General features: G+C 70.1%; 128 protein-coding genes, 1 tRNA gene and 1 riboswitch (1 of these 130 only partly in view). Of the genes, 84 read left to right on the top strand and 45 right to left on the bottom strand.

Features of this window, described 5'->3' with window-relative positions; genetic code table 11:
- Positions 1 to 226: the beginning of a MarR family winged helix-turn-helix transcriptional regulator gene (locus ACYVL2_RS06675; protein ID WP_460541489.1), read on the bottom strand. 233 nt of this gene lie to the left of the window's left edge; the window shows 226 of its 459 coding nt (coding positions 1-226); it begins with the start codon at positions 224 to 226; its stop codon lies off the left edge, out of view.
- Positions 227 to 306: 80 nt separating this feature from the next.
- On the opposite strand from ACYVL2_RS06675, the gene ACYVL2_RS06670 reads away from it, so the two are divergent.
- Positions 307 to 1,167 carry a dioxygenase family protein gene (locus tag ACYVL2_RS06670; protein ID WP_460541487.1) on the top strand — a complete coding sequence of 287 codons (861 nt, stop codon included), beginning with the start codon at positions 307 to 309 and terminating at the stop codon, positions 1,165 to 1,167.
- Positions 1,168 to 1,180: 13 nt separating this feature from the next.
- Here ACYVL2_RS06670 and ACYVL2_RS06665 read toward each other — a convergent pair whose 3' ends face one another.
- The 5 genes from ACYVL2_RS06665 to ACYVL2_RS06645 all read right to left on the bottom strand — a co-directional run bounded on the left by ACYVL2_RS06665 (position 1,181) and on the right by ACYVL2_RS06645 (position 7,098).
- The gene (locus tag ACYVL2_RS06665; RefSeq protein WP_460541485.1) at positions 1,181 to 2,581 is read right to left on the bottom strand and encodes an ATP-binding protein; all 1,401 of its coding nucleotides are present in this window, start codon (positions 2,579 to 2,581) and stop codon (positions 1,181 to 1,183) included.
- 80 nt (positions 2,582 to 2,661) lie between these two features.
- The gene (locus ACYVL2_RS06660) at positions 2,662 to 3,300 is read right to left on the bottom strand and encodes a class I SAM-dependent methyltransferase (RefSeq protein WP_460541652.1); all 639 of its coding nucleotides are present in this window, start codon (positions 3,298 to 3,300) and stop codon (positions 2,662 to 2,664) included.
- Between the two features lie 685 nt (positions 3,301 to 3,985).
- Positions 3,986 to 5,224 (bottom strand): amidohydrolase family protein, encoded by a 1,239-nt coding sequence (locus ACYVL2_RS06655; protein WP_460541483.1) that lies wholly within the window; start codon positions 5,222 to 5,224, stop codon positions 3,986 to 3,988.
- Between the two features lie 9 nt (positions 5,225 to 5,233).
- Positions 5,234 to 6,337, bottom strand: coding sequence for an adenosine deaminase family protein (locus ACYVL2_RS06650; RefSeq protein ID WP_460541481.1), 1,104 nt, complete (start codon positions 6,335 to 6,337; stop codon positions 5,234 to 5,236).
- A 140-nt stretch (positions 6,338 to 6,477) separates the two neighbouring features.
- Positions 6,478 to 7,098, bottom strand: coding sequence for a DUF4272 domain-containing protein (locus ACYVL2_RS06645; RefSeq protein WP_460541479.1), 621 nt, complete (start codon positions 7,096 to 7,098; stop codon positions 6,478 to 6,480).
- Positions 7,099 to 7,364: 266 nt separating this feature from the next.
- Between ACYVL2_RS06645 and ACYVL2_RS06640 the strand changes: the two genes are divergently transcribed.
- Both ACYVL2_RS06640 and ACYVL2_RS06635 read left to right on the top strand, forming a co-directional pair.
- A complete protein-coding gene (locus ACYVL2_RS06640) occupies positions 7,365 to 8,807 on the top strand; it encodes a serine/threonine-protein kinase (RefSeq protein ID WP_460541478.1) in 1,443 nt (480 codons plus the stop codon).
- Positions 8,808 to 9,497, top strand: a complete 690-nt coding sequence (locus tag ACYVL2_RS06635; RefSeq protein ID WP_460541476.1) for a ComEA family DNA-binding protein — start codon at positions 8,808 to 8,810, stop codon at positions 9,495 to 9,497. It abuts the gene before it with no gap.
- A gap of 88 nt (positions 9,498 to 9,585) precedes the next feature.
- On the opposite strand, the gene ACYVL2_RS06630 is transcribed toward ACYVL2_RS06635, so the two are convergent.
- Entirely contained in the window at positions 9,586 to 10,191 is a 606-nt protein-coding gene (locus tag ACYVL2_RS06630; protein WP_460541474.1) for a hypothetical protein, read from the bottom strand.
- A 131-nt stretch (positions 10,192 to 10,322) separates the two neighbouring features.
- Here ACYVL2_RS06630 and ACYVL2_RS06625 point away from each other — a divergent pair, with 131 nt between their 5' ends.
- Together ACYVL2_RS06625 and ACYVL2_RS06620 are read left to right on the top strand one after the other, a co-directional pair.
- Entirely contained in the window at positions 10,323 to 11,993 is a 1,671-nt protein-coding gene (locus ACYVL2_RS06625; RefSeq protein ID WP_460541472.1) for an N-6 DNA methylase, read from the top strand.
- Between the two features lie 127 nt (positions 11,994 to 12,120).
- A complete protein-coding gene (locus tag ACYVL2_RS06620) occupies positions 12,121 to 13,635 on the top strand; it encodes an alpha/beta hydrolase family protein (RefSeq protein ID WP_460541470.1) in 1,515 nt (504 codons plus the stop codon).
- A gap of 62 nt (positions 13,636 to 13,697) precedes the next feature.
- On the opposite strand, the gene ACYVL2_RS06615 is transcribed toward ACYVL2_RS06620, so the two are convergent.
- From ACYVL2_RS06615 to ACYVL2_RS06590, 6 genes are all read right to left on the bottom strand, one after another.
- Positions 13,698 to 13,771 (bottom strand) — tRNA-Thr (locus ACYVL2_RS06615).
- A gap of 115 nt (positions 13,772 to 13,886) precedes the next feature.
- A complete protein-coding gene (locus ACYVL2_RS06610) occupies positions 13,887 to 16,454 on the bottom strand; it encodes an Hsp70 family protein (protein WP_460541468.1) in 2,568 nt (855 codons plus the stop codon).
- A gap of 69 nt (positions 16,455 to 16,523) precedes the next feature.
- Positions 16,524 to 17,525, bottom strand: coding sequence for a TrmH family RNA methyltransferase (gene rlmB / locus ACYVL2_RS06605; RefSeq protein ID WP_460541466.1), 1,002 nt, complete (start codon positions 17,523 to 17,525; stop codon positions 16,524 to 16,526).
- 25 nt (positions 17,526 to 17,550) lie between these two features.
- The gene (gene cysS, locus ACYVL2_RS06600) at positions 17,551 to 18,948 is read right to left on the bottom strand and encodes a cysteine--tRNA ligase (RefSeq protein WP_460541464.1); all 1,398 of its coding nucleotides are present in this window, start codon (positions 18,946 to 18,948) and stop codon (positions 17,551 to 17,553) included.
- 145 nt (positions 18,949 to 19,093) lie between these two features.
- Complete coding sequence (locus ACYVL2_RS06595; protein WP_460541462.1) at positions 19,094 to 20,158, bottom strand: aspartate-semialdehyde dehydrogenase; 1,065 nt, start codon at positions 20,156 to 20,158, stop codon at positions 19,094 to 19,096.
- A 2-nt stretch (positions 20,159 to 20,160) separates the two neighbouring features.
- Positions 20,161 to 21,426: an aspartate kinase gene (locus ACYVL2_RS06590; protein WP_460541460.1), complete on the bottom strand. Its 1,266-nt coding sequence runs from the start codon at positions 21,424 to 21,426 to the stop codon at positions 20,161 to 20,163.
- A gap of 203 nt (positions 21,427 to 21,629) precedes the next feature.
- On the opposite strand from ACYVL2_RS06590, the gene ACYVL2_RS06585 reads away from it, so the two are divergent.
- The 3 genes from ACYVL2_RS06585 to leuA all read left to right on the top strand — a co-directional run bounded on the left by ACYVL2_RS06585 (position 21,630) and on the right by leuA (position 24,890).
- A complete protein-coding gene (locus tag ACYVL2_RS06585; protein WP_460541458.1) occupies positions 21,630 to 22,289 on the top strand; it encodes a hypothetical protein in 660 nt (219 codons plus the stop codon).
- Between the two features lie 123 nt (positions 22,290 to 22,412).
- On the top strand, positions 22,413 to 22,991 hold the full coding sequence (locus ACYVL2_RS06580; RefSeq protein WP_460541456.1) for a nitroreductase family protein: 579 nt from the start codon (positions 22,413 to 22,415) through the stop codon (positions 22,989 to 22,991).
- Positions 22,992 to 23,183: 192 nt separating this feature from the next.
- The gene (gene leuA / locus ACYVL2_RS06575) at positions 23,184 to 24,890 is read left to right on the top strand and encodes a 2-isopropylmalate synthase (protein WP_460541454.1); all 1,707 of its coding nucleotides are present in this window, start codon (positions 23,184 to 23,186) and stop codon (positions 24,888 to 24,890) included.
- 407 nt (positions 24,891 to 25,297) lie between these two features.
- Here the strand turns inward: leuA and ACYVL2_RS06570 are convergent, their stop codons facing one another.
- The gene (locus ACYVL2_RS06570) at positions 25,298 to 26,167 is read right to left on the bottom strand and encodes an alpha/beta fold hydrolase (protein WP_460541452.1); all 870 of its coding nucleotides are present in this window, start codon (positions 26,165 to 26,167) and stop codon (positions 25,298 to 25,300) included.
- Positions 26,168 to 26,276: 109 nt separating this feature from the next.
- Here ACYVL2_RS06570 and ACYVL2_RS06565 point away from each other — a divergent pair, with 109 nt between their 5' ends.
- The gene (locus ACYVL2_RS06565; RefSeq protein WP_460541450.1) at positions 26,277 to 28,061 is read left to right on the top strand and encodes an ABC-F family ATP-binding cassette domain-containing protein; all 1,785 of its coding nucleotides are present in this window, start codon (positions 26,277 to 26,279) and stop codon (positions 28,059 to 28,061) included.
- A 3-nt stretch (positions 28,062 to 28,064) separates the two neighbouring features.
- Here the strand turns inward: ACYVL2_RS06565 and ACYVL2_RS06560 are convergent, their stop codons facing one another.
- Positions 28,065 to 31,160, bottom strand: coding sequence for an NACHT domain-containing protein (locus ACYVL2_RS06560; protein WP_460541448.1), 3,096 nt, complete (start codon positions 31,158 to 31,160; stop codon positions 28,065 to 28,067).
- Positions 31,161 to 31,472: 312 nt separating this feature from the next.
- Between ACYVL2_RS06560 and ACYVL2_RS06555 the strand changes: the two genes are divergently transcribed.
- Both ACYVL2_RS06555 and ACYVL2_RS06550 read left to right on the top strand, forming a co-directional pair.
- Positions 31,473 to 33,011, top strand: coding sequence for a S8 family peptidase (locus ACYVL2_RS06555; protein ID WP_460541446.1), 1,539 nt, complete (start codon positions 31,473 to 31,475; stop codon positions 33,009 to 33,011).
- 366 nt (positions 33,012 to 33,377) lie between these two features.
- Positions 33,378 to 34,622, top strand: a complete 1,245-nt coding sequence (locus ACYVL2_RS06550; protein ID WP_460541444.1) for a S8 family peptidase — start codon at positions 33,378 to 33,380, stop codon at positions 34,620 to 34,622.
- 48 nt (positions 34,623 to 34,670) lie between these two features.
- Here the strand turns inward: ACYVL2_RS06550 and ACYVL2_RS06545 are convergent, their stop codons facing one another.
- The 11 genes from ACYVL2_RS06545 to ACYVL2_RS06495 form a co-directional block, all read right to left on the bottom strand.
- Positions 34,671 to 35,942 (bottom strand): thymidine phosphorylase, encoded by a 1,272-nt coding sequence (locus ACYVL2_RS06545; RefSeq protein WP_460541650.1) that lies wholly within the window; start codon positions 35,940 to 35,942, stop codon positions 34,671 to 34,673.
- Between the two features lie 28 nt (positions 35,943 to 35,970).
- On the bottom strand, positions 35,971 to 36,372 hold the full coding sequence (locus ACYVL2_RS06540; protein WP_460541442.1) for a cytidine deaminase: 402 nt from the start codon (positions 36,370 to 36,372) through the stop codon (positions 35,971 to 35,973).
- A complete protein-coding gene (locus tag ACYVL2_RS06535; protein ID WP_460541440.1) occupies positions 36,369 to 37,652 on the bottom strand; it encodes an ABC transporter permease in 1,284 nt (427 codons plus the stop codon). Before ACYVL2_RS06535 ends, ACYVL2_RS06540 begins: the two co-directional genes overlap by 4 nt.
- A gap of 5 nt (positions 37,653 to 37,657) precedes the next feature.
- Complete coding sequence (locus tag ACYVL2_RS06530; protein WP_460541438.1) at positions 37,658 to 38,938, bottom strand: ABC transporter permease; 1,281 nt, start codon at positions 38,936 to 38,938, stop codon at positions 37,658 to 37,660.
- Complete coding sequence (locus ACYVL2_RS06525; RefSeq protein WP_460541436.1) at positions 38,928 to 40,481, bottom strand: ABC transporter ATP-binding protein; 1,554 nt, start codon at positions 40,479 to 40,481, stop codon at positions 38,928 to 38,930. The genes ACYVL2_RS06530 and ACYVL2_RS06525 overlap by 11 nt, the downstream gene beginning before the upstream one ends.
- Positions 40,482 to 40,502: 21 nt before the next feature.
- On the bottom strand, positions 40,503 to 41,603 hold the full coding sequence (locus ACYVL2_RS06520) for a BMP family lipoprotein (RefSeq protein WP_460541434.1): 1,101 nt from the start codon (positions 41,601 to 41,603) through the stop codon (positions 40,503 to 40,505).
- Positions 41,604 to 41,778: 175 nt separating this feature from the next.
- Positions 41,779 to 42,117 carry a hypothetical protein gene (locus ACYVL2_RS06515; protein ID WP_460541432.1) on the bottom strand — a complete coding sequence of 113 codons (339 nt, stop codon included), beginning with the start codon at positions 42,115 to 42,117 and terminating at the stop codon, positions 41,779 to 41,781.
- Positions 42,118 to 42,226: 109 nt separating this feature from the next.
- On the bottom strand, positions 42,227 to 43,369 hold the full coding sequence (galK, locus tag ACYVL2_RS06510; RefSeq protein WP_460541430.1) for a galactokinase: 1,143 nt from the start codon (positions 43,367 to 43,369) through the stop codon (positions 42,227 to 42,229).
- Entirely contained in the window at positions 43,356 to 44,327 is a 972-nt protein-coding gene (gene galE, locus ACYVL2_RS06505; RefSeq protein ID WP_460541427.1) for an NAD-dependent epimerase/dehydratase family protein, read from the bottom strand. Before galE ends, galK begins: the two co-directional genes overlap by 14 nt.
- The gene (galT, locus tag ACYVL2_RS06500) at positions 44,324 to 45,454 is read right to left on the bottom strand and encodes a galactose-1-phosphate uridylyltransferase (RefSeq protein WP_460541426.1); all 1,131 of its coding nucleotides are present in this window, start codon (positions 45,452 to 45,454) and stop codon (positions 44,324 to 44,326) included. The genes galE and galT overlap by 4 nt, the downstream gene beginning before the upstream one ends.
- The gene (locus tag ACYVL2_RS06495; protein WP_460541424.1) at positions 45,451 to 46,248 is read right to left on the bottom strand and encodes a DeoR/GlpR family DNA-binding transcription regulator; all 798 of its coding nucleotides are present in this window, start codon (positions 46,246 to 46,248) and stop codon (positions 45,451 to 45,453) included. Before ACYVL2_RS06495 ends, galT begins: the two co-directional genes overlap by 4 nt.
- A gap of 123 nt (positions 46,249 to 46,371) precedes the next feature.
- On the opposite strand from ACYVL2_RS06495, the gene trpS reads away from it, so the two are divergent.
- Together trpS and ACYVL2_RS06485 are read left to right on the top strand one after the other, a co-directional pair.
- Positions 46,372 to 47,388, top strand: a complete 1,017-nt coding sequence (trpS, locus tag ACYVL2_RS06490) for a tryptophan--tRNA ligase (RefSeq protein ID WP_460541422.1) — start codon at positions 46,372 to 46,374, stop codon at positions 47,386 to 47,388.
- On the top strand, positions 47,388 to 47,987 hold the full coding sequence (locus ACYVL2_RS06485) for a 2'-5' RNA ligase family protein (protein ID WP_460541420.1): 600 nt from the start codon (positions 47,388 to 47,390) through the stop codon (positions 47,985 to 47,987). The genes trpS and ACYVL2_RS06485 overlap by 1 nt, the downstream gene beginning before the upstream one ends.
- Here the strand turns inward: ACYVL2_RS06485 and ACYVL2_RS06480 are convergent.
- Complete coding sequence (locus ACYVL2_RS06480; RefSeq protein WP_460541418.1) at positions 47,984 to 48,271, bottom strand: TFIIB-type zinc ribbon-containing protein; 288 nt, start codon at positions 48,269 to 48,271, stop codon at positions 47,984 to 47,986. The two genes, ACYVL2_RS06485 and ACYVL2_RS06480, sit on opposite strands and share 4 nt — an antisense overlap.
- A gap of 200 nt (positions 48,272 to 48,471) precedes the next feature.
- Between ACYVL2_RS06480 and ACYVL2_RS06475 the strand changes: the two genes are divergently transcribed.
- On the top strand, positions 48,472 to 48,819 hold the full coding sequence (locus ACYVL2_RS06475) for a hypothetical protein (protein WP_460541415.1): 348 nt from the start codon (positions 48,472 to 48,474) through the stop codon (positions 48,817 to 48,819).
- 136 nt (positions 48,820 to 48,955) lie between these two features.
- On the opposite strand, the gene purH is transcribed toward ACYVL2_RS06475, so the two are convergent.
- The 3 genes from purH to ACYVL2_RS06460 all read right to left on the bottom strand — a co-directional run bounded on the left by purH (position 48,956) and on the right by ACYVL2_RS06460 (position 52,763).
- Entirely contained in the window at positions 48,956 to 50,506 is a 1,551-nt protein-coding gene (gene purH, locus ACYVL2_RS06470) for a bifunctional phosphoribosylaminoimidazolecarboxamide formyltransferase/inosine monophosphate cyclohydrolase (protein WP_460541412.1), read from the bottom strand.
- A gap of 29 nt (positions 50,507 to 50,535) precedes the next feature.
- Positions 50,536 to 50,699, bottom strand: a riboswitch (ZMP/ZTP riboswitch).
- 125 nt (positions 50,700 to 50,824) lie between these two features.
- Entirely contained in the window at positions 50,825 to 51,466 is a 642-nt protein-coding gene (gene purN / locus ACYVL2_RS06465) for a phosphoribosylglycinamide formyltransferase (RefSeq protein WP_460541409.1), read from the bottom strand.
- Positions 51,453 to 52,763 (bottom strand): cell division protein PerM, encoded by a 1,311-nt coding sequence (locus ACYVL2_RS06460; protein WP_460541407.1) that lies wholly within the window; start codon positions 52,761 to 52,763, stop codon positions 51,453 to 51,455. Before ACYVL2_RS06460 ends, purN begins: the two co-directional genes overlap by 14 nt.
- Positions 52,764 to 52,874: 111 nt before the next feature.
- On the opposite strand from ACYVL2_RS06460, the gene ACYVL2_RS06455 reads away from it, so the two are divergent.
- Positions 52,875 to 53,195, top strand: a complete 321-nt coding sequence (locus tag ACYVL2_RS06455) for a thermonuclease family protein (RefSeq protein WP_460541404.1) — start codon at positions 52,875 to 52,877, stop codon at positions 53,193 to 53,195.
- A 125-nt stretch (positions 53,196 to 53,320) separates the two neighbouring features.
- On the opposite strand, the gene ACYVL2_RS06450 is transcribed toward ACYVL2_RS06455, so the two are convergent.
- Complete coding sequence (locus tag ACYVL2_RS06450) at positions 53,321 to 53,716, bottom strand: hypothetical protein (protein ID WP_460541402.1); 396 nt, start codon at positions 53,714 to 53,716, stop codon at positions 53,321 to 53,323.
- Between the two features lie 144 nt (positions 53,717 to 53,860).
- Positions 53,861 to 54,364, bottom strand: a complete 504-nt coding sequence (locus ACYVL2_RS06445; RefSeq protein ID WP_460541400.1) for a hypothetical protein — start codon at positions 54,362 to 54,364, stop codon at positions 53,861 to 53,863.
- 210 nt (positions 54,365 to 54,574) lie between these two features.
- Here ACYVL2_RS06445 and ACYVL2_RS06440 point away from each other — a divergent pair, with 210 nt between their 5' ends.
- From ACYVL2_RS06440 to ACYVL2_RS06365, 16 genes are all read left to right on the top strand, one after another.
- Entirely contained in the window at positions 54,575 to 54,829 is a 255-nt protein-coding gene (locus tag ACYVL2_RS06440; RefSeq protein WP_460541398.1) for a hypothetical protein, read from the top strand.
- Positions 54,816 to 54,977, top strand: a complete 162-nt coding sequence (locus tag ACYVL2_RS06435; RefSeq protein WP_460541396.1) for a hypothetical protein — start codon at positions 54,816 to 54,818, stop codon at positions 54,975 to 54,977. The genes ACYVL2_RS06440 and ACYVL2_RS06435 overlap by 14 nt, the downstream gene beginning before the upstream one ends.
- 106 nt (positions 54,978 to 55,083) lie before the next feature.
- A complete protein-coding gene (locus ACYVL2_RS06430; protein WP_460541393.1) occupies positions 55,084 to 55,869 on the top strand; it encodes a hypothetical protein in 786 nt (261 codons plus the stop codon).
- A complete protein-coding gene (locus ACYVL2_RS06425; RefSeq protein WP_460541390.1) occupies positions 55,866 to 56,120 on the top strand; it encodes a hypothetical protein in 255 nt (84 codons plus the stop codon). The genes ACYVL2_RS06430 and ACYVL2_RS06425 overlap by 4 nt, the downstream gene beginning before the upstream one ends.
- A gap of 111 nt (positions 56,121 to 56,231) precedes the next feature.
- Positions 56,232 to 56,555 (top strand): hypothetical protein, encoded by a 324-nt coding sequence (locus ACYVL2_RS06420; protein ID WP_460541388.1) that lies wholly within the window; start codon positions 56,232 to 56,234, stop codon positions 56,553 to 56,555.
- Complete coding sequence (locus tag ACYVL2_RS06415; RefSeq protein ID WP_460541386.1) at positions 56,552 to 56,845, top strand: hypothetical protein; 294 nt, start codon at positions 56,552 to 56,554, stop codon at positions 56,843 to 56,845. The genes ACYVL2_RS06420 and ACYVL2_RS06415 overlap by 4 nt, the downstream gene beginning before the upstream one ends.
- A complete protein-coding gene (locus ACYVL2_RS06410) occupies positions 56,842 to 57,216 on the top strand; it encodes a hypothetical protein (protein WP_460541384.1) in 375 nt (124 codons plus the stop codon). Before ACYVL2_RS06415 ends, ACYVL2_RS06410 begins: the two co-directional genes overlap by 4 nt.
- Complete coding sequence (locus ACYVL2_RS06405; RefSeq protein WP_460541382.1) at positions 57,213 to 57,467, top strand: hypothetical protein; 255 nt, start codon at positions 57,213 to 57,215, stop codon at positions 57,465 to 57,467. Before ACYVL2_RS06410 ends, ACYVL2_RS06405 begins: the two co-directional genes overlap by 4 nt.
- A complete protein-coding gene (locus ACYVL2_RS06400) occupies positions 57,464 to 57,664 on the top strand; it encodes a hypothetical protein (RefSeq protein WP_460541380.1) in 201 nt (66 codons plus the stop codon). The genes ACYVL2_RS06405 and ACYVL2_RS06400 overlap by 4 nt, the downstream gene beginning before the upstream one ends.
- Positions 57,661 to 57,954 carry a hypothetical protein gene (locus tag ACYVL2_RS06395; protein ID WP_460541378.1) on the top strand — a complete coding sequence of 98 codons (294 nt, stop codon included), beginning with the start codon at positions 57,661 to 57,663 and terminating at the stop codon, positions 57,952 to 57,954. Before ACYVL2_RS06400 ends, ACYVL2_RS06395 begins: the two co-directional genes overlap by 4 nt.
- Positions 57,951 to 58,289: a hypothetical protein gene (locus tag ACYVL2_RS06390; RefSeq protein WP_460541376.1), complete on the top strand. Its 339-nt coding sequence runs from the start codon at positions 57,951 to 57,953 to the stop codon at positions 58,287 to 58,289. Before ACYVL2_RS06395 ends, ACYVL2_RS06390 begins: the two co-directional genes overlap by 4 nt.
- Positions 58,290 to 58,291: 2 nt before the next feature.
- On the top strand, positions 58,292 to 58,678 hold the full coding sequence (locus ACYVL2_RS06385; protein WP_460541373.1) for a hypothetical protein: 387 nt from the start codon (positions 58,292 to 58,294) through the stop codon (positions 58,676 to 58,678).
- A complete protein-coding gene (locus tag ACYVL2_RS06380; protein WP_460541371.1) occupies positions 58,678 to 59,679 on the top strand; it encodes a YqaJ viral recombinase family nuclease in 1,002 nt (333 codons plus the stop codon). Before ACYVL2_RS06385 ends, ACYVL2_RS06380 begins: the two co-directional genes overlap by 1 nt.
- Entirely contained in the window at positions 59,676 to 60,521 is an 846-nt protein-coding gene (locus tag ACYVL2_RS06375) for a recombinase family protein (RefSeq protein WP_460541369.1), read from the top strand. The genes ACYVL2_RS06380 and ACYVL2_RS06375 overlap by 4 nt, the downstream gene beginning before the upstream one ends.
- The gene (locus ACYVL2_RS06370) at positions 60,518 to 60,982 is read left to right on the top strand and encodes an HNH endonuclease (RefSeq protein ID WP_460541367.1); all 465 of its coding nucleotides are present in this window, start codon (positions 60,518 to 60,520) and stop codon (positions 60,980 to 60,982) included. The genes ACYVL2_RS06375 and ACYVL2_RS06370 overlap by 4 nt, the downstream gene beginning before the upstream one ends.
- Positions 60,979 to 61,377, top strand: coding sequence for a hypothetical protein (locus ACYVL2_RS06365; protein WP_460541365.1), 399 nt, complete (start codon positions 60,979 to 60,981; stop codon positions 61,375 to 61,377). The genes ACYVL2_RS06370 and ACYVL2_RS06365 overlap by 4 nt, the downstream gene beginning before the upstream one ends.
- Before the next feature lie 127 nt (positions 61,378 to 61,504).
- Here the strand turns inward: ACYVL2_RS06365 and ACYVL2_RS06360 are convergent, their stop codons facing one another.
- The gene (locus ACYVL2_RS06360; protein WP_460541363.1) at positions 61,505 to 61,822 is read right to left on the bottom strand and encodes a hypothetical protein; all 318 of its coding nucleotides are present in this window, start codon (positions 61,820 to 61,822) and stop codon (positions 61,505 to 61,507) included.
- Positions 61,823 to 61,922: 100 nt separating this feature from the next.
- Between ACYVL2_RS06360 and ACYVL2_RS06355 the strand changes: the two genes are divergently transcribed.
- The 40 genes from ACYVL2_RS06355 (at position 61,923) to ACYVL2_RS06160 (ending at position 89,582) form a co-directional block, all read left to right on the top strand.
- Entirely contained in the window at positions 61,923 to 62,465 is a 543-nt protein-coding gene (locus ACYVL2_RS06355) for a RusA family crossover junction endodeoxyribonuclease (RefSeq protein WP_460541361.1), read from the top strand.
- The gene (locus ACYVL2_RS06350; RefSeq protein ID WP_460541359.1) at positions 62,443 to 63,237 is read left to right on the top strand and encodes a hypothetical protein; all 795 of its coding nucleotides are present in this window, start codon (positions 62,443 to 62,445) and stop codon (positions 63,235 to 63,237) included. The genes ACYVL2_RS06355 and ACYVL2_RS06350 overlap by 23 nt, the downstream gene beginning before the upstream one ends.
- The gene (locus ACYVL2_RS06345; protein WP_460541357.1) at positions 63,234 to 63,764 is read left to right on the top strand and encodes a hypothetical protein; all 531 of its coding nucleotides are present in this window, start codon (positions 63,234 to 63,236) and stop codon (positions 63,762 to 63,764) included. Before ACYVL2_RS06350 ends, ACYVL2_RS06345 begins: the two co-directional genes overlap by 4 nt.
- On the top strand, positions 63,761 to 64,060 hold the full coding sequence (locus ACYVL2_RS06340) for a hypothetical protein (protein WP_460541355.1): 300 nt from the start codon (positions 63,761 to 63,763) through the stop codon (positions 64,058 to 64,060). The genes ACYVL2_RS06345 and ACYVL2_RS06340 overlap by 4 nt, the downstream gene beginning before the upstream one ends.
- Before the next feature lie 2 nt (positions 64,061 to 64,062).
- Positions 64,063 to 64,425 (top strand): hypothetical protein, encoded by a 363-nt coding sequence (locus ACYVL2_RS06335; RefSeq protein ID WP_460541353.1) that lies wholly within the window; start codon positions 64,063 to 64,065, stop codon positions 64,423 to 64,425.
- Entirely contained in the window at positions 64,418 to 64,759 is a 342-nt protein-coding gene (locus ACYVL2_RS06330) for a hypothetical protein (RefSeq protein WP_460541351.1), read from the top strand. Before ACYVL2_RS06335 ends, ACYVL2_RS06330 begins: the two co-directional genes overlap by 8 nt.
- Positions 64,752 to 66,074 carry a hypothetical protein gene (locus ACYVL2_RS06325; RefSeq protein ID WP_460541349.1) on the top strand — a complete coding sequence of 441 codons (1,323 nt, stop codon included), beginning with the start codon at positions 64,752 to 64,754 and terminating at the stop codon, positions 66,072 to 66,074. The genes ACYVL2_RS06330 and ACYVL2_RS06325 overlap by 8 nt, the downstream gene beginning before the upstream one ends.
- Positions 66,067 to 66,249, top strand: a complete 183-nt coding sequence (locus tag ACYVL2_RS06320; protein ID WP_460541347.1) for a hypothetical protein — start codon at positions 66,067 to 66,069, stop codon at positions 66,247 to 66,249. The genes ACYVL2_RS06325 and ACYVL2_RS06320 overlap by 8 nt, the downstream gene beginning before the upstream one ends.
- Positions 66,246 to 66,614: a hypothetical protein gene (locus ACYVL2_RS06315; RefSeq protein ID WP_460541345.1), complete on the top strand. Its 369-nt coding sequence runs from the start codon at positions 66,246 to 66,248 to the stop codon at positions 66,612 to 66,614. Before ACYVL2_RS06320 ends, ACYVL2_RS06315 begins: the two co-directional genes overlap by 4 nt.
- The gene (locus ACYVL2_RS06310) at positions 66,611 to 67,198 is read left to right on the top strand and encodes an HIT family protein (protein WP_460541344.1); all 588 of its coding nucleotides are present in this window, start codon (positions 66,611 to 66,613) and stop codon (positions 67,196 to 67,198) included. The genes ACYVL2_RS06315 and ACYVL2_RS06310 overlap by 4 nt, the downstream gene beginning before the upstream one ends.
- Entirely contained in the window at positions 67,195 to 67,734 is a 540-nt protein-coding gene (locus ACYVL2_RS06305) for a hypothetical protein (RefSeq protein WP_460541342.1), read from the top strand. The genes ACYVL2_RS06310 and ACYVL2_RS06305 overlap by 4 nt, the downstream gene beginning before the upstream one ends.
- Entirely contained in the window at positions 67,731 to 68,174 is a 444-nt protein-coding gene (locus ACYVL2_RS06300; RefSeq protein ID WP_460541340.1) for a hypothetical protein, read from the top strand. The genes ACYVL2_RS06305 and ACYVL2_RS06300 overlap by 4 nt, the downstream gene beginning before the upstream one ends.
- A gap of 179 nt (positions 68,175 to 68,353) precedes the next feature.
- Positions 68,354 to 68,755 (top strand): hypothetical protein, encoded by a 402-nt coding sequence (locus ACYVL2_RS06295; protein ID WP_460541338.1) that lies wholly within the window; start codon positions 68,354 to 68,356, stop codon positions 68,753 to 68,755.
- Positions 68,752 to 68,958 carry a hypothetical protein gene (locus tag ACYVL2_RS06290; protein ID WP_460541336.1) on the top strand — a complete coding sequence of 69 codons (207 nt, stop codon included), beginning with the start codon at positions 68,752 to 68,754 and terminating at the stop codon, positions 68,956 to 68,958. Before ACYVL2_RS06295 ends, ACYVL2_RS06290 begins: the two co-directional genes overlap by 4 nt.
- A 54-nt stretch (positions 68,959 to 69,012) precedes the next feature.
- Positions 69,013 to 69,942, top strand: a complete 930-nt coding sequence (locus tag ACYVL2_RS06285) for a hypothetical protein (RefSeq protein WP_460541334.1) — start codon at positions 69,013 to 69,015, stop codon at positions 69,940 to 69,942.
- Positions 69,939 to 70,238: a hypothetical protein gene (locus ACYVL2_RS06280; protein WP_460541332.1), complete on the top strand. Its 300-nt coding sequence runs from the start codon at positions 69,939 to 69,941 to the stop codon at positions 70,236 to 70,238. The genes ACYVL2_RS06285 and ACYVL2_RS06280 overlap by 4 nt, the downstream gene beginning before the upstream one ends.
- Before the next feature lie 161 nt (positions 70,239 to 70,399).
- Entirely contained in the window at positions 70,400 to 70,885 is a 486-nt protein-coding gene (locus ACYVL2_RS06275; protein ID WP_460541330.1) for a PH domain-containing protein, read from the top strand.
- Positions 70,886 to 70,903: 18 nt separating this feature from the next.
- Positions 70,904 to 71,413, top strand: coding sequence for a hypothetical protein (locus ACYVL2_RS06270; RefSeq protein ID WP_460541328.1), 510 nt, complete (start codon positions 70,904 to 70,906; stop codon positions 71,411 to 71,413).
- Positions 71,388 to 72,632, top strand: coding sequence for a PBSX family phage terminase large subunit (locus ACYVL2_RS06265; protein WP_460541326.1), 1,245 nt, complete (start codon positions 71,388 to 71,390; stop codon positions 72,630 to 72,632). The genes ACYVL2_RS06270 and ACYVL2_RS06265 overlap by 26 nt, the downstream gene beginning before the upstream one ends.
- Positions 72,616 to 74,166, top strand: coding sequence for a phage portal protein (locus tag ACYVL2_RS06260; RefSeq protein ID WP_460541324.1), 1,551 nt, complete (start codon positions 72,616 to 72,618; stop codon positions 74,164 to 74,166). The genes ACYVL2_RS06265 and ACYVL2_RS06260 overlap by 17 nt, the downstream gene beginning before the upstream one ends.
- 3 nt (positions 74,167 to 74,169) lie before the next feature.
- Positions 74,170 to 75,366: a structural protein gene (locus ACYVL2_RS06255; RefSeq protein ID WP_460541322.1), complete on the top strand. Its 1,197-nt coding sequence runs from the start codon at positions 74,170 to 74,172 to the stop codon at positions 75,364 to 75,366.
- A 57-nt stretch (positions 75,367 to 75,423) separates the two neighbouring features.
- The gene (locus tag ACYVL2_RS06250) at positions 75,424 to 76,137 is read left to right on the top strand and encodes a hypothetical protein (RefSeq protein WP_460541320.1); all 714 of its coding nucleotides are present in this window, start codon (positions 75,424 to 75,426) and stop codon (positions 76,135 to 76,137) included.
- Between the two features lie 27 nt (positions 76,138 to 76,164).
- Positions 76,165 to 77,169, top strand: a complete 1,005-nt coding sequence (locus tag ACYVL2_RS06245; protein WP_460541317.1) for a major capsid protein — start codon at positions 76,165 to 76,167, stop codon at positions 77,167 to 77,169.
- 12 nt (positions 77,170 to 77,181) lie between these two features.
- Positions 77,182 to 77,400 carry a hypothetical protein gene (locus ACYVL2_RS06240; RefSeq protein ID WP_460541315.1) on the top strand — a complete coding sequence of 73 codons (219 nt, stop codon included), beginning with the start codon at positions 77,182 to 77,184 and terminating at the stop codon, positions 77,398 to 77,400.
- Between the two features lie 10 nt (positions 77,401 to 77,410).
- The gene (locus ACYVL2_RS06235; RefSeq protein WP_460541313.1) at positions 77,411 to 77,824 is read left to right on the top strand and encodes a hypothetical protein; all 414 of its coding nucleotides are present in this window, start codon (positions 77,411 to 77,413) and stop codon (positions 77,822 to 77,824) included.
- A 2-nt stretch (positions 77,825 to 77,826) separates the two neighbouring features.
- Complete coding sequence (locus ACYVL2_RS06230) at positions 77,827 to 78,252, top strand: head-tail connector protein (RefSeq protein WP_460541309.1); 426 nt, start codon at positions 77,827 to 77,829, stop codon at positions 78,250 to 78,252.
- Positions 78,252 to 78,569, top strand: a complete 318-nt coding sequence (locus tag ACYVL2_RS06225; RefSeq protein WP_460541307.1) for a hypothetical protein — start codon at positions 78,252 to 78,254, stop codon at positions 78,567 to 78,569. Before ACYVL2_RS06230 ends, ACYVL2_RS06225 begins: the two co-directional genes overlap by 1 nt.
- 10 nt (positions 78,570 to 78,579) lie before the next feature.
- Complete coding sequence (locus ACYVL2_RS06220; RefSeq protein WP_460541305.1) at positions 78,580 to 78,924, top strand: minor capsid protein; 345 nt, start codon at positions 78,580 to 78,582, stop codon at positions 78,922 to 78,924.
- On the top strand, positions 78,921 to 79,361 hold the full coding sequence (locus ACYVL2_RS06215; protein ID WP_460541303.1) for a minor capsid protein: 441 nt from the start codon (positions 78,921 to 78,923) through the stop codon (positions 79,359 to 79,361). The genes ACYVL2_RS06220 and ACYVL2_RS06215 overlap by 4 nt, the downstream gene beginning before the upstream one ends.
- 12 nt (positions 79,362 to 79,373) lie before the next feature.
- Positions 79,374 to 80,111: an IPT/TIG domain-containing protein gene (locus ACYVL2_RS06210; protein WP_460541301.1), complete on the top strand. Its 738-nt coding sequence runs from the start codon at positions 79,374 to 79,376 to the stop codon at positions 80,109 to 80,111.
- 8 nt (positions 80,112 to 80,119) lie between these two features.
- Positions 80,120 to 80,644, top strand: coding sequence for a DUF7426 family protein (locus ACYVL2_RS06205; protein WP_460541299.1), 525 nt, complete (start codon positions 80,120 to 80,122; stop codon positions 80,642 to 80,644).
- Between the two features lie 209 nt (positions 80,645 to 80,853).
- Positions 80,854 to 83,049, top strand: a complete 2,196-nt coding sequence (locus tag ACYVL2_RS06200; protein ID WP_460541297.1) for a phage tail protein — start codon at positions 80,854 to 80,856, stop codon at positions 83,047 to 83,049.
- Positions 83,046 to 83,819 carry a hypothetical protein gene (locus tag ACYVL2_RS06195; protein ID WP_460541295.1) on the top strand — a complete coding sequence of 258 codons (774 nt, stop codon included), beginning with the start codon at positions 83,046 to 83,048 and terminating at the stop codon, positions 83,817 to 83,819. The genes ACYVL2_RS06200 and ACYVL2_RS06195 overlap by 4 nt, the downstream gene beginning before the upstream one ends.
- Positions 83,820 to 84,527: a hypothetical protein gene (locus ACYVL2_RS06190; protein WP_460541293.1), complete on the top strand. Its 708-nt coding sequence runs from the start codon at positions 83,820 to 83,822 to the stop codon at positions 84,525 to 84,527.
- The gene (locus tag ACYVL2_RS06185) at positions 84,524 to 86,956 is read left to right on the top strand and encodes a DUF5047 domain-containing protein (RefSeq protein ID WP_460541291.1); all 2,433 of its coding nucleotides are present in this window, start codon (positions 84,524 to 84,526) and stop codon (positions 86,954 to 86,956) included. The genes ACYVL2_RS06190 and ACYVL2_RS06185 overlap by 4 nt, the downstream gene beginning before the upstream one ends.
- 2 nt (positions 86,957 to 86,958) lie before the next feature.
- Positions 86,959 to 87,735 (top strand): hypothetical protein, encoded by a 777-nt coding sequence (locus ACYVL2_RS06180; RefSeq protein WP_460541289.1) that lies wholly within the window; start codon positions 86,959 to 86,961, stop codon positions 87,733 to 87,735.
- 49 nt (positions 87,736 to 87,784) lie between these two features.
- A complete protein-coding gene (locus ACYVL2_RS06175; RefSeq protein WP_460541287.1) occupies positions 87,785 to 88,627 on the top strand; it encodes a peptidoglycan recognition protein family protein in 843 nt (280 codons plus the stop codon).
- Between the two features lie 11 nt (positions 88,628 to 88,638).
- Positions 88,639 to 88,935 (top strand): hypothetical protein, encoded by a 297-nt coding sequence (locus ACYVL2_RS06170; protein WP_460541285.1) that lies wholly within the window; start codon positions 88,639 to 88,641, stop codon positions 88,933 to 88,935.
- Positions 88,936 to 89,088: 153 nt separating this feature from the next.
- Positions 89,089 to 89,361, top strand: coding sequence for a hypothetical protein (locus tag ACYVL2_RS06165; RefSeq protein WP_460541283.1), 273 nt, complete (start codon positions 89,089 to 89,091; stop codon positions 89,359 to 89,361).
- A gap of 2 nt (positions 89,362 to 89,363) precedes the next feature.
- Positions 89,364 to 89,582, top strand: coding sequence for a hypothetical protein (locus ACYVL2_RS06160; protein WP_460541281.1), 219 nt, complete (start codon positions 89,364 to 89,366; stop codon positions 89,580 to 89,582).
- A gap of 170 nt (positions 89,583 to 89,752) precedes the next feature.
- On the opposite strand, the gene ACYVL2_RS06155 is transcribed toward ACYVL2_RS06160, so the two are convergent.
- The 8 genes from ACYVL2_RS06155 to ACYVL2_RS06120 all read right to left on the bottom strand — a co-directional run bounded on the left by ACYVL2_RS06155 (position 89,753) and on the right by ACYVL2_RS06120 (position 93,345).
- Entirely contained in the window at positions 89,753 to 89,941 is a 189-nt protein-coding gene (locus ACYVL2_RS06155; RefSeq protein ID WP_460541279.1) for a hypothetical protein, read from the bottom strand.
- A 39-nt stretch (positions 89,942 to 89,980) separates the two neighbouring features.
- Positions 89,981 to 90,385 (bottom strand): hypothetical protein, encoded by a 405-nt coding sequence (locus tag ACYVL2_RS06150; protein ID WP_460541277.1) that lies wholly within the window; start codon positions 90,383 to 90,385, stop codon positions 89,981 to 89,983.
- A 53-nt stretch (positions 90,386 to 90,438) separates the two neighbouring features.
- Positions 90,439 to 90,732 (bottom strand): hypothetical protein, encoded by a 294-nt coding sequence (locus tag ACYVL2_RS06145; RefSeq protein WP_460541275.1) that lies wholly within the window; start codon positions 90,730 to 90,732, stop codon positions 90,439 to 90,441.
- A gap of 67 nt (positions 90,733 to 90,799) precedes the next feature.
- Entirely contained in the window at positions 90,800 to 91,342 is a 543-nt protein-coding gene (locus tag ACYVL2_RS06140; protein ID WP_460541273.1) for a hypothetical protein, read from the bottom strand.
- Between the two features lie 45 nt (positions 91,343 to 91,387).
- Positions 91,388 to 91,597, bottom strand: coding sequence for a hypothetical protein (locus ACYVL2_RS06135; protein ID WP_460541271.1), 210 nt, complete (start codon positions 91,595 to 91,597; stop codon positions 91,388 to 91,390).
- A 26-nt stretch (positions 91,598 to 91,623) separates the two neighbouring features.
- Positions 91,624 to 92,034: a hypothetical protein gene (locus ACYVL2_RS06130; protein ID WP_460541269.1), complete on the bottom strand. Its 411-nt coding sequence runs from the start codon at positions 92,032 to 92,034 to the stop codon at positions 91,624 to 91,626.
- A gap of 325 nt (positions 92,035 to 92,359) precedes the next feature.
- Entirely contained in the window at positions 92,360 to 92,536 is a 177-nt protein-coding gene (locus tag ACYVL2_RS06125) for a DUF397 domain-containing protein (RefSeq protein ID WP_460541267.1), read from the bottom strand.
- On the bottom strand, positions 92,533 to 93,345 hold the full coding sequence (locus ACYVL2_RS06120) for a helix-turn-helix domain-containing protein (RefSeq protein ID WP_460541265.1): 813 nt from the start codon (positions 93,343 to 93,345) through the stop codon (positions 92,533 to 92,535). Before ACYVL2_RS06120 ends, ACYVL2_RS06125 begins: the two co-directional genes overlap by 4 nt.
- 214 nt (positions 93,346 to 93,559) lie before the next feature.
- Here ACYVL2_RS06120 and ACYVL2_RS06115 point away from each other — a divergent pair, with 214 nt between their 5' ends.
- Both ACYVL2_RS06115 and ACYVL2_RS06110 read left to right on the top strand, forming a co-directional pair.
- Entirely contained in the window at positions 93,560 to 93,859 is a 300-nt protein-coding gene (locus ACYVL2_RS06115) for a hypothetical protein (RefSeq protein ID WP_460541264.1), read from the top strand.
- Between the two features lie 316 nt (positions 93,860 to 94,175).
- Complete coding sequence (locus tag ACYVL2_RS06110; RefSeq protein ID WP_460541262.1) at positions 94,176 to 94,322, top strand: hypothetical protein; 147 nt, start codon at positions 94,176 to 94,178, stop codon at positions 94,320 to 94,322.
- Positions 94,323 to 94,473: 151 nt separating this feature from the next.
- Here the strand turns inward: ACYVL2_RS06110 and ACYVL2_RS06105 are convergent, their stop codons facing one another.
- From ACYVL2_RS06105 to ACYVL2_RS06095, 3 genes are all read right to left on the bottom strand, one after another.
- On the bottom strand, positions 94,474 to 96,015 hold the full coding sequence (locus tag ACYVL2_RS06105) for a recombinase family protein (RefSeq protein ID WP_460541259.1): 1,542 nt from the start codon (positions 96,013 to 96,015) through the stop codon (positions 94,474 to 94,476).
- A gap of 163 nt (positions 96,016 to 96,178) precedes the next feature.
- Positions 96,179 to 96,829 (bottom strand): response regulator transcription factor, encoded by a 651-nt coding sequence (locus ACYVL2_RS06100; protein WP_460541257.1) that lies wholly within the window; start codon positions 96,827 to 96,829, stop codon positions 96,179 to 96,181.
- On the bottom strand, positions 96,817 to 98,073 hold the full coding sequence (locus ACYVL2_RS06095) for a sensor histidine kinase (protein WP_460541255.1): 1,257 nt from the start codon (positions 98,071 to 98,073) through the stop codon (positions 96,817 to 96,819). The genes ACYVL2_RS06100 and ACYVL2_RS06095 overlap by 13 nt, the downstream gene beginning before the upstream one ends.
- A gap of 201 nt (positions 98,074 to 98,274) precedes the next feature.
- Between ACYVL2_RS06095 and ACYVL2_RS06090 the strand changes: the two genes are divergently transcribed.
- Together ACYVL2_RS06090 and ACYVL2_RS06085 are read left to right on the top strand one after the other, a co-directional pair.
- On the top strand, positions 98,275 to 98,487 hold the full coding sequence (locus tag ACYVL2_RS06090; RefSeq protein ID WP_460541253.1) for a hypothetical protein: 213 nt from the start codon (positions 98,275 to 98,277) through the stop codon (positions 98,485 to 98,487).
- A gap of 2 nt (positions 98,488 to 98,489) precedes the next feature.
- Positions 98,490 to 99,248, top strand: coding sequence for an ABC transporter ATP-binding protein (locus ACYVL2_RS06085; protein WP_460541252.1), 759 nt, complete (start codon positions 98,490 to 98,492; stop codon positions 99,246 to 99,248).
- 48 nt (positions 99,249 to 99,296) lie between these two features.
- On the opposite strand, the gene ACYVL2_RS06080 is transcribed toward ACYVL2_RS06085, so the two are convergent.
- A complete protein-coding gene (locus ACYVL2_RS06080) occupies positions 99,297 to 100,736 on the bottom strand; it encodes an MFS transporter (RefSeq protein ID WP_460541250.1) in 1,440 nt (479 codons plus the stop codon).
- A gap of 86 nt (positions 100,737 to 100,822) precedes the next feature.
- On the opposite strand from ACYVL2_RS06080, the gene ACYVL2_RS06075 reads away from it, so the two are divergent.
- The 9 genes from ACYVL2_RS06075 to ACYVL2_RS06035 form a co-directional block, all read left to right on the top strand.
- Complete coding sequence (locus ACYVL2_RS06075; RefSeq protein ID WP_460541248.1) at positions 100,823 to 101,209, top strand: MarR family winged helix-turn-helix transcriptional regulator; 387 nt, start codon at positions 100,823 to 100,825, stop codon at positions 101,207 to 101,209.
- 83 nt (positions 101,210 to 101,292) lie between these two features.
- Positions 101,293 to 102,315: a hypothetical protein gene (locus tag ACYVL2_RS06070; RefSeq protein WP_460541246.1), complete on the top strand. Its 1,023-nt coding sequence runs from the start codon at positions 101,293 to 101,295 to the stop codon at positions 102,313 to 102,315.
- Between the two features lie 123 nt (positions 102,316 to 102,438).
- A complete protein-coding gene (locus tag ACYVL2_RS06065) occupies positions 102,439 to 102,861 on the top strand; it encodes a cobalamin B12-binding domain-containing protein (protein WP_460541244.1) in 423 nt (140 codons plus the stop codon).
- Between the two features lie 531 nt (positions 102,862 to 103,392).
- On the top strand, positions 103,393 to 104,571 hold the full coding sequence (gene sucC, locus ACYVL2_RS06060; protein WP_460541242.1) for a succinate--CoA ligase subunit beta: 1,179 nt from the start codon (positions 103,393 to 103,395) through the stop codon (positions 104,569 to 104,571).
- A 4-nt stretch (positions 104,572 to 104,575) separates the two neighbouring features.
- Positions 104,576 to 105,463 (top strand): succinate--CoA ligase subunit alpha, encoded by an 888-nt coding sequence (sucD, locus tag ACYVL2_RS06055; protein ID WP_460541240.1) that lies wholly within the window; start codon positions 104,576 to 104,578, stop codon positions 105,461 to 105,463.
- A 175-nt stretch (positions 105,464 to 105,638) separates the two neighbouring features.
- Positions 105,639 to 106,100 carry a VOC family protein gene (locus ACYVL2_RS06050; protein WP_460541238.1) on the top strand — a complete coding sequence of 154 codons (462 nt, stop codon included), beginning with the start codon at positions 105,639 to 105,641 and terminating at the stop codon, positions 106,098 to 106,100.
- A 153-nt stretch (positions 106,101 to 106,253) separates the two neighbouring features.
- The gene (locus ACYVL2_RS06045) at positions 106,254 to 107,018 is read left to right on the top strand and encodes a helix-turn-helix domain-containing protein (RefSeq protein WP_460541236.1); all 765 of its coding nucleotides are present in this window, start codon (positions 106,254 to 106,256) and stop codon (positions 107,016 to 107,018) included.
- Between the two features lie 47 nt (positions 107,019 to 107,065).
- Positions 107,066 to 107,476, top strand: coding sequence for a VOC family protein (locus ACYVL2_RS06040; protein ID WP_460541234.1), 411 nt, complete (start codon positions 107,066 to 107,068; stop codon positions 107,474 to 107,476).
- 484 nt (positions 107,477 to 107,960) lie between these two features.
- The coding region (locus ACYVL2_RS06035) for a 13E12 repeat family protein (RefSeq protein WP_460541232.1) at positions 107,961 to 109,050 on the top strand (1,090 nt) is incomplete at its 3' end.

Here is a 109,050-nt window from a genome sequence, read left to right as displayed (position 1 = left end):
AGAGCCGCGAGAGCGAGCCGTTGCACAGGTAGGCCAGGTCGCTCATCCGCATGGTGTGATCTTCGGCTCGCTCCAGGGCGGCCAGGACGCCGTACTCGAAGTGGCTGAGCCCCGAGTCCCGTCGCAGCTGGTCGTCGAGCGCAGCCGGCAACCGCATGACCAGGCCGATGAGCGCCAGCCAGGTCGCCATCTCGCCCTCGTCCAGCCAGGGTGCCTCATCACTCATTGCACCAGCTTAACTTCGCTGGTTGCGGCCGTGGCGATTCCGAGCCAGAATAATTGAACCTTCAACTAACGGGAGTGGCCATGTCCACAGTGCCGGGAGGGGCGTTCGACGCCTTCCTCGAGACCACCGCGCCGCGCACCGCCGAGCGGTCCGACTGGACTCCCGGCGACGACCCGCTGCCGGCGCTCTACCTCAGCCACGGCGCTCCGCCGCTGTTCGACGAGCCGGAGTGGATCGACCGGCTCTTCGCCTGGGCCCAGCGCCTGCCGAGGCCGCGCGGAATCCTCATCGTCTCGGCCCACTGGGAGTCGGCGCCGCTCATGCTGTCGGCTAGCGCGCCGGCCACGCCGCTGGTGTACGACTTCGGCGGCTTCGCGGCCCGCTACTACTCGATGCGCTACGAGACCCCGGACGCGACCGCGATGGCCGATCGGGTGGCCTCGGCCATGCCCGACGACGAGCCGATCCACCGGCACGCCTCGCGCGGGCTCGACCACGGCGCGTGGGTGCCGCTCAAGGTGATGTACCCCGACGCCGACGTCCCGGTGCTGCAGTTGTCGATCCCGACGCACGACCCCGACCGCTTGATGGCGATCGGCGCGCGGTTGCGGCCGCTGCGGGAGGAGGGGTACCTGGTGATCGGCTCGGGCTTCATGACGCACGGGCTGCCGTTCGTGGACTTCACCCGTCCCGAGCACGTGCCTGCCTGGTCGTCGGACTTCGACCTGTGGGCGGCCGAGGCGCTCGAGCGGGGCGATGTGGAGACCCTCGCCCGCTACCGCTCGCAGGCCCCGGGGATGCCGTACGCGCATCCGACGGTGGACCACTACATCCCGCTGTTCGTGACCTACGGGGCGGCCTCGGCGGCCGAGCAGCCGGCCGAGACGGTCATCGACGGCTACTGGTTCGGTATGGCCCGGCGGTCGTTCCAGCTCGCCTGACGGCGCGGACGACTCAAGCGTAGATGTCGGCCGGTTCGAGCAGGACCAGCCGCTCGTCGTCATTCGCGTGCCTGCGCAGGCGGTCGGTGAACCCGGCTAGGGAGCACAGGTAGCGCAGGGGCCGGTCGGCCACCCGATCAATGTGCGGGGTCAGCCGGTCCATGAGATTGAGCTCGTCGAAGTCGACTCGCCTTGATGTCCACTTGCACATGCCGACGACGACAGCTCGCTGATCATGGTCGACGCCCACGATGTCGATCTCGCGCACTTCGGTGCGACGTCCCTCGCCGGTCGGCACGTTGCCCCACCATCTGCCGACCCTCGATATGCCGTGGGCATTGAACTGCACGTGCTCCCGGCAGACTTCCTCCCAAGCCTCGGAGACGAAATGGTCCAACTGCGGCAGCACCCTCTCGTTCACATGGGTTCTCGCCAGGGATGCGGTTCGGGTCTGTGACCGGTCGCCCTCGATGAACCTGAAGTGGAATCGGAGGAACGGGTCGGCGATGCGGTAGGCGGTCTTCTTGCTCCTCACGGGCGCGGTGACCGGCCGCAGCTGCTCCACCAGGCCGAGTCGCTCGAGCACTTGCAGGGTCTTGAGCACCTGCGGCGGTTCGAGACCGGTCCGGTCTGCGATGGTGGTGTTGCGGTGGTGCCCGGAGGCGATCGCCGTGAGCACGGCCATGTGGTTGCCCGGGTTCGCGATCGACTGCCGCAGCATCAACTCGGCCTCGTCATGGAGGAGACCGGTGGGGCTGACGACCTCGTGCAGGAGGTGCTCGGCGATCGGTGCGGTGTCGTCGAACCGCTCCAGGTAGTAGGGAATGCCGCCGCAGACGGAGAATGCTCGGACCCGGTCGTCGGGCGAATACCCCGGATGGAAGACCGCGGCATCTCTGGCCAGGAAGGGCAGGACCTTCAGCTGCCCTGTCCGCCGGCCGTACATGGTCCCCGCCAGGACCTCTTCCTCGAAGAACGAGACTTCGCTTCCGGCGACGACGAAGGTGATGGGCAGGTGCCTGGCGGTTTCACGCCACCAGACGTTGATCCGCCCCTCCAGGCCCCGGTGTTGTCGGGCGAGGAACTGGAATTCGTCGAATACCACGAGCGAGGGTTGGGAGCGGGCGAAGTCCCCGATCGCCCGGAGGACCTGGTCCCAGTCGGTGAAAGGGCGGTCGGCGAAGCCTTCGTCGCCGGTGGCGACGGCCATCTGCCTGCTCAGTGCCCGCAGCTGATCCATCGGCGCGGTCGGCGATGCCTCGTAGTAGAGCGCCCGGCGCCCCTTGGCGAGACGCGTGAGGAGCTCGGTCTTGCCGACCCGGCGACGACCGTAGACCACGAGCAGGTCGGCGTTGTCGCTGTTCAAACGCGATCGCAGCAGTTCCAGCTCGGAGGCGCGGTTCAGGAATGCCATCACCGGATCATACCCCAATCATTGTCCGGACACGGATAATCCTGCGCAGGATTATCCGTGTCCGGACAATATTCGGTTCGCTATTTGAAGCCGCGGTGCAGGGCGACGGCACCGCCGGCGAGGTTGCGCCAGGCGACTTTGCGGAAGCCGGCGGCGACGATCCGGTCGGCGAAGCCGGCCTGGTCGGGCCAGTCCATGACCGATTCGGACAGGTAGCGGTAGGCCTCGGGGTCGGAGCCGACGCGGGCGGCCACGCGGGGCAGCACGTGTTTGACGAAGGCGCCGTGGGCGGCTCGGTAGGGCCGCCAGGTGGGGTGGGAGACCTCGCAGATGACGAGCCGGCCGCCGGGTTGGAGGACGCGGAGGATCTCGGCCAGGCAGGCGTCGAGGTCGGCGACGTTGCGGATGAAGAACGAGCCGGTGACGGCGTTGAAGGAGCCGTCGTCGAACGGCAGGTGGAGCGCGTCGGCGGCCACGAGCGGGACTTGGCGGTCGGCGTGTTCGCGCAGCATCCCCAGCGACAGGTCGGCGCCGATGACGTCGGCGCCGGATTTGGCCAGCTCGACGGTGGACACGCCGGTGCCGGCGCCGAGGTCGAGGCAGCGCTCGCCGGGTTGGAGGCTGAGGGCCTCGCGGGTCGCGCGGCGCCAGCGCCTGTCCTGACCGGCGACCATGACGGTGTTGGTGCGGTCGTAGCGCGGGGCGACGCGGTCGAACATCGCGGCGATGCGACCGGGTTCCTTACGCGGGGTGTTCGGCTGGTTCGGCTGGCTCACCCGCTCAGCCTCGCACACCGGGATAGGGAAATCCGCCGGAGCCCTGGGGGGAGTGGGCCCCGGCGGATCAAGGGGTTAGCGGGCGCGCGAGCTGGACCCGCGTCACATGCGGGCCTGAGGGTGCGGGTAGGTAAGGAAGGCCGCGTGTTCGCCCGGCAATGAAGCTTCTCGCGACGGGCGGGCTTGGGAGGCAAAGCGAGGCGCCGGTGTTCGGATGGTCGTCATGGTCGCCTCTCCTCCCGTGCGCCGTCTGCCGGACCGGACGCCCGCCTCGTTCGGCGGGCCGTGGGGGCCCCGCGAATGCGGCGTGCGCTACATCGACCACCCTGACGCATGACAGGTTGTGATGTCGATCTATGAAACCGAACCGTTATCGCACGTAACCCAAGCGATAACTAGCGCGTGTGCGCTGTCACATTACGTTGTTCGGAAGGCCGGTTCCGCCGTTCCGTCCGGCGGTGTCCGATTCGGACCCTGATGGCGGGGCGCGCGTGCACACACCGACGCGCGCCCCGCCTTCTCCAGGGGATAAGGGGGATCGCTCGCGGTCCCCCGACCGAGTCAAGCTCTGGGGCGTTCACAGCTTCCCGGACGCGTCGCCCGGGGCGCAAGCACCGTGACCGAACCGTTATGGAGTGATCAGTCGGCCTTTCACGACGGTGGCCTTGCAGTGGCCGGCGGCTTCGGAGACGAGCGCGGCGTACGGATTGGCGTCGGTGTCGACGTCGAACACGGCCAGGTCGGCGCGGGCGCCGACGGTGATGGCGCCGATATCGCTGCGGCCGAGGGCTTTGGCGCCGCCTTCGGTGGCGGCGCGGACGAGCCATTCGTTGAGGCCGTCGCCGTCGTCGCCTTGGGCGAGCGCCATTTTGCGCAGCAGCGGCCATTCGGCGGCGACGTCGAGGTCGGGGGCGGAGGCGCGCGAGTCGGTGCCGATGGCGACGGGGTTGCCTTCGCGCCGGTGGGCGGCGACGGGCGCTTCGCCGGTGTCGAGCCGGGCATTGGAGCGGGCACAGAGGGCCACGGCGGTGCCTTGTTCGCGCAGGAGCGCGCGGTCGGCTTCGTCGAGGTGGACGCCGTGGGCGACGTGGGAGTTCGGTCCGAGCCAGTTCACTTTGGCCATCTGCTGGGCCGGGGAGCGGCCGCAGCCGCCTTGGGCGAGTTCGAGGTCGAGTCCGATGCGGCGGTTCATGAACGCGAACGGCCCGGCGCCGCGGCGGACGAACATGTCCTCGTGGGTGGTCTCGGCCAGGTGCGGGTGGAGGCGGAGGTCGAGGGTGCGGGCGAGTTCGGCGAGGCTCTTGGCGACGCCGGTGCCGAGGGAGTAGAGGGTGTGGGGGCTGATGCCGATGGCGAGGTCGGAGTTGTTGATCGCGCGGGAGTCGGTGACGACTTCGCGCCAGGCGTTGCGGCGTTCCTCCCAGGAGGCGTCGTCGATGAAGCAGGCCTCCCAGTAGGCGACGCCGGCGAGGTCTGAGGCGAGGAGCGGCTCGAAGGCGGCTGAGGGGGTGACGACGTCGGCGACGGCGGTGACGCCGTGGGCGAGGGACTGCTCGATGCCGGCTCGGGTGTGGGCCTTCCACTCCTGGTCAGTGGTGTCGGGGTTGCGGCGTGGGAATTCCTGGATCCATTCGAAGAATTCCTTCTCGTTGTCGTGCATGTCGGCGAAGCCGGTGTAGCACAGGTGGGTGTGGGCGTTGACCAGGCCGGGGGTCATGACGCCGCTGAAGGCGGTGGTCTCGGCCGCGTCGGGGGCGTCGGCGGCGGGGCCGACGTAGGCGATGCGCCCGTCCTCGACCCCGACCGCGCCGTCGCGTACCGGTTCTCCCGCTATGGTGACCACTACGGGGGCGGTGTAGATGTGCATGGCCCGAGCTTACTCAGCGTCGGCGTCAGCGGCCTGCAGCGCCTGGTAGGCGGGCAGGATGACGTCCTGGATGTACTTGTTGCGTTCGGGGAAGGGCAGGAACGCGGCTTTCATGGCGTTGAGGGTGCACCGCCGGATCTCGTTCCAGCCCCAGCCGAAGGTCTCGGACAGCAGCTGGAATTCGCGGGAGGTGCTGGTGCGGCTCATGAGCCGGTTGTCGTTGTTGACCGTGACGCGGAAGCCGAGGTCGTAGAGCGGCCCGATGGGGTGGGTCTCTATGGATTCGGCGCCTTCGGTCTGCAGGTTCGAGGACGGGCAGATCTCCAGGGCGATGCGCCTGTCGCGGATGTAGGCGGCGAGGGGCCCGAGTTTCGGTTCGGCTCCGGTGAGGTCGATGTCCTCGGTGAGGCGGATGCCGTGGCCCAGGCGCTGGGCGCCGCACCATTGGACGGCCTGCCAGATGGAGGGCAGTCCGTAGGACTCTCCGGCGTGGATGGTGAAGGGCATCGATTCGCGCCGGAGGTGTTCGAAGGCGTCGAGGTGGCGGGCGGGCGGGTTGCCGATCTCGCCGCCGGCGATGTCGAAGCCGACCACGCCGCGGTCGCGGTAGCGGACGGCGAGTTCGGCGATCTCGCGGACGCGGTCGCCGTGGCGCATGCCGCACAGGATGAGTCCGACCTTGATGGGGTGTCCGGCCGCTTCGGCGGCGCGGGATCCGGCTTCGAAGCCCGCGAGGCTGGCTTCGACGACCGCTTCGAGGCTGAGTCCGGCGCGCTGCTGCTGTTCGGGGGCGTAGCGGACTTCGGCGTAGACGACGCCGTCGGCGGCGAGGTCTTCGGCGGACTCGGCGGCGATGCGGTGCATGGCCTCGGCGGTCTGGGTGACGGCGATGGTGTGCTCGAAGGTCTCGAGGTAGCGCTCGAGGGTGCCGGAGTCGGCCGCGGCGAAGAACCAGTCGGCCAGGGCCTCGGGGGTGTCGGCGGGGAGCGCGTGTCCGGCCTGGTCGGCGAGTTCGATGATCGTCTCGGGGCGCAGGCCGCCGTCGAGGTGCTCGTGGAGCACGACCTTGGGGGCCGAGCGGATCTGGTCGCGGGTCAGCGGCGTCGGATTCATCCCACGAATGTTAGTGGCATTCGTTCGCGTGGCCGCCTCAGAGGCGGTCGCCGGATCGCGGAGGCCACTCGGTTCAGAAACGGCGCGTCGACACCCGGAGTCTTTCGAGTTGCAGACCCGGGCCGCTTACGGTCATGGCGTCAGAGACGGACCTGGTCCCACTCCACGGGCCGCTCGTCGGCGAAGACCACGGCCCATTCGAGGGCCCAGCGCCGGTGCCACACGAGATTGTCGTCGATGCCGCGCGGCAGCGGCCGGCCGGCGCGGCGGGCCTGGTCGCAGACCCAGTCGAGGCAGTAGTAGAGGTCGAGCATCTCGGCGACGACGCCGGCGTCGCGGCTGGGTGTGAGCTGGCGGTCCCGCCAGTCGGCGAAGGTCTCGGGGCGGCGCAGGTCGGGCAGCAGCTCGGGCAGTTCCTCGGAGCAGGCGGTGCCCGGGTCGAGGTGGTCGACCAGCCCCAGCAGCCAGGAGACGGTGTAGAGGCTCTCGAGCTGGTCGGCGTAGCGGGCGCGTTCGCCTCTGCCGCAGGCGATGAAGCCCCACTCGTCGGGGGTGAGCTGGTCGAGGACGTGGGCGTCGAGCAGCCAGCGCATGGCGAGCTCTTCGGGCATGTCGAACACGCGGGCCTGGACGATGTTGAGGATCGCGGCGCGGGCCTCGATCTGGATTCGGGGCCGCAGCCGGGGCAGTTGGCCACCGGGGAAGGGGAGCGGGAACTGCTCGGGCGGCGCCGGTATGCCCAAGGCACCGAGACCGTCCACTGTACGCACTCTTACGCTGCGCGGGTCCGAGATCAGGGACGGCATATGGGCTCCCTACCACTGGGGGTTCACCTGACGGGGCGGTCACATAACGCGAAGGGTAGTTGCGAATGACTGTAGCGTCCGACACACACCCGAGTCAATCGACCCCTGCCCGAAATCCACTCCTCACAAAAGGGGCGATGCAACGGTTACGCAGGAATTTCACCCGCGAGTCGGCACGAGTCCCCTGTGGTCGCACCACGACCGTCGGGTACAAATGTCCGGTGAACACCTCCCGCCTCATCGCCGACAGATACGAACTCGACCGGCCCGTCGGGGCCGGCGGCATGGGGCGCGTGTGGCAGGGCACCGACCGGCGGCTCGACCGCGAAGTCGCCGTGAAAGTCGTCAAACCCGACCTCCTCGACGGCCCCGAACGGGAAGATGCCATAGCGCGGTTCCGCCGCGAAGCGAAAGTCACCGCCCGGATCTCCCACCCCGGAGTGCCCGCCATCTTCGACGCCGGACTCGAACCCGGCACCGACGAACTCTACCTGGTCATGGAGTACCTGCCCGGACTCAGCCTGCGAGACCTGCTCGACGAGACCGGGGCGCTGCCGACCGACTGGGCCACCGCCATCGGCGCCCAACTCGCCTCCATCCTCGCCGCCGCCCACACGCGCCAAGTGATCCACCGCGACCTCAAGCCCGCCAACATCATCATCGGTCTCGAAGGGCTGGTCAAAGTCGTCGACTTCGGCATCGCGGCGGTCCTGGAGACCGACGCCTCCCGCCTGACCGCCACCGGCGACAAACCCGGCACCCTCAACTACATGGCGCCCGAACAGATCCGGGCCCAGCCCCCCGGACCGGCCACCGACCTGTACGCGCTCGGCGCCCTGCTGTTCGAGACGACCACCGGCGAGCGGCTGTTCGCCCGCCGCGGCAGCGCCTACGAGGTGCAGACCGCGCACTTGAGCGAGCGCCCCGACCCGGTGCGGCGGCTCCGCCCCGACGTGCCGGCCCGACTCGACTCACTGGTCGAACGACTGCTGCGCAAGGACCCCGACGAACGCCCCGCCGACGCCGCCGAGGTCTACCTCGAACTGACCGCGATCCTCACCGCCCTCCCCCCGTCCGGGACGCCGGCACGCGACTGCGGCGACCCCACCTGGGTGTTCCGCGCGACCCTCGCGCCGCCGTCGGTCGCGGGCGAAGCCGCCGCCCGCGCCCACTCGGTCCCCGCATCGCCGCCGCGGACCGCCGAGCGCCTCGACGAAGCCGAGCGGACCTTCCGGCACGGCGACGCGGCCGGGGCGCTGCGGGCCTTCCGCGCGCTGGCGGCCGACTTCGAGTCCGCCGACCCGGCCCGCGCCCTGCACTGCCAGGTCCGCTCCGCGCAGTGCCTGGCGGCGCTGGGGAACACCGCATCGGCCCTGGCCGGTCTCGGCAGCGTGATCGAGCGGCAGCGGCACCTGCTCGGCGAGGGCGACCGGTGCACACTGCGCAGCCGCCGCATCGCGGTCGACATGCTGGCCTCACTCGGCCAAGGAGCCGAGGCGTACCGGTCGCTGGCCTCGCTGGTCGCGGACATGGCGGACGCGCTGGGCCCGGGCGATCCCGATACGGTCGAGGCCGAACGGCTGCTGCGGGCCTGGTCCGTTCCGCCCCAGGCGGGCCCGAGCCGGCCGGTGAACCCCCTACCCAGCGCTGGGAGTCCCCTTTAGATGACCGTCCCAGGTTCCCCGGTCCCCGGGACCGACCGGATGCGGCCCGCGGCTACCGTCGGCACCGTGCTGTGGGCGCTGCTGCCGCTGCTCACCTGCGGTCTCGGCGCTCCGATCGCGTTCGGCGTGGCCCTCGCCAAGCACCGCGCGACCTCGACGCTGCTCGGCCTGATCGGCTACAGCGCCGCGTTCCTGGTCTCGTTCGCTCTCATGGGGACCTACGGGGAGCAGGCGCCGCTGTGGGCCGACGCGGTCGCACTGCCGTGCCTGCTGGTCGCCTCGGTCGCGGCCACGGGGCACCTGTTCCTCATCCGGACGGCCGTGTGGGCGCCGACGGCTGCGCGCTCGCCGGGGCCGCCGAGCGGAGCCGAGGAGGTCAACCGGGCGCGGCAGCTGCGCTACCAGGCGCGTCAGATGGCCGCGGCCGATCCCATGCTGGCCAAGCGGCTCGGCATCGGGCGGCCGGACGTGCCGCGCCGGTTCGACGACGGCGGCCTGGTCGACGTCAACCACGCCCCGACCGGGGTGCTGCGGACCCTGCCGGGGGTGACCGAGGCGAGCGCGCGCCAGATCCGCGAGCGCGTGGAGCGGACGGGTCCGTTCACGAGCCTGGGCGAGGTGATGCTGGTGGTCGACATCAGTCCGAGCTTCGAGTACCACCTGCGGGAGTACGTGGTGTTCATACCGTGACGGGCCGGCGCGGTCGGGCCCTGTCATGCGGCGGCGGGGGTGGGGGCGCGGGTTCCGCCCGGACCGCGCCCCCACGTCGGCGTGCCGGTCAGGCGATCTGAACGTAGTACTTGTCGCCGTCGAGGGAGAAGAGGTCCTCGATGTAGACGAGGGCGCCGTCGGCGGCGTCGGAGGGGATCTCGGCGCAGGAGGCGCCGGAGGCGCTGCCGCCGCCCGAGACGTCGGGGGCGTCGATGAGGTCGCCGGGGACGACGTTGAGGCACTCGGAGTAGAAGGTGTTGTCGGCGTAGACGCCGACGGTGACGTCGAGCCAGAGGGTGCCGGTCTCGTCGCCGTTGTAGGTGCCTTCGATGGTGTACATCGCCTGCTGGAAGCCGTCGGCCGGGGGTTCGTTGAACTCGTTCTCGGCGAGGATCGTCTCCGTGGCGTCGAGTTCGACGTCGGTGACGGTGATGGTCCAGTCGCCGACCTCGACGGCGCTGCCGGCGGGGAGGGGCGCGTCGGGGCTGGTGCCGTCGCCGGCGGCCTCGCTCGCCTCGGTCTCTTCGGCGCCTTCGTCTTCGGCGACCGCCGCGGCGTCGGTGTCCTCGCCCGAGGAGTCGCTGTCGGCCTCGCCGCCGCAGGCGGCCAGGCCGGTGAGGCCGAACAGGCCGATCGCGCCGACGGCGAGGACCTTCTTGAGTTCCACGTTCATGGCAGAACCTTTCGTGTTGACACTTTCACTTCATCATTGCTGTGAACTTACTTCACGAGCATAGTAGGCTGTGTCAAACCTCAGCAACGCGAGGTGGGTTACGATTCGATAAAAGCCGACCGGGGAGCCGCATGACCGCCGACGAGACCATCACCCTCACCGACCTCGCCCGCCTCGCCGGCGTCGGCCGCAACGCCGTCAGCAACTGGCGCAGAAGAGAACCCGACTTCCCCCGACCCGTCGACGACCGCGCCCGCCGTCCCCGCTTCCGACTCTCCGACATCGAGCGATGGGCCGCCCAGCACGGCCGCGAACTCCACCTCACCCCCGCCGACCGCATCTGGTTCACCCTCCACAACGACCACACCACCCCCGACCGCGCCCTCGCCGCCATCGCCGCCGCCCTCGCCGGCGACGACACCGACCTCCAGGCCCGACTCGACGAACTCCACCACCACCGCGCCGACCTGTTCGAGTTCTTCATCGAACGCGCCCGCGAAGCCGCCGGCACCGGCCCCGCACCAGGACTGGCCGCCCTCACCGACACCGCCGCCGCCTGCGCGCCCACCGACCGGCCCCTCACCGTCCACGACCCCGCCTGCGACGACGGCGACCTCCTCGCCGGCCTCGCCCGCACCCTCCCCCACCTCGCCGCGCTCACCGGCCGCGACCTCGCCACCACCCGAACCGACATCTGCCGCCAACGCCTCCGCCTCCTCCGCCCCGACGCCCGCGTCCACATCGAACCCGGCGACTCGCTCCTCACCCCGCTCCCGCCCGACCGCTACGACCTCGTCGTCTGCGACCCGCCGTTCAACGTCAAAGACTGGGGCCACGAACACCTCCCCGCCGGCGACGACCCCCGCCTCGCCTACGGCACACCCCCGCGCACCGAACCCGAACTCGCCTGGGCCCTCCACTGCCTCGCCCTACTCGCCCCCGGCGGCGTCGCCGTCGTCCGCATGCCCGCCATGGTCGCCCACCGCCGATCCGGCCGACGCATCCGCTCCGAACTCCTCCGCTGGGGCGCCCTGCGCGCCGTCGTCGACCACCCCGACACCAAAGCCCACATCTGGGTCCTCACCCCCCGCAGCGACAGCAGCCGCCTCCTGGTCTCCACCGGACACGACTTCGCGGACGCCTGGCACGAACTCGACACCGACCCCGAGACCGACCTGACCGGCCCCCACTCGGCCGCCGTCCCCCTCATGCGCCTGTGGGACGAAGACGTCGACATCTCCCCCGCCGTCTACCTCGCCACCCCCGACACCAGCGCCGACGAACTCGCCCGCGCCACCGACCGACTCAGCCGCCTCATCGACACCACCCGCACCCCGCTGCCCCGCTTCAGCCCCGGCCCCACCGGCGCCGCACCCGAAACCAGCCTCGCCGACCTCGAACGCGACGGCCACATCGACCTCAACCCCGGCCCCGCCAGCGGCGAAGGCGTCACCATCGACCCCGTCGGCGCCCCCGCCGTCCGACTCGGACCCCTCCACACCGCCACCGATACACAATGGACCATCGCCTGCGACGACACCCTCGACCCCGCCTGGCTCGCCGCCGCCCTCGCCGCCCGCCTCCCGGCCACCCCCAAACGCACCGCCACCGGCGCCAAACGCCGCATCCTCGCCGTCAAAGTCCCCCGCCTGAGCCTCGACGAACAACGCCGACGCGGCCGCGCCTACGCGGCACTGCTGCAACTGCGCGACCGCCTCGAAGACGCCCGCGACCAGGCCGCGGCACTCGCCGACGAAGCCGCGGGCGGCCTCGTCACCGGCACCATCACAGTGGACGAATGAGCCCGCGCACCGAACCGACGCAGCACGACCCAAAGTAAACGGATCTTCCGTACACTGGCCGGCAGAAACACTACATCGGACCAATGCCCACGCATGACCCGATATCCGGCTACTGTAAGGAAATCCTGTGAAACCACCCTCGCTACGCCTCGCCGCGGCCGCATCGGCGGCGGCGCTGGTGGCCACATTGGTCGCCGCCGCCCCGGCCGCGGCCCACCGCGAACACCACCGCGGCATCGACTGGGAGCCCTGTCCCGAGCTCGAGGCCGGGCAGGAGGTCGACTGCGCGACCATCGAAGTGCCCCTGGACTACCGCCGGCCATGGGGCGAGAAGATCGAGATCGGACTGGCGCGGCGCCAGGCCGGCGACACCGACCGGCGGATCGGCACGATCCTGATGGACCCCGGCGGGCCCGGCGGCTCCGGCGTGGCGACCGTCAGGCAGGGCAACCCCCTCTCGCCCGAAGCGGCCGAGCGGTTCGACATCGTCGGCTTCGACCCGCGCGGCATCAACACCAGCACCCACGTCGAATGCGGCGAGGACGCGCTCACAGCGGTGTTCTCGATCGGCGTCCCGACCGACCACCGGTCGTTCGAGGCGCTCGAGGAGGCCAACGCGGACCTGACCGCCGACTGCCGCGAGAGGACCGGCCGCCTGTTCGACCACGTCGACAACCGCCACACCGTCCTCGACATGGAGCGGATCCGCCGCGCGCTGGGCGAGGGCCGGCTCAACTACCTCGGCTACTCCTACGGCACCCTCATGGGCCAGCAGTACGCCGAGGTCTACCCCTGGCACATCCGGACCATGGTCCTGGACGGCAACATGGACCACAGCATCGGCTCGACATGGGAGTTCATGAGCGCCGAGACCGCCGCGTTCGAGCGGAACTTCCTCGACTTCGCCGCCTGGTGCGACGGCGAGCCCGACTGCGCCCTCCACGACGACGGCGTCCAGGCCGTCTACGGCGAGTTGAAGGCCGCCGCGCGCGCCGGCGAACTGGACTTCCCCGGCACCGACGAGGCGATGGGCTTCTACGACCTGTCGGTGATGGCCTTCGACGCGAACTTCCCGCAGTACTGGCCGGACCTGGCCGAGTTCCTCGTGGCGCTGCGCGACGGCGAGCCGTACCCCGGGCCGCTGCGGTTCGCCGAATCGGGCGTCGAGTACCCGGCCTATCCGATGTGGTGCCAGGACTGGGGCTTCGACATCGCCGACTTCGGCGAGTTCGAGCAGCTCACCGGCAGGCTCAGCCAGACGTACCCGAACGTGGAGTGGACGCCGTACAACGAGTACGCGCTCCAGTGCGTCGGCTCAGGGATCGAGCACACCAACCCCCGCGACGAGCTCGACGTCGACTGGGCGCCGCCGCTGGTGTTCATCGGCAACGAGCACGACTACGCCACCGTCTACGACTGGACGCTGACGGCGGCCCGGCAGGCCGACGGTCACCTGATCACCTACGAGGGCTACTGGCACACCGCCTACAGCGGCGTCTCCGACTGCGTGGACGAGGCCGTCGACGCCTACTTCATCGACCGCCGGATCCCCAAGGAGGGCCTGAGCTGCCCGAACCAGGACTTCCCCGGCCCGTCGCCGCTCTCCGAGCGACGCGGACCGGCCCTGCCGGGGCCGTTCTAGACCCGAAAGAGCGGTGCGGCGGCCGGACTCGGCCCGCCGCACCGCGATAGGTCCGCTGACGGAGCCGCCGACAGGATTCGAACCCGCAACCTGCCGCTTACAAGGCGGCTGCTCTGCCAGTTAAAGCTACGGCGGCCGGTCGGCGCCGCCCCTGGCGCCGAGCCTCCACGATTGTACTCGACCGGGCGCTCATCGCCGTCGCCCCCGGATCGGCGTCGCAGGCGCGCGGTCGGGGTCGGGCTCGCCCGGCCTCACCGCTCGCGAAAGGTGAAGATCTGCATGCCGTCCTCCATGTGGCAGGCCAGGAAGTCGGCCGAGGCGCTGCAGCCGTAGGTCTCGAGGGTGTCGCGCACCAAGGTGCGCTTGCCGTCCTCGGCGCCGAGGCCGACGACCGAACCGGAGACCAGCCCGTATTCGTTGCCGGTCGGGTAGTCGAGGGCGCTGCCGCCGTCGACGGCGACGAACGACTCCGGGTGCACCGGTCCGACCGTCTCGAAGTCGCGGTCGTACAGCTGGCTCTTGACGACGGTGTCGCCTTCGTAGAAGCTCACCATGAGCCGCTCCCCCAGCGGATGCACCGAGCCGTAGCCGGAGCTGTACTCGTCGAAGGTGTGCACGATCGCGCCCTCGTCGATGTCGAAGACCTGGAAGGTCGCGTAATCGTCGGCGTCGACCTGCTTGACGCACACCCGCCCCGCGCCGCAGTCCCACAGGCCCTCGGGCTGCACCTCCTCGCGCACCAGGTCCTCGGCGGTCAGGCGGAGGCCCTGGTCGATGTCGAAGGCGCGGATCTTGTAGCCGGTGCTGTCGGCGATGGTGACGTACACGATGCCGTCGTAGGCGAAGTAGGTGTCGTCGACCGACTCGACCGCGTTCGCGGCCACTTCCTCGCCCGACTCGATGTCGAAGACGTGGACCACCGCGTCGTCGGTGAGCGCCCAGATCCGGCCGTCGCCGACCTGGCCGGCCCGCGGCCGCTTCAGGTCCTCGCTGGTCATGACCGAGCCCCAGTCGTCGATGTCGACGCCCTCCTCGGCATCGCCGACCTCGAAGTCCTGGACGACCTCGCCGGCGCCGTCGTAGACGGTGATGTCATTGCCGCCGATGGCGACCAGGTGGCTGCCGTAGCGGGTCGCCGCGTTCGAGGAGCGGGTCACCGTCCGGCGCAGGTCGCCGTCGTCCCAGTCGAGGAAGTACCAGGCGTACTCGCCGGAGTCGACCGCCTGCGGGACGGCCAGGAGCTCCTCGCCGACCAGGATGTTCGCCAGCCAGCCGTTGCCGTCGAGGACCCGCTTCTCGTCCCACAGCGACTCGCCGGTGGTGTTGTCGACCGCGAGCAGATGCAGCTCCTCGTCGCCGGTCTCGTCGCCGTCGGTGTCGATCGAGTAGGCGAACAGGGTCCGCTCCTCCCACACCCGGATCGCCATCAGATCGCCGGGCAGGTCGTCGGTGCCGTAGCCGATCGGCTCGCCGACGGCGGTCAGGTTCGTGAAGGGCCGCTGCCGGAACGGGTCGGTGAAGTGGTTCCACGCCAGCGGCGCCGCCACGGCGAGGGCCGCTACGGCGGCGATGACCGCGATGACCGTGTTGCGTCTGCGCCGCTTCGCCCGGTCGCGCCCGGGCATGTGCAGCGGCACGGTGCCGTCGGACGCGGGCGCCCGCGGCGGCAGGCTCGCCTGAGTGACCGGCGCGCCGGGCGAGGGGCTCGGCGGCGGCGAGGCCATGGCCGGCGGGGTGACCGGGGCCGGGCCGGCGGTCGCGAGGGCGGCGCCTTCGCTGACGGGCAGTTCGGGCTGCTCGAGCACGGTCGGCGCGATGCCGAGCTGCTCGTGGAGGACCTTGGCGACCAGCGGCATCCGGCTCGAGCCGCCGACGAGGAACAGGCCGGCGAGCTGGGCGGGGCTGCGGCCGGTGAGTCCCACCACGCGAGTGGTCTCGCCGACGGCGCGGGAGAGCAGCGGCCGGGCGAGCTGGTCGAGTTCGCCTCGGGTGAGGTGGAGGGCCTGCTCCATGCCCGGGACGGCCACGGGCGCGACCGAGGAGCGCGAGAGCATCTCCTTCGCACCGCGCACGTCGTTCCACAGTGTCCTGCGGTCGCGCAGTTCGGTGGCGGTGCCGGGCCGCTCGAGCCGTTTCCACAGGTCCGGGTCGCGCTGCCGGACCGTCTCGCCGATGTGGGCGACCAGGGCCGCGTCGAAGTCGAGGCCGCCGAGGTCGGGCAGCCCGCCGTCGGCGAGGACGCCGAAGGAGCCGTCGCCGCGGCGTTCGACGACGGCGATGTCGAGGGTGCCGCCGCCGAAGTCGAACACGGCCAGGGCCTGCCCGGAGTCGATGGGGTGGGCGAGCCGGCTGGTGTAGTAGTGGGCGGCGGCGACCGGTTCGGTGACGATCTGGACCGGTGCGTACCCGGCCTTGGCGGCGGCGTCGTGGAGGGCGGCGCGGCGCTGCTCGCCCCAGGCGGCCGGGCACGTCAGGACCGTCCGGGGCAGGCCGCCGATCGCTTCGACGCACGCGCGGGCGACGGTGGTGAGGATCGCGGCGAACGCGGCGGTCACCTGGATCTCGCGGTCGCCGAGCAGGATCGTGCCGTCGCCGATGCGCTGCTTGGGGTTGGGTTCGAACCGTTCGGGGGCGGTCGGGCCGAGCCGCTCGGCGTCGCGGCCGGTGTGGATGGTCCCGGCCTCGTCGAGGAACACCGCCGAGGGCATGACCGGGGACCCGTCGAACAGGAGCGGGCGGGTCCGGCCGTCGGGCCAGACCACGACCGCGACCGTGTGGGAGGTGCCGAGGTCGACGCTGAGCAGGTATTCGGCGGACATGTGGGTGCGGCTCCGGGGGAACGTGGTCGGTCGGGCGGGTTCGGGTGCCCTCACATTATTGGGTGCGGTCTAACGGCGCTGCCGCTGGACCTCCGCGAGCGCGATCGAGGCGGCGACCGAGGCGTTGAGGGACTCCACCTCGGAGGCGATGGGGATGCCGACGCGCAGGTCGCAGGTTTCGGCGACCAGTCGAGAGACGCCCTTGCCTTCGTCGCCGACGACGATGAGCAGCGGGTCGGTCGCCACCGGGAGGTCGAAGACGTCGGCGTCGCCGGCGGCGTCGAGGGCGACGGCCATGTAGCCGGCCTGCTGGCAGGCCTGGACGGTCTTGGAGAGGTTGACGACCTTGGCGACCGGCAATCGCGCGGCGGCGCCGGCGGAGGTGCGCCAGGCGACGGCGGTGACGCTGGCGGCGCGTCGGGAGGGGATGAGCAGGCCGTGGCCGCCGAAGGCGGCGGTGGAGCGGATGATGGCGCCGAGGTTGCGCGGGTCGGTGACGCCGTCGAGGGCGACCAGCAGCGGCGCGGTGCCGGCGGTGCGGGCCTGTTCGAGGAGTCGGCCGAAGTCGGCGTACTCGTAGGGTTCGACTTCGAGGCCGATGCCTTGGTGGAGGGCGCCGGAGGTGCGGCGGTCGAGGTCGCGGCGGGCCAGTTCCTTGACCGGGAGGTCGCGGCCTGTGGCCAGTCGCACCGATTCGGCGACGCGGTCGTCGAGGTCGGTGCCGAAGGCGACGTAGAGCGCTTTGGCGGGGACGTGGGCTCGCAGGGCCTCGAGGACGGGGTTGCGGCCGAGGATGAGTTCGGGTTCGTCGCGCTTGTCGTGGGCGGGCTTGGGTTTGCCGATGCGGGTGGTGCGGCCCTCGGCGGCGGCCTTGGCGCGTTCCTTGGCCTGCTTCCACTGGGTTTTGCGTGGTTTGTCCTCGCCGGTGTAGGACTTGTGCCAGGGGCGTTCCTCGGCTTTGAGGGTCCGGCCGCGGCCGGACAGGCTCTTCTTCTGGCCGCCGGAGCCCTTCTTCGGGCCGGCCTTGGAGGTCTTGCGGCGGTTCGGGTGGCCGCCTTTGCTGCTGCTCACGTGTGCGTTCCCCCATGCGGTGGGTCTAGTTGACGGTCCAGACGGGACCGCGAGGGGTGTCTTTGACAGTCACGCCGGCGCGGGCCAGTTCGTCGCGGATGCGGTCCGCGGCGGCGTAGTCCTTGCGTTCGCGCGCCTCGGCCCGCTGCTGGAGGGCGATGGCGACCAGTGAGTCGACCACGCCGGTCAGTCGTGCGTCGGCCGGCTCGTCCCAGTGCGGGTCGAGCGGGTCGAGGCCGAGCTGGTCGAGCATAGCTCGGACGCCGCCGGCGATGTCGGCCGCGGCGGTGTCGTCGCCGGCGTCGAGGGCGGTGTTGCCGTCGCGTGCCGCCTCGTGGATCGCGGCGACGGCGGCGGGCGTGTTGAGGTCGTCGTCCATCGCGTCGGTGAATTCGGAGCGGGCCGTGCCGCCGATGGTGGCTTCGAGGCCGAGCTGCTCGGCGGCGCGGTGGACGAAGTTCGACAGGCGGTCCCATGCGGCCTGGGCTTCGCCGAGGGCGGTCTCGGAGAAGTCGACGGCGCTGCGGTAGTGGGTGGCGGTCAGGTAGTAGCGGATGTCGACGGGGCGGAAGCCCTTCTCGGCGAGGGCGTCGACGCCGAGGGTGTTGCCGAGGGACTTGCTCATCTTGGTGCCCGAGAGGTTGAGCATGCCGTTGTGGACCCAGAAGTTCGTGAAGTCGAGTCCGGCGCCGCGGGACTGGGCGAGTTCGTTCTCGTGGTGGGGGAACATGATGTCGGTGCCGCCGCCGTGGATGTCGAAGGCGTCGCCGAGGTAGTGGCGGGCCATCGCGGAGCATTCGATGTGCCAGCCGGGGCGTCCGGGGCCCCACGGGGACGACCAGGCGGCGTCGGCGGGCTCGCCGCTCTTGTGGGCTTTCCAGAGGCCGAAGTCGCGGGGGTCGCGCTTGTCGCCGCTGTCGGGGCTGGAGCGCATGTCCTCGGGGCGGCGGTGGGACAGTTCGCCGTAGTCGGGCCAGGAGGTCACGGAGAACCAGACGTCGCCGGCTTCGGTGGCGTAGGCGTGGCCGCGTTCGATGAGCGTCTCGATGAGGTCGATCATCTGGGTGATGTGGCCAGTGGCGCGTGGCTCGTAGGTGGGGGCCTGGACGCCGAGGGCGGCGTAGCCGTCGGCGAGTCTGCGCTCGTTCTCGTAGGCGATGGCCCACCAGGGGCGGTGCTGCTCGGCGCCGCGGACGAGGATCTTGTCGTCGATGTCGGTGATGTTGCGGACGTAGGTGACGTCGTAGCCGCTGCGGCGCAGCCAGCGGATGAGCACGTCGTAGGACACCCCGGAGCGCAGGTGGCCGATGTGGGGCGGGCCTTGGACGGTGAGGCCGCACAGGTACACGCCGACGTGCCCGCCGGTGCGGGGCCGGAAGTCGCGGACGGTTCGGGTGCCGGTGTCGTACAGTCGCAGGCTCACCCGTCAAGTCTAACGGCCGGGCTCCGGCCGCTCAGGGGCCGTGCGGCCGTGTCGCGCGGCAGGTCGGGGCGGTGCGTCGGGGCGGGTGGGGAAGCGGAACGGCCCGGAGCGCGAGCCCCGGGCCGTGAATCCTATAGGATATATCCTATTTGGTTTCGAGTTCGCGGCGGACGACGTCGGCGACCTGCATCGAGTTGAGGGCCGCGCCCTTCATGAGGTTGTCGCCGACGACGAAGAACTCCAGGGAGTTCGGGAAGTCCAGCGACTGGCGGACGCGCCCGACCTGCGTGCCGGGCTTGCCGACGCCGTCGATCGGCATGGGGTAGACCGAGTTCTCGGGGTCGTCGACCAGGTCGACGCCCGGTGCGGCCTCGAGCACGCGGTGCGCCTCGGCGACCGACACGTCCCGGGAGAAGGTCGCGTGGACGGCCTGGGAGTGGCCGACGGCCACGGGCACGCGCACGCACGTGGAGGCGACCTTCAGCTCCGGCAGGCCCAGGATCTTGCGGGACTCGTTGCGGACCTTGAGCTCCTCGGAGGTCCAGCCGCCGTCCCTCCAGCCGCCGACCTTGGGGACGACGTTGAGCGCCAGCGGCGCGCCGAACGGCGCGTCGTACTCCTCGCCGAGGACGGCGCGGACGTCGCCGGGTTCGGTGCCGATCCGCTCGATCCCGGCGGTCTTGTCGGCCTGCGCGTAGAGCGCCTCCAGGCCCTCCTTGCCGGAGCCGGAGGCGGCCTGGTAGGAGGCCACGGACATCGACTCGAGGCCGAAGGCCTCGTTGAGCGCGGCGAGGGTCGGGATGAGCGCCAGCGTGGTGCAGTTGGCGTTGGCGATCACGCCCTTGGGGCGGCGGTGCGCCTCCTCGGGGTTGGCCTCGGGGCACACCAGCGGCACCTCGGGGTCCATTCGGAAGGTCGCGGACTTGTCGATGACGACCACGCCCTTGCCGGTCGCCACGGGCACCCATTCGGCGCTGACCTCGTCGGGCAGGTCGAAGTGGGCGATGTCGACCCCTTCGAAGGCCTCGGGGCTGATCGCCTGCACCTCGATGGCCTCGTCGCCGACGTGGAGGGTCTTGCCGGCCGACCTCGGCGAGGCCAGCAGCCGGATCTCGCCCCACTGGTCGCGTTCGGCCGCCAGCAGCCGGCGCATGATCGAGCCGACCACGCCGGTGGCGCCGACGATCGCTACGGTGAGTTTGCGGCTCATGCCTATCGCCCCGTTCCCGCGTAGACGACGGCCTCTTCGTCGCCGCCGAGTTCGAACTTGTCGTGGACGGCCCGCACCGCGTCGTCCAGGTCGGTGTCGCGGCAGACCACCGAGATGCGGATCTCGGAGGTGGAGATGATCTCGATGTTGACTCCGGCGTCGGCCAGGGCCTGGCAGAAGTTCGCCGTCACCCCCGGGTGCGAGCGCATCCCGGCGCCGACCAGGGAGATCTTGCCGATGTTCTCGTCGTAGATGAGCTTGTCGAACCCGACCCGGCCCTGGTGCTTCTTGAGCGCCTCGGTGGCCTTGGGACCGGATTCCTTCGGGAGCGTGAAGGACACGTCGGTGTGGCCGTTGCCGGCGGTCGACACGTTCTGGACGATCATGTCGATGTCGATCTCGGCGTCGGCGAGGATCTGGAAGATCGTGGCGGCCGCGCCCGGCTTGTCGGGCACGTGCGTGACGGTGATCTTCGCTTCGGAGCGGTCGTGCGCGACGCCGCTGATGAGTGCTTGCTCCACGGGCAGCTCCTCCATGTAACCCGACACGATCGTGCCGGTCTTGGTCGAGTACGACGAGCGGACATGCAGCGGGATGCCGTAGCGGCGGGCGTATTCCACGCTGCGCAGGTGCAGGATCTTGGCGCCGGAGGCGGCCATCTCCAGCATCTCCTCGAAGGTGATCTTGTCCAAGCGCTTCGCGTTGGGGACGATCCGCGGGTCGGCCGAGTAGACGCCGTCGACGTCGGAGTAGATCTCGCAGACGTCGGCCTGCAGGGCGGCGGCCAGCGCGACGGCGGTGGTGTCGGAGCCGCCGCGCCCGAGCGTGGTGATGTCCTTGGTGTCCTGGCTGACGCCCTGGAATCCGGCGACGATCGTGATGTAGCCCTCGTCGAGGGAGGATCGGATGCGGCCGGGCGTGACGTCGATGATGCGGGCCTCGCCGTGGGCGGCGGTGGTGATCATGCCGGCCTGGGAGCCGGTGAAGGACCGGGCCTGGAATCCGAGGTTGTTGATGGCCATCGCCAGCAGCGCCATCGAGATGCGTTCGCCGGAGGTGACGAGCATGTCCAGCTCCCGCGGTTCGGGGACCGGGGACACCTGCGCGGCCAGGTCGAGCAGGTCATCGGTGGTGTCGCCCATCGCGGAGACGACGACGCAGACGTCGTCGCCGCGCTTTCGGGTGGCGACGATGCGCTCGGCGACGCGCTTGACGCGTTCGGCGTTCTCGACCGATGATCCTCCGTACTTCTGCACGACCAGCGCCACGGGATTTCACCTCATGTTTCTTCGTCTCGGGTGCCGTCGGGCCGCCGATGTCGCAGGCGGCCAACTCACCTTAGCCGCGTGTTGCGGCGTGGCGCCAGGTCGTACTGCTCGATGAGACGCAGAATCGCGCTGTGGCATGGAAGATTACGAGTATCACAGTGGCGGCGGTCACGGCTTTGACGGGCTGCGGGACGGCGACGGCGGTGAACGAGCCGGTGCCCGGTCCCGAGCGCGAGAGCGCCCAGAGCACGATGATCGCTCGGGTCTCGAAGGCGCTCGATGCGACCTTCACCGCCGAGTACGCCTGGAGCGAGGGCGGGACGGTGACGGTGTGGGCCGCCGAGGACGGGACCTGGCGTGTCGACGTGCCCGCGTGGGCGCACGGCGGCGAGATCGACGTGACCGTGGCGTGGACGACCGGCGGGTTCTTCCAGTGCGCCGAGGACGAGTGCGTGAAGCTCGCCGGGATCGCCGGCCGGATCCCCGAGCGGTTCGACCCGCGGGTGCAGCGTCCGTTCGTGGAGTGGCTGCCGCGGCTTTTGGACCGGCATCTGCCGTTCGCGGTGGCCCGGGACGGGGACTGCTTCACGTTGACGCCGAACACAGTGGTGGTCGACACACCGTTCCCTCCGGGGGAGTGGTGCCTGGACCAGGAGGGGACGATCCGGTCGGTTTCGGGCCCGGGCATCGGCGAGTTGACGTTGACCGGCGAGATGGGGCCGGCGGTGGCGACCGTGGAGCTGCCCGGTGAGGTCGTCGAAGGTGAACCGTTGGGACGCAAGGCCCCGAAACCCCCAGATCCGGAGACTCCCACTCAGGCCCCGAGCGCCACGGCGACACCAGATTCGGGTGACGGAGAGTAAGGAAAGCGACAGGAGGGCCCGGATCCGGGCCCGGTCGTGGCACCATGAAGTTTGGCACCCCGCCGCCCCGCTTCGCGGGACGCTGACCTAGCCGACGGGTGCCGAGCTGATGAGGGATAGCGCATGAACGGAACTATCGACCGGCACGCCCAGACCTCCGTGCCGATCCACCCGCTGCTGGCGAGCCGTCACTCGACCCGGGCCTTCGAGCCGGGCGTCGATCTGGCCGACGAGCAGCTCACGGCCCTGCTCGAGGCGGCACGCTGGTCGCCGAGCGCGGGCAACACGCAACCGTGGCGGTTCATTCTCGCCCGGCGGGACTCCCCCGAGTTCAAGCGGGTGCTCGACTGCCTCGACGCGGGCAACGCACTGTGGGCCCAGCACGCCTCGGCGCTGCTGGTGGCGGTGCGCACCGAGTCGAACGCCAAGGGGCCGCTCTCGCACGCGGCCTACGACCTGGGCCAGGCGATGGCGCACCTGACGTTCCAGGCCGCTGCCGAGGGGCTGACGGTGCGGCAGATGGCCGGCTTCGACGCATCGGCCGTGGCCGAGGAGTTCGCTCTGGCGCCGGAGCTGAAGCCCACTTCGGTGGCGGCTATCGGCGTGCCGGGCGATCCGGCGCGGCTCGACGAGGCCGTGGCCGGACCGGATTCGCGTCCCCGGCGCCGGCTGACGATCGAGGAGCTCCTGATCGGGCAGTGACCGCCGCGCCCCGGCGTCCCAGTCTCCGGACGTCGCGTCGACCGGTGTCGCCGCCGGGTGTAAGCTCGGCGGCAATCATGCGGTATTCGATGCTCCTTAGCTGCCGCGGCGGGGCCCACTAGTCGGCTCCCTCGCCGCGGGTTCTCGCATGCCGGCTGGCAATGACCACCGCGACTTCCCAGGAGCAACCGTATGACTTCCTCCGCTTTCAGCGACCGCGTCGGCCGCTACCGGCCCTACCGTTCGCAGTTCTCCGTCGACCTGGACGGCCGCACCTGGCCCGACCGGGTCGTCGAGCGATCGCCGATCTGGTGCGCGGTCGACCTGCGCGACGGCAACCAGGCGCTCATCGACCCGATGACCCCCGACCGCAAGAAGAAGATGTTCCAGCTGCTGGTCGACATGGGTTACAAGGAGATCGAGGTCGGCTTCCCGTCGGCCTCGCAGACCGACTTCGACTTCGTCAGGCTCCTGATCGAGCAGGAGCTCATCCCCGACGACGTGACCATCCAGGTCCTGACGCAGTGCCGCGAGCACCTGATCGAGCGGACCTTCGAGAGCCTGCGCGGCGCCAAGCAGGCGATCGTCCACTTCTACAACTCGACGTCGGTGCTGCAGCGCCGCGTGGTCTTCGGCCTGGACAAGGACGGGATCACCGACATCGCCACGCAGGGCGCGCGGCTGTGCATGAAGTACGCCGAGACCATCACCCCGGACACGGCGATCCGCTACGAGTACTCCCCGGAGTCCTACACCGGCACCGAACTCGAGTACGCCCTGGAGGTGTGCGCGAAGGTCGCCGAGGTGATCGGGCCGCGCCCCGACTGGCCGCTGATCGTGAACCTGCCGGCGACGGTGGAGATGGCGACCCCGAACGTGTACGCCGATTCGATCGAGTGGATGAGCCGGAACCTGCCGAACCGCGAGTCGATCGTCCTGTCGGTCCACCCGCACAACGACCGCGGCACGGCCGTGGCGGCCGCGGAGCTGGCGGTGCAGGCCGGCGCGGACCGCATCGAGGGCTGCCTGTTCGGCAACGGCGAGCGCACCGGCAACGTCTGCCTGGTGACCCTGGGCATGAACCTGTTCAGCCAGGGCGTCGACCCGGGCATCGACTTCTCGAACATCGACGAGATCAAACGCGCGGTCGAGTACTGCAACCAGCTGCCGGTCCACGAACGCCACCCCTACGCCGGCGACCTGGTGTACACGGCGTTCTCCGGCTCGCACCAGGACGCGATCAAGAAGGGCTTCGCGTTCCTGGAGAAGGACGCCGAGGCCGCCGGAGTCCCGGTCGACCAGTACCAGTGGGGCGTCCCGTACCTGCCGATCGATCCCAAGGACGTCGGGCGCACCTACGAGGCGGTCATCCGCGTCAACTCCCAGTCCGGCAAGGGCGGGGTCGCCTACGTCATGCAGAGCGAGTACGGCTTCGACCTGCCGCGGCGCATGCAGATCGAGTTCAGCCAGGCGATCCAGCGGCACACCGAAGCCTCGGGCAGGGAAGTGTCCTCCAAGGAGATCCACGAGGTCTTCCGCACCGAGTACCACCCGGACTACCAGCCGCGGCCCAGGCTCGTCGTCGACGACCACACCACGACCCACAGCGGGGAGACGCTGACGCTGGACGCGCAGATCACCCTCGACGGGGTCGAGCAGAAGGTCACCGGCGCCGGCAACGGCCCGCTGTCGGCGTTCACCGACGCACTGTCGTCGGTGGGCATCGACGTGGAGGTCCTCGACTACCACGAGCACGCCCTGTCGTCGGGGCAGAACGCCCAAGCGGCCTCCTATGTCGAGTGCGTCATCGGCGGCAAGACCGTCTGGGGCGCCGGGGTCCACCCCAACATCGTCCTGGCGACGATGCGTGCGGTGGCCAGCGCCTGCAACCGCGCCTAGCGAAACGAACGCAGGGGCCGGCGGCCGCAGCCGCCGGCCCCTGCGCCGTGTTCGGACTCGAGGCCGGTCCACGATGGCGCCCTCGTGCCATATCGCCCCCGAACAGGCAATGTAATCCCAGCTCACGAAGTTATCCACAGGCTCGAAACTTCTCCTTGCACGAGCCTTGACACGGATGCATGATCTTGTCTAAAAGTCCATATTCACTGCAGCTCCTGCGGGATGGCGGAGAGTGGGTTCCGGAAGCCGCCATACCGAAACCGCGCGCGGGACCCACCCGCGCGCGGCACCCGCAGGGGCACGCTTCGCGAAGCAGACGGGCGGTCGGCCCGGCCGGCCGGGCCGGCCGCCCAATGCCATCGCCCTCCGAAGATTCACATACGAACATCCGACTCGCCGAAGTGCCGTCATTCGGCGGCGAGGACCTCGCGCAAAGTGGCGGCGAAGGCGTCGGGTTCGCCGGTCTGACCGTATTCGCCACCGAGGAATCCGCCGTGGCCGCCGGGGAACTCGACCGGCTCGGTGCCGATCCGTTCGGCCGCCGCACGCGCCGCGCGTGCGGCGAGTTCGCCTCCCGATTCGGCTCCGACGCCGATGACGATGCGGGTCGAAGCCGCCCTGAGGGCGTCGAAATCGTGTTCGTAGGCGTTGCATGTCACCAGGTTCTGGCCGAGCAGCGGGTCGTCGCGCGAGCCGTCGTCATCGACGGGCAGGCCGAATTCGGCCGGGTCCGGCGCGGGCATGCTCGCGAAGTCGGCCGGGACCGGGCCTTGGTGGGAGATGAGCGCGATGAACTTCGCCATCCCCACTCCGAAGCCGGATCGCTGGTACGTCCGGCGGATGTCCTGGACGGCCGCGAGTGCCTCCTCATGGTCCGGCAGCTCCCGAACGGCGGGAGGCTCGTGCGCGACCAGGACGCGGACCTGTTCGGGGTGGCGGGCGACCAGGGCGAGGGCGTTGACCGCTCCGCCGCTGCTGGCGAAGAGGTATACCGGGCCGGTGCCGAGCGCGTCGATGAGTCGGTGCAGGTCGTCGGCGTGATCGTCCGGGGTGGCCTCGGTTTCGCGGTCGGTGCGCTCGCTTCGCTCGCAGCCGCGCGGGTCGTAGGTCACGACCGTGCGGTCGGTGAAGTGGCCGGCGAGTGTGCCGAAGCCGGCGGCGGCCATCGGCGAGCCGATCAGCAGCAGGGTCGGCTCGGTGTCGGCGGTGCCGGCGCGGACGTCGTAGCGCAGTACGGCGCCGGGCGCTTCCAGGGTTCGGGTCCGTTGCTCGGTCATGGTCGCTCCTTGGAGGTGTCGTTCGGGTTCCTTGTCGATGTAGACGAGCCGGAGTACCCCGATTCATCGCCGCGTCGCCTCTGGCCGCAGGCCGGTAGTGTTGATCCACGTGTCAGCTGCGCCGAACCTCGTGAACCTCGAAACCGTCTCCAAGGCCTACCCCGACCAGGTCGTCCTCGACGCGGTCTCCCTCGGCGTCGCCGCCGGTCAGCGCATCGGCGTCGTCGGGCGCAACGGCGACGGCAAATCCACGCTGCTGCGCCTCATCGGCCGGATCGACGAACCCGACTCCGGGCGCGTGGTCCACACCGGCGGCACCACCGTCGCCTCCCTCCGCCAGACCGACGGGCTCGACGACGCCGCGACCGTCCGGACGGCCCTGTTCGGTGACGCCGACGCCCACCAGTGGGCGTCCTCGGCGCGCGTCCGCGAAGTCCTCGGCGGCCTGTTCGGCGGCCTGGAGGCCCCGACGCTGCCCGACGGGCTGGAGTCGGCCATCGGCAAGCTCTCCGGCGGCGAGCGGCGCCGCGTCGACCTCGCCCGGGTCCTGGTCGACCCCGCGGACCTCATCCTGCTCGACGAGCCGACCAACCACCTCGACATCGAGGGCATCGCCTGGCTGGCGGCCTACTTGAACGCCATCAAGTCCGCGGTGATCGTCGTCACCCACGACCGGTGGTTCCTCGACGAGATCTGCGACCACATCTGGGACGTCCAGCGCGGCCAGGTGTTCGAATACGACGGCGGCTACACCGCCTACGTCCTGGCCCGCGCCGAACGCGAACGCCAGGCCCAGCTCGCCGAGGAGAAACGCCAGAACCTCATGCGCAAGGAGCTGGCGTGGCTGCGCCGCGGACCGAAGGCCCGCACCTCGAAGGCGAAGTACCGGGTCGACGCCGCCAATGAGCTGATCGCGAACGAGCCGCCGCCGCGCGACACCGCCGAACTGGTGTCCTTCGCGACCGCCAGGCTCGGCAAGACCGTCTTCGAAGCCCACGACGTGACCGTCGCCGCCGGCGACCAGGTCCTGCTCGAGCACCTCGACTGGATCCTGGGCCCCGGCAAGCGGGTCGGCCTGGTCGGGGTCAACGGCGCCGGGAAGACTTCGCTGCTGCGGGCGCTGGCCGACGCCGCGGCCGACCGACAGCCGCCGGCCGGGCGCATCAAGGTCGGTCGGACGGTGAAGCTGGCGTGGTTGAGCCAGCACATGGAGGAGCTCGACGGGTCCTGGCGGGTCCTGGAGGCGATCGAGCGGGTCGCCAAGCGCGTCCAGTTGGGCAAGAAGGAGATGTCGGCCTCGCAGCTGGCCGAGCGGCTCGGCTTCGCGGGGGGCCGGCAGTGGACGCACGTGCGCGACCTCTCCGGTGGGCAGCGCCGCCGGCTCCAGCTGGCGCGCCTGCTCATGGCCGAGCCGAACGTGCTGTTCCTCGACGAACCGACCAACGACCTCGACATCGAGACGCTGACGCAGCTCGAGGACCTGCTCGACGACTGGGCCGGTTCGATGATCGTGGTCAGCCACGACCGGTACTTCACCGAGCGGGTCGCCGACGAGACGTGGGCGCTGCTGGGGGACCGTCGGCTGCGGATGCTTCCGCGCGGCATCGACGAGTATCTCGAGCGGCGGGCCGAGGCGAAGACCGCTCCGGCCGAGGCGCCGGCGGCGAAGACGAAGGCGCCTTCGCAGGCGACGGTCGACCGGGCCGCGCAGAAGGAGATGTCGAAGCTCGAGCGGCGGCTGGAGAAGGTCGAGGACAAGATCGCGGCCGTCCACGCCGACATGGCCGAGGCCGCCACCGATCCCGACCGGCTCACCGAGCTGACCGGGCGGCTCGGCGAGCTCGAGGACGAGCGCGACCGGATCGAGACGCGTTGGATGGAGCTGGCCGAATAGGGCTCAGCCGACGCGGTCGCGGGCGCGGGTGCGCCGCCGCCACCAGGCGCCGACCTTCGCGAGCGCGGCGTTGAGGCGGCCGCGTTTGCGGACGACGAACTCCACTCGCGCCGGCCGGTGGTCCTCGACGGTCGGGCTGAGGCGTTCGCGCACCAGCATCAGCAGCTCTCCTGCCTGTTCGGCGGCGTCGTCGGACTCGGCTCGGTCGGCGACGATGGTGAGCCCGGCGATGGCGCTGCGCAGGGCGTCGACCGCGGCGGGTTCGCTGGAGAGCCGGTGGGCGACGGCCGCTGCGGCGTTGAGCGCGAGCCGCGCGGCGGCGACGTGGTCGGGTTCGAATCGGGCCTGGCGTTCGAGCATCGGCGCCAGCAGGTCGGCGCAGTCGTCGAGCAGTTCGGCGGTCTTGCCGGCCAGGGGCGTGAACGCGCCGGCGCCGGCGGTCTCGGCGACGGCCGCGGCGGCGGCGCGGACGGCCGGGACGATCTGGTCGGGGTAGACCGGTGCATGCGCGTCGGCGGCGCCGACCGAGTCGAGGTAGTGCTCCTCGGCGTCGAGGTGCGGCTGCGACTCGGGCCGGTCCAGCGCCTCGCGGGTCCACAGTGACACGAGGATGAGGTGGGAGCGGACCGAGATCAGGTCGTGGGCGGTGGGACGGCGCGGGAACAGGCCGCGGTCGGTCAGCGACTGGGCGAACGCGTTGCCGTCGAGGGCGTCGAGGTAGTCCTCCCAGCCGAACGCCGGCCGCCAGCCGCGGAAGCCCGAGACGGTGCGGACGCGGGTGAACAGCTGGTGGAACGACTCGTCGAGCACTACGTCGGAGGACTGCCCGGTGTCGGCGGCGCGCGCGACGCGGAAGGAGTGGTCGAACAGCATCGGGTTGCGCACCTCCGCGTCGCGCCGGTGCATGGCGATGTGGATGGCCAGGGCGAGCATCCGGTGGCCTTGGGTGCGTTCGCGGTCGCCGCGGAGGGCCCGGGCCGTGCGGGCCCGGTCGACGGTGAAGGTGTTGTCGACTCCGGCCGGGCAGTACAGCCGCGGGTGCGGCTCGGCCTCGGCCCACACGGGCCGGGCGACCGCGCCGGCGGGCACGGCCGCGAAGTATTCGCCGAGTTCGGCGGCCGTCGGCAGCCGGTACCGGTGGCCGGCCTCGGCGTAGTGGTTCGCCCAGTTCAGGAATTTGCGGACGTAGATCGGCCACATGCCGACCGCCGATTCGCCGTCGCGCAGCCGGCCCGGCGGCTCCAGGCAGTCGTTGAACCGCAGGTCGGTGAGGAACCGGGCCCAGACCGCGTACCGCAGCGGGACTACGCACAGGTCCGCTTCGGGCCCGACCGGGACGCTTTCGGCGACGTTGCGGCGCAGCAGCCATTCGTCGACCAGGGCGCGGTCGCCCGAGTCGAGGCCCGACCGGTCCTCCAGGAGCGATCGCAGTTCGTACTGCAGGTCGGGTTGGAGTTCGGCGGTGACGTCCATGCACTCCTCGGCCAGCAGGAGCGATTCGACGTCGCCGGCCTGCAGGCAGGCGCGCACGACTGCGTCGGCTTCGCCTTCGGCGGCCCACAGCAGGATCGTCTCGCGCCACCACACCTGGTCGATGCGATCGGCCAGGAACGCCTCGTCGCCGCTCTCGCGCAGCGCGGCGGCGGCCAGGTATTCCTGCAGGGTCACGTGCGCGAACGCGAACCGGTCGTGGCCGTCCTCGACGAGGATGCCGTTCTCGACCGCTTGGCGCAGATAGTCTTCGGGGTCGACTTTGCGCGGGGCGGCGCGCAGCCGTTCGGCGAAGACGGCGACCGCGTCGGCGGCGGTGACGCGGCGGGTGCGGTCGCGCATCATCCGCAGCGCCAGCTCCCGCAGCGGGGCGACCTTCTGGCGGCCGGTCAGCGGGTCGAAGTGGCTGCGCACGCCGCTCTGCTGGCGCCGCCGGTGGATGAGCATCTCGCACATCTCCCGGTAGAGGTCGGCGCGGCTGTCGGGCAGTTGGCCGCGGTACCGGTCGACGTTGCAGACCATGATCAGCAGCAGCGGGTTCGACACCAGCGCCCGCAGCTGCCGGCTGTCGCCCATGAGTTTGAGCAGCCGGTCGGCGTCCTTGTCGGCCGCGGCCCGGACGGTGCGTCCGGCCGTCCCGGTCTCCTGGCAGCGCACCGAATAGCACCAGCGGCGCACGAAGCGCTCGATCTGCGGCCACTCGAACCGCTTGACCCGCAACGTGTCGAGGTCGGCCAGGACGGTGTTGTCGTAGCCCTGGCGGCGCGCGGTGACCACGAAGTCGCATTTGGGGTAGCACTGCATCTGCGCCTTGATCCAGCGGGCGACTTCTTGTCGGGCCTCCACGCCGGCCATCTCGTCGAGGCCGTCGAGCATGACCAGGCAGCGGCCGGCCTCCAGCCGCTGGCGCACGCCCGAGGCGATCGAGCGGTGCCTGAGCGAGGGGGTCTCCTCCAGCAGGGAGGCGATGGTGACCCCGGCGGGGTCGTCGAGGACGGCGTCGACGTGGTCGCGCAGGTAGATCAGGACCGGGAGGTGTCGCCGCAGCAGGCGCCGGGAGGCGCAGACCTGCAGCGTGGTGTGGCGCAGCAGTGTCGTCTTGCCCGAGCCGGGCTCGCCGACGACGATGAACGCGCGCCGTTCGGAGCCCGAGAGCAGGTCCATCAGCGACTGTCCACCTCGGCCCGCTTCGGGCAGGCCGGCGGCGCGGGGCCGGACCAGGCCGGCGGCGACGTGGACTTCCGGCAGCCGCATCGCGTAGGGGCCGTGCGTGGAGACGCCGTACAGCTGGATCTCCGAGGCGTGCTCGACGAGGGCGGCGATGTAGGCGCGGCGCTGGCGGGCCAGCCACCACCACCGGTAGGGGTCGAGCTGGCCGGCGGCGAGGCGGGCCCAGCGGCGGCCGATCTCCTCGCCGAGCAGGGCGAGGAAGCCGACGGCGACCAGGACGAGGGCCGAGCCGCTGAGGGCGGGGACGCTCATGGGGATGCGGTCGCGCAGGTGCTCCCAGAAGATGGTGACCAGCAGGACCGACGGCCCGAGCGTCAGCAGGCCCCCTGAGACGAGCTTGCGGAGCCGGTTGCGTCGTCGGGGGGCTTCGGAGGTCATGGGCGTCCCATCGCTTGGCCTGTAACACCGATGGTATTGGATCGATGCCCGGAACGTGGGATTCCATAGTGGATTGCCCTGGGGCGCATTATACCGCTTTGCAACCCGGATTTACTGCCGAGTAACCACTTCTTCATTCACTGATTTATACCTATCATCCAGGCCCTTCACTTTTTACTGTGATTTCCCTAACCTCAGGTTGAAAGCCCGAAAGGGCCCGGTTCCACCGAACCGTGCCCCCGGAGCCGGTTTGCGCCCCGACGTTCCCCCGCCACCGGCCCCGGATCGACCGAAAGGGAGTACCCCCCCCCTATGCCAGCCGCAACTACCCCGATGCGCCGCATGTCGATCGCGGCACTGGCCGGCGCCACCGCGCTCGGCTCGGTCGCGCTCGGCGCCGCCGGCGCCCAAGCCGACCCGGTCGCCGAAGTGCTCGGCGCCGACGCCCCCGACGCCGTCCCCGGCGAGTACATCGTCGTGATGGCCAGCGAATACTCCACCATGTCCGCCGAATACGACGCCGACATCGTCGACCGATACGACTTCATGAACGGCTACCTCGCCGAGATGAGCGCCGAGGAGGCCGCGAAGATCGCCGCCGACGACGCGGTCGCCTTCGTCGAGCAGAACCAGACCGTCTCCATCGCCGACACCCAGACCAATCCGACCTGGGGCCTGGACCGCATCGACCAGCGTGACCTCCCGCTCGACAACGCCTACACCTACGTCGGCGACGGCTCCGGCGTCACCGCCTACATCGTCGACACCGGCATCCGCGCCTCCCACAACGAGTTCAGCGGCCGCGTCGGCGCCGGCTACGACTTCGTCGACGGCGACTCCAACCCGAACGACTGCAACGGACACGGCACCCACGTCGCCGGCACCGTCGCCGGCAGCACCTACGGGGTCGCCAAAGCCGCCACCGTCGTCGGCGTCCGCGTCCTCGACTGCGCCGGCTCGGGCACCTTCGCCGGCGTCATCGACGGCATCGAATGGGTGGCCGACAACGCCTCCGGACCGTCCACGGCCAACATGAGCCTCGGCGGCGGATACAGCTCGGCGATCAACTCCGCGGTCGCCGCCGCCGTCGACGCCGGCGTGTCCTTCGTGGTCGCCGCCGGCAACGAGGGCCAGAACGCCTGCAACACCTCCCCCGCCTCCGAACCGAAGGCGATCACCGTCGGCGCCACCGACTCCGGCGACCGCAAGGCCAGCTGGTCGAACTACGGCGGCTGCCTCGACGTGTTCGCCCCCGGCGTGAGCATCACCTCGGCCTGGTACACCTCCAACGGCGCCACCAACACCATCTCGGGCACCTCGATGGCCAGCCCGCACGTGGCCGGCGCCGCCACCGCCTACCTCTCGGACCACCCGAGCGCCTCACCGGCGCAGGTGGCCTCCTGGGTCGGCGACAACGCGACGCCGAACAAGGTCTCGGGCGCCGGCAGCGGCAGCCCGAACCTGCTGCTGTACACCGGCGAGGGCGGCGGCACCGACCCCGACCCGGTCGACCCCGGCTGCTCGGGGACCTACGACGGCCCCCGGTCGCTGCCGGACCGCTCCGACACGACCAGTTACATCACCATCGACTGCGACGGCAGCGCCTCGAGCGCCGTGGTGGACGTCGACATCTCCCACACCTGGAGAGGCGACCTCCGCATCTACCTCGTCGCCCCCGACGGGAGCAGCTACCAGCTCAAGGACAGCGGCTGGGACTCCGGGAACGACGTCGTGGCGACCTACAACGTCAGCCTCGGCAACGAGACCGCCTCAGGCGACTGGGGTCTGCGCGTGGTCGACGTCTACAGCGGCGACTCCGGCACCCTGAACAGCTGGTCGATCGAACTCTGATCCCTCCACAGGACAACTGAATAGCGACCGGCGGGGGCCGATGCCGCAACTCGGGCCCCCGCCGCCACCCGCCTTCGGCGAACCGGCCTTCACCGCGGCCGCCGGCCTCCGCGGCGGCCGTGCCCGGGGAATCGGGCTGGAGCGTAGCGCTCGGTGAGCGCGCCGCTTCAGCCCGATTGTCGTATTTGGACAAAATCTTCCAGATATTGATAAAAGAGGGATTTTTCGCTTTCGACACCTTTACGAGCCGACCACCCTGCCTTAACCTGAACTCCCGAGGCCCGCGCGAACCGGGCCGACTCGACCCACCCCAGGCGACCCGGCGCGGCCGTCCCCAGGGGCCGAAACCAAAGGAGTTCCCCCGCAATGTCCAGGGCAGGAAGCAAACGGAGACTCAAGCGAACAGCCGCCGGCACGGCCGCCGCCGCCGCCGCGGCCGCATCGCTCATCGCGGCAGGCTCGATCGCCGGCGCGGGCCAGCACCCCGGCACCGACCCCGCCGACGTCATCCTCGGCGCCGCATCGGCCGACGCCATCCCCGGCGAATACCTCGTCGTCATGGAACAGCAGGCGCCCCAAGGACTCGGCATCGCCGCTCTGGCCGACGACCTCCTCGAAACCACGGCCGCCGAGGTCGACCTCGTCGACGAACTCGGCGTCCTCAACGGATTCGTCGCCCACATGAGCCCCGAAGCGGCCGTCGAACTCGCCGCCGACGACGCGGTCGCCTACATCGAGCAGAACCGCACCGTCACCATCGCCGACGTCCAGACCGACCCGCCCTCATGGGGACTCGACCGACTCGACCAACCCGCCCTGCCCCTCGACGACGCCTACGGCTACGACCACACCGGCGAGGGAACCACCTCCTACATCCTCGACACCGGCATCAACCTCGCCCACGACGAATTCGAAGGCCGCCTCGCACCCGGATACGACGCCATCGACTTCAGCGGCGACGGCAGCGACTGCAACGGACACGGCACCCACGTCGCCGGCACCGTCGGCGGCACCACCTACGGCGTCGCCAAAGCCACCACCCTCGTCCCCGTCCGCGTCCTCGACTGCAACGGCACCGGCAGCTACGCCGGCATCATCGCCGGCATCGACTGGGTCGCCGACAACGCCACCGGACCGTCGGTCGCCAACATGAGCCTCGGCGGCACCTTCAGCCAGGCGGTCAACGACGCCATCGCCGAAGCGATCGCCTCGGGCGTGACGTTCGCGCTGGCCTCGGGCAACGAGGGCGAGGACGCGTGCGGCACCTCGCCGGCCTCGGAGCCGACGGCGATCACCGTGGGCGCCACGCAGTCGGACGACGCGGCCGCGGCGTGGTCGAACTGGGGCGAGTGCGTCGACCTCTTCGCGCCGGGCCACCAGATCACCTCGGCGTGGATCGACGCCGACGACGCCGAGCGCTCGGTCTCGGGCACTTCGATGGCCGCACCGCACGTAGCGGGCGCGGCCGCGCTGTACCTGGAGGCCAACCCGGAGGCGAGCCCGGCCGAGGTCGCCGAAGCGCTGACCGCCGGAGCGGTCCCCGATGTCGTCGCAGAGCCGAACGGCAGCCCGAACCTGCTGCTGAACACCGAGTTCCTCGCCGCGGCCTGAGCTTCGAGGGGCCGGTCCCGCCGCGGCGGGACCGGCCCCTCGCTCGTCTCATGCCAGCCGGTCGAGGACGATGGGGCCGCGCTCGACCGGCTCGTCGCCGATCGACCAGCCGCCGTCGAGGCTCTCCTTTGCCGCCTCGAACCGCTCGGGGGTGTCGGTGTGGAGGCGGAAGACCGGCTCGCCGGCCTCCACGCGCTCGCCGACGGTCTTGAGGATCTCGACGCCGGCTCCGGCCTGCACCGGCTGCCCCTGCCTGGCGCGGCCGGCGCCCAGCCGCCAGGCGGCGACGCCGACGGCGTAGGCGTCCATGGCGGTCACGACGCCGTCGGATCCGGCACGCACCTCCTCGGTCTCGCGCGCGACCGGCAGCGGCGCGTCCGGGTCGCCGCCCTGGGCGGCCACGAGCGCGCGCCACCGGTCCATCGCGCGACCGTCGCGCAGCGCCTCGGCCGGGTCGGTGCCGGGCTTGCCCGCGGCGGCGAGCATCTCGCGCGCCAGCGCCACGGTCAACTCGACGACGTCGGCGGGGCCGCCGCCGGCGAGGACCTCGACCGATTCGCGGACTTCGAGGGCGTTGCCGGCGGTGCGGCCGAGCGGGACGCTCATGTCGGTCAGCAGCGCCCGCGTGTCGACGCCGTGGTCGCGGCCGAGACGCACCATCGTCTCGGCCAGTTCCCCGGCCGCGGCCAGGTCCTTCATGAACGCCCCGGAGCCGACTTTGACGTCGAGGACGATCGCGTCGGCGCCTTCGGCGATCTTCTTGCTCATGATCGAGGAGGCGATGAGCGGGATCGACTCCACGGTGGCGGTGGTGTCGCGGAGGGCGTAGAGCTTCTTGTCGGCCGGCGCCAGGTCGCCGGTCGCGGCGCACACCACCGCGCCGACCTCGCGCAGCTGTGCGAGGACCGCGTCTTCGGAGCGGTGCACGTCGAAGCCGGGGATCGACTCGAGTTTGTCGAGCGTGCCGCCGGTGTGTCCCAGGCCCCTGCCGGAGAGTTGGGGGACGGCCACGTCGAAGGCGGCGACCAGGGGCGCCAGGGGCAGGGTGATCTTGTCGCCGACGCCGCCGGTGGAGTGCTTGTCGACGCACGGCCTGCCGACCGAGGTCAGGTCGAGGGTGATGCCCGAGCGGATCATCGCGGCGGTCCAGTCGGCGATCTCCCCGGCTCCGGCGCCGTTGAGGAAGATCGCCATGGCCAGGGCCGACATCTGCTCGTCGGCGACTTCGCCGCGGGTGTAGGCGTCGATGACCCAGTCGATCTGGTCGGTCGACAGCGCGAGGCCGTCTCTCTTGGCGCGGATGACGTCGACTGCGGTGATCAATGGGCGTCCTTCATCTGGTGGGCTCTCACTGGTCGAGGTGGTCGGGCCCGAACGCGCCGGGCAGCAGCGCGCCGACGGTGGTCGGGCCTCCTTCGGCGTCGACGAGGCATTCGGGGCCGCCGTGCTCGTAGAGCAGCTGGCGGCACCGGCCGCACGGGGTCAGCGGCCGGCCCCGGCGGTCGACGCAGGCGACGGCGACCAGGCGGCCGCCGCCGGTGGCGGCCAGCTCGGAGACCATGCCGCATTCGGCGCACAGCGTCAGCCCGTAGGAGGCGTTCTCGACGTTGCAGCCGGCGACGGTCCGGCCGTCGTCGACGAGCGCGGCGACGCCGACCGGGTAGCCCGAGTACGGGACGTAGGCGCGTCGCATCATGTCGACGGCTTTGGCGCGCAGCGCTTCCCAGTCGTGCTCGGTCACGGTCGTCACTTGTCCCCCGGGTTGTAGGGCACGCCGTCGGCCGCGGGGGCCTTGGCGCGGCCGATGAGACCGGCCACCACGACGATCGTGGTCGCGTAGGGCAGCATCTGGAGGAACTCGCCGGGGATCGCCGAACCGGCCGCTTCGAGGTACTCGGCGATCTGGCTGGCGAAACCGAAGATGAGCGCCCCGACGAGCGCGCCGAGCGGGTTCCAGCGTCCGACGATCATGACCGCGAGCGCGACGAAGCCGAGCCCGGCGGTCATGTTCTTGTTGAACGCCAGGGAGTTGGCGATGGTGAAGAACGCGCCGCCGAATCCGGAGATGAGTCCGGCGGCGGTGACGTTCCAGAACCGGAGCCGGTTGACGGCCACGCCCATCGAGTCGGCGGCGGCGGGGTGTTCGCCGACCGAGCGGGTGCGCAGGCCCCAGCGGGTGCGGAACAGCAGGAACCAGACCGCGAAGACGGTCGCCAGTCCGACGTAGACGAAGATGTTCTGGCTGAACAGGACCGGTCCGAGGACGGGGATGTCGGTGAGGAAGCCCAGGCCGATGCCTTCGAGGGCGTTGCCGGGCACCGAGTAGGCGGAGTTGTAGCCTCCGGCTTTCTTGAGCTGGTCGTACATGAAGCTGGTGAAGCCGAGCGCGAGCAGGTTGAGGATGACGCCGACGACGACTTGGTTGACCTGGTAGCGGGTGGCCAGGAGTGCCAGCAGCATCGTTGAGAGGGAGCCGGCGATCATCGCGCCCAGGAGCCCGGCGTAGACGTTGTCGGCGATGTTGGCGACGAGCACGCCGGTGAAGGCGCCCATGAGGAACTGGCCTTCGATGCCGATGTTGATGACGCCGGAGCGTTCGCAGACGACGCCGGCGAGGGACCCGAAGATGAACGGCAGGGACAGGAACAGTGATCCGGCGAGGATGGATTCGACGCGGAACACGGAGCCGGACTGCGACATCGCCCAGGTGAGCATGGCGATCACCAGTGCGGTGAGGGCGAGGGCGGTGACGGCCCGGTAGGGGCGGCGGCGCAGGCCCGCGACGATCCAGATGCCGGCGCCGAGGGTGAGCAGGGAGAGTGTGACGACGGTGGCGCGGGTCGGGAGCGTCCAGTCGACGCCGATGGTGCGGTCGAGGGAGAAGGTGGTCTGGGCGTCGGGGCCGGCCCACAGGAGCGCGGCGGCGGCCAGGGCCGCGCCGAGGACGGTGTAGGCGAGTCCGGCGCGGGGGTGGCCGACGCGGGTGCGTTCGTCTCGCTCGGGTGCGGCGGTCGCGGTTTCGGCTGCCATGTCGTTCACCAGCCTTTCGCTTCGAGGGTGACCAGGCCGCCGCGCGGGGTGCGCAGGTGCAGGATGGCTCTGACCAGGGCGGGGGCGGCGATGAACAGGACGATGATCGCCTGCAGCAGCGTCGAGATGTCGACCGGGACGTCGGGTTGGGCGGAGAGGGCGCCGGCTTTGAGGGCGCCGAACAGGAGTGCGGCGCCGACGATGCCGCCGGGGTGGGCTCGGCCCAGGAGGGCGACGGTGATGCCGTCGAAGCCGTATTCGAGCGCGGTGTTGGGGGTGATGCCGCTGGAGCCGACGCCGAGGGTCAGGGCGGCTCCGGCGAGGCCGGCGAAGGCGCCGGCGGCGCCCATGGCGCTGGTGTAGGTGCGGCCGATGTTCATGCCGGCGGTGGCCGAGGCGTGCTGGTTGAAGCCGACGGCGCGGATGCGGTAGCCGAAGGTGGACTTCGACAGCAGCCACCATACGAGGACGGCGGCCGCGATGCCGATGAGGAGGGCGAGGTTGACGCGCAGGCTGGAGCCGAGGAAGCCGAGCAGGCGCGGCAGGACCGCCGTGTCGTCGACCGGTTTGGTCACCAGTTGGGAGCGGGTGGTCGAGTGCAGGAACTCGGTGCCGATCGCCCAGACCAGGAAGAGTGCGGCGATGTTGTTGAGCATGATCGAGGAGATGACCTCGTGGGCGCCGGTCTGGGCTTTGAGGACGCCGGGGACGGCGCCGAAGGCGGCGCCGGCGATGCCGCCGGCGATGACCGCGAGGGGGATGTGGACGATCGCGGGGGCGTCGATGGCGAAGCCGACGACGAGCGCGCCGAGCATGCCCATGATGAGCTGGCCTTGGGCGCCGATGTTGAACAGTCCGGCGCGGAAGGCGAGGCCGACGGCGAGGCCGGTGAAGATCAGCGGTGTCGCGTAGGTGAGGGTCTCCGAGATGGGGCGGAGGACGTCGCCGAAGTCGGCGTCGCCGGCGACCCACCGGTCGAGGGTGTTGAAGTTGAGGACGGCGCCTTCGAACAGGGAGACGTAGGCGCCCGAGACGACGCGCCAGGACGCTTCGAGGGCGTCGGTGGGCCGGGAGAAGAAGTACGACCAGGTGCCGCGGACGCCTTCGTCGGAGACGATGAGGAGTATCGCGCCGATGGCGAACGCCATGACCAGGGAGTAGATGGTGACCATGACCGAGTTGGCTTCGATCAGGTAGCGGCCGAACAGGGTCATGAACGGCGGGCGGGGCTCCTGGTCGCCGTTCTCGGGCGGTTCGGCGGTCCGGGCCTGGGTGTCAGTGCTCACGGTCGCCGCCGCCTTCCTGGTCGTGGTCGTCTGATGGGGCGTCGCCGACGGCGCCGACCATGAGGCGGCCGATGACCTCGCGGGGCGTGTCGGGGGCGACTTCGCCGACGATGCGGCCGTTGTAGATGACGGCGATGCGGTCGGCCAGGGCGTAGATCTCGTCGAGTTCGGAGGAGATCAGCAGGACGCCGGTGCCGGTGTCGCGTTCGACGATGAGCCGGGTGTGGATGAATTCGGTGGCGCCGACGTCGATGCCGCGGGTGGGCTGCGCGGCGACCAGGAGTCGCCTCGGCCGGGAGAACTCGCGGGCGACGATGACTTTCTGCTGGTTGCCGCCGGACAGGGACGCGACCGCTTCGTTCGGCGACTGGGTGCGGATGTCGAATTCGGCGATGGAGTCGACGGCGCGGGTGCGGATCGCGGCGGCGTCGACGACGCCGTGTTTGGAGTAGGGCTCGTCGCGGTACTGGTTGAGGACGATGTTCTCGGCGACGGTGAACTCGGTGATGACTCCGTCGCGGGCGCGGTCTTCGGGGATGTAGCCGAGCCCGGCTTCGATGCGGTCGGCCGGTGAGGCGCCGGTGGCGTCGCGGCCGTCGATGACGATGGTCCCGGACTCGGGTTTGACCAGGCCGAGGACGGCGCGTGCCAGTTCGGTCTGGCCGTTGCCCTCGACGCCGGCGAGGCCGACTATCTCGCCGGCGCGGACGGTGAGGTCGAGTCCGTCGACGGCTCTGCCGCCGTGGCCGCCGGCGACGGTGAGGCCGTGGATCTCCAGTCGCGGCTCGCCCGGTTCGGCGGGGGCCTTGTCGACGGTCAGGGAGATTTCGCGGCCGACCATCGCCGAGGCCATCTCGGTCTCCGAGGCGGTCGGTTCGAGTTCGGCGACGACCTTGCCGCGCCGGATCACCGTGACGGTGTCGGCGACGGCCTGGACCTCTTTGAGCTTGTGGCTGATGAACAGGATCGAGGTGCCCGATTCGGCCAGTGAGCGCATGATGCCGAGCAGCTCGCGGATCTCGGCGGGGGTGAGGACCGCGGTCGGCTCGTCGAGGATGAGCAGTTCGGTCTTCGGCCCGGAGAGGGCTTTGACGATCTCGACGCGCTGCTGGACGCCGACGGGCAGGTCCTCGACGATCGCGTCCGGGTCGAGCGCGAGCCCGTACCGTTCGGAGACGTCGCGGACGGCCGCCCTGGCGGCCTTCGCCGAGAGCACGCCCGCGGCGCGGGCGTGCTCTCGGCCCAGCTGGACGTTGTCGGCGACGCTGAAGGGCCCGACGAGTTTGAAGTGCTGGTGGACCATGCCGATCCCGGCCTCGATCGCGTCGCCGGGACCGGAGAAGTCCGCCTTCTCGCCGTTGATGAGGATGTCACCGCTGGTCGGCTTGAGGATCCCGTAGAGCATGTTCATCAAGGTGGACTTTCCGGCGCCGTTCTCTCCGAGTACGGCGTGGATCTGTCCGGGCTCCACGGTCAAGTCGATGTCGTCGTCGGCGGTGAACGAGCCGAACTTCTTCGTCAGGCCCCGCAGTTCGAGTCGCAATTGGCGTCCTTCGGGTCCCGGCTAACCGGCGGTCGGCGAGGACGGCGACTCGACGGTGATCGAGCCGTCGATGATGCCGGCCTTGATCTCCTCGAGCTCGGTCTTGGTCTCGTCGGAGACCTCGTCCTCGAACTCGTGGAACGGGGCCAGGGAGACGCCTTCGTTCTCGAGGGTGCCCACGTAGGAGGTGCCTTGGGCGTCGTTGGCCTCGTCGTCGTCGGTGGCGTTGGCGTAGGCGGTGTTGATCGCGTCCTCGACGGCCACGGCCAGGCCCTTCTCGGCGCTGGTGAGGATGGTGTCGCAGTATTCGGCGAGGGACTCGCAGCCGTCGACGTCGACCCAGATGGCCAGGACGTCGTCGTTCTCGTCGGCGGCGGTGACCGCGCCGGTGCCGGCCGGGCCGGCGACCGGGAAGAGGATGTCGGCGTTCTGCGAGATGAACGTCTCGGACAGGCTCTTGCCGCCCGAGGCGTCCTCGAAGCTGTTGAGGAAGGAGCCCTCTTGGGCGTCGGCGTCCCAGCCGACGAGCTCGACGTCGGTGCCCTTGTTCTCGTTGTGGTAGGCGATGCCCTCGGCGAAGCCGTCCATGAAGATCGTCACCGGCGGGATCTGCATGCCGCCCCAGGTGGCGACGGTGCCGGTCTCGGTCTGCGCGGCGGCGACGTATCCGGCCAGGAACGCCGACTGGGCGGTGTCGAACTGGATCGAGGAGACGTTCTCGACCTCGGAGAAGCCGTCGACGGTCGCGAACGGGATGTCGGGGTTCTCGGTGGCGACCGCGTTGACGCTCTCGGTCATGAGGCCGCCGACGCCGACGATGAAGTCGCAGCCGTCGGCGACCGAGTCGAGCAGGTTCGGCTCGTAGTCGGCCTCGTTCGACGACTCCTTGAAGCTGACCGCGATGTCGTCGTTGGCCTCCTCGGCGGCCTGCATGCCGGCCCAGGAGGACTCGTTGAACGACTTGTCGTCGACGCCGCCGGAGTCGGTGACCATGCAGGCCTGGAACGAGGCCTCGGCGTTGTCGCCGGAGTCCTCTTCGGGGGCTTCGCCGCAAGCGGTGAGTGCGAATACGCCCGTGGCGGCGACGCCGGCCACGGCGAGCTTGTACGGCTTCACAGCCATCTTGGTCTCCTTCGACATTTGAGGTACTCCCATAGCGCCTAATCATGGCCGCCGAAGGCGCGGATTGACAGTCACCTTGACGGATTCGTTACCGAAACATCCTATGACTGAGACCAGCTGCGAACAGGTGTTTCGGGCCCACTGCGGCCGCGTTGCGTCCGCGGGGCCCGATCGGCTACCAGAACACGGCCACGCCGACGGTCACCAGGGTCATGAGGCCGATGGCCATGAAGTGCCCGGCCGCGACGGTCTTGCGCTTCTTCCACCACGGGACGACGATCATGACCGCCAGCAGCAGCGCCAGCAGGAACTTGACGCCGAGCTTGGCGTGGTTCGCGTCGGCGCCGGCCAGACCGTAGAGCACCACGCCGGTCGCCAGCTGCGTCGCGATGCCGTAGAGCATCGCGGCGTTGATGCGGTATCGCCTGCCGAGCCAGGCGGCCAGCCAACCGCCGAACACGGCGGCGAATCCCAGCAGGTGCACGTAGCGCAGCAGCAGTTCCACGAATTCCATGACCGGAGTATCGCAGAGCCCGTCCACCGGCCCGTACCCGTTCGCGCTCGCCGTGACCGACTACGGTCGTCCTCGCGTCCAGAGCGGACGCGAGGGCGGCCGCCGGACGTCACAGCACCCGGTGCGCGCCCCTGGAGGCGCGGGCGACGAACACGCGCGGCACCGGCAGACCGGCCGACGCCGCGGCCTCCAGCACCGCCGCCTCGGTCTTCGCGACCGCGTCCGAGGCGACCAGCGCGATCGCGCTGCCGCCGAAACCGCCGCCGGTCATGCGCGCGCCCAACGCCCCCGCGCCGAGCGCGGCGTCGACCGCGCAGTCCAACTCCACCGAGGAGATCTCGTAGTCGTCGCGCATCGACACGTGTGAGGAGGTCAGCAGGTCGCCGATCCCGGCCACCGATCCTCCCTCGAGGACCTTCGCGGTCTCCAGCACCCGCCGGTTCTCGCTCAGCACGTGCCGCAGCCGCCGGTCCAGCCGCTCATCGCCGACTCGGGCGTCCTCCGGGGCGTCGCGGAGCTTCGCGACGCCGAGCAGGCGCGCGGCCTCCTCGCAGTCCGCGCGGCGGGCGGCGTATTCGGAATCGACCAGGCGGTGCGGCGCGTTCGTGTCGACCACGAGCATCGTCAGACCTTCGTCCTCGGGCCGGAACGGCACCTGCGTGCGCGTCAGGTCACGGCAGTCCATCATCATCACCGCGCCCTCCTCGCACATCAACGACGCCGACTGGTCGAGGATCCCGGTCGGCACCCCGACGTACTCGTTCTCGGCGCGCCGGCAGATCACCGCCGCCTCCTCGCGGGAGATCTCGTGCCCGTACAAGCCGGCCAGCGCCGGCAGCACCGAGCATTCCAGGGCGGCCGACGACGACAGGCTCGCGCCGGTCGGCACGTCCGAGTGCACGGCGATCCGCGTCGGCCGCACCGGATAGCCAGCCTCGGTCATCGACCAGGCCACCCCGGCGACGTACGCGCCCCAGCCCTCGACGGCGTCGAGGTCGTCGAAGCGGACGGTCGCCCCGTCCCCGGAGGTCGAGTACAGCTCCCACGACTCGGCTTCGGCCGCCGCCGCGACGGTGTAGTACGGCAGCGCGAACGGCATCACGAAGCCGTCGTTGTAGTCGGTGTGCTCACCGATGAGGTTGACCCGGCCCGGCGCGGCCCACGCTCCCGCGGGCGCGGAGCCGTACTGGGTGCGGAAGACCTCTCCGGCCGTGGCGGCCAGTTGGGCCGCGTGCGCGTCAGGCGTGGACATGCCGGTAGTACTCCCAAGCGTCGGCGACCATGCGGTCGAGGCTGTCGCGGGCGGGTTTCCAGCCCAGTTCGGTCCGGGCCTTCTCGGAGGAGGCCACGAGTTCGGCGGGGTCGCCGGGGCGTCGGCCTTCGACGACGACGGGGAAGTCGGCGCCGGTGACGCGCTTGACGGTCTCGACGACTTCGAGGTTGGAGAAGCCGTTGCCGTTGCCGAGGTTGTAGATCTTGTGCTCGCCGGCTTCGGCGGCCCGCAGCGCCAGCAGGTGGGCGTCGGCGAGGTCGGCGACGTGGATGTAGTCGCGCACGCAGGTGCCGTCCGGGGTCGGGTAGTCGTCGCCGAACAGGACCATCCGGTCGCGCTTTCCGGCGGCGGCCTCGAGTGCGATCGGGATGAGGTGCGTCTCGGGTTCGTGGTTCTCGCCGTGCCAGATGTCGGAGGCGTCCTTGTAGGCGCCGACGACGTTGAAGTAGCGCAGGCTCACCGCGGCGAGACCGTAGGCGGTGACCGCGGATTGGATCGCCATGTCGGCCGAGAGTTTGGTGGCGCCGTAGGTGGAGGTGGGGGCCTTGACGGCGTCTTCGCGGATCGGGATCTCGACCGGGTCGCCGTAGACGGCCGCGGTGGAGGAGAAGACGAGGGTCTTGACGCCTGCGGCGCGCATGGCGCCGAGGAGCCAGAACGTGCCGGTCGTGTTCGCCTCCCAGTAGATGCCGGGCTTCTGCATGGATTCGCCGGCGGCGATGAGGCCCGCGAAGTGGAGTACGGCGTCGAAGGTCTCGTCGAGGACCTCACCGGCGTCGTGGACGGGCCGCCGGACGAGGGTGGCGCCGGCGGGGACGCGCTCGGCGGCGCCGGTGGAGCAGTCGTCGAGGACGACCACGTCGTGGCCTTCCTCCAGGAGCATGGTGGCGACGATGGAGCCGATGTAGCCGGCGCCGCCGGTGACGAGGTATTTCACAGCGCTTCCTTCAATATGTGTGCGGCCTTCTCGGGGCCGAGGTCGTTGACGAACCCGCCCATGACCGACTCCGAGGAGGCCAGGTACTTGACCTTGCCGGCCGCGCGGCGGGTCGAGACGAGTTCGAGGCGCAGCCAGGCGAGGTCGCGGCCTTCGGCGACCGGGGCCTGGTGCCAGCCGGACATGTAGGGCATGGGCCCGTCGTCGAACGCGGCGTCGAAGCGGCCGAGCACCTCGAGGTACAGGGGGGCGAACGCGGACACGTACGCGTCGGGGAGCTCTGCGAGGTCGGCGAAGCGCTCGTTGGGGTAGAGGTGGACTTCGAAGGGCCAGCGCGCGGCGTAGGGCACGAACGCGGTCCAGTGGTCGTTGGCGGCGACGACGCGCGGGCCGCCTCGTTCGGTCTCGAGGATGTCGCCGAAGAGGTTGCGGCCGGTGGCTTCGCGGTGGCGGGCGGCGGCGTCGAGGTGGCGCCGGGTGTGGGGGGTGATGTACGGGTAGCCGTAGATCTGGCCGTGCGGGTGGTGGAGGGTCACGCCGATCTCGACGCCGCGGTTCTCGAAGCAGAACACCTGGGCGACGTCGCCGCGGGCCGACAGGTCGGCGGTGCGTTGGGCGAGGGCGGCCATGACCAGTTCGACGCGTTCGGGTCCGAGGTCGGTCAGGGAGGCGTCGTGGCGGGAGGAGAAGCAGACCACTTCGCAGCGTCCGGTGGAGGGGACGGTGATCTCCAGGCCGGGTTCGGCGTCGCCGCCCGGCTCGGTTCCGTCGGCTTCGCCGCCGCTGTACTTCTGGGTTTCGTCGGCTTCGCCGCCGAAACTGGGGAACCGGTTCTCGAAGACGGCGACGTCGTAGTCGGGGGCGGGGATCTCGGTCAGTTCGTCGCCGTCGCTGGGGCACAGGGGGCAGGCGACCGGCAGTTGGGGGCGGGCGTTGCGGCCGGCGGAGACGGCGATCCACTCTTCGCGCAGCGGGTCGTATCGCAGCTGCCCGGCGCGGGAGCGTTCGCCGAGGTCGCGCTTGTCGGTGAAGGAGCCGCGTCCGGCGCCGGGTTCGGTGTTGAAGTAGAGGATCTGGCGGCCGTCGGCCAGGGTGCCGGTCTCCAGGTGGGTTCGCGATTCGGTCACTCGGTGCTCTTCTCGGTTTCGGGTACGGGGGCGAGGATCAGCTGGTCGACGTGCTCGGTGAGGACCGCGCGCGCCGTTTCGTCGAGTGCGTCGTCGGTGACGACGACGTCGGCGTCGTCGAGGGAGGCGATCGTGGCGATGCCGACGACGTCGAATTTGGTGTGGTCGGCGGCGACGACGAGGCGGCGTCCCTTGCCGGCGAGGGTGGCGACCGTTTCGGCTTCGAGGAGGTTGGGGGTGGTGAATCCGGCCCGCTCGGACATGCCGTGGACGCCGAGGAAGACGGTGTCGACGTTGACTCGTTCGAGGGAGGCGACGGCGAAGGGGCCGACGAGGGCGTCGGAGGGGGTGCGGACGCCGCCGGTGAGGATGACGGTCTGGTCGGGGCGGCCGGAGCGGTAGAACACGTCGGCGACCGGGACGGAGTTGGTGACGACGGTCAGTTCGGCGACGTCGGTGAGGCGGTGGGCGAGGGTCCAGGTGGTGGTCCCGGCTGACAGGGCGATGGCCTGTCCGGGGCCGACGAGGCCGGCGGCGGCTTCGGCGATGGCCTCCTTCTCGGCTTCCTGCCGCACCTGTTTGACGGCGAAGCCGGGCTCGGTGGTCGAGCCGAAGTCGACGGCGGTGGCGCCGCCGTGGACTTTGGCGACCAGGCCCCGGTCGGCGAGGGTCTCCAGGTCGCGGCGGATGGTCATGTCGGAGACGCCGAACTCCTCCACCAGCTCGGACACCCTCACGGCGCCGGTGCGGTGGACGCGTTCGGCGATCCGGCTCTGTCGCTGTTGCGCCAGCATCTTCGATGGCCCCCTTGCGTTTCACAAGCACAGTGCTCAAGATCAAACACAATTAAACATGACTTTGGGCTCCGACGCAATACCGGGTGGCCGCGGTCTCGGCCCGGATGTCAGAATCGACCCATGACCACTGCGGACCGCAAACCCCGGGTGCTCTCGGGGATCCAGCCGACCTCGGACTCGTTCCACCTCGGGAATTACCTGGGCGCGCTGCGGCAGTGGGTGGCGATGCAGGACACCGCCGACGCCTTCTACTGCGTCGTCGACCTCCACGCGATCACCGTGGAGCACGAGCCGAAGGTGCTGCGCGAACGCTCCCGCGTCTCGGCCGCGCAGCTGCTGGCCCTCGGCCTCGACCCGGACCGGTGCACCCTGTTCGTCCAGTCGCAGGTGCCCGAGCACCCGATGCTCGAATGGGTGCTCGGCTGCGAGACCGGCTTCGGCGAGGCATCGCGGATGACGCAGTTCAAGGACAAGTCGGCCAAACAAGAACGCACAACGGTGGGCCTGTTCACCTACCCGGTGCTGCAGGCGGCCGACATCCTGCTCTACCAGACCGACCAGGTGCCGGTCGGCGAGGACCAGCGCCAGCACCTGGAACTGACCCGGGACCTGGCGATCCGGTTCAACGGGACCTACGGGGACACCTTCACCGTCCCCGAGGCCTTCATCGTCAAGGAGACCGCGACGATCAAGGACCTGTCCGAGCCCGAGCGGAAGATGTCGAAGTCCTCTTCGGGGCCGCGCGGCTGCCTCAACCTGCTCGACGCGCCGAACCAGATGCGCAAGAAGATCAAGAGCGCGGTGACCGACTCCGAGGCCGAGGTGCGCTACGACCCCGAGCGCAAGGCAGGGGTGTCGAACCTGCTGAACATCTACTCGGCGCTGACCGGGACGAGCGTCGAGAAGCTCGAGTCGGAGTACCAGGGCAAAGGCTACGGCGACTTCAAGAGCGACCTGGCCGACGTCGTCGCCGAGGCGCTCGAGCCGATCGCGACGGCCACGAACGAGTACCTGTCCGACAAGGCCGAGCTGGACCGGATCCTGACCCGCGGCGCCGAGAAGGCCCGCACGGTCGCCTCGCGCACGCTGGCCAAGACCTACAAGAAGGTCGGATTCTTCCCCCCGGCGGCACATTAGTGGAGGAGCGCCAGTCCCGCGGTGGGGCGGGAGCGGACGACCCCGACATAGCCGGCGCCCACGGCGTCACGGTCGGCGTGGCGATACCCGTGCCGCAGCCGTGGCGGGACCGGCTCGACCGGGCCCGGATCGCCTCGGGCGATCCGCTCGGCGGGGCGATCCCGGCGCACTTGACGCTCCTGGGGCCGACTGAGATCGGCGCCGACGCGCTCGGGCCGCTGGAGGCGCACCTGGCGGAGGTCGCCGACCGGACCGCCCCGTTCGAGCTGCATCTGCGCGGGACGGGTTCGTTCCGGCCGGTCACCGAGGTGGTGTTCGTGGCCGTGGTCGACGGCATCGCGATCTGCGAGCAGCTCGAGGCCGCGATCAGGAGCGGCCCGGTCGACCGCGAGCAGCGGTTCCCGTACCACCCGCACGTGACCGTCGCCCAGGACGTCGGCGAGGCGGCCTTGGACCGGACCTTCGCGGAGCTGTCCGGTTTCGAGGCGAAGTTCACCGTCGAGGCGTTCACGCTCTACACCCACGGCACCGCCGGCGACCCGATCGGGACGGCCACGCCGTGGACGCCGCGCCACGAGTTCCGATTCGGACGCCGCTAGAAGTCGAAGAGCTCCTCGAAGACGCTCTTGCGTTTGCGCTTCTTGTAGGAGCGGTCGTCATAGTAGCGGTCGCGGTCGTCGTAGCGGCGGTCGTACGAAGGCGGCGGTGGGGGCGGCGGAGCGGCCGGGACGCCGGAGTTGAACGCCGCCTCGGCGTCGAGCAGGTGGTCGAGCTCGCCGCGATCGAGGAAGATGCCCTTGCATTCGGTGCACTGGTCGACGACGACGCCGTTGCGCTCGTACTGCCGCATCAAACTATGACATTTAGGACAGAGCATTTCCATGCAGCCAAGATACCGTGCCCCGGCCCCGATCCGCCAACGCGCGGGCCGGAACGCGCTGCGCCGGGCGGCAATCCGGCCACGACCGACATCGGTAAGAAATCCGACTAAAGCCGTTCCAGGGTCGACATCAGGTCACGGTTCGTGACAACGTCTCGGTGTTGTGGGCCACCCCCACATCTGATGCCGAAAGGAAGAGCACAGTGAAACGCATTCTGATGGCGCTCATGGCACTCGCAGCGGCCGCGGCGTTCTCCACCACGTTCGCCGCCTCCGCGGGCGCCGCCCCCGCGACCGGCGGGACGGCCGAAGCCGCCGCGACCTGCACCGCGGTCGCCGAAGAGAACCGCGCGGTCTGGGCCGAACCGGGCCTGTCCGGCGGGACCGTCGGATCGGTCGTGGCCGGGCGCGCCTACACCGCCGCGTGCGGGCTGGTCGAAGGCGAGTCCTACTACGCCTGCGGGTCCGCCACCAGCCTGTGGGCCTACGTCAACTACTCCGGCGACCGCTGGGGCTACCTGCCGAGCACCTGCCTGTCCTGGGCCTCGTAGTCGGGGCGCAGCCGTGAAGCGGGCGGTCCCGGAGCCGGGCTCCTGGACCGCCCGCTTCAGTGCGTACCGGACCGCCCGCTTCACGCACTTCCTCCGTCAGTGCGTGCTGGACCGCCCGCTTCACGCACTTCCTTCGTCAGTGCGTGAAGTGCCTGGTCCCGGTCAGGTACATGGTCACGCCGGCCTGTTCGGCGGCGGCGATGACCGCTTCGTCGCGGACCGAGCCGCCGGGCTGGACGACGGCGGTGACGCCGGCGGCGGTGAGGATCTCCAGACCGTCGGGGAAGGGGAAGAAGGCGTCGGAGGCGGCCACGGCGCCCTTGACGCGGTCGCCGGCGCGTTCGACCGCGAGCCTGGCCGCGTCGACGCGATTGACCTGGCCCATGCCGACGCCCACCGAAGCGCCGCCGGCGGCCAGCAGGATCGCGTTCGACTTGACCGACCTGACCGCGCGCCACGCGAAGACCAGATCGGCGAGCGTCCGCTCGTCGGCCGCCTCACCGGTGACCAGCCGCCACTGCGAGGCGTCGTCGCCCTCGGCGTCGATGCGGTCGGGCCGCTGCACGAGCACCCCGCCGGAGACGGGCTTGAGCTCGAGCGCCGACGGCCGCCACTGCGGGGCGCGCAGCAGGCGGACGTTCTTCTTCTTCGACAGGATCGCCACGGCCTCATCGGAGAACGCGGGCGCGACGACCACTTCAGTGAAGATCTCGGCGATCTGGTCGGCGGCGGCCGCGTCGACCTCCCCGTTGGCGGCGATGACGCCGCCGAAGGCGCTCACCGGGTCGCATTCGTGGGCCTTCTTGTGGGCCTCGGCGATCGATCCGGCCACGGCGATCCCGCACGGATTGGCGTGCTTGATGATCGCCACGCACGGTTCGGCGAAGTCGTGCGCGGCGCGCCAGGCGGCGTCGGCGTCGGTGTAGTTGTTGAACGACATCGCCTTGCCGTGCAGCTGCTCGGCCTGGGCGAGCCCGGCCGGGGCGAGCGGATCGGTGTACAGCGCCGCGCTCTGGTGCGGGTTCTCCCCGTACCGCAGGTCGGCGGCCTTGGCCAAGGGCGTGGCGATGAACTCGGGCAGCGCTTCGTCCTCGGCCTGGTCGGCGAGCCAGGTCGCCACCGTCGAATCGTAGGTGGCCAGGTGCGCGAAGGCCTTGGCGGCCAAGCGGAGCCGCTGCGAAGCGGTGGTGCCGCCGGCCGCGGTCGCGGCGCGGACCAGGTCGTAGTCGGCCGGGTCGACCACGACCGCGACGTTGGCGTGGTTCTTGGCGGCGCCGCGCACCATCGAAGGGCCGCCGACGTCGATCTTCTCGACGACGTCGTCGAAACCGGCGCCGGAGGCGACCGTCTCGGCGAACGGGTACAGGTTGCCGACCAGCAGGTCGAACGGTTCGATGCCGAGCTCGGCGAGCTGATCGCGGTGGGAGTCCTTGCGCACGTCGGCGAGCATGCCCGCGTGCACCTTCGGGTGGAGGGTCTTGACGCGGTCGTCGAGGATCTCGGGAAAGCCGGTGAGCTCCTCGACCTTCGTCACCGGGACGCCGGCCTCGGCGATGCGGGCCGCCGTCGAGCCGGTGGAGACGATCGCGACTCCGGCGTGGGAGAGGTCGCGGGCCAGGTCCACGACGCCGGTCTTGTCGAAGACCGAGATGAGGGCCCGTTTGACGGGCTTGCGCTGTTCAGACACGGATGCACTGCTCCTGCTTCGATGAAGATGACTGCGGCCCAGGCGTTCGACCGCAGTTACAGGTTCAGCAGTGCCGCTCCCCGGTGGTGCTCCACCTGCGAACGTCCCCCAGGTTCCCCCTCAACAACGAGCTGCCCGGTCCGTGCCACGGGAAACCTCGGTGTCGACGTCCTCGCCAGTTGCGACAGGCCGAGACTAACACGCCGGTCCCCGCAGTCCGTGCACCTCCGGAAGCGGCCGGTGAGACCCGCCACCGGCGGCCGGCGCCGACAGCGGCGGCAGGCAGGCGAAGGCCACGACGAGGGGCACTGGAGGTCGTCATCCGAGACTGACGCGGCGCCCCTCGACGGTCCAGCCGTCGCGGACCATGCGGCCGACCGCTTCGACCAGTTGGGCGCGTTCGGCTTCCTTGATGCGTTCGGTCAGGGTCTCGACGGTGTCGTCATCGCGGACCTCGACGGCGGTCTGGGCGATGATCGGGCCGGTGTCGACGCCGTGGTCGCAGATGAACAGGGTCGCGCCCGCGAGTTTGACGCCGGCCTTCAGCGCCTCGGCGGGCCCGTTCATGCCGGGGAAGGCCGGCAGGAGCGAGTTGTGGGTGTTGATGTACCGGCCGGGGAAGGCATTGAGGAAGCGCGGGCCGCACAGTTTCAGGAATCCGGCCGAGACGACCAGGTCCGGTTCGAAGGAAGCGACGGTCTCGGTCAGCGCCGCGTCCCAGGCGTCGCGGTCGGGGTGGTCGCGGACGCGTTGCACGAACGTGGGGATGCCGGCCGCTTCGGCGCGTTCGAGGCCGCGAATGCCGTCGCGGTCGGCGCCGACGGCCACGACCGTCGCGCCGTAGGCGGGGTCGCGGGAGGCGTCGATCAGGGCTTGCAGGTTGGATCCGGAGCCGGAGACGAGCACGACGATGCGGCTGGTCGCGGCGGTGTCCGCCGAGCCGGAGTCAGGTGTGGCCACGCGTGCACACTAACGCGTCGTCGCGGGCGGGCAAGGGTTCGGGGATGACGACCGTGTCTCGCCGCACCAGCTCGGCTTCGGCGGCGCGGCGGTGGACGGCGAACAGGCGCGCGATCAGGGCGGCGCCGACCAGGCCGAGGAGGATCTGGAGGCCGCCGAGGGCGGCGACCGGCAGCGGGTCGGGGCCGATCTCGGCGAGCCGGCCGCGGCCGGCGGCGCCGCCGGAGAGCCACGAGAGGCCGCCGAGGAGGACCGCGGCGGTGGCCGAGGCGAGGATCGCGGCGGTGGTGACCCGCGGCAGTCGCAGGTCGGGGGAACGGTAGGTCAGCAGGACGCCGAAGACGGCGGCGAGCATGAGCGGCAGGCCGATGAGGACGGTCGCGGCGGCCGGGAGGGGGCCGGCGGGCACGGCGGCGAACACCGGGAACGCCGGCAGGGGTCCGAGTTCGACCAGTTCGGCCTGGACGGCGGTGCCGGCGCCGACGGCGAAGCCGGGCCCGGACATGTAGGCCACGGCCCATACCGCGAGGTTCGGGAGGTAGATGACGGTCAGCAGCGCCACGGCCCAGGCGCCGCCGCCGTAGAGGCCGAGCGTGTCGGCGACGGCCGGGCCGCGGACGGCGAAGGCGACGCCGACGGCGGCCGAGCCGAACGCCAGGAGCGCGGCCACGACGAGGGTGCCGGTACGGAGGGCGCGCCGCAGCCACACCGACTGGCGTTCCCAGGGCAGGAGTCCGGCTTCGCGTGCCGAACCGTAGGCGGTGGCGGCTGCCGCGGACGGCGCGGTGTAGGCGAGCGTTTCGAGGACCGAGACCGAGAACGGGCCGGTGGAGGCGAGCGCGGCCACTCCGGTAGCCAATCCGATGTAGAGGATGGAGACGGATCCGGCGGCGGCCCGGACGGCGGCGGCGTCGCGGCCGCCGATCGCGCGGGTGGTGCCGGCGGCGGCTTTGGCCAGGCGCCACAGGAGCACGGCGGTCAGCAGCAGCGGCGTGACCGTCAGGTGCAGCGTTCCGATGTCGACGGCGACGCCGTGCCCGGCGAGCCAGGCGACGCCGGCTGCGGCCACGACGCTCGAGACGGCGCCCTCCCGGCCGGCCGGCCACCACGCCAGGATCGTGGCCACCAGGATCGGGGTGTACACGACCGTGAAGCACCACAGCACCGTCGCCACGGCCGAGGCGATGAGCGTGCGCGGCCGACGCGAGGACGTCGGGCGCGAGGCGGGGTCGACGACCACCGTGTCCCGTTGCCCCGACTGGACGGAAACCGACGGCCGATCAGGTCGTTTCTCCACGTCGACCAGTGTGGCACAGGACGGGCGCGCTGGAGGGCGAGGGAAATGCGAGGATGAGTCGGCACGTCCGGTCGCGCGAGGCGGCCGGCTTCAGAGCGACTGGAGGCGACCATGCAGGGTCCCGGTGACTTCTTCGCGACGACCGAGGCGTACGAAGTGGTGGACGGCGACACGTTCCGAGCCGTCCTCGGCGGCGAGAAGACCCGCGTGAGGATCATGGGCATCAACGCCCCCGAGTCCGGGGGCTTTCGCGAGGCCGAGGACTGGGGCTCCGAGGCGAAGGCCTACGCCAAGCGGAAACTCGAGGGCCGCACCGTCCACTTGTTCACCGACCCCGGCGACCCGATCTACGACCAGTACGACCGGCTGCTGGCGCACGTGGTCATGGAGAACGGCATCAACTACGCCGTGCAGGCCGTGGCCGAAGCGTAGGCACGTTGAGGACGTATAAGCCTGCATGGGTGTCGGTCTGTGCGGTGTCGCCTCCTCCGCACAGTCCTATGCGTACAGCAGCCCCGGGCCTGGTCCCCACGACCGCCCGGGGCTGCTCGCTTGGGTTACGACAGGGACCGGGGCCCTTTGTGGCCGTTCAGGCTGGGCGTGCCTTCGTCGATGAACGCCTTGCCGAGGGCCATGCTCTGGCGCTCGATCGTTTGGGCGCGCCGGTGAACACCCTCGACGGCGCGGTTGATTTTGTTGACGGTGGCCCGCTCCTGGCGGATGAGCTGCTCGATCCGGTTGGCGCGCCGTTCGATCGTGCAGTGCAGCCATGCGGCGAGCGAGCAGCAGATGAGGCCGATCCACAGGCCCACGAGGACGAGCTCATGCTCGAGGGGGACGACGGGTTCCCGGAGGTGGATGAGGACGGTCATGGTGCCGACGAGTGCCGGCGTGGCACCGATGAGGAGGTGACGGACGATTTCGGGGCTTTTCTGGTCTGGTGATTCATCCATGAGGCGCTCCGTTGCGCGTAGGGAATCGGATTGTCACGGTACCGTCACATAACTCTATGACACCGGGTGTTTACCCGCCAGTCATCCGAACGTCCGGTGAATCATGGCCGTTTTCTGTGCAACCTTTTGTCGGGTGGCCGACAGTTACGCCCGTCGCCGCTGTTCGTAGCGCTTCATGAGGTCGTCCAGGTCGTCTTTCATCCTCTGCAGGTCCCTCTCGTACATCTCGACCATCGCGACGTACGGTGCGCGTTCCTCGTCGGTGAGGTGCGGGCTCGTCGCCAGCGCGCGAGCGCGCCTGATTATCGCCTCCACACTCTCGACGGCCTCCGGCGTCGGCTCTCCCGTGGCTGCTCTCGCTTCCGCCTCGCTGCGGCGGCCGGCCTTCACCTCCAGGGTGACGAGAACCTGCGCGGGGTCCCGTCCGGCGCGGGGGGCGAGGCCGTTGGCGATCATGCGGAGGCTGTCGGTGGTCGGCTGGTGGCTGCCTGCCCGCCATCGCCCGATCTGGGTCGGCCTGACGCCGGTGAGGTCCTCCAGGATCGTCGTGTTCGGCGTGCCCCGGCGAGAGTCCGGGACGCCCGCCGCCCTCGACAGCTCGTCGAGGTACTTCATGAACTCCCCGTGTGCCCACCCGCGCTTGCTCATAGGCAAGAGATTAGGGCTCTTGGTATGTCGGCGCAATCGCTTGCTAGAGAGCGACTTACGGCGGCCTAGCTGCGCCTTTTCTGCCGTAGCTGTCATGCATATCTTCCCTTCGTGGCTTGCCTACAGGCAAGTCTGATTTGTCCATGCTACCTGAGTCAACCCCCCCTGGGGAACTTGCCTGCGAGCAAGTAGGGTGCTATGGTCGCTTACATGCAAGCGAGTGAGCAAGAAATCTTCGACTGGGACGTCTTCGACGAGCTCTGTCGGGAACGCGGCTGGGACCGCCCAAGCGAGCGCGCCAACGCGCTCGGCGTTCACATCGGGACGGTCATGCGCCTCGAGGCCGGCGAGCGCCGCCCCGGCCTCACCTTCGCCAATCGCTGCCGCCGGGTCTTTGGCCTGGAGAACTTCGTCCGACTCTTCCCTCTGCCGAACCCCGAGGAGGCCAGCGATGTCGACGCCTGAACCCGCGAACGCCGAGGCCAACCAGCAGCAGCGCACCCCCGAGTACCCGCCGCTCGCCCCGCGCGTGGGCGACCGCATCGCCGAGATCTTCGGCCCCGGAATCCGGCGCGAACTCGCGGCCCTCCAGCGCGAGCCCGCCTCCGCTTAGACCTCCCTCCGCCGGCCTCCCCAGGAGCCGGCACGGGGCCGCCACCGATGTGGGGCAACGGGGCGGCGGCCCCGCTTCAACGCCGAAACGAGAGGAACACGAACACATGAGCGACCTGGAACGGTTCGACTTCGAAGGACTCGACGAGTCCGCCTTCGGCCTCCACCCTGAGCACGGACCGCTGGTCCACAAGGCGAAGTTCATGAAGTGGATCGGCTACGACACCGCCAACGCCTCCAGGACCGCTGACCGCCATCTCCAACCAGGAGACCTGGTCAAGGGGGTTTTCAGTCCGATCGGACTGAAAAATCAGCGGGGCCGGAAGGCCGACGCCCTCACCAAGCGAGGTGTTCAGCGCCTCCTGTTCCGCTCCGATCACCCCAAGGCCATCCAGTACACCGACCGCGTCCTGGACATGCTCGACCAGCTCGACCGCACCGGCATGGTCGTCGACGAGCAGCGGATCACCGACGACCAGATCGAGGCCGGCAAGGAGCGCCTGGACGCCCTGCAGCGTCAGCGGCTCGCCGAGCGCATGGACTACGGGCACGTCAAGCACGCTCTCGCGCAGGGCGGGGCGATCTCCGAGGACTACCGGGTCGTGCAGAACACCCTCTACATCGAGTTGTTCGGCATGACCGCCGCCGCGATCCGCGCGGTACAGCCGCAGCTGACCGGCGAGCGGCGCAAGGACGGCGAGTTCACGGCCGCGTCGAAGACGGTCGCCAAGAACTACCTCACCGAAGCGCAGCTGTCGCTGCTGAACAACACGGTGCTCGCGATGTTCGTCCAGATCAGCCAGCACTACCCGAACGGCGCGAGTGTCCGGCAGATGCTCGACGCGGTCCACCGCGCCGTCGCCCTCACCAAGCCTCGGGCGGTGGCGGCATGAAGCGCCCGATCCGGCCGGCCTACACGCGCAAGATGCGCGAGCTCGACGAGATGACCGGTGGCCGCCTCCCGCGCCCCGAGCTCCGGCGGGCCGCCGAGAACAGCCGATACGTCGAAGGCGAGCTGGTCCTCAACGCCGATGGCGTCCGCATCCTCATCGAGTACTCGCCGCTGGACCCGGTGACCAAGGAGCTGAGGCGGGAGCAGTTCGAGGCGTCCGTCGCGAACGTCCAGCGCAACCGCGACCAGTAGCCGTCCCCTTGGGGGCTCGCCGGGTTCGACACCCGGGACGGCACGCAAGAAGGCCCCGACCGGTGACGCGGTCGAGGCCAAGGCCACGGAGAAAGAAAGGAAGTCCACTCCGTGAACACGAACCCTACCCAGACGACCGAGGCGCGGCAACTCGCCGACGAGGTTGACGACCTCCGCACCGAGCGCGACGCCATCCGCGCCGAACTCCAAGGCGCCCGTAAGGGCCTCGCCGACACCCGCGACCTGATGCGCGCGGTCCTGGACGCGGTCGACGTGCCGCTCCCAGCGACCGGCGGCGACGAAACCGCCTACTACTGCCTGATGGCGTCCCGGGCGGGCGTCGTCCGGGCCGCGCTCCAGACCGCCCTGGAGGACGCCTACAACGTCCCGGTCATGACCCGGCACCTCCGCGACACCGCCGGAGGTGCCCAGTGACCCCGAACGTCCTGGACCTGGCCGACTGGACCGCCCGCGACGACTCGATGCCGCGCCCGGCCCCGAAACCGGAACCCTTCAGCCCCGCGCGGCCGATCCCGCCGTACCCGCCGGAACCGAAGTGCGGCTCCCACGCCTACTACTGGGTCGTCTCCGACGCCTCCCAGCGGCTCGTGTGCGGCCCGCACCTGCACCTGATGCTCGCCCTGCTCTACACCGAGCACCCGGTGATCGCCGCCGAGGAGCCCGAGCCCGGTCAGCTCTGCGAGTACCCGGGGGTGGCCCGATGAACGACAACACCACCGAACTGCCGACGTACACGCGCCCGGTCGGCGGCACCGACCCGCACCCGGCCAAACCCGAGAAACTCCTCGAGGCCCTCGACGCGCAGCTCGACACCGTGTGGGCCGCGATGGAGCGCCGCGGCACCCTCGCGGGCGCCGAGGCGCTGCAGAAGGCCACCAGCGAGCTCGTGGCGCTGTCGCAGTCCCTCGACGGCTACGCGGCCACCCGCGCCGAGATGCTCACCGGCACCGCCGAGGTGGCGCTCTCCCACGAGGCCGACCCGGACCCGTACGACACCGCGATGTCCGGCCTCGACGAGGCACCCAAGCGCCGCGTCCGGTCGCTGGTCGCGCGCCTGTTCGGGGGTGGCCGATGAACCGCCGCCGCGCTGCCCTCGCCTGCGCTGGCGCCATCGCCGCCGGCCTGGTCCTCATCGCCGCCGGTGTCGCCGTCGGTGAGGCCACCGACCCGTGCCTGAGGGCACAGGCCCCCGTCCACGCCGCCGCGGCGTACGCGCTGGCCGGCTACTGGGCCGAGACCCGGGGCGTGGTCGACGCCCGCACCTGGCTCGCCCACCCGATCCGCACCGTCCACGCCCTCGTGGCCCGTATTGGAGGCTCCCGATGACCGTCGAATACGCCGTCGCGCTCGCCGCCTCGGCGACCGCGTTCGGGCCGCTGATGCTCATGTGCGCGGTCCTGTGGTGGCCGCTGCACACCGACAGGCGCCCGGTGCGCCGCGCCGTGGCCGCCGTCGGCCGCCTCCTCGCCCGCGCCGACGCCCCCGACACCGACTGGCCCCGCCAGGACTGGAGGAGCCAGTGACCGCCGCGCAGATCCTCATGGCCGCCGGGGGCTCCGCCATCGTCGCCGGCGTGATCGCCGCCGTCGCGTTCTTCTCCTCGGCCGCCGCCGACCGGCGGGCCGTGCAGGAGCCGACCGGCGAGCTCGACTCCGTCGACGACGCCGACACGCTCGCCAACCTCTACCCGGTCACCCAGGCCCCAGCGCTGACCCGGATCGAGGAAACCCGCATCCGCGCCATTGAGCGCGGCCTCATGACCGACCCCGAGCTCTCCCGACTCGCCCGCCGCCACGTGAAAGGCACCTCATGAAAACCGCAATCGGCATCGCCGCCGCCATCGTCCTCTTCCTCTGCTGCGGCGCCTACTACTGGGGGTCCGAGGACACCATCACCTGCACCGTGAGCGAAAAGGACCGCACCACCGCCAGCAGCGGCGACGGCGGCTCCAGAAGCGTCCACCGGGTCTACACCGAGGACTGCGGCGTCCTCGAAGTTGGCGACGCGCTCCCGCGCGGTCAGTTCGACTCGGCCGACGTATACGCCTCGCTCGAGCCCGGCGCCACCTACGAGTTCACGACGATCGGCTGGCGCATCCCGCTCCTGTCGATGTTCCCGACCGTCATCGACGCCACGGAGGTCCAGTAGCCATGACCGACACCAGCAATCGCCCGCTGACCGTCCCCGAGCTGCACGCGATGTTCGAGGCGACCGACAACGCCGCCATCGCCGCCGAGCGCAGCTCCCTCCCCGACTGGCTCCGCGAGGACGACCGCCACGGCCCCGGCCCGGCGCCGCTGCGGACCCTCCTCATCGCCGACTACCTCGAAGCGAAAGAGCGCTCCGAAGAGGGCCACGGCGAGGCCGAGGAGCGCCTGCTGAGGCTCGGCGAGCAGTTCGGCGCCGCCCGCGCGCTCGCCCGCTACCTGGTCGACGCCGGGGAGTACGCGACCGCCCGCGAGGCCACCGACGCGATCGAGGCCGGGCGCGTGGTCGGTTTCCCCACCGGCCGCGACCTTTCGGAGGTGCCGTTCTGATGGCGACCTGGATTGACGAGATCTTCAAGGCCGTGCCCGTGGTCGGATGGGACGCATCTGATGGCGTCTGGCTCGAGGCGCGCCGGTCGGGCCTGGGCGGGTCGGACGTGTCGGCCGCGCTCGGGTTCTCCCGGTACCGGTCGCCGTGGGACGTGTGGCGCGAGAAGACCGGCGAGCGCCCGCTCGACGGCGAGCCGCCCTCGGAGGCGGCCGCGCTGGGGACCGCGCTGGAGCCATGGCTCCTCGGGCAGGCCGAGGCGGTCCTCGACGCGCCCGTGTACCTGACGCCGGCGCGCACCTACGCGCACCCCGATCACGATTGGCGCCGCTGCTCGCCCGATGGGGTCTTGGCCGACGGCCGCCTCGTCGAGTGCAAGACCGCCGGGCTCGCATCCGGTTTCGGCACCCCGCCGGGGTGGGCCGACGAGCGTGTCCCTCTCGGCTACGAGTTCCAATGCCGGTGGTCCATGCACGTCATGGACGCGCCCGCGGTCGAGGTGATCGGGCTCGTCGCCGGTCTGGGCCTGGTCCGCCGCACGATCGAGCGCGACGCCGGGATCGAGTTCAAGCTCGTCTCGCAGCTCGGCGAGTGGTGGGACCGGCACGTGGTCGCCGGCGCCGAGCCGCCGCTGTCGGCGGCCGACGCCGCGCTCATCGCCGAGCTGTACCCGTCCGCGACGGCCGAGGAGGTCGCCCTCGACGGGACCGACGCGGCCGAGCACTGGGAGACCTACCTGGCCGCGCGCGAACGCGAGAAGGCCGCGAAGGCGGAGAAGGAGGCCGCCGGCGCCGAGCTCAAGGCGCTGATCGGCGACGCCGCGAAAGGCACGGTCGAGGGCCACGTCGTTGCGTCCTGGTCGAACAAGGCCGGATCGGTCGACTACAAGCGGTACGCCGCCGACCTGGCCGAACTGCTCGCGGCCGAGGACATCCCCGCCCCCGACCCCGGCGACTACCGCAAGCCCGGCGGCCGGGCGTTCAGCGTCAAGGAGATCAAGTGAACACCGCGCCTACTGTGGCCGACGCGCTCGAGCTGCGCGACCAGGCCGCCCAGACACCGGCCCCGCCGTCGCTGGTCGACGAGATCACGGGCATGGAGCCGAAGTTCCAGGCCGCCATGCCGCGCGGCGCCGAGGCGACACAGCTCATCCGCGACGCGTTCGGGCTGCTGCGGACGACACCGCTACTGGGCCAATGCAACCGCCTGTCGGTCCTCGGCGGGCTGATGAACATCGCGCAGCTCGCGCTCCGGCCCGGCGTCCTCGGGCAAGCCTGGCTGGTCCCGTTCTTCAACAGTAAAGGCGGCCCGAAGAACGCCTCGGGGAAACCGAAGGGCGAACACGTCGCACAGCTCGTCATCGGCTACCGCGGATACGTCGAGCTCGCCCACCGGTCCCCGATCGTCGCCGGCATGGTCGCCCGCACCGCCTACGAGAACGACCTGTTCGAGGTCGAGCTCGGCACCGCCGACCGGATCATTCACAAGCCGCTCATGGACGGCGACCGCGGCAAGCCGATCGCGTTCTACGCCGTCGGCAAGTTCGCGAACGGCGGCTACACGTTCCGGTGGATGACCAAGGCGCAGATGGACAGCCACCGCGACCGGTTCGCCGCCAAACCGCACAAGGGCCCCTGGCGGGACCACTACGAGGCCATGTCCGAGAAGACCATGGCTCGCCAGGTCGCCAAGTACATGCCGCAGGCGACCGACCTCTCACGCGGCCTGGCCGTCGACGAGACCGTCCGTCTCGACGTCAACCCCGATCTGTCCCCGACCGACGCCTCACGGCACATCGAGGGCGAGCACGTCGACGGTGACGAGACACCACAGGAGGACCAGTGAAATCGAACGCCCGAACGTCCCAGATCAGCGCGGCGCAGGCCGCCCGCATCCTCGAGCGGGATCTCGGCCGGTGCGTCGTGTGCGGCGCCGAGGTCGCCGGGGGCCGCCGCGCCCGGTGGGACATCCACCTGCGCGTCCCCCGGCCGGCCACCGGGCAGGGCGACGACCCGCGCGTCCTGTGCGACTCCAACTTGGTGGCCGTCTGCGGTGTGGCCTCCTCGGGCACCAAATGCGCCGGCGCGCTCGGACAGTATCCGATCGCGGCCCGCGCCCGCGGCCTGGTCCTGTGGCGCTCACAGTCGCCGTGGCTGGTCCCGGTCCAGGTGTGGACGGCCGCGACCAAAGGGCACCTCTTGGAGGAGTACACGACGCCGTACGTCCTCGACGACGGCGGCGGCCGGTCCGCTTTGACACGCCTGGACGAGCTGCGCGCCGCGATCAACCTCGAGGCTGCCGCATGAGCACACCTGGACTGTTCGACGCCGAGCCGTACCGGCGCGACCCGATCCCGACCAGGTCCGAGCCCGAGCAGCTCTCGGCCGGGCGGCGGCTCACCCTCCGCCAAAAGCGCGACATCGAACGCGGCTGGCACCCGCTGTCGAAGGTCAACCCCGGCGGCGGCCTCAAGCTCGCCCCCGCCGGGACCGGGACTTGCGGCGAGTGCCGATTTCGGGAGCCGTCGGCCAACCGGTCGTACCCCAAGTGCCTGTACGGCGCGTACGAGGAGCACGGCGTCAACTCCGAAGGCCGCCCGTACACGCTCACCCGCTACCCGCGGGTGGCGTCCTCGGCGCAGACCGACTGCCGCGCTTGGTGGCCGGCCTGCACAGATTTCGAGCCCAAGGAGGTCGAGTGATGGGCCTCCAGGGCTGGCTGTCAACCTGCCCGGCCTCGGGGGGCCTGCGCTCCTACGGGTCCCGCAAGGCCGCCCGGGGGCCCCGTCGGGCGCTGGCGCGTGAGCACTCCGCGCGGCTGTCGCAGCTTCAGATACGGCGCTGCCCGTACTGCCGCCTGTGGCACGTCCGCTGGCGCCTCGGAGGTGGCCGATGAGCCTCGTCCAGCCCGACCTGTTCGGCGAGTACGACGCACAGCAGGAACGCGACCGGCTCGCCGAGCAGCCCGCCACCTGTCCCCGTTGCGGCGAAACCGAACCGAACGGGCACCTGCTGTACCAGAACCACGGCGCCGAGCCCGGCGAGGACACCATCCACGGGGCGGCGCGAGGAGAACACCTGACCTACGGCGATTACTGCACGGCCCAAGACCTCGTGGCGAACCACATCCATTTCGACGTCGTCCACAACCGGGACGAGAGCCTGGCGCGCTCGGTCGCTCGGGGCCGCCAGCTCGGCCTCGACACTGCCGCGATCATCGCGCAGGCACGACAGGACGGTGACGCCAGTGCGTTACTCCGTCGAGTTCACCGTCTACGGGCTCCCAGCCGCGCAGGGGTCGAAACGGTACGTGGGCCACCGCCGCGGCGCCGACGGCCGCGAGCGCGCGGTCTTGATCGAGCAGTCCAAGCGCGTCAAGCCCTGGCGCAAGGCCGTGGCCGACGCCGCGGTCCTCGCCCGGCCTGTCGAGCTCCTCGACGGGCCCCTCGTCGCCGACATGGTGTTCACGTTCGCCCGGCCGAGAAGCCACTTCGGGACCGGCCGGAACGCGGGCGTCCTGAAAGCCTCGGCGCCGCTGGCCCCGGCCGTCGCCCCCGACCTGTCGAAGTTGGCCCGCTCAACCGAGGACGCCTTGACCGACGCCGGTGTCTGGCGTGATGACTCCCGAGTGGTCGCGTACGGCCGCCTGGAGAAGGTCTACGCCGGCGCTGACGATCCCGACGCCCTCGACGAGCCCGGCGCCATTATCCGCGTCCGGTCGCTCCTCGCCGCTCCCCAGCACACACCACATATAGAAGGGCTGTCTCATGACGTGGTTCAAGGTGGATGACTCGTTCTACGACCACCCGAAGGTGTTCGACGCCCCCGACGCCGCCGTGGCCCTGTGGGTTCGCGCGGGCTGCTGGGCGGCGCGCAACCTAACCGATGGCAAAGTGCCAAGCAAACTCCCGGCAAGGCTCTGCGACGACCCAGAAACGGCCGTCTCCGAGCTCCTCTCCAGGGGCCTGTGGGAAGTGTTCGAGGACGGGTACCGGTTCCGTGACTGGACCGACTACCAACCCTCCGCCGAGAGGGTCAAGAAGACCCGTGCGGCCCGTGCCGAGGCCGGGAGCAGGGGCGGAAGGGCGAAAGCGGCCAAGCAAAGCTCTAGCAAATTGCCAGGAGGCGGCCAGGGCTCGGCTAGCGACGCGCGCAAGCAAAAGTCTGCCCCGACCCGACCCGACCCGACCCATACCTCTCCTAACGGAGAGGGGGAGGACAAGCCTCCCTCGACGCGCAAGCGCGCCACACGACTCCCCGAGCCGTTCGACGTCACCGAGGACATGCGGGAGTGGGCCCGCCGGGAGACCCCCGACATCGGCCAATCGGAGCACGAGAAGTTCTGCGACTACTTCCGGGCTGCTCCCGGCCAGAAGGGTGTGAAGCGGGACTGGGTCGCCACCTGGCGGAACTGGATGCGCCGCGCCCAGGAGTCCGCCCCTGCCCGGCCCGGCAACGTCGTCGCCCTCCGCGGCGGCAACCCCCTCGACGAAAAGCACGCGATCTTGGCGCGTGAACGCCAGCGCGCCATCGAAATGGACGCATTGGAGGGCCGAGCATGAGGCGCGTTGACGTGACCGACCTGGTCGCCTACATGACCCAACTACAACCCGCGCAACGGGTCGACGAGTACACCGCTACGGCCTGGTTCGACGTCCTCGGCGACGTCCCGGCCACCCTCGACCAGGCCCGCGAAGCCACGGCGAACGTCGCCAAGCGTGAGCGGTGGATCTTCCCCTCGGCGATCCGCGAGGAGCTGCTGGCGATCCTCCAGTCCGCCAATCCTCCGGCGCCGGCCCCGGCCCGTGCGATCCCTGGCCGCTACGACGTCGACGAGGACCGCGCGGTGCGGGCCCGTCGCGGTGCCCAGCGGGTCCGTGAGGCTCTCGCTGCGGCGAAGCGCCACCCTGCCGCCCAGGCTCGCGAGGAGGAGCTCACCGAGAAGGAGCAACGGCTCCGCGACGCCGTCGCCGCTCACCGCGCCGGGCAACGCACCCGAGCGACCCGGCCGCTCTCCGACGCCGCCCGCGTCGACCCGTCCCGGCTCGTCTCCCAGTTCAAGCAGATCCCCGAGAGGACCGACCGATGACAACCCTCCCTGACGGCTACTACGCCGTGCTCGACCCCGATGGGCCCGACGAGCCCGGCGGCGACGCCTGGACGTTCTGGCGCGCCCGTTACGGCGGCATCCGGCCGTACCCGAAGCACGCCCGCTACGGCCCGCTCCCCCCGCGCCGCCTCACCGACGGGACGTCGCGGCTGCTCGGGATCGGCCCGGACTGCCGTGACCGCATCCCCCACGAGCTGCTGATGGCGTACCTGGCTGAGGTCAAGCGCGCTCAGGCCCTGTCCCGTCCTGTCCACACCGAGCCCGAGAGGCACTGACCATGACCGACCACCCGACACCCGAAGCGATCGCCAACGTCTCCGACGCCCGCGCCATCGTCGCGGCTGCCATGCCTGGGCTGCTGTCCGAGCTGGAGGCCGCCCAGGCGCGGCTCGACGCTGCCGCCAAGTTGCACAAGCCCGAGCGCCGCTACACCAACCCTGAAGGCGAATGCTCCTTCGACGACGAGGAGGAAGCGTCCGACTGGTTCGACCTCCCCATCGATCGGCTCTCGTTCTTCGACGTCTGCGAGCGCTGCGGCGATCTGGAGACGCACGACTCCGACCGTGAATACCGCGACTCCATCTGGCCGTGCAAGACCGCGCGGGCCCTCGGGCTGGGCGAGGAGGCCGACGATGCCTGAACCCACCCCCGCCGAGCCGACTCCCGTGCAGAACGAGGCGTACAACGCGCTCATGGAGGGCCTGGCCGCCTGCGCCACAACGTTGCCCTGCTACGACCACGCCACGGCCACCGCGGACGCCGTCGCCGAGGCCGTCGAGCCGCACTACACGATCGCCGCACTCGAACAGGCCGCAACCTCGCTCGACCAGCTCGCCGAGCTCAACTCCCGCCAGACGCGCGGGACCACTGAGGGCCCCTGGATCGTCGCCGGTATCCAGGCCGCCGCCCTCAACGTCCGCGACCAGATCCGCGCACTCCGCTCCGACCTCGAAGGGACCACCACCCATGCCTGACCAGACACCCGCCGCCGACCGCGCACACCAGCCTGAGACCGCCGTCGACCCCGCGATGGTCGCCAAGGCGAAGGCCGAGGCCGCCGCGCTCCGCGACGAACTCGAGAACGGCTCCGACGGGCTCGCCGGCCTGGCCGCCCGCGAAGCAGGCGACACCCGCGCCGAGGGCACCGACTGGGCCGAGAAGATCCGCGCTTCCTACCGCATCGGCGACGCGCTCACCCTCGTCCGGCTCATCGCCGACGCGCAGACCCACACCCCCGGCTACAGCCGCCCGGCGATCGTCCAGTGCTGCACGATCTCCGACGCCGGGTACCTCGAGGACGCGGTCAAGGCCGTGTGGCGCGGCGTCCCCCGCCTCCTCGACGAGGTCGACCGGCTCCGCGCCAAGCTGGCCGCGCTCACCGCCGACCACCTGGGGCACATCGACCGGGTCACCCGCGCTGCTGTGGCCCGCGCCGACGCCCTGGCCGCCAAGCTCAACGCCGCGAACGCCCGCATCACCGAACTGGAGGCGCTCAAGTGCGCGGCCTGCGGTAGGCGCGTCGCCCACCTGAACTACCTCGGGCACATCATCGGCTGGGGCTGCGCCGATGGCGACAACTGCGAGGACGACCGGCTCGTCCAGGCGAAGGCCGCCGGCTGGGACGAGGGTTACGCACTCGGCGTCGGCGACGAGCGGACCTCCGCTGACAACATCGGGATCGCCGGATTCGGTGCGAAGGTCAACCCGGCCCGGGAGAACCCGTACCGCACAGCGGCCCCGGGAACCCCCCGCCAGACGCCCCAGCGTCCACGCTCCGGCCCTGACACCACCGGCCCCGACACGGGGAGGGGCACGGGCGAGCGAGACTCATACGGACGTTCTGAGGGCCACGACTACCTGTCCACGTCCTGCCTCCACGGCGACATGGTCCTCCCCGACGGACGCACCGGGCACCAGTACTGCCAGAGCGACACCGGAGCAGCCGGGGCGAAGATCCCGTCGCAGTGCAAATTCTGCAGCGCGCCGTGCCGGTGCTGGTGCCACACCGAGCCCGCCGAGCCGACATGGCGGGACCTCATCCGCGCCGCCAAAGACGCCGGACTCGTCCGCCGCTATGAGCGCTTTCCCTTCGACGGTGCCCGCTGGATGTTCTCCAACCGTGGCCGCGCCGGATACGTCCGGGTGGAGCGCGGGAACCCGCAGCCGTTCGCGTGGAGCGTCGAAGTGTTCGGCGGGAAGCACCGCGTCCGGCTCGCCGATCCGTCTCCGGCTGAGGTGCTGGCCGCCGCCGAACTGGTCGGCCTGATCGGAGGCGGCACCGATGTCTGAACGCGCCTACTGGGTCGACGCCACAGTGCGGGTCTCCTACGAAGTCGAAGCCGAATCCCCCGAAGCGGCTGAAGCCGAAGTGCGCTCCTACGGGTCGGCCGAGTTGATGCACCCCGGCGAAGCGCTCCGGCTGGTCTCGATCGACGAAACCAACTGCTACGAGGAGGACCGATGAGCGCTGAGGCACCTGTCCAGCCCGACCTGTTCGGCGAGTACGACGCACAGCAGGAGCGCGACCGGCTCGCAGACCAGCCGGCCACCTGCCCCCGCTGCGGCACCACCGAACCCAACGGCCACCTGCTGGAGCTGAACCACGGTATGGAGCCCGGCGAGGACACCGTCCACGGGGCAGCGCGAGGCGAGCACTCGATCTTCGGCGACTACTGCACGGCGCAGTACCTCACGAGCAACCACATCCATTACGACGCCATCCACGGCACGGACGACGACCTGGCGCGGGCCGTCGCCCGGGGCCGCGCGCTCGGACTCGACACTGACGCGATCGTCGCGCAGGCACGACAGGACAGGGGCGAGCGATGAGCGCTGACACCACCGACCCGCGCAACTGCGTGTTCTGCAAGATCGTTCGCCACGAGGCACCCGCTGAGTACGTCGCTGAGTGGCCTGAAGCGATCGCGTTCAAACCGCTGGCCCCGGTCACGCCGGGGCACGTCCTCGTCGCCCCGGCTATGCACGCCGTCGACTTCGCCCAGAACCTCGTCGTGACCTCGGCGGTCATGGCGCGGGCCGCATCGCTTGCGAACACGCTGCCGCACAACGACTGGAACCTCATCACCAGCAAGGGTGCAGCTGCGACGCAGACGGTCGGCCACCTCCACGTGCATCTGGTGCCGCGCTGCGAGGGCGACGGCCTGGCGCTGCCGTGGACGGGCCAGACCGACCGCGAGGCCGCCCGCCCCGTCCACTACCGGGAGGCGGCCGACTCCCTCGACGGGATCGCCGCCACCCGCAAAGCCACCGCACCCGACGCCGTGGCCTACCACCGCGCCGAGGGATGGGCCGAGGCCGCACGAGCCCTCCGCTCCACCGCGCAAGACCTGGACGAGGACACCACCGCCGCCACCCTCGACCGCGCTCACAACGAAGGAGAGAGATCACGATGACCGAACGCGACTACGAGAACGCCACATGGGTCGAGTCCGAGCTGATGCCCGACGGCTCCTACACCGTCGGCATCCACTACACGCCCGACCAGTCCACCGCACTAGGAGCACCGCTGGCTCGGGCCTACGTCCGTGAGGTGACCAAGGCCGTCGCCTGCGCCGAATACGGAGCCGCTGTCCTGAAGCAGCTCACCACGATCGGCGTCGACGACGCGCACGCCGCCCCCACGGTCGGCGACATCATGGGCGATCGGTGGGCGGGTGTCGAACTCCCCGGCGGCGCCCGCATCGTGCCGATCATCGCCCAGCGAGACCGGGAACCGTACGTCCGCATCGACATCGGCGGCGACCCACTCACCCAGTGGTCGCCCGCTGAAGCGATGGACCACGCGGTGAACGTCCTGCTCGTCGCCGCGACAGTACCGCTCGACACCGATTACCTCAAGTTCCTGCGCGGCCCGCTGAACCTGCCAGAGGACAAAGCCCGAGGGCTGGTCGCCGATCTCGCCGAGCACCGAGAGGGCCCCACCCGATGACCGACGCATTCAAGGAAACCGCCGGGGACCTGAACACGACCCGCGACGTTCAGGGCGACCTGAACCAGCCAGCGGCTGGTGCAGCCCCCATGTCCAGCGCCGAGCAGGCCGCCGCCGAGGCGCTGGACGGCCACCAGATCGAGTACATCGACGAGGAGTTCGGGTTCGCCTGCTCCTGCGACGAGGACGGCGCGCTCGTGGTGCCGCTCCGATCCGACGCCGAGGCCCACCAGGCCCGCGCCGTGGTCGCCGCCGTCCGGCCGGTCATCGAGGCCGAGGCGCTGAAGCTGGTCAGCAAGGACATCGCCAAGCACGCCGAGTGGACCGTCGCTCTCGACGACCCTCGACTTCCGCATGTGTCCGGCCGTATCCGCGGCATCAGGGAGGCAGCGGGGATCGCCCTCCGCGCCGCCGAGCGCCAGGCCGAGGGGAGCGACTGATGCGCGACCGCACGTACATCATCGCCCCGCCGTCGACGCTCTACCCGAGCCGCACAGGCCGGTGGTGGCACCGCCCGCGCTGCCCGATAGCGACCGGCCGTCGATGCACATGCGAGACCACCCAGTAGCCACCCGGGCGGCCCCCTCACCGGGGCCGCCCACAACCGAAGGGAGCAGCGATGACCACATGCCCGTGCGGGGCCCCGGTCACCGAGACCGGCCCGTCACTCGACTACTGCTCGATGACCTGCCAATACCACTACATGGGTCAGGGCCTGGACGCGCTGCCGGTACCGGCCCGCCCCGAGTGGCGGATGGGTCAACACCCGGAGTCGCGGATCGTCCCGCACCCCGACGGCGGGGTCACCATGCCCGCCCAGGAGACCGCCGAACCTCCCCGGTGCGGGGCGTACGCGAGCGAGCACCACCGCAGCACCGCCGACGGCGGATGCCCCCGGCCAGCCGGCCACGAGGGCGCGCACGCGCTCACGCCCCAGATCGCCGTCGACGCACCACCCGAGCAGACCTCGAAGAAGGGGATGCTCGCCCGCCTCCGAGGCGCCATGAAAGGGACCTCATGACCGACGAGCCCACCGCCGAAGAGCTCCTCACCGCGTCCGGCGAGGCGTGGATCGAGCAGATCCGCGCGATGTTCGAGGAGCTGCGGCCCCACCTCGAAGCGTTCGACGCCGCGATGCGCGACGCCTTCGCGGTCACCGAGGAGCCGAAGCCGCCGACGACCGGGCCGCCGAAGCGCTGGCCGAAGAACCCCAAGTTCCACTAGACGAATAGACATGCGACCCCCAGCGCTACATAGCCAGGAATCCAGGAGGACACCGTGACCGAGACCACCTGCCAGCGCGACGGCCGCCCCGTCGCCGACGGCGCATACTGCTGCGCCGCCTGCGTCGACCAGACCGAAACCAACCTGGCCTGGGTCGCCGAGATGGCCTCCGAGCTGGAAACGACCCTCACGAGGCAGGACCGGGTATCGGCAGGGACCGGCGGCAGGGCCTCAGCAGAGACGCCCCTCCCGGTCAACCTGCACGCGAGCGACGTCGGCCACCGGCTCCGCAACACGTTGACCACATGGGTGCGGCGGGTCGTCGACGGCCGCGGATCCACGATCGAGGAGGCATTCCCGGCCCCGAACCCGTCCGCGGGCCCGATCTGCCGACGCGCTTCCGAGACCTGGTGTGCTCACTCCTCCTGCAGGGCGATCGTCCTCGCCCCACACCGACAGATCCCCCTCGCCGACATCGCCAGATACCTCCAGGCCCGGCTCGGGTGGATCGCACACCGCGACTGGGGCCCCAGGGCATTCGACGAAATCTCGCGAGTAGCGGTGGACCTCGGGCGGGCCGTCGACTCCCCGCCCCCCATGATCAGCCTCGGGCAGTGCGACACCGACGGATGCTCAGGGCACATCAGGGCACACCAGGAGGCCAGTTTCGCGCGCTGCCCCGAATGCCGCGAGTCCTACGACGTCGCCCGCCGGAAAGATGCGCTCATGGCCCGCGCCGACCACCTCACCTTCACCGCGATATCGATCGCCCGCATCCTCACCGCCGCCACCGGGCAAGAACTCAAGGTCCAGAACGTCTACAACTGGGTCCACCGCCAGAAACTCCGGGCACGCGGCAAAGATGCGAATGGCCGCCCCGTCTACCCGCTCGGTGTCGCTCGCTCGCTACACCAACAGGCCATAATGAACGAGGTCAAACAGGCAGCGGCGCGAGACGCGCCAGCAGGGAGCGAGGCAGCATGACATCAAACCTGGTCAACGGCATGAGCCACGGCGAAGGCAGCTCCGATTACGGCGACCTCTTCTGGAAGATCGGTCTCCCGGACGGCCGTCAGGCCTCCGTTCACGCCGACTCGCTCGAAGTTGACGACTCCGGCGCGCTCCACTCCATATCCCACAGCCGCAACCCAGAGCACCAAGAGAAGTTCCCCGGCCTGATCCTCGCCGCTGGGCAGTGGGAGTACGCCTACGCCGCCAGCGCAATCGACGGCTCTGCGGTCGCAGTGGACTACGTCGACGAGGATCGGGCAGAGTCTTGACAATGGCAAGATAATGTGAAAGGGTGTCAATCGTAGGGTCGAGCGCAATGCGCCTCGGCCCCGCGTCATTTCGGGGGATCGAAGACCGCCGGGACGCCATAGGCCCGGCGGTCACCCGAACAGAGGATGTCCACATGGCATCACGCTAGTACCCTGTCACGATGGGTAAAAAGCTCGAGAAACTCCTCTCCCAAGCGCAACCACACCTCCAGCCCGGCGAACAGAGCCTCGGCGCCGTCCTCGGCCTCGCCGAATCCAAGCTGTTCCACCAGTCCGTCCCCCGCATGGGCGCGCTCATCGCCACCAACGGCCGCATCGTCCTGTACGTCAAGAAGCTCGGCGGCCACGAGATGGCCTCCATCAACTACACCTCCGTGACCTCCGTCGAGACCGGCAAGACCGTCGGCGGCCACAACTTCACCGTCCACTCCTCGGAGAACGACATCCACATCCGCGGCATCGTCGACGGCGACCCCAACGCGCTCGCCGCCCTCATCCGCCAGCGCACCCAAGGCGGCCAACCTCAAGCGACCGCAGCGCCGACCGCCTCGGCCGCCGACGAGCTCACCAAACTCGCCGCACTCCTCAACCAGGGCCTCATCACCCGCGAACAGTACGACCAGCAGGCCGCCCGACTCCTCCAGTAGCCACACGGGGAGGTGCACATGCCTCCCCGCATCCCCGACGACAAGCGCGCCGAGATCCTCAAGGACATCGAGTCCGGCAAGCTCTCCCGCAACGCCATCGCCCGCAAGCACCACGTCGGGCCCGCGACCGTCTCCCGCATCGCCGACGAGGCCCGGTTGGACCAGCCGTTCGACCGGACCGAAACGAAAAACGCCACCGAAGCCCGCCAGGCCGACAACCGCGCCCGCCGCGCCGAGCTCTCCTCGCGCATGTTGAAGAAAGCCGGGCAGCTTCTCGACCAGATGGACCGGCCGCACCTCGCGCACAGCTTCGGCGGCAAAGAGAACTCCTACAACGAGCACCTCCTCGACAAGCCCCCGACCGGCGACCTGCGGAACCTCATGATCACCGCAGCGACCGCGATCGATAAGCACGTCGTCCTCGAGAAGGTCGACGCCGACACCGGCGCCGAAACGGTCGGCTCGCTCCTCGACAGCCTCCTCGACGACCTGATCGACAGGCATGGCGACAGCCCCGAGACTGGGTGAGCTCCAAGAGCGGTCCATCGCCCACGCGAACGCGCGCATCAACATCTGGGAAGGCGCGGTCAGAAGCGGCAAGACGATCGCGTCGCTGCTGCGCTGGCTGATCTTCGTCCGCCAAGCCCCCCGCGGCGGCGCCCTCATCGTCTGCGGCAAGACCCTCGACACCGTGTACCGGAACGTGTTCGGGCCCCTCATGGACCCGGCCATCACCGGCACGGCCGCCCGACTGATCAAGTACACCCGCGGCGCCTCCTCGGCCACGATCCTCGGCCGCCACATCGAGATCATCACCGCCAACGACGCCCGATCAGAAGGCCGCCTCCGAGGCCTCACCGCCGCGGGCGCCTACGTCGACGAACTCACGCTCCTCCCCGAGGAGTTCTTCGCCCAGCTCCTCGCCCGCCTCTCGGTCCCCGGCGCGAAACTGTTCGCCACGACCAACCCCGACGGGCCCATGCACTGGGCCCGCAAGAAATACCTCCTCCGCGCCGGCGAGCTCGACCTCCGTTCCTGGAAGTTCCGCCTCGACGACAACCCCGCCCTCGACCCGGCCTATGTCGCCAACCTCAAAGCCGAATACACCGGGCTCTGGTACCGGCGGTTCATCCTCGGCGACTGGTGCCTGGCCGAAGGCGCCGTGTACGACATGTTCGACGAGGACCGCCACGTCGTCACCGACATCCCACCCATCGAGCGGTGGATCGCCGCCGGCATCGACTGGGGCATGAACAACCCCACCCACGCCGTGAGAATCGGCCTCGCACAGGGGCGCCTGTACGTCACCGACGAATGGCGGCACGACGCCAAGCTCGCGCTCGGACAGATGACCGTCGCCCAATACGCCGACAGCATCATCGAATGGCTCGGCCCCGACAAACCGAAGTGGGTTGTCGTCGACCCCTCGGCACTCCCGCTGCGAAACGAGTTCCTCGACCGCCGCGTGCCCACCGCCGCCGGCGACAACGAAGTCCTCAACGGCATCCAGTCGGTAGCGAAGCTCCTCGCACTCGACGCGCTGAGAATCCGCAAGACCTGCAAGGGCCTCCTCGACGAGTTCCCCGGCTACTCGTGGGACTCCGACGCGGCCGAGAAGGGCGAGGACAAGCCCATCAAAGCCGACGACCACGGCCTCGACGCCCTCCGCTACGGCCTCCACACCACAGAGGCGCTCTGGCGCAACCTCATCAGGAAGGGAGCCAGAGACCATGCCGATGCCTACTGAGGGCCCCTGGCCGCCCAAGCCCTACCGGGACGCGTACGCCTCCTACCGCGACTGGGACGCGCTCTACGCCGGCGACCCGGACCGGCTCCGCGAGGTCTACTCCAACCGCGGCACCTCCACTACGGGACCGCCGAGCGTCCGCAACCACCCCGGCCAGTACCGCGGCGGCATCGTCGGGAGACTCTCCCGCTGGCTGTGGGGCAACCCCGTCAAACCCGGCGAGCGGGACACCCGCCTCCACATGCCGTTGCCCGCCGACCTCGCCTCGACGGCCGCGAAGCTCTTGTTCTCCGAGCCCCCGACGTTCACCTCCGAGAGCGAAGGCGCCCAGGACCGCATCGCGAAGCTCGAAGAGCAGGGCCTGCACTCGTTCCTCCACGGCGCCGCCGAAGCCGCCAGCGCGTTCGGGGACGTCTACCTCCGCCCCGTCATCGACCGCGACGTGGCACCCGACGGCGCTATCCCCACGATCGTCCAGGCCGACGGCGCGCTCCCCCTCATCCGCTGGGGCCGCCTGGTGGAGGTGACGTTCTGGTCCGAGGTCGACCGCAACGGCAACGACGTCCGCCGCCTGTTCGAGCACCACGAGCGCGGACGGATCACCTACGAGCTGCGGGACGGCACACCGGACCGCAACGGCTCCGTCGTCCCCCTGGCCGAGCTGCCCGAGGGCATGCTCCCCGACGTCGACGCCGACGGCGGCCAGGACACCGGCCTCGACGGGCTCGACGTCGTCCGCGTCCCCAACGACGGCCCCCAACGGCAGTGGAGAACCGACCCGACACTCAAGTACTTCGGACGAAGCGACTTCTCCGGCGCGGAGCAGTGGTTCGACGCCATCGACGAAGCCTGGACCTCATGGATGCGCGACCTCCGATTGGGCAAAGGCCGCGTGATCGTCCCCGACGTCATGCTCTCCGACCTCGGGGCCGGGAACGGCGCCGCGTGGGACGCCGAGCAGGAGATCTACTCGACCGTCAACGCGCTCCCCGACCAGATGGGCACCAGCCCGCTCACCGCCACACAGTTCGCGATCCGCTTCGAGGAGCACCGCGCGACCATCGACGCGCTCCAAGAGCTCATCCTCCGCCACGCCGGGCTCTCCTCGGCAACCGTCGGCGACCCACCCGAGGGCGCCCAGATGACCGCCACCGAGACCCGCTCCAGAGAACGCATGTCGTTCCTGACCGGCGACCGCAGGATCGGGATCTGGCGGCCCCGCCTGGCCGGCTACATGGAGATCCACACCGCCGTCGAACGCGCCGCGGGCCTCCCCGGCGCTGTGGATCCGTTCCGGCCCGATGTCGAGTTCGCCGACTCCATTTCCGAGGACCCCAAGATCCTCGCCGAAACGGCGTCGCTCCTCCGCGCCGCCGAAGCCGCCTCGACCCGGACCCTCGTCTCCCTCGTCCACCCCGACTGGGAGAAAGAGGACATCGACAACGAGGCCGACGCGATCACCTCCGAGCGCGACGCCCAGCGCGTCCCGGACGTCGAGTCCTTCGGCATCCCCTCCGGGGAGCCCGAGGAGTAGGCGATGGCCCACGAGGACCTCGCCGCCGAACTCGCCCGCACCATCGCAGCACTCGTCGCCGACGCCGAACACCGACTCCTCACCGCACTGTCCCGTCAAGTCCGCCAGGACATCATCGAGCAGCACACGAACCTCGCAGCCGCGTACGCGCTCATCCGCCAGCGCACGGACACCGTCCTCGCACGGCTCGCGTCGGACACGACCGGCGAGGCCGCCAGGGCGCTCCTGACCGCGTGGGCGACCGGCGCGAACGACGCCGTCGACGAGCTCGACCGTCTCGGCTCCGACCGCAGACGCGACTGGCTCGCCCGAAGGTCGACCATCGTCCGCGCCATCAACCGCCTACTCGGGATCACCAGACGCAGAGAGATGCGCCTGGCCGAGGAACTCACCGACCTCCGGGCCGCACTCCCGGGCATCGACGCGGTCATGGCCATGGCCGGGGAGCTGACACAGCGCATGTCCTCCACGCACCTGCACGTCCTGCGCTGGCAGAACGACGCCTACCGCCAGGCGGTCACCAACCCGACCGTGAGCGTCCTCGCCGGCACCCAGACCCGCCTACAGGCCGCCCAGGTCATGTGGGACGACCTCACCGCACAGGGCATCACGGGATTCACCGACCGATCGGGGCGGAACTGGGAACTGGCCTCGTACACGGAGATGTCGACCCGCACCGCGGCAGCGCATGCCCTCATCGAGGGCCACCTCGACCAGCTCCGCAGGGCCGGTCATGACCTGGTCATGGTCTCCGACTCGCCCGAGGAGTGCACCCGTTGCCGACCCTGGGAGGGCGAGATCCTCGCCATCGCCGGGCCCGCGGGCCCCAGGCGGGTCGAGCACGGCATCGAGGACGGCCAGATGGTCACCGTCGACGTGCGGGCCACCCTCGGTCAGGCCATGCTCGCCGGCCTCCACCACCCGAACTGCATCCACCGCGAGGTGCTCTACATCCCCGGCCTCACCCGCAGGCCGCAGAACACCGCGAATCCGCAGGGCTACGAGGATCGCCAGCGCCTCCGCGCGATCGAGCGGGAGATCCGCAAGGCCAAGCGCAGCGAGGCCGCCGCGCTCACCGAGGGCGCGCGCAGGGCCCGGGCCAGGCAGGTCCGCGCCTGGCAGCAACGCGCCCGTGAGCTCGTCGCTTCGACCGACCAGCCCCGCTCCCCCGAGCGCGAGCAGATCACCGGCGCCCGATAGACCTCCGCCGCCAAGGAGCGGCGGTGAACCGAGACGCTCCAAGGAGGGCACCTCACCATGCCGAAATGGCTGAAACGACAGATGAGCCTGGGCCTGGCCCCGGTCATCCCGGCCGGGATCGGGCTCCGGTCCGACGACGGCCACCCCTCGGGCGGCGCGCCCGCAGGGAACGACGACGGTTCCGGCGACGGAGGCGACGACGGCCAGAACAACGACGGAGGCGACGGCGACTCGGGCAAGGGCCCGAAGTTCGACGGCGACTTCGACAAGGACCGCGCCGAGCGCGCGCTCGCCGCGTCCCGTGAGGCCGAGAACAAGGCCAAGGCCGCGCTCAAGGCCGAGAAGGACCGCGTCGCGAAGATCCTCGCGGCCGCCGGGCTCACCCCGGACGGCAAGGAGGACCCGGCCGAGCAGCTCAAGGCCGCGGCCGCCGAGCGCGACGCCGCCGCTGAGAAGGCCCGCACGACCTCGGTCGAGCTGGCCGTCTACCGCACCGCCGGCGACAACGGCGGCGACCCCGGGAAGCTGCTCGACTCCCGCGCCTTCACCGACTCCATCAAGGAACTCGATCCGAACGCCGCCGACTTCGCCGACAAGGTCGGCAAGGCCATCAAGGCCGCGGTCGAGTCCCACCCGCACCTCGCCGCGGGCGACACCCAGGGCGGCCAAGGGCCGAACCGTCAGGGCGTCGACCACTCCGGCACGGGCGGGCCCAAGAAAGAGCGCCCCAAGAGCCTCGCCGAGGCCCTCAAGCGGGCGCGCAACCAGTAGAACCACTAGCAGGACAGGAGTACAGCCATGCCTGTAACTCTCGCCCAGGCCCAGTTGAACACCCAGGACGACGTCACCTTCGCGGTGATCGACAACCTGCGGCGGTACTCCTGGCTCCTGGACCAGATCGCTTTCGACGACACCGTCAACCCGACCGGCGGCGACACGCTCGTCTACGGCTACACCCGACTCAAGACCCCGCGCACCGCCGCGTTCCGCAAGTACAACGAGGAGTACACGCCGGCGCAGGCCGAAACCGAGCGCGTCACCGTGGAGCTCAAGCCCCTCGGCGGAAGCTTCGGCATCGACCGCGTCCTCGCCCGCCTCGGGCAGGCCGCCACCAACCAGGAAGCGATCCAGCTCCAGCAGCTGCTGACCGCGATCCGCGGCCGCTTCCAAGAGGAGCTGATCAACGGTGACACCGCCGTCGACGCGGACGGCTTCGACGGCCTCGACACCATCCTGACCGGCACTGAAACCGAACTGACCGCGTCGGGCGGCATGACCGACCTGACCCCGACCGCCATCACCTCGGAGAACGCCGCGATGGACGCGCTCGACGAGCTCGACGAGTGGCTCTCCACCCTCGTGCCCTCCACCGTCGGCGGCGGCGACCTCGGCGAGCCCGGCGCGCTCCCGCTCGGCCAGAAGGCGATCCTCGGCAACACGCGCTCGATCATGCGCATGAAGGCCGTCATCCGCCGCGCCGGTCTCTTCACCGAAGGCAAGGACGACGTCGGCCGCAACGTCATGCGCTACGGCGACTGGGCCCTGGTCGACATCGGCGACTACACCGACGGCTCGGGCCCGATCATCCCCATCACGACCGGCTCAACCGACCTGTACGCGGTCACCTTCGGCATGGACGCCCTCCACGGCGCCTCCGTCGCCGGAACCGAGCTCGTCCAGACGTGGATGCCGGACTACACCACCGCCGGCGCCGTCAAGGACGGCGAAGCGGAGATGGGGCCGTGCGCGCTGGTCGTCGAGAACACCAAGGCCTGCGGCGTGATCCGCGGCGTGGGCGTCTAGGAGGACTGAGCAATGGCAGAGATCCAGGTCGGTATCGACCAGTACCAGGTGGGCGGCTTCGCGCACGACGCCGCCCAGAACGTGACCACGACCGCGGCCGAGCTGGTCGACGTCGTCGAGAACCTCCCGGCGAGGCTCAACCCCGACGACACCGATATCGCCACCGCCACCCAGGCGTTCTGGGACGGCGTCGGCGCGCTCGCGACCGCCAACGGCTACACGCCCGCATAGGAGGCACACGATGACGAAGTACACCGTCACCACCCCCGTCAAGGGGTTCTCGGGTGCGCGCGCGGGCGTGATGTTCCACCGCGGCGTCGGCGAGGTCGACGACAGCGACCAGTCCGGCGCCAAGTCCCTCGCCTACTTCAAGCGCAAGGGCTACGGCATCGAGCCCGTCGGCGAGGCCGACTCCGGCGACTTCCACCGCGGGCCGGTGGACGAGCAGGGCGGCGAGGATCTCCCTCGCCCGACACAGTCCTCGTCCAAAGCCGACTGGGCCGTGTGGGTCGGCACCGTCTACGCCGACGAGGTCGACCCCGAGCAGGCCGCGGACATGACCAAGGCGCAGCTGATGGCCTACGTGCGCGAGCGCGAAGGCGGCAGCGAAGACGAGGGCCCGGCGCCCGAGCCGCCCGAGGGCGACGAGGAGTAGCCGTGGCGCCGGTCTACGCGACCCCGCAGGAGTACGCCGACTGGCTCCACCCCGAATCCGCGCCGGGCGCAGAGGATCCGCCCGCAGGCGCTGAACGCGCGCTGCGGGCGGCCTCGGCCCGGGTGAGGAAACTGACGCGGACGGCCTGCTACGAAACCGACGAGAACGGCCTCCCGACCGATTCGGACGTGCTGGCCGCGTTCCGGGACGCCACGTGCGCGCAAGCCGACTACTCCAAGGCCATCAAGGACCAGTACTCGCGGGGCACCGCCGGCCAGTGGGGGTCGCTCAAGCTCGGGTCGGCGTCGATGACGCGCGGCCAGTCCCCGGGTGGAGTCACCGAGAAACCGTCCCCGTATTCGTGGGAGGCCTACGAGATCCTCCAAGAGGCCGGGGTCGTCCCGGCCGGTCCGCTGAGGATCGGCTGATGGCGCTCGAGGAGGAGTGGCTCCAGCACACCGTGACCGTGGAGCCGCGCGAGGGCGCCGGCGCCAACGGGCCGGTCTACGGGGCCCCGCAAGAGCTCGTGGGGTTCCTCGAGGAGTCCCGCAAGCTCGTGCGCGACACGGAGGGCAATCAAGTCGTCTCGGAGTCGACGTTCTACACCGACCCCGGCCCGACCATCCCGCCGCGATCGCGCGCGACCCTCCCCAGCGGTGATGTGACGTTCGTGATCAAGGCCGCGAACCGTGACGGCGGCGACCTCGACGAGCTCCCCGAGCACATCGAACTCGTCCTCGAATAGGAGGCGCGAGATGCCGGTGAAATACACCTGGAACGGCGACAAGGTCAAACGCAAGATGCGCGAGGGCCGCGACCGGGGCCTGGAGATGGGCGCCGAGCACCTCCTGGCCGAGTCGAACATCCTCGTGCCGCACCGCGAAGGCATCCTCCAGGACACCGGGAAAGTCACAGTCGACAAGCCCCGCGGCAAGGCCGCTGTCTCCTACAACACCGTGTACGCGCCGCGACAGCACGAGGAACTCACCTGGAAGCACAAGCCGGGAAAATCCGCGAAGTTCCTCGAGATCCCCTTCCACCGCGACGCTGACGTGATTCGCGCGATCATCGCCGCCCAGATCCGCCGGAGGCTCCGGTGAGCTGGACGACCGACCTGCGCACCGGATGCGCCGAAACCCTCCACGCCGCAGGAGCCGGAACCTGGCGCGACGACGGCACCGCCTACCTCCCCGGCGAGACCGCGATCGTCCGCGGACGCCTCCAGGAGACACCGGACCGGCAGATCGCCCTCAACGTGTACGGGCCCATCACCGACAACTCGGCCTCGGACGTCACCTACGGCATTCAGGCGCTCGTCAGAGGCGACGCCGAAGACCCCGACTCGGTCGACACGGTCGCCGACGCCGTGTTCGACGCCCTCGACGGCCTCGAACACATCACCTGGGGCTCAGTCGAGATCTCACAGGTGATCGGCCGCCCCGGGACCGACCTCGGGCCCGATTCCTCCGACCGCTACGAGCGGACCCTCAATTTCCACGTTCAGGCGCAGCGAACGTCTGCGCTGCGCACCGAATAGGAGCACATCATCATGGCCGAATCGACCGCCTTGCAGCGCAAATGGCGCTGGCAGATCAATATGGGCACCGCCGCGGCCCCCGACTTCCAGACCGTCGTCGGCCTGCAAGAGTTCACGCCGACGGTGTCGCCGACCGACCAGGAGGACAACGACTACGAGTCCGACGGCTGGGGCGGCTCGACCCGCACGATGCGCGTGTGGGGCATCGAGGCGAATATCTCCCACCGCAAGGACTCCTCGACGCATGTCGAGAACGCCGTCCAGAAGGCGCTGCGGCTGGCGTCCATGGCGATCGGCACCGATGAGGGTGTCGTACACCAGCGCTGGTTCGACAGGAACGGTTCCGAGGAGGCCTACGAGGGCTACGGGCTGATCACGTGGGAGCCCGACGGGGGCGGCACCGCCGACCTCGAGCGGGTCTCGCTGACCGTCACCCCGTCGGCGACCAGCCCGGCGCTGGAGACGATCACCAACCCGGTCAACGAGACGCCAGAGCCGATCGTGACCGGCCTTGACCCGGCCACGGGCCTTGAGGCGGGCGGCGAGCTGATCACCATCTCCGGCGCGCACTTCACCGGCGCGACCGACGTGGACTTCGGCGCCAACCCGGCCGACTCCTACACCGTGGTCAACGCGACCACGATCGTCGCCACCGCACCCGCCGGCACCGGCACCGTCGACGTCCTGGTGACCACACCGAACGGCGTCTCGACCAACACCGCCGCCGACGACTACGTCTACACCGCCTAGGAGCCGCTGTGACTGCTGAACAGCACGTGTGGGAGACCGACGACGGCGACCTCGTGGTTGTCCTCGATCTGCCCGGTGGGCCGAGGGAGTACGTCGTGGCCGACGTGCCCGCCAGTACCGGCAGGTGGGTCAACCGCCTGACGGATAAGGGCCGGGAGGCCAAGCGCCGCCTGGACGCCGGGGAGGACCCCGAGGACGTCGCCGCCGACCTGCACCTGTCCGACGAAGCCGAACGGTCCCTCTACGAGGAGCTGCTCGGGTCGACGTACGACGAGCTGGAGGCCGACGACGTCCCGCACCGCAAAGCGATGCTGGTCGGCCAGATCGCCTACGCGTGGGTCGTCTCCGGCCTGGAGGGCGCCCGGAGGGTGTGGGAGGCCGGCGGCACCCCAAAACCGAACCGCCAGGAGCGCAGGGCGCAGAGCCGCGCGTCTGGCTCCAAGACCAAGGCAAGTGGGGCGTCGGCGAATACGACCCGCAAAGCGGCCTCTACGAAGGCTACGAGGACCCGGAAACCACGCTCGGCGACCTAGTCCGCCGCCACTGGGACCTCATCGACGCCGACCTGCACTCCGAATACGGCATCGACACCGAGTCGGGGATCCTCGACCAGCGCACCTGGCGATGGCTCAAACGCCGCATCCTCGGCCTGCTCACCTGCGAATCCCGGATCCAGCGGAAACTCGCACCCCCCGAGAAGCCACCGAAAATCCCGCACGTCCCGCGCAGGTGAGGGGGTTACATGGCCCTCGACCTGGGTGAGCTGAACGCGATCATCGACGCCGACGACCGCGGCTTCAACCGCACCGTCGACCGTGTCGACAAGCGCCTCGGCGGCCTCGGCCGGCGCATGACGTCGCTGACCGGGATCCTGTCGGTGATCGGCAAGACCACGGCGCTGGCGACGATCGCGACTGGCGCGGCCGGGGCGGTCGCCTCCATCGGGCCCCTGATCGCTGCCGTCGGCACCCTCGCTTCCGCGATGGGGGGACTGGCCGCGGCCACACCCGCGTTCCTCGCAGGAGGAGCAGCAGCCGCAGGCACGCTTGCAATCGGTTTCTCCGGATTGGGTGATGCCCTGGCGGGGGACGAGGAGGCCCTCGCCGCCCTCGCCCCGGCCGCCCGTGAGGTGGTCTCTACCTTGCAGGGTCTCGCCCCGGCGTGGGAGCAGGTCACCCGGAACGTCCAGTCGGAGCTGTGGGCCGGTGTCGCCTCGCAGCTCGACTCCCTGGCCTCGAAGGTCCTGCCGCGGCTGGACACGGGCCTGACCGGTATCGCCGGGAGCTTCAACACCCTCGGCCGCGAAGCGCTCGAAGCCGCGGGCTCCGAGGAGGCCATGGCCGGCCTCGAATCGGTCCTGGACGACACCGCCGATGCTGTCGACGCGTTCGCCGGCGGGATCGAGGAGTGGATCACCGGCCTCGGGATGCTCCTCGAATCCACCTCGCCGCTGCTGGTCGACGCCGGTGAAGCCGCCGCGAGACTCGGTGAGCGGTTCCGCGACTGGATCGCCGACGCCCAAGCGACAGGCCGGATCAACGACCTGCTCGACACCATGAAGGACACCCTGTCAACCCTGTGGTCGCTCATCGGGAACGTCGGGTCGATCCTCTCCAGTGTGTTCGGGGCCGCCAACACCGCAGGCGGCGGGCTCCTGGAGACTCTCGAGCAGGTCACGGGCCGGTTCGCCGACTGGCTGCAGACCGCCGAAGGCACCGAGGCCGTAAACGCGTTCTTCGAGGCGCTCGCCGAGGTCGCCGCCGCCGCGACCCCGGTCGTCCTCGCCATCGCCGACGCGTTCGCGACCGAGCTGGCCCCGCAGATCGCCGACATCGCCACCAACATCGGCCCCAGCCTGGAGACCGTCATCGGCCGCCTGGGTGACGCGATCGGCAACCTCGACGTCGCGAGCCTGGCCGAGACGTTCGGGCGATTCCTGGAGGCCGTGAGCCTGCTGCTGGTGCCTCTCTCCGAGGTCCTGAACGTCCTGATCGCCCTGTCGCCGGTGCTCCTGCCGATCGCCTCGGCCATCACGATCCTGGTCGGCGCGTTCAAGGCCTACCAGGCCATCGTCGTCATCGCCACGGTCGTCCAATGGGCCTGGAACGCGGCGCTTTTCGCGAACCCCATCACCTGGATCATTTTGGCGATCGTCGCCCTGATCGCGATCATCATCCTCCTGGTCATGCACTGGGAAGAGGTCGTCGAATTCCTCGAATTCGTTTGGGCGAAAATCAAAATGGACGCCGAGACCATCTGGAATGCCATTGCCGATTTCTTTGTCGGCATCTGGGAGGACATCACCAGCTATATCGGCAGGCAGGTCGACAAGGTCGAGGCCATCCTCGACTGGTTCGGCACCCTGCCAGGGAAATTCGCTGAGTGGATCGGCGGCGTCAAGGACTCGGCGATCGACCGGTTCAACGCTCTCGTCGACTGGGTCGAGGGCATCCCGGGCATGATCACCGGCGCCCTCGGCGACCTCGGATCGCTCCTCTGGGACGCCGGGAAGGACCTGCTGCAAGGGTTCATCGACGGCATCGAATCAATGTGGCAGACCGTCCAAAATAAACTCTCGGATCTGACGTCGATGCTCCCCGACTGGAAAGGCCCCGAGTCGGTCGACAGGCGCATCCTCGCCCCCTCCGGCGAGATGGTCATCGGCGGGTTCGTCGACGGCATCGAGGACGCCATCCCCAGTGTCCAGCGGGCCCTGTCCGACCTCACCGGCGATATCGGCCTCCAGGTCGACCAGGGCGCCGCCCCGCAGGGCAACACGACCGTCGTCAACGTGCCCGACACGGTCCCCGCCGAGTTCACGGCCACCGCCACCATCGACCTCGGCGAGGGCATCGAGCGGGCCGTCGACATCAAGCTCCAGCGCAGCAACCGCGACACGCGCCGCCGCGTCCTGTCGGGAACGGGAGCGAATCAGTGACCATCAGCCTGTCCTACAACTCGGACCTGTCCCGCGTCCAGGTCGAGATCACCGGCCTGGTCGAGGACACCGTCCTCGTCGAGCGCAGCACGAATGAGCTGTATTGGCGAACCGTACGCGGAGCCGAGGCGCTCGCGGTCGCCTCCGGCACCGCGTCGGTCGACGACTACGAGTTCACGGCCGACGTCGCCAACTTCTACAGGGTCACCGAGGCCGGTTCGGTCGTGTTCACAGGGTCGATCACTCCCGACCTCGCCGGCCGCGTCTGGCTCAAGTCCATCCGGCACCCGTTTCTCAACCGGGCGGTCAACGTCGGCTGGGTCGACGGCGACTCGAGCGCCGCCGGCGGCAGCGTCTACGAGGTGCAGGGCCGCTCGGTGCCGGTAGCGGTCACCGACGTCAGCAAGTCGAGCGCGTTCACGCTCACGCTGCGCACCGCCACGCTCGAGGAGGCCCGCGACCTCGATCTCATCATCCGATCCGGCGACGTCTTCTTCGTCCACGTTCCGGCCGGCTCGCAGATCCCCGGCGGCCACGTCCGCATCGATGACCGGGCCATGCGCCGCCTCGGGCCCGTCTCTACCCGCAGGCGCTGGCCGCTGCCGTGCCGTGTCGTCGCCGCCCCCGGCCCTGGAGTGGTCGGCGGAACGATGACGTACGGCGCGCTCCTGAACCTCTACGGCGGCTACGACAACGTCCTGGCCGCCAACCCGACGTATGCCGACCTGCTCGACCTCATGGCGAGCCCCGAGGATCTGGTGGTGCTGTAGATGGCCTCGACCCCGAACCAAGGGTTCCCCTATCCGGTCGGCAGCGACATCCCCGACGTCCCCGCCGACATTCAGGCGCTCGCCGAATCGCTCGACACCAAGATCACTGCCGACGACGCCACGATCGCGTCCCTGGACGCGCGTCTGACCGCCCTGGAGAACGGGACCGGCGGTATCGGGTGGATCCCGATCGCGACCGGCTCCAACTCCGGGGCGAGCTTCAGCATCGACCTCACCGCGGGCGGCCTGTTCCCTGACCCGCCCCTGTTCAATCTGATCCGGCTGCACATGCGCTACGACCTGGACGCCTCGGACGGGCAGGTGCGGATGCAGATCAACGGGGATTCCGACGCCGTCTACAGGTCCGGCATGGTCGTCCTGGACGCCGAGGGCAACATCGACACCTCCGTCGTGGACCACGAGTCGGCCGGGTCGTCATGGGTCATCGGCCACGGCTCCACGGTCTCCACCGGCAACCTCATCTGCACCATTTTCCATACCGCCGCCAACCCGGGGCTGCTGAATTTCCAGTCGACGTCCACGCGCGAGTCGGATACCGCCTCGGTGCAGCGGTTCGCCCCGGCCTGGGGCGACCTGACCTCGACTAAAACGCTCTCGAGCTTGACGCTGCTGGTCGGCGGCGCCGCCACGTCGTACTCGTCGGCCTGGTGGTGGGTCGAGGGGCTGCGGATGGAGCATCCCTCGTGACGACGCTGGCGATGCTGGCGTGCGCCACCGGCCCGACCGAGGCCAGGTTCGCGGTCCGTGTCGACACGGGCCCGGTGCGGATCGCGTACTCGACGACCGAGCCGACCGACGGTGTCCCGATGGCCTCCCCGTCGTACTCGACGAGCGAGGCGGTCGACGCCACCGGCGCGGCCAAGGTGACCATCACCGGGCTGGATCCGCTGACGCGGTACTGGTGGCGGGTCGAGGACAACGGCACCGTCGACGACTCCCGAACCGCGACGTTCCTCATGCCACCGGCGCCGGGGTCGCACGCCTCCTACACGGTCACCGCCTCCGGCGACGCCGGCCTCACCCCCGAGGTCCCAGGGGCGACAGGGACCGAGCTGCTGCCGGACCGGATCAGTAACCACGAGATCCACGCCTACATCGCCTCACGGATGATCACCGAGGACTGGCTCGCCCACCTCGGGCTCGGCGACATCACCTACTACGACTACGGCCGCCCCGGGTTCGCCGGGTCGACCGAGGCCGACTACGAGCGCGGATACGACGACCTGCACTTGCAGCCCAACCAGGTCGAGCTGTTCGAGGCGGGCTCCTTCATCCACCAGGAGGACGACCACGGGGCCGGCCCGAACGACTGGGATGAGACGTTCACCGACAAAGTGAACTTCGCGGCGGTCTTCCGGCGGAGGGAGCCGCACCACGACCTGCCCGATACCGGTGCGACGTACCGGACGTGGACGTGGGGGCGCGCCCAGTGGATCGTGTGGGACGTCCGCTACTACCGGTCGCCCTCGAGCGATCCCGACGGGCCGTCGAAAACGATGCTGGGCAGCGCCCAGAAGACCTGGTTCGAAGGACTCCTCGACACTTCGACCGCTGAGATTCTGGTGATCGTCTCCCCGGTGCAGTGGATGTCCGGCGGGGACGACTCGTGGCCCGGGTACGCGACCGAGCGCGACGAGATCGCCGCCATGATCGACGCCTACGGGTGGACCGGCCGGATCATCATGATCTCCGCCGACGCGCACTACCTCGCCATCGACACCGGCGGCAACAATAGCTGGGGCGGGTGGCCCTGCGCAGTCTTCGCGAGCCGCGATGCGACGCCGACGATCGGCACCGAGGGCTCCTACGACATCCTCTCGCCCCGTGGCGGCCGAGGCCAGTACGGCACGATCACGGTGACCGACCTCGGGTCGATGATCACCGTCAAGTTGACCGCGTGGCAGAACGGCACCGAGGTCGGCTCCTACACGAAAGCGTTCGACGCCACTCCCTCGGCGACGGCCGCGGACGTCACCGATCTGGTGTCCGGCTCGCACCGCGCGATGGTCGAGGCGAGGGTGGTCACCGAGTACCAGACCGGCGACGACCCCGACGGCGAGGAGATCCCGGTCCTGACGGGCGATGTCGCGTTCGACGCGACCGCGGACGTCTGGGCGAACGCACAACTGGAGACGGCAGGGGTCGATGAGGAGGACCTCACCTCGAGGTTCCCGCGGTTCCCCGACGACCTGCTGGCCCCGTACGGGAATGAGATCTACCTGCGCCGCGGCATCGACACCGGCGCGTCGGTGCTGTGGACACCCCTCGGCTATTTCAGGATCGACGACACCGAGCAGATCGACTCCTCAGAAGGCCGTATCCGGCTCACCGCGCCCGACCGGATGCAAGGACTCATCGACGCCCGGCTCATCACGCCCCGCCAGTACCGGTCGTTCCAGACGATCGCCGCCGTCGTCTACGACCTGGTCCTCGACGTCTACCCCGACGCCGTGGTGGCGTGGGACGACGACACCGAGCAGCTCCCTATTGGCCGTGATCTGGTCATCGAACAGGACCGGTACGCGGCATTGAAGGACATCGCGACCAGCCGCGGCAAAGTGATGTACTTCGACTCGCTCGGTGTGCTGCGGTTCGAGGACGCGCCGGACCCCGATCAGATCGTGTGGGACATCAAAGCAGGACGTGACGGTGTCCTGGTCACCTCCACCCGGAGGGTCTCGAGCCAGGGCGTGCACAACGGCGTCGTAGCCAGAGGCCAGGGGGTCACCGACAGTCCCGCGCTCGGCATCGTCGTCGACACCGGCCCGAACTCTCCCACCCGGTGGGGCGGGCGGTTCGGCAAGCGCCCCAGGTTCTACGAGAGCCCGCTGTTGACCGACAACGCGCAGGCCAGGAAAGCGGCCGAGTCGATCCTCCGCAGGGTCCTCGGGATGCCGTACAGCGTCGACTTCGGGGTCATCCCCAACCCCGCTTTGAGGCCGCGGCAGGCGGTCAGGATCGCCCAGCGCGACGGTAACCGGGAGAAGCACCTCGTGCAGACCCTCACTGTCCCGCTCACCGCCGACCAGGCCATGACCGGCACGACGAAAGAGCAGACGCTGCTGCAGGTCGGATCGTTCCGGCCGACTGAGGCGACCGCGCAGGGAGGAGACTGATCGTGTCCGACGATCTCGCGCCGTTCATGGTCCCGGACGACTCACCCGGGGTCCGCTACGGCCAAGGCAAGATCATTTCCTGGAACGCTGAGACGTTCGCCAACGTGATCGAATGGAACGGCCAGAAGCTCCAGGACCTGGACGTCCTCGCCGGCGTCGACGCGCTCTCATGGGCGCCAGGGATGTTCGTCTCGCTTAAAGGAGTCGACGCGAGCGGCTCCAGGGGTGTCACCCAGTGGGTGATCGAGGGCCGCATCATCCGCCCCGGTAGCGGCAGCGCCGAAGAGATCATCTCGTTCATGCGCGGGAGCCTCGCCAGGCAGATATCGGCCGAGATCCTCGGCGACCGTTTCGACGCCGACTACATGCCGGAGAACGCCACCCGGACCCTGACAACCTACGGCGACCCCGACGGCATCGACCCCGGGCCGGTCGTCGCCGACATGGAGATCTCCGAGGCCGGCCTGGCCGTGGTGTGGCTGTCGGCGATGGGCGGGGCACAGATCTCGGGCTCAGGCGATTTCCAGCAGGGCGGCTGGATGAGCGTGGAAGTCTCCGGCGCTACGTCAAGGCCCGCCGACGACGACCGCGCCAGCTTCATCGACGTGTTCGGCGGGTCGACCTCCGGAGGCTTCGGCATCAACTCGACCCCTGGCAGGGCGGTCGTCATCGAGGGCCTCAACGAGGGCGCGCACACCTTCACGGCCAAGTACAGGGCTGAGGACGGCACCGACGGCTGCTTTTTCTATCGCCGCGGCATGGTCGTCCTCGGCCTCTAACCCCAGCTCACCACCGGCCCGGCTCCGCCGTGCCCGAGAGGAGATCATCATGCAGATCATTTCGCGCTCCGGTTGGGGCGCACGGCGTCCGAACAGCGACATCCGTACCACGTGGTCGCGCCGCACCGGTTTCGTCGTCCACCACTCCGGTGCGTCGGCCGGCCAGTCCGTCCGCGAGATCCAGAACTACCACATGGACTCGAACGGATGGCGCGACATCGGGTACAACTTCCTGGTCGACTCGGACGGCAAGATCTACGAGGGGCGCGGCTGGACCGGCATCGGCGCGCACGTGGCCGGCCACAACACCGCCACAATCGGGGTCTGCGTGATCGGCGACTACCGGTCGACGATGCCGACGCAGGAGGCCCGGGACGCGGTCGCCCGGCTCTACCGCGAGGCCAACCGCCGCAAGGGGTCGACGCTCTCCGTCTTCGGCCACAGGGATTTGGGATCGACTGCGTGCCCGGGCGGGACGCTGTACGGGTGGGTTCGCTCCGAGCTGGCCGGCTACAAGCCCCCCGCCGCGCCGAAGCGGCCGACGACCGGAACGCCGGCGCCAGGACCGAAGTACGACTTCCCGCTCCCCTCGTCCCGCTACTACTTCGGGCCGAAGTCCGGCCCGAACACGAGCGTGTCCGGCTACTACCCGCGCGCATTCAAGGGCCGCAGCGACAACGAGTGGCTCAAGGTCTGGGTCCGGCAGCTGCAGAAGCGCGGCTGGAACGCCCGCAAGGGCGGGACGTACCTCACCCGCTACGGCAACGACGGGCTCTACGGGCCCGAGTACCGCGCCCTCGTCCGCGCCTTCCAGGCCGATCAGGGCCTGGCCGTCGACGGCCTGCTCGGGCCTCGCACCTGGGCCGCGGCGTTCGAGAACCCGGTTACGTAGGGAGACGCCGTGTGGAGACCCTGCTCTACGCCGCCGCCGCGATCGTCGCCCTCGGCGCGGCCGCGACCGTCCTATGGAAGCTGGGCCGCGGCGTGGTGAGACTGCTCCGCCAGGTCCGCACCTTCTTGGAGGACTGGAACGGCGAGCCCGAGCGGCCCGGCGTCCCGGCCCGCCCCGGTGTCCTCGAGCGCCTCGAGCGCCTGGACGCGCAAGTCCACCCCAATTCGGGGTCGTCGCTGCGGGACGCGGTCGACGAGACACGCCAGCTCCTGCGGGGCCACATCGCCGACCCCGACGCGCACCGCTAGCGGTCGACCTCGACGAACTCGCCGACGTCGGGGCCTCCCAGGACCGTCCGGCGCCGGGCACACGGTGGCCGGAGATCACATTCTCGATCCGGCGAGCCCGCTTGTACTCCGCTTCCCAATCATCCGACATACGTACGAATCTAGGAGATGGCCATGCCCGAGACAAGGGGCGAAATTCAGGTAGGCAGCAAGGAAGACCTGCTGACCCGATTCGACGACCGCCACCCCTCAACCATGCACGTCCTGAAGTACTTCGCGTACTCGCACCTGCCCGCGCACCTCAAGGAGGTCTCGAAGCCCGTCGCCGAGCTGGCCGTCCAGATGGTCGCGCGGCTGGACGACGGGCCCGAGCTCACCGCCGGGCTCCGCAAGCTACTGGAGGGCAAGGACTGCCTGGTCCGCGCCCGCCTCGACAAGGAGAATTGATCATGCTTCAGAAGATCAACAAGCTGCTGCCCAAGCCGCTCCGCCGGACTGTCTACGCGGTCGGGATCGTCGGGTTCGTCGCCGCGATGAGCATCGATGGCGACGCTTCGGCCGTCGCGGGCTACGTCGACCAGGGCTCCGAGATCGCGACCGCGCTCGGCAGCCTGATCGCGCTGCTGAACCTCCGCGACCCTGGTGAGGGGGCGGCGCCCGCCGAGTAGATCTCAACGCTGGCGGCTGAGCGTTGAGGTGTTGTCGGAGACGACAACGCGCGTTGTGGACGGCCCTCGCCTACGGGCGGGGGCCGCTTTCGTCGTGCGCGAATGTTACCGCGCGCATGGCTGGCCTGACAGCAGAAAGCCCCGGTCTCCCGGGGCCCTCCGTGTCGCCGCTACCGTCGGCGGGCCTTCTCGGCGGCGAGGACTTCGGCGAGGGTGTCGCCGGTCAGGACCTCGCCAGCTATCGGACGGTCCACCTCGGCCTCCAGCGTGTAGAAACACGCCGCCGAGCAGACGCCCGGCTCGGTCGGTAGCTCGACCGTCGCGTCGGCGCCGCAGATGACGCAGGGTTTCGTGGTCATGATGATGATCCTCTCAGGTCGTGCGTGATGCGGGAAGGGCTACTGGTCGGTCCGGTTGCAGATCCAGTGATGCGCCACGCCGCTGATCATGAGGGCGGCGGCGGACATCGCGGGGGTGATGCACCGACAGTTGGTCTCGCTGGTGATGCGGACTTGGCGGGCTATGTACTCCTCGACCATGACCGCGTCGAGCCGGTCCATGTCGAGGTGGGCGCGGAGGCGGTCGAGGCTGACCCAGCCGCCGGGGGTTTTCTCGAGGTCGGCGATGGCGTCGCGGAGGCGTTCGCCGGGGGTGGGTTCGGGTACGGGGGCCCAGGACCCGATGACCCAGTGGCCGCGCTCGTTTTTGTGGGCGACGACGTCGCCGTTGCGGCACCAGCGGCGGGCTTTGGCGGGGGTGGTGCCGGCCTGGGCGGCGAACTGGGTGATCGTCTGGAGTTTCATGGTCTCGTCCTCTCGGGGGTGTGGTGGCCCCGGGTCTCCCCGGGGCCGGCTGGCTAGTAGGGGGCGATGAGGTGCTGGTACTCGCCGCCGAGCCAGAGGGCGGCCTCCCGGTCCTCGCGGGTGAGCGTCTTCTGGTTCGACTCGGGGAGGAGGCGGACGGTGTGGGTGCCGGCGAGGTCGGTGAGGGCCTGGTCGATCTCGGTGCGGGTGTAGTCGGGGAGTGCCCGGCGGAGGCGGGCGAGGCCGACGTACTCGTGGCCGCCGTTCTCGGCGCGGAGGCGCTCGGCGGTGTGGAGGATGGCCTGGGTGGGGATCAGTTGGATGCGGAGACTCTGCGTGCTGCTCATGTAGATAAGTCTATACCCCTCTTGATTTCAATGTCAAGGGGGGTAGGGACTTAATTTGCGCAGCCCCTCACTCCTCCTCTTCTCCCTGGTCAGGACGCCACTGCCGCCCCTCCGCCACCTCGCTCGCGTGCGCCACCGCTCGCGCCACAAGCGCCCGCTCGCCCCGGCTCATCGACTCCAGGTGCCCATCGGCCAGATCCCCGGCCGCCACCGCGATACGGCGGGCGGCCGCCCGCTGATCGGCATACACCGGCCGGCCCCGCTTGGTCAGCATCCCCAGCGCCTTCATCAGGTCGCCGGTGTGGCGGTCGGTGTGCTCCAGCAGCAGCTCGGCACCGCGCCGCAGCAGCGCCGGCCGCACCCCCTGCGCGGTCATCGGTCCGTCGCCGAGCCGCGCCAGCGCGACCTTGCCGACGCCGAGCCGTTCGGCTAGGGCCTCGTCGTCGAGTCCGAGCTCGGCGCGGAGCTGCTCGAGGTACTGGCCGCGCTGGTCGGTGATCCAAGCGCCGGCGCCTTCGGCGAGGTCGCCGAGCACGCGGAACCGCTCGGCCGGGTCGAGTTTCTCCAACTCGGGCCAGTTGAGGATGAGGTAGTCGTCGAAGTTCGTCATGGGTCCTCCATAGGGTCGCCCCCGGCCGCAGCCGGAGGCGGTGGCTTATTCGCTGACGAGCACCGGGTTGGCAAGCACGAGCGAGCCGTACTTCGTCTTCTCGACGACCATGCCCTCGCGTGCGTCGCCGAAGCGCGAGTTCGGGTCGGGCGACAGGATCAGCTCGGCCTTGCGTCCCCAGACGCGGCGAGTGATGGTCTCAGGCGTGCGCCCGGTGTGGACTTCCTGGGTGTGCGGGTTCTTGATCTCAGCCATCGTTGCGTCCTCTCGATGATCGGTTTCTAGTAGCAGTCGCAGGTGCGGCGGTCGAGGCCGCAGTAGTGGCACTCGGCCGAGCCGGCCGGGACGTGGGAGGCCAAGCCGAGCATGGCGCCGACGCCGCCGTCGGCGCTGACGGTCCGGCGGGCCTTGGACTCGTTCGACCAGCCCGGCTGGAGCCGCGCGGGCTTCGGGGCCGGCTTGGGGGCGGGGTTGCGGAGGGCCTGGACGTGGGCGCGGGCGGCGGTCTCGCTGCCGAAGGTGCCGCGCTTGCTGGTCGACTCGACCAGCTGGCCGTCGAGGTAGAGCCAGTAGCCGATGACCTGGCCGCGGCGGCCTTTGTCGGCCTCGATGCGGATGCCGGCCATCGCGTCGGCGCAGCGCTGGGAGGCGGTGAGGTAGGCCCGGTAGGCGGGGCTGGTCTGGTAGGTCATCGGTCTATCCTTCGTGTGGAGGTCTTTCGCCTTGACCTCTTAAAGATACACCCCCCTTGACTTCAATGTCAAGGGGGGTGGTTCATTTTCCTTAGAGGTGCCAAACCACTGGCCAGAGCGCTAGTAGAGCGCTCCCACTCACCGCGAAAGCGAGGCCGCCCGGACCGATCCCGGACGGCCAAGGAGCGACAGCTCGGTAACCACCGGCAGGGTACGCCGGGGCACCGACATGAAGCGGCCCTCCCCGGTCATCGGGAAGGGCCAGTACTCTGGATCAGGATGCGTAGTCAGCGCCGTCCGGCAATGCCGCTGATGGGGTCAGCAGTCACCGCCGGGCGGCGCGCAGCAGCGACTCGAAGTCGCCGACCGCGACACCGAAGATCGGCGAGCCATCGCCCAGCTTCGAGTCGCGCACCTCGAACGCACCCTCGCCAGCCCGGGCCTCGACGCAGTTCGCGCCGGAGTTGCCCGAACGGCTGGACTTGCGCCAGTTCGTCTTCATTGCAGGAATTCCTCCAGTTCTACCGATTGCCGGTCCCTGACGGTGGCGAACACCGCCTCGTACTGCGACACTACGTCACCCTCGACGTAGCGGCCTCCGTCGATGTCCTCGACGTAGGCGAAGGGCCGGGCCCCGGCGTTCTGCGGGGGCGTGAGGATCGTAAACGACCCGAGCATGGAGGCGTGAAACCCGGTGATCACTCGAATATCGACGCCCAGGTCTCGGGCCTGACGGAGCCGCTCGACCTGCCCTCGCCTGACGTCGGGGTGGTCGTCGAGGTAGGCGAGCGCGGCGCGGCCGATGAGGAACCGCATGTGCGGCAGCGGGGAACGGCTGAAGACGATCTCTTGGCGGCGGGTCCTCAGGTCCCGGAGGGTTTCGGCGAGGCGGCTCTCGATCGGTAGCTGGGCCTCTTGCGCGGTCCGGTGGTATTCGGGGGTCTGGAGTAGCCCGGGGATGTATTCGAGCTCGAGGGAGCTGATCAGGCGGGCGGTCGCCTCGGTCTCGTACAGCACCCGCAGGTCCGGGGGGACGTTGTTGCCCTCGAAGATCCCTCTCCGCTTGGAGTCGAGGGACAGGGAGGTCATGCGGGTCATCTGCTCGGAGGTCGCGCCGATCGCGTCGGCGAGGGCCTTGATGGTCATGGGTTTGGGGGCGACTTCGCCGGACTCCCAGCGCCGGATGGTGGAGACGTGGACGTTGAGGGCGGCGGCGACGTCGGCGGGTTGCTGGCCGGAGGTTTCGCGTATGCGGGTGATGAGGGCCCCGAGTGCCAATCGGGTGAGTGTCGGTGTGCTCTGCGTACTCATCAGCACAGTATGGGCGCTTTCCATGCGTGTGCGCAATAACCACGCTGCATTCTGCGCCGTGCATTTTGCGCCCTGGCGAGTCACTTCACAGGGGTTGCGAAACGCCTTACGGTCGTTGCATGGCCGAGGCGATCGGCCTCCGCATAGACCGGCGGGCCGCCGGCACGACTACGCATCACCCGGCGGCCCGCCTTCACCAGAGGTTGGAGCTCTGATGACACCTAGCGTACGAGGCGCACCAGACGCCGAGCAACAAGCGCTCCTGGGGGAGCTGCACCCCACGCCCGGAGTCCGCCTCACCCTGCACCGCACCGACCGTCCCGGCGAGGCGATCCTCATCCGGCACCGCACCAACCCGCACACCGGCCCCGAGGCCGACACCGCCGCGCGCATCCGCTACCACGGCGCCGTGGTCTCCCGGATCGAGTGGGACGAGCACCACCGGTCGCACCGGATCGTGTGGATGGGCATGGTCGAGGACTGGATCAGGGCGCAGATCGCGGGCGCCTCGTGAGCCCGCAGACGCTCCTGGAGCGGCCCCGTCCGGCGTGGGACACCGAGCCGCCGCCGGGCTACCCGCGGCGCTCGCTGGATTGGTATCTGGCGCGGGCGCGGGCCCGTGAGCGCGCGCGTGGCCGCCCGGCGCTGGCCTCCCTGACCTGACCCCTTGGGGCCGTGATGGCGGCGGCCCCACCCCCGGCCACGCGGTGGGGCGTGGCCGGGGCCCCCAGACTCCCCCGCGACGGGATCGGCGCGGAGGAGAGCGGCGGCCCGGTAGTCCCCACTACTCGCCTGTCGGCCGGGCCGCCGCATCACTCAGAGAGAGGACCATGAGAGATCTGATCATCGTCGCCGGATGCATCGCCATGATCTGGCTGACGTGCACCCCGCTGGGCCGGTACTACCTCCGGCGGATCGCGGTCGGCCTCGCCCTCGCCGCTGTGGCCGTCGGCGCCGCCGTCGAGCTCGACCTCTGAGTCACCCGTCCGGGCGAGAACGCGTATGAGCCCTCGTGTCCAGGGGACTCACCAATAGCCACCCTTAGACCCCTACTGAGGCTCCCGTCGCCTTCGGGCGTCGGGATGCCCCCAGGGGGCAGCGGCCCGGGCTGAATAGCCCGGGCCGCCTTCACCACTCGCGCCACTTGTAGTCGATCCGCCGCTCCTCGAACGCCCGCACCCCCGGCCGATTGCGCCGCAGCTTGATGTACTCGAACAGCAGCTGGACCACTTCGCGCTTGGCCTCGATCGGGACGTCGTTCTCCCACACGCGCCGCACCACAGCCTCGCCAGCACCGGCGGTGAGCTTCAGAAACTCACGCAGCACCGGCGGAGCACCGGCGGTCGCCGCCGCCTGCTTCGCGGCCTCAAGCTGGGGTTCGAGCTTCGCCTTCCGTTTCCCGAGCTGCTCGAGGGTGAGGATATCCAGGTCGTAGCCCCTGAACGCCTCGTCGAGCTTCGCTTGCAGCCGCTTCACCTCAGCTTGCGCGGCGGCGGCCTCGGAGTCGTCGGCCGCGCCGATGCGGGCGATCACGTCCGGCTGCGACACGCGCGCGATCACCAGGTCGGAAATGTAGTCGTCGACCCAGGAGACCCGAATCGACGTGCAGCCCGGCCCCATCTCGGGCACCGGGTCCACTCTCGGGTCGTCGCGGCACGAGTAGCGGATGTTCCGGGTCGTCCCGCCCGGTGGCCGCCCGGCCCCTTGGCGTCGCCCGCACACGTCGCAGGTCATGAAGTAGGAGACGAGGTGGTCGGCCTGTGCGGCGCGGGAGGCGCGGCGGTCCTCGTTGGTGAGTACGCGGTGGCACGACCACCACTCGTCGATCCACGCCGCATCGCCGAACAGGGGCGCCCAACCGGCCTCGAGCAGCTCGCCGGTCGTGGGGTGCTTGCGCATACCGATGTGCGCCGGGTTCAGCAGCACCCTGCGGAGGTTGTCGTTGCGCCACGGCGCGCCCGATTCCATCAGCGGCACCCACTGCGGGTCGTCAGGGTCGAGGGCGGCGCGGCGGTTGAAATCGAGGCGGACGCGGCGCAGGGACCAGCCCTGGTTGATGCGCTGGACGCCTTCGCGGATGCACCCGCGCGTGACCGGGTCCGGCTCTTGGCGGATGAGTTCGCGGGTGCGGTCGTCGTAGAGCCTGCGGTGCCCGAACGGGATCTTGCCGTCCGGCCTTCCCGATTCGAGGAGGGCGAGCTTGTCGCGGTTGATGCGCTCGGAGGTCTGGCCGGACTCGTATTCGGCGTCGATGATCATCTCGAGCAGGCGTTTGCGGTCGCGGGGCTTGCGGGGGTTGTAGGCGGTGTCCTCGTCGATGATGTAGACCAGGGCGCTCTGTGCGGCGCACAGGTCGACGAACGCGACGCCTTCGGCCGAGGTGCGGGAGCCGCGTGAGGCTTCCCAGAGCATGACGAGGTCGAATCGGCCGGCGGCGAGGTCGGCCATCATCCGGTCCCACTCGTCGCGGGCCTTCGTGGAGAACGCCGAGGCCGACACGTCGTTGTCGCGGTAGATCTCCAGGCTGGCGACGGCGAGCTCCTCGCCGGCGGCGGTGCCCCGTTGCACTTGCTGCTTGACCGACCGGCCCCGGTTCGCTTGGTGCTTCCGGGTGTCTTTCGAGACGCGCGCGTACAGGCAGGCGCGTCTGCCAGGGGGAACGTTAGCCATGCGGGCATCCTACCGGTGTAGCTCCCTAGCGTGCAATAGCTGACGGGATGGCGCACTGCTACATCCTGCGCCATCAGGAACTGGTCATCGGCGACACGCTCCGCAAGGCCGAGCGGCTGGCCAGGGCCGAGGGCCGCGGCATGTGGGCCGGCGCCGTCCTCGACTAGGCCGTGTTCTCCAGGTAGCGCAGCACCGCGGCGACGCGCCGGTCGGTGTGGTCGTCGGGCGGCAGCTCCAGTTTGAGGAAGATGTTGCGGATGTGCTTGTGGACGGCGTTCTCGGTGATGAACAGCCGCTGCGCGATCGCCGCGTTGCCCAGGCCTTCGGCCATGACCGACAGGACCTCCTTCTCGCGGGGCGTGAGCCGCTCCAGCGGGTCGCCGGACCGCCGCTGCGCGAACAGCTGGGCCACGACCTCCGGGTCGATCGCGGTGCCGCCGTCGGCGACGCGCCGCAGCGCCTCCACGAAGGCGTCGACGCGGCCGACCCGTTCCTTGAGCAGGTACCCGATCCGGTTCGCGCCGCCGGCCAGCAGGTCGGTGGCGAAGCTCTGCTCCACATAGGCCGACAGGACGAGCACCGCCAGCTCCGGATGGAGGCCGCGGGCCTCCACGGCGGCCTTGATGCCCTCGTCGGTGTGCGTCGGCGGCATCCGCACGTCGACCACCGCCACATCGGGCCGGTGCTCGTCGACCGCCTTCAGCAGCGCGTCGGGCCGGTCGACCGACGCGACCACGTCGAATCCCTCCCCGCGCAGCACCAGCCCCAGGCCCTCGCGCAGCAGCGTGTCGTCTTCGGCGATCACGATCCGCATGGCAACTCCGCTTCGATCCGCGTCGGCCCGCCGGCCGGACTGGTCACGGCCACCCGGCCGTCATGGGCCTCGACCCGGCGGCCGATGCCGGCCAGGCCCGAGCCCGCGGCCGCGTCGGCGCCGCCGCGGCCGTCGTCGGTCACGCTCACTCGCAGCCGGTCGGCCCGCAGGACGACCTCGACGGCGGCCCGGCTGGCCTCGCTGTGCTTGGCGACGTTCGTCAACGACTCCGCCACAACGAAATAGGCGGTCGCCTCGACACTGGCCGGGCACCGGACCGGCACGTCGACGACCACTTCGCACGGCACCGCGCACTCCGAGGCCAGAGCGCTGACGGCTCCTTCCAGGCCGCGGTGCTCCAAGACCGGTGGGAGGATGGAGCGGACCACGGCCCGCAGCTCCGCGAGCGCCAGCTCCACCGAGTCCTGCGCGCGGGCCAGGATCGCGTCGGCCCGCTCGGGGTCCCGGTCCACTTCCTTCCTCGCCGCCCCGACCAGGACCGCGACGCCGACGATCCGGTTCTGCGCCCCGTCGTGCAGGGCCCGCTCGATGCGCCGCAGTTCCACCGCGTGCGCGTCCAGGGCCGCCGCGCGCGTCGCCGTCAGCTGCGCGACCCGCTCCGAGAGGTCCACGTCCGGGTCGGGTCCGAGGAGATTGACCCCCGGCCGGCACTGGAACTCCAGCAGTTTCGCGGCGGCCAGGAGCCACACGATGAACGCCGCGACCCCGAACACCGTCCCGGCCACGGCCCCGCCCCATGTCTGGACCTCGATCACCCCGTTGAGGACCGTCCGCTCGGCGGGGTCGACGAGGTTCCACCACAGCGGGATGGTGGTGTCGTGCACCGCGTTGAACGGCAGCTGCACCGTGACGACGCCGACGATGAGGCCGAACGTGCCCTGCATGAACAGCCACGCCAGGTCGCGGCGGGAGGCCGGGTCGCCGGCGACCGCGCGGACCGTGCTGAGCGAGGCGTCGGGCGCCGCGTCGTGATAGGGCTGCTCGACCGGGCGGCCGAGCCGGTGCAGCCGCCGCCGCTCCAGGTCGGCGAGCACCCGCACCCACTGCAGCATCGGCCGAATGAGCGGACGGCCGATGCGGACGGCGCTGAGCACGCCGACGGCGGCGGCGAACGGCACCGTGAACAGCGCGACCATGCCGATGCCCGCGCCCGCCGCGGCCCAGCCGGTCGCGACCGTCGCCGCGCGCAGCTGACCGCCGATCGAGTCCTCGTCTCGGCCCATGCGCCTCCCACCTCTCCGAATCGCCCGGCGGCGCCCGTCCCAGAAACCTACCCGGGCACCGGCCGCGGCGTCGGTACAGCGGGCTGTACCCCTGCGGCTACCTCTGGCGCCACCCGCATTCACCTGCTCGCTGCATTGGGGTCCAACGCTTCAGGACATAGCGTCGGGATACAGCGAACACCACCCTCGGAAGGGCCCGCAATGAACGACACCCATCCCGCCCGCGACCGGGACGAGGCCGCTCCGGCCTCGGACGGCACCGACCTGCTCCTGTGGATCGCCCTGGCCCTGACCGCCGGGGTCAACGCCGGCCTGTCCCTGATCGGGCTCGAACTGCTCGCGATCCCCTTCGGCGCCGTCGCCCTCTTCGCCGGCGTCACGCTCCTCATCCGCCACCTCCAGCGCAGGAAATGACCGTGCCGAGCCTTCCCGCGCCCAGAGGCGGGCTGCGCGACGACCCCACCCGGCCGGCCGCGCTGCTCATGCGAGAGGTCACCAAGACCTACGACGGGGCCCGCAACGCCCTCGACGGCATCACCCTCCAGGTCCCGCGCGGATCGTTCCTGGCCGTGACCGGCCCGGCCGGCTCCGGCAAGTCGACGCTCCTGCACTGCGCCTCCGGCCTCGAGGCGGCCACCGGCGGCGAGGTCGCCATCGGCGGCGCCGCCGTACGGCTCGGCCGGGCGCAGCCGACCGCGCTGCGGCACGGCCGCGTCGGCTTCGTCTTCCGCTCCTACAACCTCCTGCCGTCGCTGACGGTCGAAGAGCACCTCGAACTGGCGCTGCGCGTCACCGGCGCCGCGACCGACCGGAGGCGGCTGCGCCGCCTCGCCGACCGCACCGGCATCGGGCCGCTGCTCGACCGCCGCCCCGAACGGCTGTCGCCGATCGACCAGCAGCGGGCCGCGATCGCCCGCGCGTTCGCGCCCGGACCCGAGATCGTCTTCGCCGACGAGCCGACCGGGGAGCTCGACGCCGAGGCCGCCGAGGCGGTCCTCGCGCTGCTGCGCGACCTGGTCGAACAGTCGGGTCCGGCGGTCGTGATGGCCACCGGCCGGAGCGAGGCGGCCGCGTTCGCGCACGCCGCGGCGGTGCTGGAGGAGGGCAGGATCGAGCGTTTCGTGCCGCGGCCGACCACCGAGGCGCTGGAGCGGCGCTCGCCGCAGCCGGCATGAGACACCGCGCAGGGGCCGCCCGGCGGGCGGCCCCTGCGCGGTGTCGGTTCAGACGGAGGCGGGAAGCGGGCGGCGGGCCAGCAGCGCCGTCGCGGAGGCGGCGAGTCCGACGACCGCGACGCCGACGACCAGGTACAGGCCCGGCCGGTAGGCGGCGATGCTCGTGGCGGCGGTGGCGCTGATCAGGCCGGTCGCGACCGCCAGGACGATCGCGCCGCCGATCTGGCCGGAGGTCTGGACCAGGCCCGAGGCCAGGCCCTGCTCGTGGTCGGCGATGCCTTCGGTGGCCTGCACCATGACCGACGAGAAGCCGAGCGCGAAGCCCATGCCGAGCAGCAGGAAGCTCGGCAGGTAGTCGGCGAAGTAGGCCGGCTCGCTGTCGCCGCCGCGGACGATGAACCACAGGTAGCCCAGGACGAACGAGCTCATCGAGGCGATGATCATCGGCGTCGTCCCGAACCGGTCGATGAACCGGCCGGCCAGCGGCGAGATGAACGCCACCAGGACCCCGGCCGGGGCCAGGGCCAGCGCCATCCGCAGCGGACCCCATTCGAGCGTGTTCTGCAGGTACAGCGACACGATCGTCTGGAAGCTGATGTAGGACCCGAAGATCGCCATCGCGGCGAGGTTGGCGCGCACGATCGACCGGACCTTGAGGATGCTCAGGCGCACCAGCGGCCGGCGGACCCGGTTCTCGACGACGAAGAACGCGCCGAGCAGGACGACCGCGGCGGCGGTCGTCGACAGCACCGTCGTGGTGAAGCCGGTCTCCGGGGCGGTGACGATCGTGTAGACGGCGGCGAGCATGCCGCCGGTGAGGAGCGCGGCGCCGGTGAGGTCGATGCTGCCGCGTTCGGTGCGTTCGCCGCGCGGCACCACGATGAAGGCCGCGACGATGACCGCGGCGACGACGGCGACCGGGGCGTAGAACGTCAGCCGCCAGTCGATGCCGGTGAGCAGGCCCGAGACGATCAGGCCGGAGGCGTAGCCGGTGGCGCCGAAGACGGTGAAGACCGACAGGGCCTTGTTGCGGTCGTGGCCCTCCTTGAAGGTGGTGGTGATGATCGACAGGGCCGCCGGGGCGGTGAAGGCGGCGGCGACGCCTTTGACGATGCGGCTGGCGATGAGCATCGCGCCGTCGTCGACCATGCCGCCGACCAATGAGGCCAGTCCGAACACGACCAGGGCGGTCAGGAAGACGCGGCGGCGGCCGAGCAGGTCGGCGGCCCTGCCGCCGAGGAGCAGGAGGCCGCCGTAGCCGAGGATGTAGCCGTTGACGATCCATTGGAGACTCGCGGTGTCGAGGCCGAGTTCGGCTCCGATGGACGGCAGCGCCACGCCGACCATGGAGACGTCGAGGGCGTCGAGGAACATCGCGAGTCCGGCGACGAAGAGGATCGCCCAGAGCCTGGGGCCCCAGCGGGCCGGGGCGTGTGCCGGGGTGGTGGAGCGGTCGAGGTTTTCCGGTTCGGTTTCGGTGAGTGTCACGCGGCTCAACTTATATGCCCGTGCATTCAATGTCAACGCATTAAATGAATGGACATAAAATGCCTTGACATGGTAATCTGCTGGTCATGGAGCCTCCACCCGAACCGGACGTCTGCGCGAAGTGGTCAGCGACACTACGCGTGTACCACGACACGTCCTGCGAGCTCGAAAACGAACTCCAGGCACGACACGGGTTGGGACTCAGCGAATTCGAAGTCCTCCAGGCCCTCAGCGGCCACTGCGGCGAACACGACGGCAAAGTCCGCATGAAACAACTCGAAGCCGAGATGTACCTCAGCCAAAGCGCCCTCTCACGCACCATCACCCGCCTCGAGAAGGCCGGACTCGTCACCCGAGCCACCTGCGAATACGACCGCCGCGCCAACCTCCTCATGCTCACCGCCGCCGGCCGCGACCGCTGGGACGCCGCCCGGCCCACCCACAACGCCGTCCTCCGCAGACATTTCGCCTGACCGCGCGACCCCTCCCCCATGCCCCCACTCGGTAAGGTGAGAGCCAGAGAAGCCACGACCGGACTCGGCATGGAGAGATCCCAATGACCAACCCCGACAACAACGCGCCCGAGGAAGACGACGGCGGCACGTTCAAACTCAAGCCCGGAGGTCAGTCGAAGCCCGAGCCGGAATCGCAGGACCCGCTCGACTCGACCATGAAACTCCGCAAATCCGGCGGCCAGGGCCCGGCGTCGACACCGCCCCCGCCGCCCTCCCCGCTCGGCCAACCCACCGGCCCGGCCAACCCGCCCGGGCCCTACAACGACACCGCCGTCATGCCGCAGTCCGGCGGATCCCAGACCGGCTTCCAGCCTTCGGCCCCCGTCCCCGGACAGCAGTCGCCACTCGGACAGCAGCCGCAGCAGCAGCCCCAGGGCCAGAGCCCGTACGGCGCACAGCCCTACGGACAGCAGCAAGGCGGCCAGATGCCGCCCCAGACCGGCGGGCAACCGTACGGGCAGCCGGCCGCTGCGGGCCACGTCCCCGCCGGCGTCAAACGCATCGCCCTGCTCGCCCTCATCGCCGGCGGCACGAGCCTGGTCAACGTCATCGTCAGCATCGCCATGGCCGGAGGATCCACCGGCGTGTTCGCCGTGCCCGGCCTCCTGTTCGCGCTCGCGATCCTCGGCTTCGGCTTCACTCTGCCGCGCGGCATGCTCTCCTCCAAGGGCCTGCGCCTGACCGGCATCATCCTCATGATGGTCCAGGGCGGCTTCGGACTGCTCGCGCTGCTCGGCATCCTCGGGGTGCTCGGTCTGCTCGGCACCGGCTACATCCTGCTGAGCCTGCTGTTCTCGGCCGTCATCGTCGGCGCCGACGCCTGGGCCGCGTTCATCTACTTCAAGGACACCGAGGCCCACGCCTGGATGACCGGCGGCGCCGCCGCGCCGCAGCACCCGGGCGCGCCCGGACCGCAGGGCTACCCCGCGCAGCCCGGGCCGCACCCCGGGCAGCAACCCGGACAGCAACCCGGACAGCAACCCGGACAGCAACCCGGCGGATACCCGCCGCCTCCCGGATACCAGCAGGGCCAGCAGCCGCCGCAGAGTCCGTACGGTCGCTAGCCCTTCACACTTCCCACTGGTCGGGACTAAGCTCACTCGTATGGACGGCCGCGGCTGCCACGGCGACACCCATGGCGCCGTACACCTGGCGATGTCGCCGCGGCCGCATGCGAGGAGGTCAGTATGTCTGCAGCCCCAGTGAGGGTGGTGGTCGCGAAGGTCGGGCTCGACGGGCACGACCGCGGAGCGAAGGTCGTGGCGCGGGCGCTGCGCGACGCGGGCATGGAAGTGATCTACACCGGCCTGCACAACTCGCCCGAGCAGGTCGTGGCCACCGCGCTGGCCGAAGACGCCGACGCCATCGGGCTGAGCATCCTCTCCGGAGCCCACATGACGCTCTTCCCGCGAGTCATGCGACTACTCCAAGAGGCCGACGCCGACGACATCGTCGTATTCGGCGGCGGCATCATTCCCGACGAGGACATCGCGGCACTCACCGAGGCCGGAGTGGCCGCCATATTCGGTCCCGGAGCCTCCACTCAGGCGATCGCCGAATGGGTCGCCGAACACGTCGGCCGCGCCAAAGCCGGCGGCGCCGTCACCTGAACGCACGCCCCCGGCCGGCGAGAACCCCGGGCGCGAAAAATAATCCGCCGGGCCCGTAACCGCCCGCAGGGGCGCTCGTTCTTTATAGTGTCGGGCGCAGCGAGCACGGCGCCGGATACATCGAGAAGCGGCGATCGAATCGCCGCGAATCGGTATAGCACGGCTCATAGAGCCATGCCACAAGCCGCCGATGCCCTGTCGATTGAGGGGTGGCGATAGGGCATCGTGCCTAAAAGGGGATCAAGCCTTTGAGGGGTGGGCTTGATTCCCGACTAAAAGGGGACCGGACGCCTGAGGGGTGCGTCCGGTCCCCGCTTACGTGCGCATCGCTTTCACAGGCCCCCTCACCCGCGGTGAGACCTTCGAACTCGTCACACCCGCCGCCGCCACACGGGCGAGACCCGCCCCCGCGCGTTACGCTGCGCTAACGGGCACCTGACCAGAACTTCGGTCCCCGGCCCCCGCACCGGCGGGACGGGACGGGCCAGGCAACCCGGTCAAAGAAGACTAGCTAGTGGAGCGGACTCTACAGTGGATCTGTACGAATACCAGGGCCGCGCACTGTTCGCCCGGCACGGTGTGCCGGTACTGGACGGCGGCGTCGCCACCACCCCGCAGGAGGCCGTGGAGCTCGCTGAGCGCCTCGGTGACCGGGTGGTCGTCAAAGCGCAGGTGAAAGTGGGCGGCCGAGGCAAGGCGGGCGGCGTCAAACTCGCCGACACCGTCGACGAGGCCCGAACCCACGCCACGAACATCCTCGGCATGGACATCAAAGGCCACACGGTCGAAAAAGTCATGCTGACCGTCACGGCCGACATCGACTCCGAATACTACTTCTCCTACCTCCTCGACCGGGCGAACCGCACCTTCCTGTGCATCGCCTCCACCGAAGGCGGCGTGGAGATCGAAGAGGTCGCCAAAACCGACCCCGACAAGGTCGTCAAGACCCCGATCGACGCCGGCGTCGGCGTCACGCCCGACATCGCCGGCCAGATCGTCGACCGCGCCGGGTTCCCCGTCGACCTCCGCGACCAGCTCGTCGACGTCTTCGTCAAACTCTGGGACGCCTTCGTCGCCGAAGACGCCACCCTCGTCGAAGTCAACCCGCTCGTCCGCACCCCCGAAGGGAAGGTCCTCGCCCTCGACGCGAAGGTCACCCTCGACGAGAACGCGAACTTCCGGCACTCCGAGAACACCGAATTCGAAGACAAGTCCGCGGTCGACCCGCTCGAGCAGCGCGCCACCGAAGCCGGCCTCAACTACGTCAAACTCGACGGCCAGGTCGGCATCATCGGCAACGGCGCCGGCCTGGTCATGTCGACCCTCGACGTCGTCGCCTACGCCGGCGAGAAGCACGGCGGCGTCAAACCCGCCAACTTCCTCGACATCGGCGGCGGCGCCTCCGCCTCGGTCATGGCCAACGGCCTCGAAGTGGTCCTCTCCGACCCGCAGGTCAAGAGCGTCTTCGTCAACGTCTTCGGCGGCATCACCGCCTGCGACGAAGTCGCCAACGGCATCATCGGCGCCCTCCAGATGCTCCACGACCGCGGCGAAGACGTCGACAAACCGCTCGTCGTCCGCCTCGACGGCAACAACGCCGAAGTCGGCCGCAAGATCCTCGCCGACGCGAACCACCCGCTGGTGACCGAAGTCGACACCATGGACGCCGCAGCCGACAAGGCCGCCGAGCTCGCGAACAAGGAGGCCTAGGCCAATGGCGATCTTCCTCAACGAGAACAGCAAGGTCATCGTCCAGGGCATGACCGGCTCCGAAGGCATGAAGCACACCCGCCGCATGCTCAAGGCCGGCACCAACGTCGTCGGCGGCGTCAACCCGCGCAAAGCCGGCCAGAAAGTCGACTTCGACGGCCAGAGCCTGCCCGTGTTCGCCTCCGTCCAAGAGGCCATGGCCGAAACCGGCGCCGACGCCTCCGTCGTGTTCGTGCCCCCGGCGTTCTGCAAAGCCGCCGTCATCGAAGCGATCGACGCCGAGATCGGCCTCGCCGTCGTCATCACCGAAGGCATCCCGGTCCACGACTCGGTCGCCTTCTGGAACCACGCCGAATCCAAGGGCAACAAGACCCGCATCGTCGGCCCCAACTGCCCAGGCATCGCCAGCCCCGACAAGTCCAACGCCGGCATCACCCCCGCCGACATCACCGGCTCCGGACCCATCGGCCTGGTCTCCAAATCGGGCACGCTCACCTACCAGCTCATGTACGAGCTGCGCGACGTCGGCTTCTCCACCTCCGTCGGCATCGGCGGCGACCCGGTCATCGGGACCACCCACATCGACTGCCTCCGAGCATTCGAGAACGACCCCGAGACCAAGGCGATCGTCATGATCGGCGAAATCGGCGGCGACGCCGAAGAACGGGCCGCCGAATACATCAAGGCCAACGTGACCAAACCGGTCGTGGCCTACATCGCCGGCTTCACCGCGCCCCCCGGCAAGACGATGGGCCACGCCGGCGCCATCATCTCCGGCTCGGCCGGCACCGCCGACGCCAAGAAGGAAGCCCTCGAGGCCGCCGGCGTCAAAGTCGGCAAGACCCCGAGCGAAACCGCCAACCTCATGCGCGAGATCGTCAAGGGCCTCTAACTCGACGGACGGAACACGGGCCGGGGCGGTGACCGCCCCGGCCTTCGCCGTCTCCGGCCCCGGAGCATTCGTCCGTTCGCCGGAATCTTGTCGGAGGCCGATGGTTATGTGGAGTGCATCAAACGCCCTCGGCGGGACCGACGGGCGGCCTTCCCGCGACGACCAGGAGGACTCCATGGCAGAAGTGCAACCTATCCCCGAGGGCTACCCCCGGGTGAGCCCGTATCTGATCGTCGACGGCGCGAACGACGCCATCGACTTCTACACCGAGGTGTTCGGCGCCGCCGAACACGCCCGCATGGAAGCCCCGGGCGGCACCGTCGCCCACGCCGAGATCACCATCGGCGATTCGATGATCATGCTCGGCGACCCGTCCCCCGATCTGGACGCGCGCGACCCCAAGCAGGTGGGCGGCACACCGGTGTCGCTGATGATCTACGTCGAAGACGCCGACGCCGTGTTCTCGCGGGCCGTCGCCAAGGGCGCGAAGGCGCTCACCGAGGTGTCCGAGCAGTTCTACGGCGACCGGCTCGGCAGCTTCGAGGACCCGTGGGGGCACCGTTGGTACGTGGGGACCCACGTCGAGGACGTCACGCCCGAGGAGATGAAGCGCCGCGCCGCCGAGGCGATGTCCTAGGCGCAGGACGGTCACGGCGAACGCCACGCAATACGGCGACAGGTCCCGGCCGCGATGCGGCCGGGACCCAGAACCGTGTCACCGGGCCAGCCCACCGCCTACACCGCTGCTCGCACACCGTGTGGACACACGGCCCGCGCTAGAATGTGCGACGTGGCCCACGATCGATCCGACGGCATACGCGGCCTGAACGACCGGGAGTCGGATTCGCCTTACGTAGAGCGGGTCTACCAGGTGTCGGAGAGCGCGGCAGGCGGCGCGCCCGCACCGAAGCGCATGGTGTCGGTGGCCAACTCGAACTGGGAACTGGTCGTCTGGACCTCCGGCGGCGCCACCAACGTCTCAGTGCGCGGCCCCGAGACCCGCCCATCCGAAGTGCCCCTCGACGGCACCCCCGGCAGCGCCTTCGGCATCGTGTTCCGCCACGGTGCGTTCCTGAAGAGCCTGCCCGTCGGCGGACTCGTGGATTCGAGCGTGGAGAGCCCGCACACCACGGCGCGCACGTTCGTGCTGCACGGCGATCAGTGGGAGATCCCCGCCTACGAGAACGTGGAGACGTTCGTCGACCGCATGGTCCGATCCGGCCTGCTGTCCCGGGACCCGCTGGTCACCGACGTCATCGCCGGAGACGTTCCGCCGCTGATCACCTCCCGGTCCGTGCAGCGCCGCGTGGCAGCGGCCACGGGCCTGACACAGGGCATGATCCGGCAGATCGAGCGGGCGCGGCAGGCCGCGATCCTGCTGCGGCGCGGTGAGGCCGCGATCGACGTCGTGCACGAAGTCGGGTATCACGACCAGCCGCACCTGGCCCGCTCGCTGGCGAGGTTCATCGGCCGGAGGGCCACCGATCTGCGACGCCCGGTCGAGAACGAGGTCCTGTCGCTCCTGTACAAGACAGACGCCCAGGTGCGTCAGTAGATTCTGTCCAGGCCGGAAGGACCGGCCGCATGAATCAAGGAGCCGAGATGGCCTTCACACAGATCTACATCAACCTTCCCGTCACCGACCTGGAAGCGAGCAAAGCGTTCTACCAGGCGCTGGGCGGCACGATCAACCCGCAGTTCACCGATGAGACCTCGGCCCAGGTGATGCTCAGCGAGACGGTGGCAGTGCAGTTGATGACGCATGATCAGTTCTCCCGGTTCACCTCACGCGAGATCGCCTCCGGAGGAATCGAGGCGATCAACGCGCTGGCGGCGGAGTCGAAAGAGGAGGTCGATCGGCTGGCGGGTGCCGCCGTGGACGCCGGGGGCACCGAGCCGAGACCCGTGCAGGACATGGGATGGCTCTACAACCGGGCTGTGGACGACCCGGACGGACACTGCTGGGAGCTGCTCGCTTACGACGCATCGGCGATGCCCGGCACGCCGGACTGACGACGCCCGCGCCGAGACGAGTTCGGCGCCCGTGCTGGCCCCGGGCTAGGGCCCTCTTCTGGAGGCTGTCCCTGGAGTGGGTGTTGGGATCGGTCGTGCCTTTGAGTTGCCGGTGGTGAGGTGGTCGCGGTCTTTAGCGGCGACGACGGGGTAGGAGCATGGCCCTGGTCCTGTCTTCGGCTGTCGGGTGGTGCGTGGTGCGGGTTTCTTGGCGGCGACGAAGAGGTAGCGGGGTCGTTGGGGTCGGGTCGTCGTGGCCAGGGCTGGGGACGGGCAGGTCGTGCCTGTGGTGGGCCTGTTTGGAGTGTGGCTCGGCTTTGTGCTTGGGCCGCAGGCGGTTCGGGTCCGGAACATGAAAGCATTCGCACCCTAAGAGTGATGGCAAACCGCCCCTGGCCTGGGATCATTGAGGTATCAGGCGAACAAGCCACCGGAAATCGGTAAGGCGTTCGAACACCGGACACCGCGCGAGGGGGTGTGGCACATGGCAAACACGCAGGCATCGGTTCAGGAACGCTCGGTCAAGTCCGAGGCCATCCACACCAGCCTCGACCAGGCCGCCGCGCTGATCAACTCCGTGCACGCTCGTGTGCTCGCCGAGGTGATCGAGGCCCAAGCGTGGCGGATCCACCGCGAGGTCGACGGCTACTCCGCGGTCCGGGCCTGGCTGGTCGCGAAGTTCGACTTCACCGACAAAACCGCCGCCGACATCGCCGCCATCGCCCGCACCGCCCGCAAGTTCACGGTCTTGACCGAGACGGCGGTCTCCGGGCGCGCCCGGATCGACGCGGTCGCCGCCGCGGCCCGCAGACTCGAACAGACCAAGGCGATGCGCGACTACGCCACGGCCCCCTACCGCGAGCCGGTGCCCTCCCCCTTCAACCCCGAGATCCGGTGCGCTTCTCCTGAGGTGTTGATCGCCCAGTACTGCGCGCACACCAGCGTCCAAGCCGTCCACGCCCTCCTGGACGAGATCCAAGCGGCCCTGGATTCGGGTGAGGAGGTCTTGGACGGGCTGGCTGAGCAGTCGCTGCAGCGCCTGGACCTGGCCCCTGTCGGCAACGGCATGTGGGACCTGCGCGCCACCCTCACCGCAGCGACCGGCCAGATGCTCGCCAAAGCCCTCAACACCGCCGTACCACCACCCCGCCAAGACGAGACCGACACCACCGGGCTGCTGCCCCCAGCGGCCAACCGGCGCGCTGAGGCATTGCATCAGATCCTGGCCGTCTACGGGGCCGACCCCAAAGCGCACACCCGGCACGGGCACACCACCGGGCTCCACCTGACGGTCGACATCGACACCCTCCGCGGCGAGGACACCGGCCGGGTCCCCCTCCTCGAAGGCAAGCCGGTGAGTGTCGCCAAGGCGCGGCTGTTGGCTTGCGATGCCGGACTCATCGTCCCCAGCGTGTTCGACTACACCACCGGCGAAGCGGTCGAACTCGGTCGGGCCGAGCGCCTGCCCACCGTCGCGCTGCGCCGCAAACTCGAGCTCGAGCAGCCCTACGGGTGCGCCTGGCACGGCTGCGACGCACCTTTGGCGTGGACTGAGGCCCACCACATCCGGCACT

Source organism: Glycomyces halotolerans (assembly GCF_054779575.1).
The sequence above is the reverse complement of the archived record's forward strand: the minus strand, read 5'-3'. Positions and strand labels throughout refer to the sequence as shown.

Excerpts from the sequence above, each read along its gene's own strand:
- ACYVL2_RS06155 (WP_460541279.1), bottom strand. The coding sequence starts at position 89,941 with ATGACCACGAAACCCTGCGTCATCTGCGGCGCCGACGCGACGGTCGAG.
- ACYVL2_RS06580 (WP_460541456.1), top strand. The coding sequence starts at position 22,413 with ATGAACGGAACTATCGACCGGCACGCCCAGACCTCCGTGCCGATCCAC.
- ACYVL2_RS06345 (WP_460541357.1), top strand. The coding sequence starts at position 63,234 with ATGAGGCGCGTTGACGTGACCGACCTGGTCGCCTACATGACCCAACTA.
- ACYVL2_RS06125 (WP_460541267.1), bottom strand. The coding sequence starts at position 92,536 with ATGAAGACGAACTGGCGCAAGTCCAGCCGTTCGGGCAACTCCGGCGCG.
- ACYVL2_RS06570 (WP_460541452.1), bottom strand. The coding sequence starts at position 26,167 with ATGACCGAGCAACGGACCCGAACCCTGGAAGCGCCCGGCGCCGTACTG.
- ACYVL2_RS06435 (WP_460541396.1), top strand. The coding sequence starts at position 54,816 with ATGTCGACGCCTGAACCCGCGAACGCCGAGGCCAACCAGCAGCAGCGC.
- leuA (WP_460541454.1), top strand. The coding sequence starts at position 23,184 with ATGACTTCCTCCGCTTTCAGCGACCGCGTCGGCCGCTACCGGCCCTAC.
- ACYVL2_RS06430 (WP_460541393.1), top strand. The coding sequence starts at position 55,084 with ATGAGCGACCTGGAACGGTTCGACTTCGAAGGACTCGACGAGTCCGCC.
- ACYVL2_RS06175 (WP_460541287.1), top strand. The coding sequence starts at position 87,785 with ATGCAGATCATTTCGCGCTCCGGTTGGGGCGCACGGCGTCCGAACAGC.
- ACYVL2_RS06145 (WP_460541275.1), bottom strand. The coding sequence starts at position 90,732 with ATGAGCAGCACGCAGAGTCTCCGCATCCAACTGATCCCCACCCAGGCC.
- galK (WP_460541430.1), bottom strand. The coding sequence starts at position 43,369 with ATGTCCACGCCTGACGCGCACGCGGCCCAACTGGCCGCCACGGCCGGA.
- ACYVL2_RS06130 (WP_460541269.1), bottom strand. The coding sequence starts at position 92,034 with ATGACCTACCAGACCAGCCCCGCCTACCGGGCCTACCTCACCGCCTCC.
- ACYVL2_RS06670 (WP_460541487.1), top strand. The coding sequence starts at position 307 with ATGTCCACAGTGCCGGGAGGGGCGTTCGACGCCTTCCTCGAGACCACC.
- ACYVL2_RS06405 (WP_460541382.1), top strand. The coding sequence starts at position 57,213 with ATGAACCGCCGCCGCGCTGCCCTCGCCTGCGCTGGCGCCATCGCCGCC.
- ACYVL2_RS06660 (WP_460541652.1), bottom strand. The coding sequence starts at position 3,300 with ATGTTCGACCGCGTCGCCCCGCGCTACGACCGCACCAACACCGTCATG.
- ACYVL2_RS06190 (WP_460541293.1), top strand. The coding sequence starts at position 83,820 with ATGGCCTCGACCCCGAACCAAGGGTTCCCCTATCCGGTCGGCAGCGAC.
- ACYVL2_RS06240 (WP_460541315.1), top strand. The coding sequence starts at position 77,182 with ATGGCAGAGATCCAGGTCGGTATCGACCAGTACCAGGTGGGCGGCTTC.
- ACYVL2_RS06425 (WP_460541390.1), top strand. The coding sequence starts at position 55,866 with ATGAAGCGCCCGATCCGGCCGGCCTACACGCGCAAGATGCGCGAGCTC.
- ACYVL2_RS06260 (WP_460541324.1), top strand. The coding sequence starts at position 72,616 with ATGCCGATGCCTACTGAGGGCCCCTGGCCGCCCAAGCCCTACCGGGAC.
- ACYVL2_RS06340 (WP_460541355.1), top strand. The coding sequence starts at position 63,761 with ATGACAACCCTCCCTGACGGCTACTACGCCGTGCTCGACCCCGATGGG.
- ACYVL2_RS06270 (WP_460541328.1), top strand. The coding sequence starts at position 70,904 with ATGCCTCCCCGCATCCCCGACGACAAGCGCGCCGAGATCCTCAAGGAC.
- ACYVL2_RS06335 (WP_460541353.1), top strand. The coding sequence starts at position 64,063 with ATGACCGACCACCCGACACCCGAAGCGATCGCCAACGTCTCCGACGCC.
- ACYVL2_RS06390 (WP_460541376.1), top strand. The coding sequence starts at position 57,951 with ATGAAAACCGCAATCGGCATCGCCGCCGCCATCGTCCTCTTCCTCTGC.
- ACYVL2_RS06550 (WP_460541444.1), top strand. The coding sequence starts at position 33,378 with ATGTCCAGGGCAGGAAGCAAACGGAGACTCAAGCGAACAGCCGCCGGC.
- ACYVL2_RS06535 (WP_460541440.1), bottom strand. The coding sequence starts at position 37,652 with ATGGCAGCCGAAACCGCGACCGCCGCACCCGAGCGAGACGAACGCACC.
- ACYVL2_RS06410 (WP_460541384.1), top strand. The coding sequence starts at position 56,842 with ATGAACGACAACACCACCGAACTGCCGACGTACACGCGCCCGGTCGGC.
- ACYVL2_RS06290 (WP_460541336.1), top strand. The coding sequence starts at position 68,752 with ATGACCGACGAGCCCACCGCCGAAGAGCTCCTCACCGCGTCCGGCGAG.
- ACYVL2_RS06315 (WP_460541345.1), top strand. The coding sequence starts at position 66,246 with ATGAGCGCTGAGGCACCTGTCCAGCCCGACCTGTTCGGCGAGTACGAC.
- ACYVL2_RS06135 (WP_460541271.1), bottom strand. The coding sequence starts at position 91,597 with ATGGCTGAGATCAAGAACCCGCACACCCAGGAAGTCCACACCGGGCGC.
- ACYVL2_RS06200 (WP_460541297.1), top strand. The coding sequence starts at position 80,854 with ATGGCCCTCGACCTGGGTGAGCTGAACGCGATCATCGACGCCGACGAC.
- ACYVL2_RS06065 (WP_460541244.1), top strand. The coding sequence starts at position 102,439 with ATGTCTGCAGCCCCAGTGAGGGTGGTGGTCGCGAAGGTCGGGCTCGAC.
- ACYVL2_RS06110 (WP_460541262.1), top strand. The coding sequence starts at position 94,176 with ATGAGAGATCTGATCATCGTCGCCGGATGCATCGCCATGATCTGGCTG.
- ACYVL2_RS06495 (WP_460541424.1), bottom strand. The coding sequence starts at position 46,248 with ATGCTGGCGCAACAGCGACAGAGCCGGATCGCCGAACGCGTCCACCGC.
- ACYVL2_RS06220 (WP_460541305.1), top strand. The coding sequence starts at position 78,580 with ATGCCGGTGAAATACACCTGGAACGGCGACAAGGTCAAACGCAAGATG.
- ACYVL2_RS06165 (WP_460541283.1), top strand. The coding sequence starts at position 89,089 with ATGCCCGAGACAAGGGGCGAAATTCAGGTAGGCAGCAAGGAAGACCTG.
- ACYVL2_RS06610 (WP_460541468.1), bottom strand. The coding sequence starts at position 16,454 with ATGTCCGCCGAATACCTGCTCAGCGTCGACCTCGGCACCTCCCACACG.
- ACYVL2_RS06160 (WP_460541281.1), top strand. The coding sequence starts at position 89,364 with ATGCTTCAGAAGATCAACAAGCTGCTGCCCAAGCCGCTCCGCCGGACT.
- ACYVL2_RS06050 (WP_460541238.1), top strand. The coding sequence starts at position 105,639 with ATGGCAGAAGTGCAACCTATCCCCGAGGGCTACCCCCGGGTGAGCCCG.
- sucD (WP_460541240.1), top strand. The coding sequence starts at position 104,576 with ATGGCGATCTTCCTCAACGAGAACAGCAAGGTCATCGTCCAGGGCATG.
- ACYVL2_RS06255 (WP_460541322.1), top strand. The coding sequence starts at position 74,170 with ATGGCCCACGAGGACCTCGCCGCCGAACTCGCCCGCACCATCGCAGCA.
- ACYVL2_RS06480 (WP_460541418.1), bottom strand. The coding sequence starts at position 48,271 with ATGGAAATGCTCTGTCCTAAATGTCATAGTTTGATGCGGCAGTACGAG.
- ACYVL2_RS06140 (WP_460541273.1), bottom strand. The coding sequence starts at position 91,342 with ATGACGAACTTCGACGACTACCTCATCCTCAACTGGCCCGAGTTGGAG.
- ACYVL2_RS06210 (WP_460541301.1), top strand. The coding sequence starts at position 79,374 with ATGGCCGAATCGACCGCCTTGCAGCGCAAATGGCGCTGGCAGATCAAT.
- ACYVL2_RS06320 (WP_460541347.1), top strand. The coding sequence starts at position 66,067 with ATGTCTGAACGCGCCTACTGGGTCGACGCCACAGTGCGGGTCTCCTAC.
- ACYVL2_RS06665 (WP_460541485.1), bottom strand. The coding sequence starts at position 2,581 with ATGGCATTCCTGAACCGCGCCTCCGAGCTGGAACTGCTGCGATCGCGT.
- ACYVL2_RS06595 (WP_460541462.1), bottom strand. The coding sequence starts at position 20,158 with ATGAGCCGCAAACTCACCGTAGCGATCGTCGGCGCCACCGGCGTGGTC.
- ACYVL2_RS06350 (WP_460541359.1), top strand. The coding sequence starts at position 62,443 with ATGACGTGGTTCAAGGTGGATGACTCGTTCTACGACCACCCGAAGGTG.
- ACYVL2_RS06120 (WP_460541265.1), bottom strand. The coding sequence starts at position 93,345 with ATGAGTACGCAGAGCACACCGACACTCACCCGATTGGCACTCGGGGCC.
- ACYVL2_RS06325 (WP_460541349.1), top strand. The coding sequence starts at position 64,752 with ATGCCTGACCAGACACCCGCCGCCGACCGCGCACACCAGCCTGAGACC.
- ACYVL2_RS06275 (WP_460541330.1), top strand. The coding sequence starts at position 70,400 with ATGGGTAAAAAGCTCGAGAAACTCCTCTCCCAAGCGCAACCACACCTC.
- ACYVL2_RS06555 (WP_460541446.1), top strand. The coding sequence starts at position 31,473 with ATGCCAGCCGCAACTACCCCGATGCGCCGCATGTCGATCGCGGCACTG.
- ACYVL2_RS06380 (WP_460541371.1), top strand. The coding sequence starts at position 58,678 with ATGGCGACCTGGATTGACGAGATCTTCAAGGCCGTGCCCGTGGTCGGA.
- ACYVL2_RS06245 (WP_460541317.1), top strand. The coding sequence starts at position 76,165 with ATGCCTGTAACTCTCGCCCAGGCCCAGTTGAACACCCAGGACGACGTC.
- ACYVL2_RS06330 (WP_460541351.1), top strand. The coding sequence starts at position 64,418 with ATGCCTGAACCCACCCCCGCCGAGCCGACTCCCGTGCAGAACGAGGCG.
- ACYVL2_RS06250 (WP_460541320.1), top strand. The coding sequence starts at position 75,424 with ATGCCGAAATGGCTGAAACGACAGATGAGCCTGGGCCTGGCCCCGGTC.
- ACYVL2_RS06265 (WP_460541326.1), top strand. The coding sequence starts at position 71,388 with ATGGCGACAGCCCCGAGACTGGGTGAGCTCCAAGAGCGGTCCATCGCC.
- ACYVL2_RS06440 (WP_460541398.1), top strand. The coding sequence starts at position 54,575 with ATGCAAGCGAGTGAGCAAGAAATCTTCGACTGGGACGTCTTCGACGAG.
- ACYVL2_RS06300 (WP_460541340.1), top strand. The coding sequence starts at position 67,731 with ATGACCGACGCATTCAAGGAAACCGCCGGGGACCTGAACACGACCCGC.
- ACYVL2_RS06095 (WP_460541255.1), bottom strand. The coding sequence starts at position 98,073 with ATGGGCCGAGACGAGGACTCGATCGGCGGTCAGCTGCGCGCGGCGACG.
- ACYVL2_RS06650 (WP_460541481.1), bottom strand. The coding sequence starts at position 6,337 with ATGAATCCGACGCCGCTGACCCGCGACCAGATCCGCTCGGCCCCCAAG.
- ACYVL2_RS06225 (WP_460541307.1), top strand. The coding sequence starts at position 78,252 with ATGGCGCTCGAGGAGGAGTGGCTCCAGCACACCGTGACCGTGGAGCCG.
- ACYVL2_RS06295 (WP_460541338.1), top strand. The coding sequence starts at position 68,354 with ATGACCACATGCCCGTGCGGGGCCCCGGTCACCGAGACCGGCCCGTCA.
- ACYVL2_RS06365 (WP_460541365.1), top strand. The coding sequence starts at position 60,979 with ATGAGCACACCTGGACTGTTCGACGCCGAGCCGTACCGGCGCGACCCG.
- ACYVL2_RS06520 (WP_460541434.1), bottom strand. The coding sequence starts at position 41,603 with ATGGCTGTGAAGCCGTACAAGCTCGCCGTGGCCGGCGTCGCCGCCACG.
- ACYVL2_RS06655 (WP_460541483.1), bottom strand. The coding sequence starts at position 5,224 with ATGCACATCTACACCGCCCCCGTAGTGGTCACCATAGCGGGAGAACCG.
- ACYVL2_RS06305 (WP_460541342.1), top strand. The coding sequence starts at position 67,195 with ATGACCGAACGCGACTACGAGAACGCCACATGGGTCGAGTCCGAGCTG.
- ACYVL2_RS06635 (WP_460541476.1), top strand. The coding sequence starts at position 8,808 with ATGACCGTCCCAGGTTCCCCGGTCCCCGGGACCGACCGGATGCGGCCC.
- trpS (WP_460541422.1), top strand. The coding sequence starts at position 46,372 with ATGACCACTGCGGACCGCAAACCCCGGGTGCTCTCGGGGATCCAGCCG.
- ACYVL2_RS06070 (WP_460541246.1), top strand. The coding sequence starts at position 101,293 with ATGACCAACCCCGACAACAACGCGCCCGAGGAAGACGACGGCGGCACG.
- ACYVL2_RS06235 (WP_460541313.1), top strand. The coding sequence starts at position 77,411 with ATGACGAAGTACACCGTCACCACCCCCGTCAAGGGGTTCTCGGGTGCG.
- ACYVL2_RS06385 (WP_460541373.1), top strand. The coding sequence starts at position 58,292 with ATGACCGACACCAGCAATCGCCCGCTGACCGTCCCCGAGCTGCACGCG.
- ACYVL2_RS06310 (WP_460541344.1), top strand. The coding sequence starts at position 66,611 with ATGAGCGCTGACACCACCGACCCGCGCAACTGCGTGTTCTGCAAGATC.
- ACYVL2_RS06455 (WP_460541404.1), top strand. The coding sequence starts at position 52,875 with ATGCAGGGTCCCGGTGACTTCTTCGCGACGACCGAGGCGTACGAAGTG.
- ACYVL2_RS06625 (WP_460541472.1), top strand. The coding sequence starts at position 10,323 with ATGACCGCCGACGAGACCATCACCCTCACCGACCTCGCCCGCCTCGCC.
- ACYVL2_RS06090 (WP_460541253.1), top strand. The coding sequence starts at position 98,275 with ATGAACGACACCCATCCCGCCCGCGACCGGGACGAGGCCGCTCCGGCC.
- ACYVL2_RS06450 (WP_460541402.1), bottom strand. The coding sequence starts at position 53,716 with ATGGATGAATCACCAGACCAGAAAAGCCCCGAAATCGTCCGTCACCTC.
- ACYVL2_RS06630 (WP_460541474.1), bottom strand. The coding sequence starts at position 10,191 with ATGAACGTGGAACTCAAGAAGGTCCTCGCCGTCGGCGCGATCGGCCTG.
- ACYVL2_RS06560 (WP_460541448.1), bottom strand. The coding sequence starts at position 31,160 with ATGACCTCCGAAGCCCCCCGACGACGCAACCGGCTCCGCAAGCTCGTC.
- ACYVL2_RS06150 (WP_460541277.1), bottom strand. The coding sequence starts at position 90,385 with ATGAAACTCCAGACGATCACCCAGTTCGCCGCCCAGGCCGGCACCACC.
- ACYVL2_RS06100 (WP_460541257.1), bottom strand. The coding sequence starts at position 96,829 with ATGCGGATCGTGATCGCCGAAGACGACACGCTGCTGCGCGAGGGCCTG.
- ACYVL2_RS06280 (WP_460541332.1), top strand. The coding sequence starts at position 69,939 with ATGACATCAAACCTGGTCAACGGCATGAGCCACGGCGAAGGCAGCTCC.
- ACYVL2_RS06515 (WP_460541432.1), bottom strand. The coding sequence starts at position 42,117 with ATGGAATTCGTGGAACTGCTGCTGCGCTACGTGCACCTGCTGGGATTC.
- ACYVL2_RS06075 (WP_460541248.1), top strand. The coding sequence starts at position 100,823 with ATGGAGCCTCCACCCGAACCGGACGTCTGCGCGAAGTGGTCAGCGACA.
- ACYVL2_RS06040 (WP_460541234.1), top strand. The coding sequence starts at position 107,066 with ATGGCCTTCACACAGATCTACATCAACCTTCCCGTCACCGACCTGGAA.
- ACYVL2_RS06400 (WP_460541380.1), top strand. The coding sequence starts at position 57,464 with ATGACCGTCGAATACGCCGTCGCGCTCGCCGCCTCGGCGACCGCGTTC.
- ACYVL2_RS06115 (WP_460541264.1), top strand. The coding sequence starts at position 93,560 with ATGACACCTAGCGTACGAGGCGCACCAGACGCCGAGCAACAAGCGCTC.
- ACYVL2_RS06445 (WP_460541400.1), bottom strand. The coding sequence starts at position 54,364 with ATGAGCAAGCGCGGGTGGGCACACGGGGAGTTCATGAAGTACCTCGAC.
- ACYVL2_RS06105 (WP_460541259.1), bottom strand. The coding sequence starts at position 96,015 with ATGGCTAACGTTCCCCCTGGCAGACGCGCCTGCCTGTACGCGCGCGTC.